This is a genomic window from Shimia sp. NS0008-38b (genome assembly GCF_040370365.1).
In the GTDB taxonomy this organism is placed as follows: domain Bacteria; phylum Pseudomonadota; class Alphaproteobacteria; order Rhodobacterales; family Rhodobacteraceae; genus Shimia.
This window is the reverse complement of record NZ_BAABWQ010000004.1, coordinates 449,120-562,941: the sequence shown is the minus strand read 5'-3', so window position 1 is coordinate 562,941 and position 113,822 is coordinate 449,120. Positions and strand designations below refer to the sequence as shown.

109 protein-coding genes (2 of these 109 running past the window's edge) are annotated in these 113,822 nt (G+C 55.5%); 61 read left to right on the top strand and 48 right to left on the bottom strand.

What is annotated here, in order from left to right:
* From ABWV47_RS19490 to ABWV47_RS19430, 13 genes are all read left to right on the top strand, one after another.
* Positions 1–89 carry the 3' portion of a DUF4344 domain-containing metallopeptidase gene (locus ABWV47_RS19490; RefSeq protein ID WP_353314974.1) on the top strand. Its footprint begins 664 nt before the window's first position, so only the last 89 of its 753 coding nucleotides appear in the window; its start codon lies off the left edge, out of view; its stop codon occupies positions 87–89.
* Between the two features lie 95 nt (positions 90–184).
* Complete coding sequence (locus tag ABWV47_RS19485; protein ID WP_353314972.1) at positions 185–1,285, top strand: M48 family metallopeptidase; 1,101 nt, start codon at positions 185–187, stop codon at positions 1,283–1,285.
* A gap of 49 nt (positions 1,286–1,334) precedes the next feature.
* Positions 1,335–2,015 carry a DUF1194 domain-containing protein gene (locus ABWV47_RS19480; RefSeq protein ID WP_353314970.1) on the top strand — a complete coding sequence of 227 codons (681 nt, stop codon included), beginning with the start codon at positions 1,335–1,337 and terminating at the stop codon, positions 2,013–2,015.
* Positions 2,016–2,277: 262 nt separating this feature from the next.
* Positions 2,278–2,661 carry a succinate dehydrogenase, cytochrome b556 subunit gene (gene sdhC / locus ABWV47_RS19475; RefSeq protein ID WP_353314968.1) on the top strand — a complete coding sequence of 128 codons (384 nt, stop codon included), beginning with the start codon at positions 2,278–2,280 and terminating at the stop codon, positions 2,659–2,661.
* A gap of 10 nt (positions 2,662–2,671) precedes the next feature.
* Positions 2,672–3,043 carry a succinate dehydrogenase, hydrophobic membrane anchor protein gene (gene sdhD, locus ABWV47_RS19470; protein WP_353314967.1) on the top strand — a complete coding sequence of 124 codons (372 nt, stop codon included), beginning with the start codon at positions 2,672–2,674 and terminating at the stop codon, positions 3,041–3,043.
* Positions 3,044–3,065: 22 nt separating this feature from the next.
* On the top strand, positions 3,066–4,880 hold the full coding sequence (gene sdhA / locus ABWV47_RS19465) for a succinate dehydrogenase flavoprotein subunit (RefSeq protein WP_353314966.1): 1,815 nt from the start codon (positions 3,066–3,068) through the stop codon (positions 4,878–4,880).
* 59 nt (positions 4,881–4,939) lie between these two features.
* Positions 4,940–5,284 (top strand): hypothetical protein, encoded by a 345-nt coding sequence (locus ABWV47_RS19460; protein ID WP_353314964.1) that lies wholly within the window; start codon positions 4,940–4,942, stop codon positions 5,282–5,284.
* 46 nt (positions 5,285–5,330) lie between these two features.
* Complete coding sequence (locus ABWV47_RS19455) at positions 5,331–6,149, top strand: hypothetical protein (RefSeq protein WP_353314962.1); 819 nt, start codon at positions 5,331–5,333, stop codon at positions 6,147–6,149.
* Positions 6,150–6,202: 53 nt separating this feature from the next.
* On the top strand, positions 6,203–6,982 hold the full coding sequence (locus ABWV47_RS19450) for a succinate dehydrogenase iron-sulfur subunit (protein WP_353314960.1): 780 nt from the start codon (positions 6,203–6,205) through the stop codon (positions 6,980–6,982).
* Between the two features lie 179 nt (positions 6,983–7,161).
* On the top strand, positions 7,162–7,314 hold the full coding sequence (locus ABWV47_RS19445) for a hypothetical protein (protein WP_353314958.1): 153 nt from the start codon (positions 7,162–7,164) through the stop codon (positions 7,312–7,314).
* A gap of 130 nt (positions 7,315–7,444) precedes the next feature.
* Entirely contained in the window at positions 7,445–9,085 is a 1,641-nt protein-coding gene (locus ABWV47_RS19440; protein WP_353314956.1) for an FAD-binding dehydrogenase, read from the top strand.
* 69 nt (positions 9,086–9,154) lie between these two features.
* Complete coding sequence (locus ABWV47_RS19435; RefSeq protein ID WP_353314954.1) at positions 9,155–9,589, top strand: DUF4399 domain-containing protein; 435 nt, start codon at positions 9,155–9,157, stop codon at positions 9,587–9,589.
* Between the two features lie 68 nt (positions 9,590–9,657).
* Complete coding sequence (locus tag ABWV47_RS19430) at positions 9,658–10,509, top strand: urea carboxylase-associated family protein (protein WP_422064759.1); 852 nt, start codon at positions 9,658–9,660, stop codon at positions 10,507–10,509.
* 167 nt (positions 10,510–10,676) lie between these two features.
* Here the strand turns inward: ABWV47_RS19430 and ABWV47_RS19425 are convergent, their stop codons facing one another.
* From ABWV47_RS19425 to ABWV47_RS19400, 6 genes are all read right to left on the bottom strand, one after another.
* A complete protein-coding gene (locus ABWV47_RS19425) occupies positions 10,677–11,261 on the bottom strand; it encodes an HNH endonuclease (RefSeq protein ID WP_353314950.1) in 585 nt (194 codons plus the stop codon).
* Between the two features lie 224 nt (positions 11,262–11,485).
* The gene (locus ABWV47_RS19420) at positions 11,486–13,093 is read right to left on the bottom strand and encodes a hypothetical protein (protein WP_353314948.1); all 1,608 of its coding nucleotides are present in this window, start codon (positions 13,091–13,093) and stop codon (positions 11,486–11,488) included.
* A 181-nt stretch (positions 13,094–13,274) separates the two neighbouring features.
* On the bottom strand, positions 13,275–13,940 hold the full coding sequence (locus ABWV47_RS19415) for an alpha/beta hydrolase (protein ID WP_353314946.1): 666 nt from the start codon (positions 13,938–13,940) through the stop codon (positions 13,275–13,277).
* A 110-nt stretch (positions 13,941–14,050) separates the two neighbouring features.
* Entirely contained in the window at positions 14,051–14,755 is a 705-nt protein-coding gene (gene deoD, locus ABWV47_RS19410) for a purine-nucleoside phosphorylase (RefSeq protein ID WP_353314944.1), read from the bottom strand.
* 188 nt (positions 14,756–14,943) lie between these two features.
* Positions 14,944–15,258, bottom strand: a complete 315-nt coding sequence (locus ABWV47_RS19405) for an H-NS histone family protein (protein ID WP_353314942.1) — start codon at positions 15,256–15,258, stop codon at positions 14,944–14,946.
* Between the two features lie 176 nt (positions 15,259–15,434).
* Entirely contained in the window at positions 15,435–17,441 is a 2,007-nt protein-coding gene (locus ABWV47_RS19400; RefSeq protein ID WP_353314940.1) for a methylmalonyl-CoA mutase family protein, read from the bottom strand.
* A gap of 192 nt (positions 17,442–17,633) precedes the next feature.
* Here ABWV47_RS19400 and ABWV47_RS19395 point away from each other — a divergent pair, with 192 nt between their 5' ends.
* The 7 genes from ABWV47_RS19395 (at position 17,634) to ABWV47_RS19365 (ending at position 25,886) form a co-directional block, all read left to right on the top strand.
* The gene (locus tag ABWV47_RS19395; RefSeq protein WP_353314938.1) at positions 17,634–18,992 is read left to right on the top strand and encodes a 1-acyl-sn-glycerol-3-phosphate acyltransferase; all 1,359 of its coding nucleotides are present in this window, start codon (positions 17,634–17,636) and stop codon (positions 18,990–18,992) included.
* A 151-nt stretch (positions 18,993–19,143) separates the two neighbouring features.
* A complete protein-coding gene (gene ccrA / locus ABWV47_RS19390; RefSeq protein WP_353314936.1) occupies positions 19,144–20,430 on the top strand; it encodes a crotonyl-CoA carboxylase/reductase in 1,287 nt (428 codons plus the stop codon).
* 126 nt (positions 20,431–20,556) lie between these two features.
* The gene (locus tag ABWV47_RS19385; protein WP_353314934.1) at positions 20,557–21,075 is read left to right on the top strand and encodes a hypothetical protein; all 519 of its coding nucleotides are present in this window, start codon (positions 20,557–20,559) and stop codon (positions 21,073–21,075) included.
* A gap of 278 nt (positions 21,076–21,353) precedes the next feature.
* Positions 21,354–22,241: a YghX family hydrolase gene (gene yghX / locus ABWV47_RS19380; protein ID WP_353314932.1), complete on the top strand. Its 888-nt coding sequence runs from the start codon at positions 21,354–21,356 to the stop codon at positions 22,239–22,241.
* A gap of 447 nt (positions 22,242–22,688) precedes the next feature.
* Positions 22,689–23,387, top strand: a complete 699-nt coding sequence (locus ABWV47_RS19375; protein ID WP_353314930.1) for a substrate-binding periplasmic protein — start codon at positions 22,689–22,691, stop codon at positions 23,385–23,387.
* A gap of 241 nt (positions 23,388–23,628) precedes the next feature.
* On the top strand, positions 23,629–25,161 hold the full coding sequence (locus tag ABWV47_RS19370; RefSeq protein WP_353314928.1) for an ATP-dependent DNA helicase: 1,533 nt from the start codon (positions 23,629–23,631) through the stop codon (positions 25,159–25,161).
* Positions 25,158–25,886: an SDR family oxidoreductase gene (locus ABWV47_RS19365; protein WP_353314926.1), complete on the top strand. Its 729-nt coding sequence runs from the start codon at positions 25,158–25,160 to the stop codon at positions 25,884–25,886. The genes ABWV47_RS19370 and ABWV47_RS19365 overlap by 4 nt, the downstream gene beginning before the upstream one ends.
* 150 nt (positions 25,887–26,036) lie before the next feature.
* Here the strand turns inward: ABWV47_RS19365 and ABWV47_RS19360 are convergent, their stop codons facing one another.
* Together ABWV47_RS19360 and ABWV47_RS19355 are read right to left on the bottom strand one after the other, a co-directional pair.
* Positions 26,037–27,941, bottom strand: coding sequence for a PhoX family protein (locus ABWV47_RS19360; protein WP_353314924.1), 1,905 nt, complete (start codon positions 27,939–27,941; stop codon positions 26,037–26,039).
* A gap of 219 nt (positions 27,942–28,160) precedes the next feature.
* Positions 28,161–28,646 carry a VOC family protein gene (locus ABWV47_RS19355; RefSeq protein WP_353314922.1) on the bottom strand — a complete coding sequence of 162 codons (486 nt, stop codon included), beginning with the start codon at positions 28,644–28,646 and terminating at the stop codon, positions 28,161–28,163.
* Between the two features lie 137 nt (positions 28,647–28,783).
* On the opposite strand from ABWV47_RS19355, the gene ABWV47_RS19350 reads away from it, so the two are divergent.
* A complete protein-coding gene (locus tag ABWV47_RS19350; RefSeq protein WP_353314920.1) occupies positions 28,784–29,329 on the top strand; it encodes a GNAT family N-acetyltransferase in 546 nt (181 codons plus the stop codon).
* Between the two features lie 22 nt (positions 29,330–29,351).
* On the opposite strand, the gene ABWV47_RS19345 is transcribed toward ABWV47_RS19350, so the two are convergent.
* Positions 29,352–29,858: a DUF5946 family protein gene (locus ABWV47_RS19345; protein WP_353314918.1), complete on the bottom strand. Its 507-nt coding sequence runs from the start codon at positions 29,856–29,858 to the stop codon at positions 29,352–29,354.
* A 67-nt stretch (positions 29,859–29,925) separates the two neighbouring features.
* The gene (gene trpS, locus ABWV47_RS19340) at positions 29,926–30,963 is read right to left on the bottom strand and encodes a tryptophan--tRNA ligase (RefSeq protein ID WP_353314916.1); all 1,038 of its coding nucleotides are present in this window, start codon (positions 30,961–30,963) and stop codon (positions 29,926–29,928) included.
* A 74-nt stretch (positions 30,964–31,037) separates the two neighbouring features.
* Between trpS and ABWV47_RS19335 the strand changes: the two genes are divergently transcribed.
* The gene (locus tag ABWV47_RS19335) at positions 31,038–31,724 is read left to right on the top strand and encodes a rhomboid family intramembrane serine protease (protein WP_353314914.1); all 687 of its coding nucleotides are present in this window, start codon (positions 31,038–31,040) and stop codon (positions 31,722–31,724) included.
* Between the two features lie 19 nt (positions 31,725–31,743).
* On the opposite strand, the gene ABWV47_RS19330 is transcribed toward ABWV47_RS19335, so the two are convergent.
* From ABWV47_RS19330 to ABWV47_RS19315, 4 genes are all read right to left on the bottom strand, one after another.
* Positions 31,744–32,277: an HdeD family acid-resistance protein gene (locus ABWV47_RS19330; RefSeq protein ID WP_353314912.1), complete on the bottom strand. Its 534-nt coding sequence runs from the start codon at positions 32,275–32,277 to the stop codon at positions 31,744–31,746.
* A 78-nt stretch (positions 32,278–32,355) separates the two neighbouring features.
* Positions 32,356–33,897, bottom strand: a complete 1,542-nt coding sequence (murJ, locus tag ABWV47_RS19325) for a murein biosynthesis integral membrane protein MurJ (protein ID WP_353314911.1) — start codon at positions 33,895–33,897, stop codon at positions 32,356–32,358.
* Positions 33,894–36,704, bottom strand: coding sequence for a [protein-PII] uridylyltransferase (locus ABWV47_RS19320; protein ID WP_422064447.1), 2,811 nt, complete (start codon positions 36,702–36,704; stop codon positions 33,894–33,896). Before ABWV47_RS19320 ends, murJ begins: the two co-directional genes overlap by 4 nt.
* Entirely contained in the window at positions 36,664–37,857 is a 1,194-nt protein-coding gene (locus ABWV47_RS19315; RefSeq protein ID WP_353314909.1) for a penicillin-binding protein activator, read from the bottom strand. Before ABWV47_RS19315 ends, ABWV47_RS19320 begins: the two co-directional genes overlap by 41 nt.
* A gap of 72 nt (positions 37,858–37,929) precedes the next feature.
* Between ABWV47_RS19315 and rsmI the strand changes: the two genes are divergently transcribed.
* The 3 genes from rsmI to gshB all read left to right on the top strand — a co-directional run bounded on the left by rsmI (position 37,930) and on the right by gshB (position 40,190).
* Positions 37,930–38,790: a 16S rRNA (cytidine(1402)-2'-O)-methyltransferase gene (rsmI, locus tag ABWV47_RS19310; protein WP_353314907.1), complete on the top strand. Its 861-nt coding sequence runs from the start codon at positions 37,930–37,932 to the stop codon at positions 38,788–38,790.
* Positions 38,791–38,812: 22 nt separating this feature from the next.
* Positions 38,813–39,190 (top strand): YraN family protein, encoded by a 378-nt coding sequence (locus tag ABWV47_RS19305; RefSeq protein WP_353314905.1) that lies wholly within the window; start codon positions 38,813–38,815, stop codon positions 39,188–39,190.
* A gap of 64 nt (positions 39,191–39,254) precedes the next feature.
* Positions 39,255–40,190, top strand: coding sequence for a glutathione synthase (gene gshB, locus ABWV47_RS19300; protein WP_353314903.1), 936 nt, complete (start codon positions 39,255–39,257; stop codon positions 40,188–40,190).
* 291 nt (positions 40,191–40,481) lie between these two features.
* Here gshB and ABWV47_RS19295 read toward each other — a convergent pair whose 3' ends face one another.
* Positions 40,482–41,168: a hypothetical protein gene (locus ABWV47_RS19295; protein ID WP_353314901.1), complete on the bottom strand. Its 687-nt coding sequence runs from the start codon at positions 41,166–41,168 to the stop codon at positions 40,482–40,484.
* 769 nt (positions 41,169–41,937) lie between these two features.
* Here ABWV47_RS19295 and ABWV47_RS19290 point away from each other — a divergent pair.
* The 4 genes from ABWV47_RS19290 (at position 41,938) to ABWV47_RS19275 (ending at position 48,795) form a co-directional block, all read left to right on the top strand.
* A complete protein-coding gene (locus tag ABWV47_RS19290) occupies positions 41,938–43,554 on the top strand; it encodes a hypothetical protein (RefSeq protein WP_353314899.1) in 1,617 nt (538 codons plus the stop codon).
* A gap of 259 nt (positions 43,555–43,813) precedes the next feature.
* Positions 43,814–45,442, top strand: a complete 1,629-nt coding sequence (locus tag ABWV47_RS19285; RefSeq protein WP_353314897.1) for a glycoside hydrolase family 43 protein — start codon at positions 43,814–43,816, stop codon at positions 45,440–45,442.
* A 420-nt stretch (positions 45,443–45,862) separates the two neighbouring features.
* Positions 45,863–47,722, top strand: coding sequence for an ATP-binding protein (locus ABWV47_RS19280; RefSeq protein ID WP_353314895.1), 1,860 nt, complete (start codon positions 45,863–45,865; stop codon positions 47,720–47,722).
* On the top strand, positions 47,713–48,795 hold the full coding sequence (locus ABWV47_RS19275; RefSeq protein WP_353314893.1) for an extracellular solute-binding protein: 1,083 nt from the start codon (positions 47,713–47,715) through the stop codon (positions 48,793–48,795). Before ABWV47_RS19280 ends, ABWV47_RS19275 begins: the two co-directional genes overlap by 10 nt.
* A 16-nt stretch (positions 48,796–48,811) precedes the next feature.
* Here ABWV47_RS19275 and ABWV47_RS19270 read toward each other — a convergent pair whose 3' ends face one another.
* The 4 genes from ABWV47_RS19270 to ABWV47_RS19255 all read right to left on the bottom strand — a co-directional run bounded on the left by ABWV47_RS19270 (position 48,812) and on the right by ABWV47_RS19255 (position 53,546).
* Positions 48,812–50,275 (bottom strand): CDP-glycerol glycerophosphotransferase family protein, encoded by a 1,464-nt coding sequence (locus ABWV47_RS19270; RefSeq protein ID WP_353315231.1) that lies wholly within the window; start codon positions 50,273–50,275, stop codon positions 48,812–48,814.
* Positions 50,275–51,969, bottom strand: coding sequence for a hypothetical protein (locus ABWV47_RS19265; RefSeq protein WP_353314891.1), 1,695 nt, complete (start codon positions 51,967–51,969; stop codon positions 50,275–50,277). Before ABWV47_RS19265 ends, ABWV47_RS19270 begins: the two co-directional genes overlap by 1 nt.
* A gap of 248 nt (positions 51,970–52,217) precedes the next feature.
* Complete coding sequence (locus tag ABWV47_RS19260; RefSeq protein WP_353314889.1) at positions 52,218–52,784, bottom strand: hemerythrin domain-containing protein; 567 nt, start codon at positions 52,782–52,784, stop codon at positions 52,218–52,220.
* A gap of 90 nt (positions 52,785–52,874) precedes the next feature.
* On the bottom strand, positions 52,875–53,546 hold the full coding sequence (locus tag ABWV47_RS19255; protein WP_353314887.1) for a GntR family transcriptional regulator: 672 nt from the start codon (positions 53,544–53,546) through the stop codon (positions 52,875–52,877).
* A 77-nt stretch (positions 53,547–53,623) separates the two neighbouring features.
* Here ABWV47_RS19255 and ABWV47_RS19250 point away from each other — a divergent pair, with 77 nt between their 5' ends.
* Positions 53,624–54,661, top strand: a complete 1,038-nt coding sequence (locus ABWV47_RS19250; protein WP_353314885.1) for an AbrB family transcriptional regulator — start codon at positions 53,624–53,626, stop codon at positions 54,659–54,661.
* Here the strand turns inward: ABWV47_RS19250 and ABWV47_RS19245 are convergent.
* The 4 genes from ABWV47_RS19245 to ABWV47_RS19230 form a co-directional block, all read right to left on the bottom strand.
* Entirely contained in the window at positions 54,658–55,509 is an 852-nt protein-coding gene (locus tag ABWV47_RS19245; protein WP_353314883.1) for an ABC transporter permease, read from the bottom strand. The two genes, ABWV47_RS19250 and ABWV47_RS19245, sit on opposite strands and share 4 nt — an antisense overlap.
* 12 nt (positions 55,510–55,521) lie before the next feature.
* Positions 55,522–56,379, bottom strand: a complete 858-nt coding sequence (locus tag ABWV47_RS19240; RefSeq protein ID WP_353314881.1) for an ABC transporter permease — start codon at positions 56,377–56,379, stop codon at positions 55,522–55,524.
* Positions 56,379–57,479, bottom strand: a complete 1,101-nt coding sequence (locus tag ABWV47_RS19235) for an ABC transporter ATP-binding protein (protein ID WP_353314879.1) — start codon at positions 57,477–57,479, stop codon at positions 56,379–56,381. Before ABWV47_RS19235 ends, ABWV47_RS19240 begins: the two co-directional genes overlap by 1 nt.
* Before the next feature lie 81 nt (positions 57,480–57,560).
* The gene (locus ABWV47_RS19230) at positions 57,561–58,631 is read right to left on the bottom strand and encodes an extracellular solute-binding protein (protein ID WP_353314877.1); all 1,071 of its coding nucleotides are present in this window, start codon (positions 58,629–58,631) and stop codon (positions 57,561–57,563) included.
* A 275-nt stretch (positions 58,632–58,906) separates the two neighbouring features.
* Between ABWV47_RS19230 and ABWV47_RS19225 the strand changes: the two genes are divergently transcribed.
* The 3 genes from ABWV47_RS19225 to ABWV47_RS19215 are packed head-to-tail and all read left to right on the top strand — an operon-like array spanning position 58,907 to position 61,333.
* On the top strand, positions 58,907–60,148 hold the full coding sequence (locus tag ABWV47_RS19225) for a cytochrome P450 (protein ID WP_353314875.1): 1,242 nt from the start codon (positions 58,907–58,909) through the stop codon (positions 60,146–60,148).
* A gap of 20 nt (positions 60,149–60,168) precedes the next feature.
* Positions 60,169–60,489: a 2Fe-2S iron-sulfur cluster-binding protein gene (locus tag ABWV47_RS19220; protein ID WP_353314873.1), complete on the top strand. Its 321-nt coding sequence runs from the start codon at positions 60,169–60,171 to the stop codon at positions 60,487–60,489.
* 4 nt (positions 60,490–60,493) lie between these two features.
* Positions 60,494–61,333: a helix-turn-helix transcriptional regulator gene (locus ABWV47_RS19215; RefSeq protein WP_353314871.1), complete on the top strand. Its 840-nt coding sequence runs from the start codon at positions 60,494–60,496 to the stop codon at positions 61,331–61,333.
* Here the strand turns inward: ABWV47_RS19215 and ABWV47_RS19210 are convergent.
* The 8 genes from ABWV47_RS19210 to ABWV47_RS19175 all read right to left on the bottom strand — a co-directional run bounded on the left by ABWV47_RS19210 (position 61,330) and on the right by ABWV47_RS19175 (position 69,788).
* Positions 61,330–62,442 (bottom strand): Gfo/Idh/MocA family protein, encoded by a 1,113-nt coding sequence (locus tag ABWV47_RS19210; protein WP_353314869.1) that lies wholly within the window; start codon positions 62,440–62,442, stop codon positions 61,330–61,332. The two genes, ABWV47_RS19215 and ABWV47_RS19210, sit on opposite strands and share 4 nt — an antisense overlap.
* 8 nt (positions 62,443–62,450) lie before the next feature.
* The gene (locus ABWV47_RS19205) at positions 62,451–63,506 is read right to left on the bottom strand and encodes a sugar phosphate isomerase/epimerase family protein (RefSeq protein ID WP_353314867.1); all 1,056 of its coding nucleotides are present in this window, start codon (positions 63,504–63,506) and stop codon (positions 62,451–62,453) included.
* Positions 63,506–64,636 carry a Gfo/Idh/MocA family protein gene (locus ABWV47_RS19200; RefSeq protein WP_353314865.1) on the bottom strand — a complete coding sequence of 377 codons (1,131 nt, stop codon included), beginning with the start codon at positions 64,634–64,636 and terminating at the stop codon, positions 63,506–63,508. Before ABWV47_RS19200 ends, ABWV47_RS19205 begins: the two co-directional genes overlap by 1 nt.
* 2 nt (positions 64,637–64,638) lie before the next feature.
* A complete protein-coding gene (locus tag ABWV47_RS19195) occupies positions 64,639–65,385 on the bottom strand; it encodes a sugar phosphate isomerase/epimerase family protein (protein ID WP_353314863.1) in 747 nt (248 codons plus the stop codon).
* Positions 65,386–65,408: 23 nt separating this feature from the next.
* Positions 65,409–66,575, bottom strand: a complete 1,167-nt coding sequence (locus ABWV47_RS19190; protein ID WP_353314861.1) for an ABC transporter ATP-binding protein — start codon at positions 66,573–66,575, stop codon at positions 65,409–65,411.
* A 4-nt stretch (positions 66,576–66,579) separates the two neighbouring features.
* Positions 66,580–67,521, bottom strand: coding sequence for a carbohydrate ABC transporter permease (locus ABWV47_RS19185; protein WP_353314859.1), 942 nt, complete (start codon positions 67,519–67,521; stop codon positions 66,580–66,582).
* A complete protein-coding gene (locus tag ABWV47_RS19180) occupies positions 67,514–68,446 on the bottom strand; it encodes a carbohydrate ABC transporter permease (RefSeq protein WP_502959724.1) in 933 nt (310 codons plus the stop codon). Before ABWV47_RS19180 ends, ABWV47_RS19185 begins: the two co-directional genes overlap by 8 nt.
* Before the next feature lie 112 nt (positions 68,447–68,558).
* Positions 68,559–69,788: an ABC transporter substrate-binding protein gene (locus ABWV47_RS19175; RefSeq protein WP_353314857.1), complete on the bottom strand. Its 1,230-nt coding sequence runs from the start codon at positions 69,786–69,788 to the stop codon at positions 68,559–68,561.
* A gap of 193 nt (positions 69,789–69,981) precedes the next feature.
* Here ABWV47_RS19175 and ABWV47_RS19170 point away from each other — a divergent pair, with 193 nt between their 5' ends.
* Positions 69,982–71,013, top strand: coding sequence for a LacI family DNA-binding transcriptional regulator (locus ABWV47_RS19170; protein WP_353314855.1), 1,032 nt, complete (start codon positions 69,982–69,984; stop codon positions 71,011–71,013).
* A gap of 3 nt (positions 71,014–71,016) precedes the next feature.
* Here ABWV47_RS19170 and moaA read toward each other — a convergent pair whose 3' ends face one another.
* The 4 genes from moaA to glmU all read right to left on the bottom strand — a co-directional run bounded on the left by moaA (position 71,017) and on the right by glmU (position 75,967).
* Positions 71,017–72,021: a GTP 3',8-cyclase MoaA gene (gene moaA, locus ABWV47_RS19165; RefSeq protein WP_353314853.1), complete on the bottom strand. Its 1,005-nt coding sequence runs from the start codon at positions 72,019–72,021 to the stop codon at positions 71,017–71,019.
* An 87-nt stretch (positions 72,022–72,108) separates the two neighbouring features.
* Positions 72,109–72,786 (bottom strand): DNA alkylation repair protein, encoded by a 678-nt coding sequence (locus ABWV47_RS19160; RefSeq protein WP_353315228.1) that lies wholly within the window; start codon positions 72,784–72,786, stop codon positions 72,109–72,111.
* Positions 72,786–74,609, bottom strand: coding sequence for a glutamine--fructose-6-phosphate transaminase (isomerizing) (gene glmS / locus ABWV47_RS19155; RefSeq protein WP_353314851.1), 1,824 nt, complete (start codon positions 74,607–74,609; stop codon positions 72,786–72,788). Before glmS ends, ABWV47_RS19160 begins: the two co-directional genes overlap by 1 nt.
* Positions 74,609–75,967, bottom strand: a complete 1,359-nt coding sequence (gene glmU / locus ABWV47_RS19150; protein WP_353314849.1) for a bifunctional UDP-N-acetylglucosamine diphosphorylase/glucosamine-1-phosphate N-acetyltransferase GlmU — start codon at positions 75,965–75,967, stop codon at positions 74,609–74,611. The genes glmS and glmU overlap by 1 nt, the downstream gene beginning before the upstream one ends.
* A gap of 136 nt (positions 75,968–76,103) precedes the next feature.
* On the opposite strand from glmU, the gene ABWV47_RS19145 reads away from it, so the two are divergent.
* Together ABWV47_RS19145 and ABWV47_RS19140 are read left to right on the top strand one after the other, a co-directional pair.
* Positions 76,104–76,766, top strand: coding sequence for an HAD-IA family hydrolase (locus tag ABWV47_RS19145; protein ID WP_353314847.1), 663 nt, complete (start codon positions 76,104–76,106; stop codon positions 76,764–76,766).
* A 73-nt stretch (positions 76,767–76,839) separates the two neighbouring features.
* A complete protein-coding gene (locus tag ABWV47_RS19140; RefSeq protein WP_353314845.1) occupies positions 76,840–78,033 on the top strand; it encodes a DegT/DnrJ/EryC1/StrS family aminotransferase in 1,194 nt (397 codons plus the stop codon).
* A gap of 3 nt (positions 78,034–78,036) precedes the next feature.
* Here ABWV47_RS19140 and arsC read toward each other — a convergent pair whose 3' ends face one another.
* The 3 genes from arsC to ABWV47_RS19125 are packed head-to-tail and all read right to left on the bottom strand — an operon-like array spanning position 78,037 to position 79,777.
* A complete protein-coding gene (gene arsC / locus ABWV47_RS19135) occupies positions 78,037–78,375 on the bottom strand; it encodes an arsenate reductase (glutaredoxin) (RefSeq protein WP_353314843.1) in 339 nt (112 codons plus the stop codon).
* On the bottom strand, positions 78,372–79,439 hold the full coding sequence (locus ABWV47_RS19130; protein ID WP_353314841.1) for a quinone-dependent dihydroorotate dehydrogenase: 1,068 nt from the start codon (positions 79,437–79,439) through the stop codon (positions 78,372–78,374). Before ABWV47_RS19130 ends, arsC begins: the two co-directional genes overlap by 4 nt.
* The gene (locus ABWV47_RS19125; protein WP_353315227.1) at positions 79,439–79,777 is read right to left on the bottom strand and encodes a DUF952 domain-containing protein; all 339 of its coding nucleotides are present in this window, start codon (positions 79,775–79,777) and stop codon (positions 79,439–79,441) included. The genes ABWV47_RS19130 and ABWV47_RS19125 overlap by 1 nt, the downstream gene beginning before the upstream one ends.
* 124 nt (positions 79,778–79,901) lie before the next feature.
* On the opposite strand from ABWV47_RS19125, the gene ABWV47_RS19120 reads away from it, so the two are divergent.
* The 6 genes from ABWV47_RS19120 (at position 79,902) to ABWV47_RS19095 (ending at position 86,918) form a co-directional block, all read left to right on the top strand.
* A complete protein-coding gene (locus ABWV47_RS19120) occupies positions 79,902–81,464 on the top strand; it encodes a bifunctional metallophosphatase/5'-nucleotidase (RefSeq protein ID WP_353314839.1) in 1,563 nt (520 codons plus the stop codon).
* A gap of 57 nt (positions 81,465–81,521) precedes the next feature.
* A complete protein-coding gene (locus tag ABWV47_RS19115; RefSeq protein WP_502959723.1) occupies positions 81,522–81,839 on the top strand; it encodes a DnaJ family domain-containing protein in 318 nt (105 codons plus the stop codon).
* Positions 81,839–82,495, top strand: coding sequence for an SOS response-associated peptidase (locus ABWV47_RS19110; protein WP_353314837.1), 657 nt, complete (start codon positions 81,839–81,841; stop codon positions 82,493–82,495). The genes ABWV47_RS19115 and ABWV47_RS19110 overlap by 1 nt, the downstream gene beginning before the upstream one ends.
* A 130-nt stretch (positions 82,496–82,625) precedes the next feature.
* Positions 82,626–83,444 (top strand): bifunctional allantoicase/(S)-ureidoglycine aminohydrolase, encoded by an 819-nt coding sequence (locus ABWV47_RS19105; protein WP_353314835.1) that lies wholly within the window; start codon positions 82,626–82,628, stop codon positions 83,442–83,444.
* A 167-nt stretch (positions 83,445–83,611) separates the two neighbouring features.
* Positions 83,612–84,610 carry a type I glyceraldehyde-3-phosphate dehydrogenase gene (locus ABWV47_RS19100; protein WP_353314833.1) on the top strand — a complete coding sequence of 333 codons (999 nt, stop codon included), beginning with the start codon at positions 83,612–83,614 and terminating at the stop codon, positions 84,608–84,610.
* 31 nt (positions 84,611–84,641) lie between these two features.
* A complete protein-coding gene (locus ABWV47_RS19095) occupies positions 84,642–86,918 on the top strand; it encodes an NADP-dependent malic enzyme (protein ID WP_353314831.1) in 2,277 nt (758 codons plus the stop codon).
* A gap of 127 nt (positions 86,919–87,045) precedes the next feature.
* Here ABWV47_RS19095 and ABWV47_RS19090 read toward each other — a convergent pair whose 3' ends face one another.
* On the bottom strand, positions 87,046–88,818 hold the full coding sequence (locus tag ABWV47_RS19090) for an SLC13 family permease (protein WP_353314829.1): 1,773 nt from the start codon (positions 88,816–88,818) through the stop codon (positions 87,046–87,048).
* Positions 88,819–88,960: 142 nt separating this feature from the next.
* On the opposite strand from ABWV47_RS19090, the gene ABWV47_RS19085 reads away from it, so the two are divergent.
* A complete protein-coding gene (locus tag ABWV47_RS19085; RefSeq protein WP_353314827.1) occupies positions 88,961–89,701 on the top strand; it encodes a YebC/PmpR family DNA-binding transcriptional regulator in 741 nt (246 codons plus the stop codon).
* Here the strand turns inward: ABWV47_RS19085 and ABWV47_RS19080 are convergent.
* The 3 genes from ABWV47_RS19080 to ABWV47_RS19070 all read right to left on the bottom strand — a co-directional run bounded on the left by ABWV47_RS19080 (position 89,698) and on the right by ABWV47_RS19070 (position 92,183).
* Positions 89,698–90,825: an acyltransferase family protein gene (locus tag ABWV47_RS19080; protein ID WP_353314825.1), complete on the bottom strand. Its 1,128-nt coding sequence runs from the start codon at positions 90,823–90,825 to the stop codon at positions 89,698–89,700. The two genes, ABWV47_RS19085 and ABWV47_RS19080, sit on opposite strands and share 4 nt — an antisense overlap.
* A gap of 117 nt (positions 90,826–90,942) precedes the next feature.
* Positions 90,943–91,818, bottom strand: a complete 876-nt coding sequence (locus ABWV47_RS19075; protein ID WP_353314823.1) for a LysR family transcriptional regulator ArgP — start codon at positions 91,816–91,818, stop codon at positions 90,943–90,945.
* A complete protein-coding gene (locus ABWV47_RS19070; RefSeq protein WP_353314821.1) occupies positions 91,815–92,183 on the bottom strand; it encodes a hypothetical protein in 369 nt (122 codons plus the stop codon). Before ABWV47_RS19070 ends, ABWV47_RS19075 begins: the two co-directional genes overlap by 4 nt.
* A 100-nt stretch (positions 92,184–92,283) precedes the next feature.
* Here ABWV47_RS19070 and ABWV47_RS19065 point away from each other — a divergent pair, with 100 nt between their 5' ends.
* The 5 genes from ABWV47_RS19065 (at position 92,284) to ABWV47_RS19045 (ending at position 97,252) form a co-directional block, all read left to right on the top strand.
* The gene (locus ABWV47_RS19065; RefSeq protein ID WP_353314819.1) at positions 92,284–92,898 is read left to right on the top strand and encodes a LysE/ArgO family amino acid transporter; all 615 of its coding nucleotides are present in this window, start codon (positions 92,284–92,286) and stop codon (positions 92,896–92,898) included.
* A gap of 118 nt (positions 92,899–93,016) precedes the next feature.
* Positions 93,017–93,949 (top strand): pirin family protein, encoded by a 933-nt coding sequence (locus tag ABWV47_RS19060; RefSeq protein ID WP_353314817.1) that lies wholly within the window; start codon positions 93,017–93,019, stop codon positions 93,947–93,949.
* A 65-nt stretch (positions 93,950–94,014) separates the two neighbouring features.
* Positions 94,015–94,920 carry a DMT family transporter gene (locus tag ABWV47_RS19055; RefSeq protein WP_353314815.1) on the top strand — a complete coding sequence of 302 codons (906 nt, stop codon included), beginning with the start codon at positions 94,015–94,017 and terminating at the stop codon, positions 94,918–94,920.
* 93 nt (positions 94,921–95,013) lie between these two features.
* Entirely contained in the window at positions 95,014–96,522 is a 1,509-nt protein-coding gene (gene betC / locus ABWV47_RS19050; RefSeq protein WP_353314813.1) for a choline-sulfatase, read from the top strand.
* A 73-nt stretch (positions 96,523–96,595) separates the two neighbouring features.
* Positions 96,596–97,252: a hypothetical protein gene (locus ABWV47_RS19045; protein ID WP_353314811.1), complete on the top strand. Its 657-nt coding sequence runs from the start codon at positions 96,596–96,598 to the stop codon at positions 97,250–97,252.
* A gap of 42 nt (positions 97,253–97,294) precedes the next feature.
* Here the strand turns inward: ABWV47_RS19045 and betI are convergent, their stop codons facing one another.
* The gene (gene betI, locus ABWV47_RS19040; protein ID WP_353314809.1) at positions 97,295–97,882 is read right to left on the bottom strand and encodes a choline-binding transcriptional repressor BetI; all 588 of its coding nucleotides are present in this window, start codon (positions 97,880–97,882) and stop codon (positions 97,295–97,297) included.
* Between the two features lie 148 nt (positions 97,883–98,030).
* Between betI and betB the strand changes: the two genes are divergently transcribed.
* The gene (gene betB, locus ABWV47_RS19035) at positions 98,031–99,482 is read left to right on the top strand and encodes a betaine-aldehyde dehydrogenase (protein ID WP_353314807.1); all 1,452 of its coding nucleotides are present in this window, start codon (positions 98,031–98,033) and stop codon (positions 99,480–99,482) included.
* 84 nt (positions 99,483–99,566) lie between these two features.
* On the top strand, positions 99,567–101,222 hold the full coding sequence (gene betA / locus ABWV47_RS19030; RefSeq protein ID WP_353314805.1) for a choline dehydrogenase: 1,656 nt from the start codon (positions 99,567–99,569) through the stop codon (positions 101,220–101,222).
* Positions 101,223–101,230: 8 nt separating this feature from the next.
* Here betA and ABWV47_RS19025 read toward each other — a convergent pair whose 3' ends face one another.
* Entirely contained in the window at positions 101,231–102,025 is a 795-nt protein-coding gene (locus tag ABWV47_RS19025) for a hypothetical protein (RefSeq protein WP_353314803.1), read from the bottom strand.
* Positions 102,026–102,210: 185 nt separating this feature from the next.
* Here ABWV47_RS19025 and ABWV47_RS19020 point away from each other — a divergent pair, with 185 nt between their 5' ends.
* Positions 102,211–102,450: an HP1242/YdcH family protein gene (locus tag ABWV47_RS19020; RefSeq protein ID WP_353314801.1), complete on the top strand. Its 240-nt coding sequence runs from the start codon at positions 102,211–102,213 to the stop codon at positions 102,448–102,450.
* Here the strand turns inward: ABWV47_RS19020 and ABWV47_RS19015 are convergent.
* From ABWV47_RS19015 to ABWV47_RS19005, 3 genes are all read right to left on the bottom strand, one after another.
* Entirely contained in the window at positions 102,432–103,271 is an 840-nt protein-coding gene (locus ABWV47_RS19015) for an alpha/beta hydrolase (protein WP_353314799.1), read from the bottom strand. The genes ABWV47_RS19020 and ABWV47_RS19015 overlap by 19 nt on opposite strands.
* 69 nt (positions 103,272–103,340) lie before the next feature.
* Positions 103,341–104,741, bottom strand: coding sequence for a helix-turn-helix domain-containing protein (locus tag ABWV47_RS19010; RefSeq protein ID WP_353314797.1), 1,401 nt, complete (start codon positions 104,739–104,741; stop codon positions 103,341–103,343).
* Between the two features lie 216 nt (positions 104,742–104,957).
* A complete protein-coding gene (locus tag ABWV47_RS19005; RefSeq protein ID WP_353314795.1) occupies positions 104,958–106,184 on the bottom strand; it encodes a multidrug effflux MFS transporter in 1,227 nt (408 codons plus the stop codon).
* A 245-nt stretch (positions 106,185–106,429) separates the two neighbouring features.
* On the opposite strand from ABWV47_RS19005, the gene ABWV47_RS19000 reads away from it, so the two are divergent.
* The 4 genes from ABWV47_RS19000 (at position 106,430) to ABWV47_RS18985 (ending at position 109,411) form a co-directional block, all read left to right on the top strand.
* A complete protein-coding gene (locus ABWV47_RS19000) occupies positions 106,430–107,962 on the top strand; it encodes an acyl-CoA carboxylase subunit beta (protein ID WP_353314793.1) in 1,533 nt (510 codons plus the stop codon).
* A gap of 166 nt (positions 107,963–108,128) precedes the next feature.
* A complete protein-coding gene (locus tag ABWV47_RS18995; protein ID WP_353314791.1) occupies positions 108,129–108,446 on the top strand; it encodes a hypothetical protein in 318 nt (105 codons plus the stop codon).
* Positions 108,447–108,566: 120 nt separating this feature from the next.
* Positions 108,567–108,920: an SAM domain-containing protein gene (locus ABWV47_RS18990; protein ID WP_353314789.1), complete on the top strand. Its 354-nt coding sequence runs from the start codon at positions 108,567–108,569 to the stop codon at positions 108,918–108,920.
* A gap of 131 nt (positions 108,921–109,051) precedes the next feature.
* On the top strand, positions 109,052–109,411 hold the full coding sequence (locus tag ABWV47_RS18985) for a DUF6497 family protein (protein ID WP_353314787.1): 360 nt from the start codon (positions 109,052–109,054) through the stop codon (positions 109,409–109,411).
* 18 nt (positions 109,412–109,429) lie between these two features.
* Here ABWV47_RS18985 and ABWV47_RS18980 read toward each other — a convergent pair whose 3' ends face one another.
* Complete coding sequence (locus ABWV47_RS18980) at positions 109,430–109,627, bottom strand: hypothetical protein (RefSeq protein ID WP_353314785.1); 198 nt, start codon at positions 109,625–109,627, stop codon at positions 109,430–109,432.
* Between ABWV47_RS18980 and ABWV47_RS18975 the strand changes: the two genes are divergently transcribed.
* The 6 genes from ABWV47_RS18975 to ABWV47_RS18950 form a co-directional block, all read left to right on the top strand.
* Positions 109,614–109,760, top strand: a complete 147-nt coding sequence (locus ABWV47_RS18975) for a hypothetical protein (protein ID WP_353314783.1) — start codon at positions 109,614–109,616, stop codon at positions 109,758–109,760. The genes ABWV47_RS18980 and ABWV47_RS18975 overlap by 14 nt on opposite strands.
* 81 nt (positions 109,761–109,841) lie before the next feature.
* Positions 109,842–110,198 (top strand): hypothetical protein, encoded by a 357-nt coding sequence (locus ABWV47_RS18970; protein WP_353314781.1) that lies wholly within the window; start codon positions 109,842–109,844, stop codon positions 110,196–110,198.
* Between the two features lie 304 nt (positions 110,199–110,502).
* Entirely contained in the window at positions 110,503–110,706 is a 204-nt protein-coding gene (locus tag ABWV47_RS18965; protein WP_353314780.1) for a hypothetical protein, read from the top strand.
* 165 nt (positions 110,707–110,871) lie between these two features.
* A complete protein-coding gene (locus tag ABWV47_RS18960) occupies positions 110,872–112,899 on the top strand; it encodes an acetyl-CoA carboxylase biotin carboxylase subunit (protein ID WP_353314778.1) in 2,028 nt (675 codons plus the stop codon).
* Positions 112,900–112,903: 4 nt separating this feature from the next.
* Positions 112,904–113,644 carry a hypothetical protein gene (locus tag ABWV47_RS18955; protein ID WP_353314776.1) on the top strand — a complete coding sequence of 247 codons (741 nt, stop codon included), beginning with the start codon at positions 112,904–112,906 and terminating at the stop codon, positions 113,642–113,644.
* Between the two features lie 172 nt (positions 113,645–113,816).
* Positions 113,817–113,822 carry the 5' end (the start) of an aldo/keto reductase gene (locus ABWV47_RS18950; protein ID WP_353314774.1) on the top strand. The gene runs 909 nt beyond the window's last position, so only the first 6 of its 915 coding nucleotides appear in the window; its start codon is at positions 113,817–113,819; its stop codon lies beyond the right edge, outside the window.

Genomic DNA, 113,822 nt, shown 5'->3' with positions numbered 1-113,822 from the left:
CCAATGCGTTTTATGACCCGCAACGGGTGGAAATTGTGATGTGCACCGAGTTCGCCGATGCGTTGGTTGGGATGGCTCCGAGCGACTGATTGACATGCCGAAGTTCGGGGATAGGCAGCTGTGATTTGACGTGCTACGAAAACGCGTCATGATTGAAAAATTCAGAAGAAAACTTAATCTAAAGTTGGGTGAGCACGTTTACCTGTCCGCACTGCGTGATGTGGCGCTGGGCGTTCCCGCGACAACCAAACCCGATGTGCGGTTGTTTGTGCTCAGTTTATTGGTTTTGTCTACTCCATTTGTGTGCCTTGGGGTGGGCTTGGCGTTGATTGCATTTGATTTCCCCAACGTGATCACAGGTGTCTTAGGGGGCACTTTTTGCGCGATGGCGTGGGTTTTACGACCACGTAAAGCGCAGCTACCAACCAAATGTCTGGACCGGTCAGATTTGCCGATTTTGGTCGAGCTTTTGGATCAGATTTCGGATCACATGGGCGCGCCGAAAGTTGACAAGATCAGCCTCACCGCTGAGTTCAACGCATTTGCCGGGATTGCGCAGGGTCAGCATATATTGGGGCTTGGGTCGTTTCTTTGGCTTGCCAGCAATGACACCCAAAAACTTGCGTTGCTTGCTCATGAAGTTGCGCATTTGGCCAATAAGGACGTCCAAAAGAACCAATGGGGGTACAAAGCACTTGCCGTTTTGGAGGGGCTTTTGGATTTGGCGGAGCCCCCCGTGGTATACTATGTCGATCTTGGAGTTTCGGCGCGTGAAAGCCAGGGTGTCATTGCGGATGGGATCAATGCGACCTTTCGGTTGGCCATTGAAGTGATGATGCTTGCGCTATTGAAACTGATGTATGTGAATTCTCAAAAGGCTGAATACCGTGCCGATGCGAACTCAGCAGCTGTGGCAGGTCGAGAGGCTGTTTTGCAACTGTTGGATCTGACAGTGTTTGTGGAACCGACAGAACGCCGCCGGGTTGCGCTTTGGCCACATAAAGACGAGGCAGGACTGGCTCTTTCACAGAGGTTTGCCGACACCGTTTTTGAGCTCTCAGCAGACGAAAGACGTAAAGTTCTAAGCAACCACGAAGAAGAAGTGCTTTCCGTGGACGCTACGCACCCTCCAACACGCTACCGTAAGGCGTTTGTCATGGGACTGCCGGACAGTTTGGCTGGAACAGGGCTGTCGTTTGGTAAGTGGGCGGCGTTGGAGGCGGAGTTGGCACCGCATTTTGAACGACTTGGTGATGATATGCGAGAGTACATTCGCGAGCGGTGACCCACGAAAACGTGACTCGTTCCCGGGCTGTAACTGGCTAGGGTTTGGCATGTTGAAAACCTCTCTTCTTCTTTCAGTGCCGATGATGGTCGTCGGAAAGATTGCCCGGGCCTGTGAGCTGGCCTTGCTGCTTGCTGTGGATGTTTCAGGCAGCATCGATGGGCGCGAATATCGGGTGCAAATGGAGGGGCTGGCAGCGGCTTTGCGGGATGGTATTGTCGTCGAAGCTCTGGTGGAACAAAGAGCGTCTGTTGCGCTGATGCAGTGGACTGGGGCCGGGCGACAACACGTCAGCATTCCGTGGACGTCGATAGAAGCGGCGCAGGATGCAGAATTCTTAGCCGCTCAAGTGGTGGCGCAGCCGCGCAGATGGAACCAATACTCCACAGCCATCGGGGATGCCTTGTTGGCGGCTGTGAAGCTTCTGGAAGACGGCCCCTTGTGCAAACGTATGGTTGTGGATGTCTCCGGGGACGGTGTGTCCAACGAAGGTCCGGATGTGCGCCAGGGCCGCCGAATGGTTGAGAAACTTGGGGCCACGATCAATGCCGTGGTGATCGAGACAAGTGATGACGACCTCACCGGATACTTTTGGGAGAATGTGATCACAGGGCCGGGTGCTTTTGTGATGACTGCCGCAGGGTTTGAAGACTACCCCGCTCGTATTCGGCAAAAACTGATACGCGAAGTTGCGGATCAGGTGGCGATATTGGATACGTCTCGCCCTTGAGAATATACCCCCATGTGAGCGCAAACAGTGCCTTGCCAACTATGATAGGAGGGTTTGGTCTTTCGGATGCTGCGAAAACGGGCATCCATTCCTGACAAAAATACTTGTGATACATTTTGTGATCACGAATAAAATCGCGTGATCACAAAAGCGAAAAAATCCTAAGTATTGCGCCAAAAAACCGCGGTATTTACGCTATCGTTAACGTGACAGCTCGAAAAAATGCGTTAGAAGAACTCAAGAGAACCTGAAAGGATTCAACATGGCTGACGTGAAAAGGGTAGAGCGCCCGCTTTCCCCGCATCTGACAATCTATCGTCCTCAGATGACTTCGGTGTCTTCAATCATGGTGCGCATCACAGGTATTGCGCTCATTCCAAGCATGGCCATCCTGGTTTGGTGGCTTTTGGCGGCGGCGACCTCTGAGGCATCATTTGCTTTCATTGACGGCTTGTTGCGCAGCTTCTTGGGAGGCATCTTCCTGCTCGCAGTGACTTGGGCTGGTTTCTACCACATGCTGGGACGCTTGCGTCACGTGCTCTGGGACTTTGGCTACTGCCTTGACGTTGATGTCGCGGAGAAACTTGGTCGTGGCATGTTTATTGGCGCCACTGTTCTTACCATTCTTGCTGCACTGATTGTGTAAGGAGTACAACATGACCTTTCTTACGGATCGTAAACGCGCTCAAGGCTTAGGTGCCTCAGGAACAGGCACACATCACCACTGGCAAATGATGGTTAGCTCGACCTTGCTCGGTGTTTTGGTGCCACTGTTTGTTATCACTTTTGGGCTGGGTCTTGGTGGTACATACGAAGAGGTGTTGGCCTACTTCAGCAAACCATTTCCTGCCATCATCACTGGCCTGACTTTGGTTGTGGGTGTCATTCATGTCATGCGCGAGGCGCTGGTGGCGATTGAGGACTACATGCATGGTACAGCTGGAAAGCTGACCGCCATTTTCGTTGGGGCATTTTGCTACACGACAATTGCTGCGGGCCTGTTTGCGCTCGTGAAACTCGCACTGTGATGTGGCGACAAGGATTAAACCAATGACAGCAGCATATGAATATGAAACCCACGAATATGACGTCGTCGTCGTAGGCGCAGGCGGTGCCGGTTTGCGCGCAACTTTGGGCATGGCGGAACAAGGGCTGCGCACAGCCTGTGTGACCAAAGTGTTCCCCACGCGCTCCCACACGGTGGCCGCACAGGGCGGAATCGCCGCCTCGTTGGCCAACATGGGTCCCGACAACTGGCAATGGCACATGTATGACACTGTCAAAGGCTCTGATTGGTTGGGTGACACGGATGCCATGGAATACCTTGCCCGTGAAGCGCCCAAGGCGGTTTATGAGCTTGACCACTACGGTGTGCCGTTCTCTCGTACAGAAGAGGGTAAGATCTATCAGCGTCCTTTCGGCGGTCACACAACAGAGTTTGGTGAAGGCCCGGCCGTGCAGCGGACATGTGCCGCCGCCGATCGGACTGGCCACGCAATCTTGCACACGCTGTACGGCCAATCGGTCAAAAACAACGCTGAGTTCTACATTGAGTATTTCGCCATCGACCTGCTGATGTCAGATGATGGAGAATGTCAGGGTGTGGTCTGCTGGAAGTTGGACGACGGCACCATGCATGTGTTCCGCGCCAAGATGGTGGTGCTGGCAACAGGTGGCTATGGCCGCGCCTACTTCTCCGCCACATCCGCCCATACATGTACAGGCGACGGCGGTGGCATGGTGATGCGGGCAGGCCTGCCGATGCAGGATCTCGAATTCGTTCAGTTCCACCCGACGGGCATTTACGGCTCTGGCTGTCTGATCACGGAAGGCGCGCGCGGTGAAGGTGGGTATCTGACCAACTCTGAAGGTGAGCGCTTTATGGAGCGTTATGCGCCTCAGTACAAAGACCTAGCGCCGCGTGACTATGTATCTCGGTCCATGACCATGGAGATCCGCGAAGGGCGTGGTGTGGGCGAAGAAGGTGATCATATTCACCTGAACCTAAGCCATCTGCCGTCTGAGGCTCTGGCGGAGCGCCTGCCTGGGATCTCAGAAAGCGCGAAAATCTTCGCGGGTGTAGATGTCACCAAGGAGCCCATTCCGGTGCTGCCAACGGTGCATTACAATATGGGGGGGATACCCACCAACTACTGGGGTGAAGTCTTGAACCCGACAGCCGAAAATCCGACTGGCGTAGTGCCGGGGTTGATGGCCGTTGGTGAAGCGGGTTGTGCCTCTGTGCATGGGGCCAATCGTTTGGGCTCCAACTCACTGATCGACCTTGTGGTCTTTGGCCGCGCCGCAGCCATTCGTGCTGGCAAGGTGGTAGATCGCGACGCACCTGTGCCAACACCACCTCAGGCCGAAATCGATAAGTGCTTTGAGCGCTTTGATGGTTTGCGCCATGCCAAAGGGGCGATCCCGACGGCGGAGTTGCGGTTGGAGATGCAGAAAACCATGCAGCGTGATGCCGCGGTGTTCCGGACAGCCAAGACCATGAAAGAAGGTGTTGAGGCCATGACCGAGATCGCTGGGAAAATGAACGATCTGAGCGTGACCGACACCTCTCTGGTGTGGAACAGCGATCTGATGGAGACGCTTGAGCTGACCAATCTGATGCCGTCTGCGATGTCGACCATCGTGTCTGCGGAAGCGCGCCAAGAAAGCCGCGGAGCCCATGCCCATGAGGACTATCCTGAGCGTGATGACAAAAATTGGCGTGAGCACACCGTAAGCCGAATTGATGAAACAGGCACCAAGGTTGCGTTGAGCTATCGCCCTGTGATTGTTGACCCGCTAACAAAACAGGAGGAAGGTGGAATCGAACTTAAAAAGATTGCACCAAAAGCGAGAACCTTCTGATGAAACTGACACCGGTTGCCCTTTGTTTGACGATTTTTTGTTTGCCAGGAACCGCCGCCATGGCGACCGAAGGCGTTGTTGTGGCAAACGGCAACAGCGCAGCTGTCTCCGCTACAGTGGTTGGGCAAGTTCAAAGGTGTATGGCCAAAACCCGCGCTCCGGGGAGCTATGGTGTCTTCTTAGATCGTTCCTTTCCAGTGGTTCAGGCCGAGATTGGCGGAACGTCTGTTGGGGTGCACAACGTAAACGACTGTTTGCAAGACCTTTACAACGTTCAATACAGTGTTGCGGGGCTTGATGTCGGATCAACTGCGCCAGTCCAGTCAACGCAAAAAGATGTAGCGGCCGCAGGCTGCCCGCGCCGTGCGGATGTGATGCATGGAGGCAGTCGATATTGTCGCTGAATTTGAGCGTATATGCGACGCCTCTGACTGACGGGAAAGGATCAAAATGACCTCCCGGCGTGTGATCGTGCATATCGGAGCCCAAAAGACCGGCTCCACGTCGCTGCATCGCTTCCTGAGCCGCAATCGGGATGCATTGGCGTCACGAATTGATGTTCGTGTGCCTGTGAAAGGATCTTTGACCCGCGAGGTGGGGCGCACTGCGACGCTCTATAGCATGCAGCCTGCGCGCCATAAGGACAGCCTAGTGGCGCTAATTCAGCAACTGAAGGCGGATTTGGTCGGTGGCGAGACGGTGTGCATCGTAAGCCATGAAAACATCGCGGGCGCGATGATGGGACGTGGGGACGTGCGCGAGCTGTTCCCATGCGTCCAGGAGATCATACACCTGTTTAACACGCACTTGGCCCCTATTGTGCCAGAATACGTGCTCTACACGCGCGAGATGGCGAGCTGGAAGCGTAGTGTGCACAATCAAGCGGTCAAGTCAGACGGTTACGTCGGCACGCTGGAGACGTTTTTGAAAGAAACGACTGATAGTCGGGACTGGCAAGATGTGCGGCAGTCACTTGAGGCAAGTGTGGGTGCACAGCGCGTGCGTGTGTTTGCTGTGGAAGATGAGACGACACCGGAGCGTCCTGGGCGCCAATTGTTGCGGTTTGCCGGGATGACAGATGCAGAGATTGATGCGCTTGAGCCTTTGGCTGGTCGCTCCAATCAAAGCCTCAATTCTGGTGCGTTAGAATTTATGCGTCAACTCAATGAGTTGGCTTTAGAACAGCCTGCCCGCAAGAAACTGGCAGAGTTGATCAAGGACAATCAATCGCTTTTTGCGGATGGCGTGACGCCACCGCGGGAAGCCTGAATAGGAACGAAGGTAGGCGCATTGCGCGCTCCCACGGATAGGAAGGAAAGACCATGGTCGAATTTGCCCTCCCCAAGAACAGCCGGATTGTAACTGGCAAGACCTGGCCCAAGCCAGAAGGGGCCACAAATGTGCGCAAGTTCCAGATCTATCGCTGGAACCCGGATGACGGAAAAAACCCGCAAGTCGACACGTATTTCCTCGACATGGACAAATGCGGCCCCATGGTTCTGGACGCGCTGATCAAGATCAAGAACGAAGTTGATCCGACGCTGACATTCCGGCGTTCGTGTCGCGAAGGAATTTGCGGTTCTTGCTCGATGAACATCGACGGGATTAACACATTGGCCTGTATATACGGGCTCGATGAGATCAAAGGGGATGTGAAAATCTATCCTCTGCCGCATATGTCGGTGGTGAAAGACCTGATTCCGGATCTGACGCATTTCTATGCGCAGCATGCATCCATTATGCCATGGCTTGAAACCAAGACCAACCGTCCGGCCAAAGAGTGGCGCCAGTCGATTGATGATCGCAAAAAACTCGATGGTTTGTATGAGTGTGTGATGTGCGCCTCCTGTTCCACATCTTGCCCAAGCTATTGGTGGAACGGCGAAAAGTATCTCGGACCAGCAGCGCTATTGCACGCGTATCGCTGGATTATCGACAGTCGTGATGAGGCCACAGGTGAGCGTTTGAATGAGCTTGAAGACTCTTTCAAACTCTATCGCTGTCACACCATTATGAACTGTGCCAAGACCTGTCCGAAAGGGCTGAACCCGGCGAAGGCTATCGCGGAAATCAAACAGATGCTGGTCGAACGCCAAGTTTGATTTCTAACCAGAAAAACAACAAAAAGCCCCGCTTGTGCGGGGCTTTTTGTTGCGCGAGCCGCGGATGGAGCCCTGCGTCAAGAGCATGACGTCTTTGCATTTCTGTGTGTTTTCTCCGGTGACTGCCGACCCTAGGTTATTGGACAAGGAGGAGGTGTGACGCCGATTGGAGACCAACAATGTCTGCCTCAAACACCAACCAAACCGAAGATTTCGCTGTGCGTGCATTGGAGCTACTGAAGCAATCCTACGCCTACTATATGCAACCTTTACGCTCCGTTCCGCATTCGAAAGACAGCGAAAGCTACTACGAGTACGTCAAAGCGGCATAAGCTCTTTTCTTAGGTGAACTGCGCAAGCGCCCCCTCTTCGGGGCGCTTTTTGCATTCGGTGCTGACGCAAGGTTGGGCTTTGTTAAATCGGGCCACCTCGCTAACCTTTTGGCAAAGGGGAGGAGATGTCATGACCGATGTGATTGTTGTGGGCAGCGGCTTAGCAGGGCTGGTGGCGGCACAAGAAGCGGCAAGTCGCGGCAAGCAGGTTCTGTTGCTGGATCAAGAGGGTGAACAGAGCCTTGGCGGGCAGGCGTACTGGAGTCTTGGCGGATTGTTCATGGTGAACACACCCGAACAGCGTCGGATGGGAATCAAGGACACCCACGCTCTGGCGAGCAGTGACTGGATGGGTTCAGCACAGTTTGATCGACCTGAAGACAGCAATCCACGCAAAGTTGCAGAGGCTTATCTCGAGTTTGCCGCTGGTGAGATGCGCCCTTGGCTCCACAGTATTGGCATGCGGTGGTTTCCTGTTGTTGGCTGGGCAGAACGCGGAGGCGAGATGGCACATGGTCACGGGAATTCAGTGCCACGTTTCCACGTAGCTTGGGGGACTGGGCCTGGGGTCGTTGCTCCATTTGAACGGCTTGTACGTCAATATGCCGATGCCGGAACAATCACTTTTGGCTTTCGCCATAAAGTCACCGATCTGCTTGTCCAAGCAGGTGTTGTAGTGGGCGTTAGCGGAGACATCCTTGCGGATGACAACGCCAGCCGAGGCAAATCGACCAATAGAGAGATTCTAGGCCAGTTTGAACACCGCGCGCAGGCAGTCATCATCACAACTGGCGGCATCGGTGGAGACCACGAGATGGTGCGCCGGTTTTGGCCCACAGACCGTTTGGGTAAGGCGCCCAAACGCATGGTGGCGGGGGTGCCGGACTACGTTGACGGGCAGATGCAACGTGTGGCTGAAGGGGCTGGAGCAGGTGTCATCAATGGAGATCGCATGTGGCACTACACCGAAGGCTTGGCCAATTGGGCTCCGATCTGGCCCAACCACGGTATTCGCATTTTACCCGGGCCGTCATCAATGTGGTTTGACGCTCTTGGCGTACGGATGGAAGCACCTTACCTGCCTGGTTTTGATAGCCTGGGAACACTCAAGCGTATCTTGTCGACCGGACATGAGCACAGTTGGTTCATTCTGACGCAGAAGATCATCGAAAAGGAATTTGCATTATCAGGCTCGGAACAGAATCCTGACCTGACATCCGGCAAATGGCTGGAGGTGCTCAAAGGACGGCTGATGTCTAAGGGTGCACCGGCGCCGGTGGAGGCGTTTAAGCAACATGGTGAAGACTTTGTGGTTGCTGACAGTTTAGAGATGCTCGTTGATGGAATGAACCAGCTTGCACCAGATGTCCCTGTAAAATTTGAGAGAATTCGCGATCAGATCGCGGCAAGGGACGCGCAAATCGACAATGAGTATTGCAAAGATGCACAGGTGACAGCGATCCGGGGCGCGCGGCAATATAAAGGGGATCGGTTGATCCGCACAGCTAAGCCGCATCGGATATTGGACGTAGAGAATGGGCCCTTGATTGCGGTACGATTGAATATTCTCACACGTAAGTCTCTGGGGGGGCTGCATACTGACGTCACTGGGCAAGTGTTGCGGTCGGATTGTCAGCCGTTTGAAGGTCTGTTTGCAGCGGGAGAAGTTGCGGGGTTTGGCGGCGGTGGCTACCATGGCTACAACGCCTTGGAGGGCACGTTCTTGGGGGGCTGCATTTTTTCCGGGCGCGCAGTGGGACGGGTGGTCTAACCGAGATACGAGATTGGTCGAATCCATGCTACCCTCCTGATATTGTCATGAGTATTGGGAGGAAATCCGATGCGGGCCATTGCCGCTTTACTAGTATTTATTCTGTGTTCTCCAGTGTTTGCAGGGGACACACCTGCGCCTGACGGCGCGAAAGTCTACTTCATCAACCTCAGTGATGGCGACTCAGTTACGTCGCCATTTGTGGTACAATTTGGGCTGTCCGGCATGGGTGTTGCACCTGCTGGGACAGAGAAAGACAACACCGGACATCATCATATTTTCATTGACCGGCCACCGCTTGGCGAGGGAGCAGAGGATGCGGATTTGCTGGAAAATGGGGTGTTCACCGATGACAACCATCGCCACTTTGGCGGGGGGCAAACTGAGGTGATGCTGGACCTACCTTCAGGTACGCACACTCTGCAGTTGGTGCTGGGAGATCAATTCCATGTGCCGCATAACCCACCAGTGGCCTCAGACGTGATCACCATCACCGTGGAGTGATTGGGCTAACGTCTTTTCAGCATTGCCAAATATGGTTGGTTGGGGGCAGGATCACAGGCATGACTGATATGCCATTGCCCCCATCCGACGCCCATGACCGCCGCGCAATTGCCCCGGTGATCTGCTATCCTAACCACACACTTCCAGTGCCGCCGATGTCGCTCTATGAGGCGGCGCGGGTAGATGCTGTCAAGATCGACGAAGTGTTGATCCCGGCGCGGGATGCGCGCTGTTTTGAGGTGCCCGCTGGGCATTTCTTTCGCATCACATCAGTTGAAGGTCCCCAAGTTGGCGACCTGAACCTTTGGAACCTAAAAGATCTAAACGAGAGATTTTATTCCGGAAAAACAAGAGCTTTGCACGGAACCCACATCACCGCCGGAGAGCGGATGTGGTCAAGTTTCCCGACGCTGCGCCCGATGGCAACGTTAACCACGGATACGCTCGGCTGGTATGGTATCGATGTCTACGGAGGCTCGGTGCATGACGTGATCGGCACGCGATGTGACCCCTATACAGGCAACTTGCTGAAGGGGGATCACTATCACTACTGCTGTCATTCCAATCTGACCCGTGCTTTGGCAGATCACACGGGTCTTTCAGTGCATGAAGCAGAACCCTATGTGCATGATGTGCTTAATGTTTTCATGTGTACCGGGTTTACGCGCGACACCGGTCAGTATTTTATGAAAGCCAGCCCCGTGCGCCCTGGGGACTATCTTGAAGCGTTTGCTGAGATCGACCTTTTGGGGGCGCTGAGTGCCTGTCCGGGTGGGGATTGCTCCTCGGAGCACAGCTCAAGTACTGCCGCTTGCCATCCACTTTTGGTGGAAGTTTTTGCGCCCCAACCAAGCGCACTAGACGGCTGGTCCTCACCAGATGTCAACGGCTATGATCGCAGCCATGGGCGTCAGGATTAACCCTTTTTTGCTGCATCGGTATTGCGTCTGTATCGCGATGGTTTTGCGGCGGTGCGCCTGTTTTGCCTATTTAGGCCGTTAACGTGTCTTATTGGCGCAAAGCACCGCGCCACGAGTTCTGCCTGATTTGGAGTACCAAGCGCCCTCCCAAGAGGGCGCTTGACTGGTCACGCATCCAGTTCTGCGTCCCAGTATAGGTAATCCATCCAGCTTTCATGCAGGAAATTTGGCGGGAATTTGCGTCCGACATTGCGCAGCTCTTCTGATCCCGGTTGACGGGGAGGCTTGCGCAGGCTCATGCCAATCTGACGCAGGCTCTTGGAGCCTTTCTTCAGGTTGCAAGGTGAACAGGCTGCCACAACGTTCTGCCAGCTTGTCACCCCGCCTGCCGCGCGCGGCACCACATGGTCAAAAGTCAGGTCACCTTTTGCGCCGCAATACTGACAGCAGAATTCGTCCCTCAGAAATAAATTAAAGCGCGTGAAGGCCACGCGCTTTTGCAATTTTACATAGTCTTTGAGAACAACCACGGAGGGTATCCGTATTTCGGTCGAGGGACTTCGGACCACATGGTCGTATTCTGCGACAATATCAACTCGGTCCATATAGGCGGCCTTTATGGCATCTTGCCAAGGCCAAAGAGAGAGTGGGTAGTAGGACAAGGGGCGGTAGTCAGCGTTCAATACGAGGGCAGGGTGATGTTTCAACCCGCCGGGGTGTCGTGTGAATTCCGTCCTGAAATCGCCGTCCATCTGGGCTCTCCCTGTGCGTGCTGGAATCTGATCAGCACCTTGCTTATCCCTACTATATCTCGTGTCTGAGTTCTGACAAGCCTCAGGATATACGTAGGTGTCACCGATCATGATGCAGGTGCAAGATGGCAGCCGCCAATGAAGATTTCATGACATATCAACGCGCCATAAACGTGCACCTTGCCCCAAAATGGGGCAAGGATCACATATTCATGTAAGGGGTGTTAGTAGAACTTCAAACCGCTGGCATCAAAGGTCTTAGACAACGTCAGCGTAAAGCGGGTGTCATCCTGCGCAATCATGCCACCGATTCCTTGGCGGCCAATTGCATTGGTGGCTTGGGCATCAACAGAAAACCCGGATTTGCCAAAGTGATAGCGCGCGCCCGCAGCCCAAGTGGTTTCGTCACCGTCACGCGCGATTGGGGTGACCTCGGCCATCAGCTCTAGTCCATTGCCAAAGTTATATCCCAATCCCATTCCAAACCCGACGAGTTCGGTTGATCCCCAAGCCGCAATTTTGGGGCTGGCTGTGAACGACAGGCCGCTCTTGGTTTTGTAGTTGGCAATCAGGTCGGTGTAGAAGACGCCAACTTTTACAGAATCCGAACTGATCTGGCGCCCGTAAAGCATGCGACCTGCCAGCGAGAAGGGATTGCCATTGTCTTGGTCCATAAACCGCAGTTTTGGGCCCAGCATGTAGCGGACATCTGTGGTCGGCACGATGGATGGTTTAGAAGTTGAATTGTCAGAGTACTGTTCAAAGATAAACTGAAGTTCGGTGTCGCGGTCGGTGCTGAAATTTACGGATGCACCTGCGTTGTTGCCGCTGCCGTACCAAAGTTCGCTTCGCACGAACCCAGGCTCCAAAGTCGCGGCGGTGCCCAGCGTAAAGCCGTCTTGTTGCGCGTTCAGTTCCGCTTGGGTGGCTGGCAATGTCAGCACGCGATAGCTCTCGTCTATCTTATCACCCGGTGTGTACACGAGGCGTCCACCAACAAGGATGTGATCCCCATCGGGCCAGAAGGTCATGATGCTTGTCGCGGGGGTGACGCCCCAGCCGTTGGTGACATAGCCTTCCAATGCGACGCGGGGAGTGACGTTGTAGCGGCCACCTGCGGTCCAGACGGGCTCTTTGACCCAATCCCCCGTGCTGCTGTCGATGGTGTTCTCGCCTGAAAGCGGGGCTTCAATCGTACCAAAAAACGAGATTCTCTGACTTGGTCTGTAGCTGACACCTGCCCCGAGACTCACAATGGTTCCGTAAAAGCGGTCACCATTGACCTCATCGGGCATCACCGTCACGCCCGGTGTGAGGTGAATTTGCCATTTCGGGGAGAAGGTGTAGGTGATCGGCGCTTTGATCGCACCGATCGCAATGTTTGATTGAGGTGTATTCCACCCGCCAAACAGATCAGAGCGGAGCGAGCGGAAAAGTTCCGCGGACACCAGACCGGTCACAGAGAGTTGGTCGGTGGCATAGATCTGGTATTTGCCCCAAAGTGCAACTTCTGTGGTTTCGACCTGAGAGATCCCGCTGGGCCCCAAGCCGGGTTGACCGGCGATCGGACCGCCAATCGGGTCAATATAGTTTTGGGCTTCAAGGCCCATGGTGAAACGGTCGCTGAATGCGTAACTGCCACCGCCGTGGTAATTCTGGTTGCCTGTACCCGCCCGATCGTCCGGGCTGGTTTGGCGGGCGCCCACATTCAGTTCAAATGTGCCAGCTGAATACATATTGCCGGTTTCAAAGGACCCTATGCGGGTTGGCCATTGATCCAGCGGGTTTGCGCTTTGCGCGCTGACGGTTGATGCCAACGCTAGACCGCTCACGCATGCCACTGATGTGAGCCAGGTGGTTGAGTGGGCAAAGGGTTTCGCGGTTGTGTGGAAATGTCTCACGGTATGTCCAATGCAAATCAATTTGTTCCCTTCCTACCTGAGGAGGGGACGCGCACCAAAACCAAATCTGCTGCGGGCTCACAAATCGGCAAAAAAACAGGCAGGCGTGACCTTATAAGCCCAATTTGTCACGCATAAATGCAAGCGCAACACCCAAACCGTCCGGGGCAATACCATGGGCTGTGCCTTTCATGATGTGCGCATACACATCGGTGAACCCGGCTTGCTGTAGTGCTTCGGCCGCTTCGGGCAGAGATTGGGGAGGGACAACGTCATCTTGGTCGCCGTGGATCAATAAGATTGGCGGCTTGCTGATGGCTTCGTCTTTCAGCAAATCAGGCTGCAACAGACGGCCAGAAAACGCCACAACACCCGCCACAGCGTCTTCACGGCGCGGGGCAACATGTAGGCTCATCATCGTGCCCTGAGAAAAGCCGAGCAGGACAACTTGTTCAGGCAGCAGGTCTTCGTCCACCATCACGGCATCGAGAAAGGCGTTTAGGTCATTCACAGCGGCCATCATACCGCGTTCGCTTTCCTCTTCTGAGGACCCATCGATCCACGGAATTGGGAACCATTGGCGGCCCATCGGCATACCGGGAATCTCTTCAGGCGCATCGGGGGACAAAAACAGCGTGTCCGGAAGATGTTCGGACAGCGGATCGGCCAAGCCCAGAAGGTCCGCGCCATTTGCGCCGTACCCGTGCAGGAAAATCACTGCGGAACGGGTGTCCCCTGAGGTGGGTTCTTTGCGCAGGGTCTGCAATACACGGGTCATGGAGCGGCCTTTTTGTGGTCTGTTGTCAGATCGTGTGTGGCATGTCGCGCCACCTATCGCAACCGTGTGGGCTTGGGGCAACGCGCTGTTCTGCGCCGCCCCAATATACGTCAGGCAAACGCAGCTTCCAGAGCGATTTCCACCATGTCGCCAAAGCTTTTCTCGCGATCCTCCGAGGGAAGCGCCTCTCCGGTCAGCAAGTGGTCAGACACGGTGAGCACCGCGAGCGCGCGGCGGCCGTGGCGCGCGGCGAGATTGTAAAGCTCAGCAGCTTCCATTTCGACGCCCAGAATGCCGTGGCGGGTCATCTGTTCGTTCAGGTCTGGGCGTTCGTCATAAAACACATCGGCGCTGTAGATGCCGCCGACATGGGTTGGCGTGCCTTTGGAAGCCGCAAAATCCGCTGCGGCCCGCAGCAGGCCGTAGTCCGCACAGGGTGCAAAGTTGATTTCTTTGAAAATACCTCGTGACGGCGTGGAAATGGAAGTGGCCGTCATGGCGATGATGACATCGCGCACTTTGACACTTTCCTGCATGCCGCCGCAGGAGCCGATGCGGATCAAAGTCTGCGCACCATAGTCTTTCATGAGCTCGTTTGCATAAATGGACAGAGACGGCATGCCCATGCCAGAGCCGTGGATGGTGACCCGGTTGCCGTTCCACATGCCGGTGAAGCCCAGCATGCCGCGCACTTCGTTCACCAGTTTGACGTCGGTCAAAAAGGTCTCCGCCGCCCATTTCGCCCGATAAGGGTCGCCGGGCAGCAAAACGGTTTCGGCAATATCGCCGGGTTTGGCGCCGATGTGGACGGTCATAGAGTTTCCTTTCACGCAAAGAAGCAGGCCATATGGCCGAATTAAACAGTATCCCAGATGGCGGGCTTTACATCACAGTCACAAGCAAAAAAACCACGAAAGTGATACGTCCAAAAGCAAAAAGCCGGGGCCTGTTCGCGGAGTGGTCCGCTGAGGCGCCCGGCTTTTCTAATCTGCGTTGAATTGTGCTAGATTTCCATGGTCTCAGGCGTGATGCCTGCCGCGAGTGCTTCATCAAACCATTTGGGTTTGCGGCCTTTGCCGGTCCAAGTTTTGGTTTTGTCTTCCGGATGCGCGTATTTTGGCACGCCTTTCATAAGGCTGCCTTTCCGTTTTCCGCTTACACTTGCCAATTCATCTAGAGAAAACCCGAATTTACCGGCGGCTTCCTCAACAGCTTTGAGTGCATCCGCTTTACGTTGCGCTTCTTGCTTTTCGAGTTGGATGTCGATTTGTGCTCGGAGGTCCAAAAGCGCCTCGCGAGTCATTTCGTCCAATTTCATTTTGAGTTCCCACATATTTACTTAGTACTTTTTCGGTCTGGCAGAGGCGCGGCCATTGCAGCAAGTCATTTGTGGACAATTTAATAAAAAATGGCGCAATATGCGCGGTAAAGTTGCGGGTAGGGAAAACCCTACCCGCTGAAACTGCAAATATGTCGATGCTTTTGGCGTTTTTCTTACTGCGCGGCCACAGAAGGCGGTGCGGCCAACGTGACGATGTCGCGCATGATTGTGTTCAGCTCAAAGTCTTTCGGCGTATATACACGGGCAACCCCCAAAGCGCGGAGCCTGTCTGCGTCATCGTCAGGAATGATGCCGCCAACGATCACAGGTATGTCGGCAAGGCCTGCGTCGGCCATACGGCTCATGAGGTCTTCGATCAGTGGAATGTGGGAGCCAGACAAAATTGACAGGCCAACGACGTGCGCTTCATCTTCCAGCGCTTTGGCGACAATCTCTTCGGGTGTCAGCCGGATGCCTTCGTAAGTGATGTCCATTCCACAGTCACGGGCGCGGAAGGCAATTTGCTCCGCTCCATTTGAGTGGCCGTCAAGTCCCGGTTTCCCAATTACAAATTTGAGGCGACGCCCCAGCCGGTCAGACACGGTGTTGACGGCATCCCGGATGTCATCAAGGCCTTCAGTTTTGTTGGAGGGGGCACCAGAAACACCGGTTGGACCGCGATATTCCCCATGAACAACCCGCATCTGTGCGGCCCATTCCCCTGTGGTAACGCCTGCTTTGGCGGCAGCGATGGAGGCGGGCATCACATTGTGTCCTTTGGCAGCTGCCTCTCGCAGGGCAGCAAGGGCGTTTTCCACCGCAATACTGTCACGGGATGTACGCCAATCTTTTAGGCGGTTGATTTGCTCTTGTTCGACCGCTGGGTCCACGACCATGATGCCGCCGTCGCCGGTCATCAGGGGTGAGGGCTCGCCTTTCTGGAATTTATTCACCCCCACAACAACGGTTTCGCCGGCTTCAATCCGGTTGAGCCGCTCTGCGTTGCTGTCAACCAACCGGGATTTCATATAGTCGATGGCTCCAATAGCCCCGCCCATGCTTTCCAAATTGGCCAATTCGCGGCGCGCTCCGTCTTTCAGTTCTTCTACTTTTGAATCGACTGCGGGGTTTCCGTCAAACAAATCGTCGTATTCCAAAAGATCGGTTTCAAACGCCATAATTTGCTGCATACGCATCGACCATTGCTGATCCCAAGGGCGCGGTAATCCGAGCGCTTCGTTCCACGCAGGCAGTTGAACGGCACGGGCTCTCGCGTTCTTGGAGAGTGTGACGGCGAGCATTTCAATTAAGATGCGATAAACGTTGTTTTCGGGTTGTTGTTCTGTCAGCCCCAATGAATTGACCTGCACCCCGTATCGGAAACGGCGGTATTTCGGGTTCTCGACACCATATCGCGTTTGCAGGATTTCGTCCCACAGATCCACAAAGGCCCGCATCTTGCACATCTCAGTGACAAAACGGATGCCGGCATTCACAAAAAATGAAATGCGGCCAGCAAGCGCAGGAAAGTCTTCGTCTGGCACGCGCGGCTTGAGTGCGTCCAGTACGGCAATGGCGGTTGCAAGGGCAAAGGCCAGTTCCTGCTCCGGAGTCGCGCCTGCCTCTTGCAGGTGGTACGAACAGACGTTCATCGGGTTCCATTTGGGCACGTTTGAGTAACAATACTCCGCCACATCGGCGATCATTTTCAGGCTCGGCTCAGGTGGGCATATGTAGGTGCCACGGCTGAGGTACTCTTTGATCAGATCGTTTTGCACCGTGCCCTGAAGCTTGGTCACGTCGGCGCCTTGCTCTTCGGCGATGGCGATATAGAGCGCCAATAGCCAAGGAGCGGTGGCGTTGATTGTCATCGAGGTGTTCATCTGCTCCAGCGGGATTTGGTCAAACAACTCGCGCATGTCGCCCAAATGCGACACAGGCACACCGACCTTGCCCACTTCGCCGCGCGCCAGAATGTGGTCACTGTCGTAACCTGTCTGGGTTGGCAGATCGAAGGCCACAGACAGACCGGTTTGGCCCTTTTCGAGGTTGGAGCGGTAGAGCGCGTTGGAGGCTTTGGCAGTGGAGTGGCCAGCATAGGTTCGAATCAACCACGGCCGATCCTTTTGGGCGCGCGCCTGTGATGTGTCTTTCGGCTGGTTTTGCTGCGTCTGCGACATAGGATGTCCCCTTCTCCGGCGGGTATGGCGTGGCCCGGCAATAATCTTGCGTCAGGGGTTAGATAAACGAAACATCATGTGTAAGTCAATTCGCTGCATTGCGGCAAATGCGTTCCGCTAGGTTGATGTCTTGCTGCAGTGCGACGCGAGTTTGATGTTTACCTTACCAAAGACAGTTGCGAGAGTCCGGACATGACATCGACTGTTGAACTCCCTATCTGGCTCTTTGTGTTGATCCTGCTGTTTGCAATTGTGACAGCGGCCAGCCATTTGTTGTTTCCCTCCGTGCGCTGGTTTTTCCGGCGGCGCATGGAACGTGTGGTTTCGCGCGTCAATGAACGGCTGGAACGTCCGATCGAGCCGTTTAAGTTGGCGCAACGCCATGACATGATTCAGCAGTTGATCTATCAGCCCGATGTGACACGCGCTGTCGCAGAACATGCGGCAGAGGAAGGCATTCCCGATGCGGTGGCCTTTGAAGCGGCCAAAAGATACGCGCGAGAGATTGTGCCGTCTTTCTCGGCAACCATGTATTTTGGGGTGGCAATCCGCATTGCCCGATTCCTGAGCCGCGCGTTTTACCGGGTGCGTTTGACTCATGTGGATGAAGCGGCGTTGGATGCCATTCCACAGGACAGCACCGTGGTCTACGTGATGAACCACAAGAGCAATATGGACTACGTCTTGGTGACCTATTTGGCTGCGCGCCGGTCGGCTTTGTCATATGCCGTTGGTGAATGGGCGCGAGTCTGGCCACTGAGCAGGTTGATCCGAGCGATGGGGGCTTACTTCATTCGCCGCAAATCCCGCAACGACCTGTATCGCAAAGTGTTGGCCGCATACGTGCGCCTTGCGACGCAGGCAGGCGTGGCGCAGGCGATGTTTCCTGAGGGGCGGTTGTCGTTGGATGGCGGCCCACAGGATCCCAAGCTGGGTTTGTTGAAATACATCACGGATGCCTACCAGCCAGATGGGCGCGATGTGGTGTTTGTGCCTGTGGCCATCAACTATGATCGTGTCCTTGAGGATCGCATTCTGCTGCAGGCTGCGGCCAATGGGGGAAAAGGGTTTCGCGCACGCATCAGTGTGATTGTCGGCTTCTTCTTTAAGCAAATTCTTTTCCGACTGAGAGGCAAAATTCATCGGTTTGGCAATGCGACGGTGCGGTTTGGCGAACCTGTGTCGCTGACGGCTTTTTCCGCAGACTGTACGCAGGATGTGGCCAAACCTTTGGGAGTGGAGCTGATCCGGCGCATCAATGCGGTGGTGCCAATTCTCCCGGTGCCGCTGATGGCTTTGGTGTTTGAGGGCGTCGCAATGCCGTTGTCGCGCAGCGATGTGGATGATCGCTTTGGTGCGCTGCTGTCGTCGCTTCCAGATGATCGGGCCCGATTTATGAGAGATGCGCCACAAGAGGCGATTGAAGGCGCCTTGCGGACCTTGGTTGGTCGAAAGGTGCTTGTGGAAGGTGACGGTGCGTTCTCTGTGAACCCAGATCAGAGTGACATTTTGCGGTTTTATGCCAACTCCATAAGGCATTTGATTGTGTGACTGTGCGAGCGCAGCAAGAAATGCTGCAACCGCTGGGTCATAAAATTACAAAATAGACCGTTTGAAGGTTGCAATGTTACCCTCCCATCGATATCTCGGTGTCAGGGACGCGATTCTGCATCGCGGCGAAACGAGATATCAGGAGGCTAAGATGGCTCTAGACACCGAAAGCACCTTGGCGGCCTATGAGGCCCCAGAAAAAGACCTGTATGAAGTGGGCGAGATGCCTCCGATGGGTTACGTCCCCAAACAAATGTACGCTTGGGCGATCCGGCGCGAGCGTCAGGGCGAACCTGATAAGGCGATGTTGCAAGAAGTGGTCGACGTTCCAGAGCTCGACAGCCACGAAGTGCTGGTTCTGGTGATGGCCGCGGGCGTGAACTACAACGGCGTTTGGGCGGGTCTTGGCGTGCCGGTGTCTATGTTTGACGTGCACAAGCAACCTTACCACATTGCAGGATCTGACGCCTCGGGCATCGTTTGGGCCGTAGGCGATAAAGTGAAACGCTGGAAGGTTGGCGACGAGGTTGTGATCCACTGCAACCAAGATGACGGTGATGATGAAGAGTGCAACGGTGGCGATCCGATGTATTCCGACAGCCAGCGGATCTGGGGTTACGAGACGCCGGATGGATCGTTCTCACAGTTCACAAAGGTTCAGGCGCAGCAGTTGATGCCACGCCCCAAGCACCTGACGTGGGAAGAAAGTGCGTGTTATACGCTGACATTGGCGACCGCGTATCGGATGCTGTTTGGCCATGAGCCACATGATCTGAAGCCAGGTCAGAACGTTCTGGTTTGGGGCGCTTCGGGTGGTCTGGGTTCATATGCGATCCAGCTGATCAACACCGCAGGCGCAAACGCCATTGGTGTGATCTCTGACGAAAGCAAGCGTGACTTTGTTATGAGCCTTGGCGCAAAAGGCGTGTTGAACCGCAAGGATTTCAATTGCTGGGGTCAACTGCCGACCGTGAACACACCGGAATATGCGGAGTGGTTCAAAGAGGCGCGCAAGTTTGGCAAAGCCATCTGGGACATCACCGGCAAAGGCAAGAACGTTGATATGGTGTTTGAACACCCGGGTGAAGCGACGTTCCCTGTGTCCACTTTTGTTGTGAAAAAGGGCGGTATGGTTGTGATCTGCGCCGGGACCTCTGGCTTCAATTGTACTTTTGATGTGCGCTACATGTGGATGCACCAAAAGCGTTTGCAGGGCTCCCACTTTGCCCACCTAAAACAAGCCTCATCCGCCAATCAGTTGATGGTGGAGCGCCGTTTGGACCCTTGCATGTCTGAGGTCTTCCCATGGGCAGAACTGCCGGACGCGCATATGAAAATGCTGCGCAACGAGCACAAGCCGGGCAACATGTCAGTGCTGGTGCAGGCGCCCAAGACCGGGTTGCGCACGCTTGAAGATGTGCTCGATGCGGGCAAGTAATCTCCAAGGATAGATCAACGGTTTCCCCCGTTTTTCTCCTCATGCCCCCGGAGCCGCAAGGTTTCGGGGGCTTTTTTGTTGTTCTGTTTCTGGAGGACGGTACGCTCAGCCAAAGGGGGGGCTCAAATGGGTCATAAAAATGACAGACAAGACACACGAGATGAGTTGTCGCGCCTTCTGAAAGGTTTGGAGTTCTTTAGGCTTTGGCGCATTGAGGGGGTGCGTGCTGCGAACGGACAAGTCACGCAAGAAGACTTAAATCAGATCGTGATGCCAAGCGCGTTTTTCTGGGATGTGTCTGAGCAGGCTTCTGAAAAGATTGCTTTGAAGGAAGTGAAAAGCTGGTACGGGCACGCCGCGAGTGATTTGAGTTATTGGGCGACGTCTGGCAACCCAGAATTGGCGGAAAGCGTTGCCCGCTTTGTTGACGCGTTTCGTTCCGAAATGGGCTTTGACTTCTTTGAGGAAGCAGGGATCTTAAAGAAGCTTGCAAAAAAGGCGTTGAAACAGGGCCGGATTGCCAACGAAGAGGACTATTATGTGCTCAAAGAGCTAGAGACAAACCTGAGCCAAAGTGATCTGAAGCCGCAAGAGATGTCGGCACTCTCTGATCTCTTGAGGGATTTTGAAGACACACAAGTTTAGCGGAGAGAAACACTCTCTCGTTGGGGGGAGCCCCCCGATGTGTTCCACTTGTCCAGAGGCATAGGCCTTGAAATTTCGAAGGTGCGTGAGTGCGATCGCGATAAAAGTGTGCTCGCTTTGAGGTGAACTCACCCCTCACTTGATCGGCCAGCACCAGCCGGGTCGCGACTCCGTGCTTTGACACAGCCCGTTTTCTTCGCGCACACTGGTTCTTTAGGCTCTTATAGTGCGTGACTTTCAGACGCCGTCTCTCACCTGTGTCCAACGGAGAAACTGAAATGCAAAGACTTACCGCGAAAGATTTTGATCCGGAACTATTGGAACTTTACGACTACTATGCCCATGGCATGATCACCAAACGACAGTTTTTAGAACGTGCGGCAAAATTTGCTGTGGCGGGCATGACTGCGACCACGATCCTTGGGTTGATGTCTCCCAATTATGCACTTGCTGAGCAAGTGTCCTTTAATGATCCAGATATTGTGCCGGAATACATTATGTATCCGTCGCCCAACGGGCACGGGGAGGTGCGTGGGTATTTGGTCCGTCCGGCGGGTGCGAGTGGTAAGATTCCAGCGGTTGTTGTTGTCCATGAAAACAGAGGCCTTAATCCGTATATCGAGGACGTGGCGCGCCGGCTCGCAAAAGCTGGCTATATGGCCTTGGCACCGGACGGTTTGACATCCGTCGGTGGCTATCCCGGCAATGACGCAGAGGGGCGGGCTTTGCAAAAAACGGTTGATCGCACCAAGCTGATGAATGACTTTTTTGCCGCCGTGGAGTTCATGATGGCGCATGACGGGTCGACAGGAAATGTTGGGATCACAGGGTTCTGTTATGGTGGTGGCGTGTCAAATGCGGCTGCGGTGGCCTATCCTGAGTTGAAAGCCGCGGTGCCCTATTACGGGAGGCAGGCCGCTGCCGAAGATGTTCCGAAAATTCAGGCGCCCTTGCTGCTGCACTACGGTGCGCTGGATGAACGCGTGAACGCTGGCTGGCCGGAGTATGAAGCGGCGCTGAAAGCCAATGGCAAGGACTTTGAGGCGCATTTCTACAAGGATGCGAACCACGGTTTTCACAATGACAGCACGCCGCGCTATGATGAAGCGATGGCGAATCTGTCGTGGGATCGCACACTTGCACACTTCAAAAAGCACCTGAGCTGAGCGTTGATGCGCGGCGCGATTTGAGGCCCACATAAGCCGGGTAACATGTCCGTAGTTGGCGCAAGCGCAACCGAGTGGCCTGCGTACACGGGGCAATGTGTATCGGGCAGACAAACAGCGCGTGAACAGGCAAACGGTTCCCCGTTTTTCTTCTCAAGTCCCCGGAGCCGCAAGGTTTCGGGGGTTTTTGTTGGGTTGGCAGCCGTTTTGTACTTTGCGGTCCCAGTTTTGCAGGTGGCGTAGCGCAGAGATGTTCACCGCGCGTTCGATCAAACCTGTTGGAGGGAGCCGACCGTTTCAACGCCTGTCTCGTGAGCAAAAACCAAGGCATGGCCTCAACGGGTGGGTGAGTGCAAATTTGTCAAACCATTTCTTGTTTCATCATTTCATTTTTTGGAAAGGACTCCGACTTAGGGCTTTGGATGGATCTTTTAGTGGAGTGTCACAATGAACATCAAAATCACCCTCTCAGCGCTTGCCATATCTGTTGCGGGTTCTGTCGCTACATCGGCCGAAACAATCACTTTTGCGGCAGGCGAGTGGGCCCCTTATATCGGCTCTGAGTTGCCGGAAAGTGGCCTGCACACACAACGGGTGCGGGAGGTCATGAAAGCTGCGGGGTATGACATTGAGTTGGAGTACATGCCGTGGAAACGATCCTTTGAGATGACCAAGAAAGGTGACTTCGTTGCAACGTTCTCCTGGTCTCGCACCGACGATCGCATTGATGAATTTTACTATCCCGAGGTGCCGGTGGACGCTCAAACAGATGTGATTTTCTACAGCCACACCAAGTATCCTGATGGTCTGAATGTGTCCTCCATTGATGACATTCAGGCGCAGGGGCTCACAGTGATTGGCTATTCCGGATATTGGTATGAGGCAGAGTATCAAAACCGTGGCATGGACATGCGGACGGTGACGTCACCGGAAAGCGCGTGGAAGATGCTGCAATCTGGCCGTGCAGATGTTCTGATTGAGAACCAAGTGGTTGGTGAGATGTCTCTCCATGATGTGCTTGGTGATCAGGCCGGGGATATCCGTCAGGCAGCGGAAGTGCGCTCCGCTCCAGTGTACGTCTTGTTCTCCCGCCAGCACCCGGACGGTGCTTCATTGCGCGACGCGTGGGACACTCATGCGAAGTAAGTCCTGACCCTGCTACGCTACTTAAGAGCCTCCGGTCATTGGGTCGGGGGCCTTTTTGTGCGGGCTGGAAAATCCGCGTCCTTTTGGGGCTGAATTGATCAAGTCGATCATATTCCATAGGGTTGCAGTGCCTCCCCAACATTTGGGTGTATTTGCTTCCTTACTGTGCCAAGCGCGGCCTTTGCGAAAGCGGGTTGGAAATCCGCTGGCCCCCATTCGCCGCCCCCTGTAGGGTCGCGCCATGAGCAGCACATCCGTTACTTTTAGCCATGATCAGGCCGAGGCCTTTGACAACATTTCCTCCTTGCTCAAAGGGCTTGGGGTGGATTTGGACGAGGGGGTTTTGACCCCTGCAACCGAGGGCAAACAGGCGATTGCCGCTGTGACTGGCAAAGCTGGGTCTGGCAAAACGCTGTTGTTGGCGGAGATGGTCAAAGCGCTTGAGGGCGCCGGCGTGGATATCGTTTCTGGCGACTATGAAGGCAAGCGTAAGAAAGATCACCGCACGCTGGCCATACTGGCGCCAACCAACAAGGCGGCAAGTGTTTTGCGGATGCGGGGTGTGCCCGCGACCACCATTCACCGGATCATTTATACGCCGGTCTACGATCCCGAATATGAGAAGATCGCGGAGTGGTTGGCCGAGAAAGGCGAACGGCCGGAGATTGAGGGGCTGACCGATGAGGCCTTGGATCGGGCGGAAGCGTTTTACAAGATACATAAATCCATTCCGGGTGCCTTGGCGGCGGCGGGGCTGCGGGGCAGTGATTTTATCACCGGTTGGAAACGTCGGGATGATCCGCTTGATATCGGGTTTATCGATGAAAGCTCGATGCTGGATGACAAGCAGTTTGAGGACCTAAAAGAAATCTTCAGCACGCTGGTGCTGTTTGGTGATCCGGCGCAGTTGGCCCCAGTGAACCAATCAGGCACGATGGTGTTTGATAAGTTGCCTGCGCCTGCGATTTACAATCTGGAACGTATTCACCGCCAAGACGCCGATAATCCGATCCTTGATCTGGCGCATGCGCTCGCAGACCCGCAGCTGCAGTTTCAAGATTTTGAGCGCATGGTGGAGGACACCGCACGCCGCGATGATCGGGTGCAATGTGCACAGCGGGTTGAGGTGGATTTGATGGCGCGCAGCCCGGTTTTGGTGTGGCGCAATGCCACCCGTATCCGGCTGATCAATGCGTTTCGACAGGTGCATGACGCGCCCGAAGATGCATTGCTGGAAGGGGAGCCGCTGATCTGTGATGGGATTGAGCTTCCGATGAAACACCGCAAGAAGCGGCTCGACTTGGAAGCGCGCGGTTTGATCAAAGGCGCGCAGGTCATTTACCTCGGTCCCGGTCGAAAGCCGGGCTTCTCACGGTTGCATGTGATGGGGGCGGAAGATCCACGCGTGTCTGCGGCCTCGATTGTGAAGATCGAGATGCCGGACGAGGAAGAGCCTTTTATTCCTTACGCGGCACGCATGGGGGCGACCTTTTTGCATGGCGCGGCAGTGACCATTCACAAGGCGCAGGGCAGCCAATGGGAGAACGTGCAGGTGTTCGCGCCTGACCTCTATGTGGCGGCACGGATGAACCGAAACGAAGCGGGGCAACCTTTGTGGAAGCGGCTGGCTTATGTGGCAATTACGCGTGCAAGTGAGCGTCTTCATTGGGTTGTGCGCAACCGTTTGGCCAAGCCGACAGGTCCGCTTACGGTAGAGGATTTGACCGTGGCGCCAACACCGCTGGCGTTGGAGGTGCAGGAGGAAACCGCATGAAGAGCATCATTGTGACTGGCGCAAGCCAAGGCATCGGTCGCGCCACAGCTGAGGCATTTTTGACCGCTGGTTGGCGGGTGGGCCTGTTGGCGCGCAGTGAAGACAAGCTAAAGGATTTGGCGGCGGCGCATGAGAACGCGGTGCCTCTGGTGGCGGATGTGACGGATGCCGCCGCTATGGAGAGCGCATTTGCGCGGTTTGTGGCGCGCACAGAACGGTTGGATGCGCTTTTTAACAATGCAGGGATGTTTGGCCCTGCGGGACCGATTGATGAGATTGATCTTGGTGGGTTTGATCAGGTGCTGAACGTGAACGTGCGCGGCATGTTCATCGCCGCCAAACTGGCCTTCGCACAAATGCGCCGCCAAGCCCCACAAGGGGGGCGGATCATCAACAACGGGTCGTTGGCAGCACATGTCCCGCGCGAGGGGGCGGTGTGTTACACGCTGACCAAACATGCAATCACCGGGCTGACACGCTCTTTGTCGCTTGATGGAAGGCCCTATGACATCGCTTGCGGGCAGATCGACATCGGCAATGCGGCAACGGATATGGTCTCCGATCTCAACGCGCGTTTGGTGGCGGAAGGGCGAGAAGCAAACCCCACAATGGATGTGCAGGATGCGGCCCGGTCCGTGCTGCATATGGCGGAGTTGCCGCTGTCGGCAAATGTTCAGTTCATGACCGTTATGGCGACAAAGATGGCCTACATCGGCCGGGGGTGATCCATCGCCTGAGCGAGCCAAAGAAAACCCCCGACCAAGGGAGGTCGGGGGCGAAAGGTCTGATGCTAAAAAGGGCTTCTGAAAAGGTCTTTTGGTAGTGCCAATCTTTGGTGCTTTCAGGGGCGCGAACGCCCCGAAGCGTTTTTTTGCTTAGCCAATCAGGCCGCCGTCGACGCGCCGTACCGCGAAGACACCGGACCGTGGCAATGATTTGCCCCCATCCGGGAAGTGAGAGTTGCCGCGCTCGCCTGGGTGCTGAATACCCACAAACATTGTGCGGCGGTCAGGGGACCAGCAAACACCGGTGACTTCGCATTCCTTTGGGCCAACCAAGAAGCGGCGTATTTCGCCGGTCACGGTGTCGCCTGCCAGCATCTGGTTGTTGCCCATACCTGCAAAATCTTCTTCGTTAGAATAGTTGCCGTCGGTTTGGATCCACAACAGACCTGTGCTGTCAAACGCCATGCCATCCGGAGAGTTGAACATATTCCCAGCGTTGATGTTCTCACTGCCTGCGTATGCATCATCGTGGACATCGGGATTCCCGGCCAGCGCGAACAGATTCCAGGAAAACCCGTGAGAGCTGTGATCCTCATCGTCGGGCATCCAGCGCGCGATCTGACCATAGTGGTTTTCCACACGTGGGTTGACCGCATTGGCGGAGGTGTCATCGCCCCCGGCGTTGGGTTTCTTGCCGCGGTTTTTGTTGTTGGTTAGAGCAACATACGCTTCAGCTTTAGTTGGGTTCACCGCAACCCATTCCGGGCGATCCATTGTTGTTGCACCGACGCTTGAGGCCGCTTGGCGGGTATGGATGCGAATTTCAGCGTCGCTCATGCCGGTGGTTTCCGGCGTCAGAGCCAGCCATTCACCGCGCATATCGTCGTGGAATTTGGCCACAAACAGGTCGCCGCTCTCCAACAAATCGCTGTTGTTGCCCGCTGCAGAATAGGTGCCGTGGGAGACAAATTTATAGAGGAATTCTCCGCGCTCATCATCACCTAGGTAGACCACAGCCTTGCCGTTTGGTGCCAGTGCCACAGCCGCGTTTTCATGCTTAAAGCGGCCCAGAGCGGTGCGTTTCTTGGGCGTGGATGTGGGATCAAACGGGTCGATCTCAACGATGTAGCCCGCGCGGTTTGGCTCGTTTGGGTTTTTGGCGACGTCAAAGCGGTCATCCACGCTGGCCCAGCCGTACCCCCAATCTTTGGAGGACACGCCGTAACGGGCCAACTCTGCGCTAACTTCATGGGCTTCATCTGCGGCCGAGAAATAGCCGTTGAAGTTTTCCTCGCAGGTCAGGTAGGTGCCCCAAGGCGTTTCACCATTGCCGCAGTTGTTCCATGTTCCTTTTGTCGTGGTGCCGGTTGGATCAGCATGCGTCTTTAGCAGATCATGGCCCGCGGCAGGGCCGGTCAGGTCCATGTCGGTCTCAGGTAAAATGCGGCGATTTAGGCCGCTGTCGACCACAACCTGCCAGTTGCCGGCATCGTCGCGCGCCACTTCAAAGATCGACACGCCGTGCGCGTTCATGCCCTTTTTAACGTCATCAGCTGTCGCCCATTTGGCGTCTGGGTTGTTGCCCCACAGCACCTTGCGGTTGGTGTATTCGTTGTTGATTGCCATAACGGTGCGGCCGTCTTTGGTGAAGATCGACATGCCATCGTTGTTGTCGCCAAAGGCGCGAGCCTGGGTGGCGGCCGTGCCGCGGGTGGCTTCATCAAAGGACGTGGAATCTGCGAACAGGGGATCCCCCCAAGTCACAACCTGTTGCCACTCAAAGCCTTCAGGCACCGTGATGGTGTCATCCGTGTTGGCCGCGATCTGCGCAAAACCAAAACGATCAGCATGGCCGTCGGCCAAAGCGTCACGGGTCAAAGCGGTGGTGCCTACGAGGAAGGATCCGAGACCAAAGGTCATCACGCCCCCCAAGAAGCCGCGGCGCGACAGGGCGGTTTCCACCACGCGGTCAAAATCTGTTTCTTCGGCACGTGGCGAGATCAGTTCGTCAATTTCATCAAATGACAGGTCATCATTGGGCAAGTCAGCGGACATTCCTGGCTCCTCGGCTGGGTGGGCAAAGCCCGTTGGTGTTGCTGAGGGTTTAGAAAACCGTGGATTCAGATTCGTGACAAGAAGGCTTCAGTTTTGTGACCGTCGATTTTGAGCGGAACCGCGCCGAAATCCCCAAAGGCGCAACGCGGTGCCCATGCTTTTCGTGCGCCTCTGGGAGCGGAAAAGGAGCGGCCTCAAAGAGGGCGGGAGAGCCTTGTTTTAGGCGGCTTCAGACAGGAGAGCCTCAAGGGCGAGCGGGCGGCTGTACATTTGAAGGCTGCCATCTGCATGGCGGGGCCATTCCGCGGCATCGCGATCGCGGTAGAGTTCCACACCGTTCCCGTCTGGATCATTGAAGTAGATGGCTTCTGACACGCCGTGATCGGACGCCCCCATCACTGGAAAGCCAGCATCAATCACACGTTGGACTGCAACAGCAAGATCGGCGCGGCTGGGATATAGGATGGCTGTGTGAAACAAGCCCGTGTGGTGATCCGGTGCCGGTGTGCTGCCCTTGCTGCGCCATGTGTTCAGGCCGATATGGTGGTGGTATCCATCCGTACTCAGAAATGCCGCGTCATTGCCATGCCGTGTCTGCACTTCAAAGCCCAGCGTGTCGGCATAGAACTGGATTGCACGATCAAGATCTGCCACTTTGAGGTGTACATGACCTATGCGGGCGGAGGGGGCGTATGTGTCGTTCATATGTGTCTCCTTTGCTGCAGCAAAGCTAGGAGCCTGCGATGGTCATGAAAACTTGCGATTTGGCGCGGTCTATGTGCGTATTTGCGCAAGGCAACAGTATCCGTTTGGATTTCAACAAAAAAAGGTTTGGAGGTTCTGTGACACGGTTTCGTTCGGCGCCATGTCTGGAGACAGACAGATTGCTTTTGCGCGCCCATAGTTTGGCGGATTTTGAGGACAGTGCGGCCATGTGGGCCGACCCGCAGGTTGTGGCACATATTTCAGGCGTGCCGTCGACGGCCGATCAATCTTGGTCTCGGGTGCTGCGCTACATCGGGCATTGGCAGGCCCTTGGATTTGGGTATTGGGTGATCGTTGACAAGGCTGACGGAAGCTTTCTGGGCGAAGCCGGACTTGCAGACTATCATCGAGATACGGAGCCAAGCATCAAAGGTGTCCCGGAAGCTGGATGGGCGCTGAAACCATCCGCGCAGGGGAAGGGGCTTGCGACGGAGGCGGTTACGGCGGTGATGGCTTGGGCGGATGAGGCACTGGCCAAGGAGTTTCCAATGGCCTGTGCGATCTTTGATCCGGCGCATACAGCCTCCGTGCGGGTTGCCAACAAAGCTGGGTTTGGCAATCCGGTGATGGGCACGTTTGGAGACAAAGACGCTTTGTTTTTGGAACGCACACTGGGGACGTGATCAAGGTGTAAGAACGGTGGCCTTACCCAATAGTTTTTGCAATCCAATCTGAGATGTAGTCATGGTGTGCAGCGTAGTCATCCCATGTGGCTTGCGCCCAGTCGCGAACTTTGGCGCTGTGTTGCTTGGTGCCTGCGCGTGGTGCAACGTCTGCGACGGTTAGGGTGAACCGGGTCGGTGGCGCCAAAGGAATAAGGGTGGCCTTGTGCTCTGACATGCCCAGCATCACGTCGTTGGTTTCTTTGGGCGGCAGATCGTGGGTGAGTTGTAGTTTCAGGCGGGCGAGATGCAGACCAACTGATTGCACGGCGCGGCGGGAGTTGGGATCACCTGCGTGTTGAACGGCATAGGTGTCTACCGTCAGGCGATGTGTGGTCCGCAGTGCAGGATCACTGTATTCAGCAGCCAAGAGCCGGTTAAAGGCCGCGTAACACCCGGATGACGAAATCATATAGGCGTGGGTGGGGCCAGTGATGTTGTCAAACCGGCCGCCGCATCCCGGGCAGGTGGTTTGCCTGTTGGACGCCATGGGGGCGGTACCTCAACTGCAGGAAAAAGCCGCCCCGAGGTTGGGGCGGCCTTTATGGTTTTGGGGTTTAGGCGCCGACCATGCCGACAATTTCGTAGGTCTTTTTCAGGATCGGCGCGGCAATTTCGCGGGCTTGGCCTGCGCCATGGGCGAGAATTTTGTCGATCTCGTCTTGGTGCTGCATCAAGCGGGCCATTTCCGTGCTGATCGGCGCGAGTTTCTCCACCGCCAGCTCGGACAGCATCGGTTTGAATTCCGAGAACTGTTTGCCGCCGACATCGGCCAACACCTGATCCACAGATTGCTCTGACAGGGCTGCGTAGATGTTCACAAGATTGCGTGCCTCGGGACGCTCTTCGAGGCCTTTGGCTTCAGAGGGCAAAGCCTCCGGGTCTGTTTTTGCCTTGCGAATTTTCTTTGCGATGGTGTCAGCATCGTCGGTCATGTTGATGCGAGAGGCATCAGACGGATCAGACTTAGACATCTTTTTGGAGCCATCGCGCAGGGACATCACGCGGGTGGCCGCGCCTTCAATCACGGGTTCGGTGACAGGAAAGAAATCCACGCCGTAGTCGTGGTTGAACTTGATCGCCACATCCCGGGTGAGCTCCAGATGTTGTTTCTGATCCTCGCCCACCGGCACATGGGTGGCGTGATAGATAAGAATGTCAGCGGCCATCAGTGCGGGGTAGGCCAACAGGCCCAGCGAGGCATTCTGCTGGTTTTTGCCTGCCTTGTCTTTCCACTGGGTCATGCGCTGCATCCAGCCCATGCGGGCGACACAGTTGAAGATCCATGCCAGCTGCGCGTGTTCGGCCACTTGCGACTGATTGAACAGGACGGATTTCTGCGGGTCGATCCCGGCAGCGATGAAGCCAGCGCAGAGTTCGCGCGTGGCGCGGCGCAGCTTTTCAGGGTCTTGCCAGACGGTGATTGCGTGCAGATCAACCATGCAAAACACGGTCTCATGTGTGCCGGCCTGTTGCATGTCGACAAAGCGCTTCATTGCGCCGAGGTAATTGCCCAGCGTCAGACCACCCGAGGGTTGAATCCCGGAAAAGACGCGTGGGGTAAAGGTGGAGGACGTTTGGACCGCCTCGTTCATTGGAAATACTCCGTCTGGATTTGTTAACGCGCTTGGCTTACCTACGGTGTCAAACCCCGTCAAGGAGTGCAGGCGTGTCCCATCCAGATGATCAAAGCCCCGTAAACCCATTGCCACCCGTTGTCACAGCTCTGTTTCTGCTGCTCGTGGGCGTGGAGGCGGTTTTATGGCTGGGCTCCAAGGGGATCATTGGTGGGCCATCCGCCATTGGTTGGCGACTGGAAACCATTCAAAAATATGCGTTCTCCCCCGATATTTTTGGCTGGATGCTCACAACTGGGCAGTGGCCGTTTGAACATGTGATCCGCTGTGTCACATATCTGTTTGTGCATGCCAGTTTTTCACACGCGTTGTTTGGCGGTGTGCTGCTGCTTGCAATGGGCAAAATGGTGGGAGAAGTGTTTTCCGGCTTGGCGACGCTTGTGGTGTTTGTCGCGTCTGGTGTGGTCGGCGCGCTTGTCTACGCGCTGATATTGGGGAGCGCTCCCGCGCTTGTGGGCAGCTACCCTGGCGTCTACGGCTTGATTGGCGCGTTTACGTTTCTGATGTGGACCCGGTTGGGCGAGATAGGCGCGCCGCAAGCGCGGGCGTTTTCGCTGATTGGGATGCTGGTGGCGATCCAGCTGTTGTTTGGCCTGATTTTTGGTGGAGGGCCGGACTGGCTGGCTGATGTGATCGGCTTTGGTACGGGGTTTGTAATCTCATTTGCGTTGACCCCCGGAGGGTGGCAGCGGATCCGCGAAAAGATCCGCCGCCAGTAAACTCGAACACGAAGCGCAGTTAGGCTGCTTCGGCGTTGTCGTCCATGTCACGTACGGCCCAGCCAAGCGCAATCGCACTGATGCCCGTGGACAAGAGTTCAACCGCCAGCAACACGCCAAGCAGAACTGCGGCGGATTGTGGGAAGTTGTTGAGCACCATCAAACCCAAGACAATGGACACCACCGCGGACAGCAGCATGGCCAAACGCGCGGTGCCTTGAACGTTGAATAGGCCAAAGCCTGCTTTGAACGCCCCTGAAACCAAGAACAGGATGCCAGACACCAAAGTGAGTGACAGCAGGCCCTTTAGCGGTTCAGCAAGAATGTGCACGCCAATGATCATCGCAAGCAGGCCAATCAAGACGCCCGCGATCTTTGCACCAGTTGATTCTGAGCTAAAGGCAGCAAAGATTTGCACACCGCCCATGATCACAAAGCTCCAGGCCACAAACAGCGTTGCGGTCACCGATGCAGCGAAGGGATATACCAACGCCACCAGCCCAAGGACGACGGACACCACCCCGACAATCATCAAAATAATCCAATTATTCATATCGCTCTCCCAGAAATACATCTACGGAGCGACTAAACGCGGGTGTGGTGTCTGTGGCAACAGTCTTTTTGGGTCGGACTAACTGCGCCGCGCGGCGGACCGCAAATCAGAAGGCGCGTAAGCTCCGATCAGGCGGCCTATGGCAAAGTAAACCAATGCCCCAATGGAAATGAGTGCAATCAAAGCCACATACCGCCAGCCGGGGGTGCCAAACAAGGGGATCATCACAACCCAAGCGCCCCAGATGGTGCCCCCCATAAAGGCTGACGCGATGCAGATGCGCCACAGACGGCGGCGCAAGCGGGCGTCAAATTTGGCAACGCTGCCATAGCGCCGTGCGCCAAAGGCCAGCTGAGCCACCATGATCCATGCGGAAACGGTTGCCGCCACGGCAGGGGCCATCCATTGGATGTAGGGTGCCAAGCCAAAGGCAAGCGCGGCATTGACGACCATGGCCCAGACGGCAAAGCGGAAAGGGCGTTTGGTGTCTTCGCGGGCAAAGAACAGCGGTTGCAGGAGCTTTTGCAAAACAAAAGCCGGCAGCCCAACCGCGTAGATCGACAGAGCGACAGCGATGGCGGCGCTGTCATCTGGGCCTGTAGCGCCGCGCTCATAAAGGACAGAGACCAGTGGCAGCGGGATCACCAAAAACGCCACAGCACAAGGAATGGTGAGGAACATCGCAAACTCGCCCGCGCGGGAGAAGGCGTCGCGCGCGCCATCGCTGTCATCCGCTTTCAAACGTCGCGACAGGTCAGGCAACAAAACGATGCCCACCGCAATGCCGATGACGCCCAGCGGCAATTGGTACAGCCGGTCTGCCGCATAGAGCCAGCTGACAGCGCCGGGCGTGGAGGAGGCCACAATTTGCCCCACCACCAGATTGATCTGCATCACGCCACTGGCCAGAGCAGCAGGCACGGCAATGCGCACCATTTGCGCCATTTCTGGTGTCACGCGCGGCAGGCGCAGGGAGATATTCAGCCCTGCTTTGCGCGAGGCGATCCACACAAGAAGCAATTGGGCCACGCCAGCAACGGGTATTGTCCAAATAAGCCAGGTGACCACATCTCCACCCAGATAATGTCCCGCGAGAAGGGCAGGGATGATCAGGATGTTGAGCAGGGTTGGCGCCGCCGCAGCCGCGGCAAAGCGTCCGGTGGCGTTGAGCACGCCGGAAAACAGGGCAGCCAATGACATAAAGAAAATGTAAGGAAACACGACACGGCCAAAACCGACGGTCAAATCAAAGCGTTCGTCCCCTGAGAAACCTTCGGCGGTGGCCCAGACCAGCGCGGGCATGAAGATCATGCCAAGCGCCGTGAGAGCCAACACAGCAACCGACAGCAAGCTGAGCGCATCGCTGGCAAAACGTTCGGCATCCTCTTCGCCCTCCAACTTTTTGGAGAACATCGGCACGAAGGCCGCGTTGAACGCACCTTCTGCGAAGAAACGGCGAAACATATTGGGCAGGCGAAACGCGGCCACAAACGCATCCAGCAGCGGCCCAGGTCCAATGAAGCTTAGGATCAGAATTTCGCGCACGAAGCCCAACACGCGGCTGGCGAGGGTCCAGAACCCCACGGTGAGAAAGCCACGCATCAGACGGATCGGCTTCATGAGCGGGCCCTTTCGGCGCCCTGCTTGATGGCGTCACGTAGCCTTTTCTCAAGTGTTTTCTGTTTGCCAGAGGCGTGGAACTTAAGGCCGAACATGTCTTTGACGTAAAAGGTGTCCACCACCTGTTCGCCAAACGTGGCGATCACAGCAGAGGCGATGTAGACATTGGACGCCGCCAACGTTCGGGTGAGATCATACAGCAATCCAGGCCGGTCGCGGGTGTCGACCTCGATCAACGTATAGATCTCAGAGCCTTCGTTATCGAAGGTTATGGTGGTCGGCACATTGAAGGCGCGTTCGCGTTTTTTGATGACGTCCCGAGATTTTATCGCTTCTGTGGTGACCACTTCGCCGGCCAATGTGCGTTCGATCATCGTGCGCAGCCGCGGCAAGCGTGAGGCCTCGTACGGGGCGTCTTCGGCGTCCTGAATCCAGAATGCCGCCGTGGCGTAGCCGTCTTTGGTGGTGAAGGTTCGCCCATCCACGATGTTGGCACCCACAAGCGCCAAAGCACCGCACATGCGGGTGAAGATGCCGGGGTGGTCTGCCATAGCAAAACACACGCGTGTGGCATCGCGATCTACATCAGGGTGCAGATCAATGCGGACTTCGTCGTCGGGTATATTGCGCAGTAATTCAGCAAAGACCTTGTGCGCGGTGATATGTAGCCCCTGCCAGTAGGGTTCGTAATGGCGCCCGGTTTCTTTCTTGAGGTCTTTTGCAGGCCAGTCGGATAGCTCTTCACGCAGCAGCTTCTTGGCTTTTGTGCCGCGGTTTTCGCGGGTCATGGACTCCATGCCGTCCTCAAGTACCAATCTGGTCTGGCGATAAAGCGCACGGATCAGTACGGCTTTCCAGTTGTTCCAGGTGTTTGGGCCCACACCGCGAATGTCACAGACAGTGAGGATGGTCAGCAGGTTCAAACGGTCAACAGTTTTCACCGCTTTGGCAAAGTCGCGCACCGTTCGCGGGTCAGCGATATCGCGTTTTTGCGCCATGTCAGACATGAGCAAGTGATAGCGCACCAGCCATTCCACGGTTTCGCTGTCCGCTTTGTTCAACCCCAACCGAGGCGCTACTTTACGAGAAATCTGAGCCCCAAGGACCGAATGGTCGATGTCGCGCCCCTTGCCAATGTCATGCAGCAGCATCGCAGCCATCAACACCTTGCGGTTCACGCCTTTCTGGAGAATGTCAGACGATAGAGGCAGTTCGTCTTGAAGCTCCTCACGCTCAATTTCTGCATAGTTGGAGATCACCTGAATGGTGTGCTCATCCACGGTATAGGAATGATACATGTTGAACTGCATCATTGCCACGATGGGCTCAAATTCCGGAATGAACGCTGACAGGACACCGAGCTCGTTCATCCGGCGCAGGGCACGCTCGGGATTGCCGTGTTTGAGCAGTAGATCAAGGAAGATGCGCTGGGCTTCCTTACTGGCGCGAAAGTCATCGTTGATCAGGTCAAGGTTGGCCGTCACCAACCGCATGGCATCTGGATGGATCAACATGCCGGTGCGCAGGCCCTCTTCAAACACGCGAAGCAGGTTGAGTGGATTTGCAAGGAACGCGTCTTTGTCACTGACATTGAGACGGTTGTGTGTGATCTCATATCCGGGTTTCACGCGCGGACGTCGGCGAAAAATCCGTTCCAGTAGCGGTTCAGCTTTTGCATGGATGGCTTCGAGTTTGGTCAGCAAAATGCGGGTCAAATCGCCAACCGCAGTGGTTTCGCGGAAGTAGTCTTGCATAAAGTGCTCAACCGCACGCCGCCCGCCTTTGTCGGAGTAGCCCATAGCATCCGCCACTTCGACCTGCACATCAAACGTCAGCTGCTCCATCGGACGTCCGGCAATCAGGTGCAGATGGCCGCGCACAGCCCAGAGGAAGTTTTCAGCTGCGACAAACTGCTGTAGCTCGTCTTGATGGAGCACGCCTTTGGCGACGAGTTCTGACACGTCTGATACGTGGTAGACATATTTTGCGATCCAGAACAGCGACTGCAAATCTCGCAGGCCGCCTTTGCCCTCTTTCACATTGGGTTCCACCACATACCGTTGACCTTGCTTCTTGTGACGAGCGTCGCGTTCTTCGAGTTTGGCTTCGATAAACTCGCGCTCCGTGCCTTTGAAAAGGTCGGCCTCAAGGCGAGTATCAAGTTTGTCAGCCAGCGGATGAAAGCCGCGCAGAAAACGGTTTTCAAGCAGCGCTGTGCGAATGGTGAAGTCTTCTTTCCCCAGACGCACACAGTCTTTCACGGTGCGCGAGCTGTGGCCAACTTTCAGGCGCAAATCCCATAAAATGTAGAGCATGGATTCAATCACGCTCTCCGCCCAAGGGGTGATTTTATAAGGCGTCAAAAACAGCAAGTCGACATCAGACTGTGGCGCCATTTCTCCTCGGCCGTAGCCGCCCACCGCAAGAAGCGCGATGCGTTCTGCTTCTGTGGGCGTCGAAATCGGATGAAACCGTCGCGTGGCCGCAAAAAACGCACAGCTCACAAGACAGTCAGTGAGCCATGTATAAGACCGTGTCATATCCCGCGCAGCCCGCGGCTTTGCGCGGAACGCAGAGGCTATCTGCGTCATACCGGCTTTCCGCCGTGCCATCAGCAACCCGACCAGTTCTTTGCGCAGCGCGTTTTCCTTGCCGTCCTGTTTCAGGATATCGACAACGGCCTCGGTGACTTCAGCGCGGTTGAAAATGTCGTCTGCGTCGCAGATCAGCCCCGCCTTGGGCGGAGCTGGAAAGATGTCGCGGGCGTTAGAGGCCAGCGCCTCCAAATCGGGTTGGGGCAGGGTCAATGATTACCACCTTCTTGTCGCGGATAGAGGCCACAGCCAATCCACGTTCGTTTGTTCCGTCTGCACGCAGGCGGAAGATGCCGTTCACACCTTGAAAGCCTGCGCCTTGTGTCAATGCGCCGGTGGTCAATGCGTCGGTTTTCCCGGCTTTGACCAGTGCGCCAATCGCCGCAATGCCGTCATAGGCAAGACCGCCAATAGGGTGTGGCAACCCACCGTAGGCCTGCGCGTAACGGCTTTGGAATTGCTGTGTTAGCACGGGATCAGGCATCGCAAACCAGCCACCCTGCACGCCAGGAAGCTCCACTGTTTGGGATGGGATGTCCCAACGCGTCAGGCCCATGTACTGGATCGTTGCCGGGCTCAGACCCGCTTCTGGCAGCAGCTGCGTCACAAGCGGGAGGGCACCGGAGGTGTTTGAGGTGAGGAACAACACGTCTGCGCCGTTTTGGTCGGCGGTCAGTTTGATCTGGCTGACCGCAGCGATCACACCTTCCTGCGAAAACTCATAGCCAACCGACCCGGCGTTCTGTGCACCTTGGGCGTTGATCGCTGTTGCGATGGATTGATTGCCGAGCTGCCCAGAACTGTTTTGCGAATAAACAGTCATGATGTTGCTTTTGCCGTTGGTCTTCGCAAAGGCAACCATGCGGTTGGCGGTGTTTTCAAACGTTGGTCCCAACACAAACAGGTTGCCGCCCGCGATAGTGGTGTTGTTTGAGAACGACAGAACGTTGACGTTGCTGTTTGCCACGGCTTTGGCAGCAGCGTTTGCGGCTTCGCCAAAGACCGGGCCCAGAATGATTTTCGCGCCTTCGTTCACGGCTTTCACAGCCGAAGCCTGCGCGGTGTTTGGATCGCCAGCTGTGGGATAGACCCGCAGGTCGATCTGCACATCGCCAAGGTCAGCAATCGCGAGTTTGGCAGCGTTCTCTAGGCTTTGCGCCAGTTGCGCGTCGCCTGCGTTGGAGGAACCCGCCGGCACCAAAAGCGCGACCGGCACAGGTGCGGAGGTCGAGATTCTCTGCCCAGTGTTGAGGGTGGATGGGTCACAAGCTGTCAGTGCAAAAGCAGTGAGGCCAACCGCGGCCCCTTTCACAAAACGCTGAGCAGGTTTAAGAAAAGACAAAATCGGCAAAAGTTCCACTCCCATTGGGTCGCAACCGTGTCAATGCGTCGGTCGCGTTGGGGCGAATAATAAACGAGTGAAAAGGCGGGTCCAGCTATGAATCTCCAGACGGTGAAATTGCAGCCGGGGTTGTACTTTGTCGCCACACCTATCGGATCTGCCCGAGACATCACATTGCGGGCCTTAGATATTTTGGCTTCCGCGGATGTGATTGCCGCCGAAGACACCCGGTCTATGAAGAAATTGCTTGAAATACACGGGGTGGCGCTCGATGGTCGGCCTGTTTTGGCCTACCATGATCACTCGGGCGAAGGCGCGCGAGCGAAACTTTTGGGGCATTTAGATGCAGGCCGATCCGTGGCCTACGCATCAGAAGCGGGCACGCCGCTTATTGCCGATCCCGGGTATCATTTGTCGCTTGCGGCCTCTGAAGCGGGACATTTGGTGACCAGCGCCCCGGGACCAAGCGCGATTATCACCGCGTTGTCGCTGGCCGGATTGCCAACAGATTCGTTTTTCTTTGCAGGGTTTTTGCCAAACGCCAAGAAGGCGCGGCAAACCGCACTTGAGGCGGTGCGTGAGGTGCCGGGCACTTTGGTGTTTTATGAATCTCCCAAAAGGGTCGCGGCTATGGTGGCCGACGCTGCGATGGTGCTCGGGGGCGGACGCAAAGCGGCTGTTGCACGCGAGCTGACCAAGAAATTCGAGGAAGTGTTGCGAGGCTCACTGGATGATTTGGCGACTGAGTTGGCGGATCGTCAGGTCAAAGGTGAGATTGTCGTGCTGATTGATCGACAACGCGGTCAAGCTGCCAGCGAAGAGGACATTGAAACCGCCTTGAAAGACGCGCTGAACACACTGTCGGTGCGCGATGCCTCAGATGCGGTTGCCAAAGCCTATGGCATCAACCGGCGGAAAGTGTACCAATTGGCATTGCAGCTGCAGAAGGCGGACTGATCCGCGAGAGCATAGGTTTGGTATGAGTGATCCGCGCAAACAGGATGTTGGACGCGCAAGCTATTTGGCGGGGCAATCCGCGGAAGACTGTGTGCTGCGCCACTACGAGGCTCGCGGGCTGACTCTTGCTAAATCGCGGTGGCGAGGCAAGGCAGGCGAAATTGACCTGATCCTGCGCGAAGGCGCGGTTTTGGTGTTTGTCGAAGTCAAAAAAAGCAAGTCCTTTGACCGTGCCGCTGTCAGGTTGCAGCCCAAACAAATTCAACGATTGATGCAAGCGGCGGAGGAGTTTTCCGGGGGGGAGCCGCAGGGGTTATTGACCGAAATGCGCTTTGATGTTGCCTTAGTGAATGGGCAGGGTCAGGTTCACATCCTTGAGAATGCGCTGTGGGATTTCTGAGCGCCCATTGCAAGCAGCCATAGCATGGGCCATGTAGGTGTGGACTTTTATTCAGGGTGCGCACATGAAAATCGCCTTTCAAATGGATCCGATCACCTCGGTCGACATCAACGCTGACAGTTCTTTCCGTATTGCCGAAGAGGCGCAGGCCCGTGGCCATGAGCTGTTTTACTATTCTCCGGATCAATTGGCCTATGAGGAAGGTGAGATCACTGCGCGTGGGCACTCGATGGTGGTGCGGCGTGAACAAGGTAACCACGTGGATTTGGGGCCCTTTGAGCGTGTGAACCTGAAAGACTTTGACGTGGTTTGGCTACGTCAGGATCCACCGTTTGATATGAATTACATCACCAGCACGCATTTATTGGATCGGCTTGCGCCGGGTACATTGGTGGTGAATGATCCGTTTTGGGTGCGCAATTATCCTGAGAAGCTCTTGGTTCTGGATTTTCCTGAGCTGACGCCGCCGACCACAATTGCGCGTGATCTGGACACCATCAAAGCCTTCAAGGCCAAGCATGAAGATGTGATCCTTAAGCCGCTTTATGGCAACGGCGGTGCGGGCGTGTTTCGGCTGGACGCAAACGACCGCAACCTGACATCTTTACATGAACTGTTCACCGGATTTAGCCGTGAGCCGTTGATTGTGCAGAAGTTCCTGCCGGATGTCAGCAATGGTGACAAGCGGGTGATCTTGGTGGACGGCGAGCCTGTCGGAGCAATCAATCGCGTACCAGCGGCGGGTGAGACACGCTCCAATATGCATGTGGGTGGCCGACCAGAGAAAATTGGGCTGACGGAGCGCGATCTAGAAATCTGTGCCGCGATTGGCCCTTTGTTACGCGAGAAAGGTCAGGTTTTTGTCGGCATTGATGTCATTGGTGACTACCTTACAGAGATCAATGTAACGTCTCCCACAGGCATTCAAGAGTTGGAGCGTTTTGACGGAGTCAACATTGCCGCAAAGATTTGGGAAGCGATTGAGGTCAAGCGCGCTTAGCCATATCGAACGCTGTAATTGTATTGATGACGCGCGCGGCCTCCGCTGAGGAAAATGTGCTTGTTTTGGCATCCTGTCCTCCGTGGCCGAGCCAAAGGTGGCACGCGTCACAAAGGGAGCGACATCGGCACGTAACGTTTGTGGGAGCCAAAATGGCGAAGGTGCCGATGTCGACGCCTTCACCGTGCCCCAGTTTTAGTCGCGGCAAAGTTTTAGTGACCTTCGATGGACCTTTGGCCTGACATTGGCGTGGAGGCCCGCCGTTGCGCAGGTCTTCGTATGGGGCTTCGCCTATGCAAAGGCTTTGACCACAGCGGGAACGGAGATGCGCTCCTCAAGCGTTTCGATGCTGCTCAGCAAGAAAGCGTCCCAATTTGTTTTCTTTGAAAATCCACCAATGTTGAGCTCGTTGCGGATATGGCGTTCGACTTGCTGTGTCTCCGGGCCATACACGCCATCCGTTTCCAGCGGTTGGTCAAAAAGGTAGCGAAGGGCGCTTTGTAGGAAAAAAGTTCTGCTTTTGGAATGCCTGCGAAATCCAACCGCATCGCCGTTGTCAAAATGAATGTGATCGCCAAATCGGGGGTCGAAACCATGAGTCAGCACCGTGCCAAATGCACGTCGCAAATGCGCTTCGATCAGAAGGTATTCAAATCGCTGAGTGGTATGGCTGTTCGCTGCCCAAATACCGCCCCCGGCAAACATAAAGCCATCAAGATCAAAGGCGGTTTTTCGGTGACTGTATGCAACGCCGCGGCTTGTGCCGGACGTGCCTCCGACAAGGATTGAGGTGACGTCTCCAACACCTGAGGCCGAAAGACTGAGGAAGATATCCTGAAACGCACGATCCACTGCAGATGCAAAGCGTGTTTCCAAGTGTGGCCTGATTGGATATCCAGCCACGCCATAGTTGCTCGGTGGTTCTCGATCGTACAAAATTGGCACACCTGCCAACGAATTGATGCGCAGAATTTTCATATTGATTGGTCTCAGTTCATTGCGTGACAGGCCGGTGGAAAATGAATGATTTTACTGCTGTGAAAAGGCCGCGGGTGACGCCAACGCGGTGTCCGAAGCCGCTCTCAAAGACTAAGCGACTATTGGCTTTGGACGCGCTTTGAGCACCGCAGTGCTTTGGCAAAAGCGCGCGCGCTGATAGTGCCGCAGGATTTCGGCACAGTTCGGTTGCTGAGGGCATTTTCGCCCAAATCATATTGGTTTCCTTGGGTGTGTCGTCAGGACTTTAGAAGTTGTCCGCCGAACTTATCGAAATGGCGTGATCGCATCGTGATTGGTTCTAAAGTTGAGGCAGCATGCCACTCAAAGCGCCAGGCACCCTTGCAAAATTGAAGATGAGCCTCATTGGATGGGGGCTCTCATGACATTGGAGGAAAGGTCTTGGAGTTCGACGCTTACCCCTTGTGCCGCCAAGCTGGATGAGGCTCAAACTTGAGCCACGGTGGGCAGGCAAAGTGTTGCAGAGTAAGACCTTAGGGCGCGTTCCCATGCGTCCCTTGAGGTTGAGGACTATCGGGGTAGATCCATAGTCTTGCCGCTGATCGCGCCGTTGCTTACGTCAGATTACCGATGTTGTCGTGCTCTTTGATCTTTCTAGATGGTATTGAGTGTTTTGCACGTCGCTACCGATACGTCAGAAAAGCGCCAATCTTGCAAAGGACAATGTGCTTTCCATAAGTCACTGATGTGGCTTAATGTTTAGTGCGACACCTAGATAGGCGGGAAAAGCTTGGGCCAAAGTTCACCTCTGACGGACCCTGTGATCTTACGACTGAGTGGTCCACTTACAGTCGTAGATGCGGACGGCGTTGATTATACGCCCAGAAGCCGCAAAGCGCAGGCTCTGCTGGCGCTGATTGCAACATCGCCCAAGTTGTGCCGCAGTCGCAGTTGGCTTCAGGACAAATTGTGGAGCCGCAATGACCCAGTTCAAGGGAGTGCAAACCTGCGCCAGACCCTAACGACGCTGCGCAAGGCACTTGGCCCTTATTCATATATATTAGAGGCGTCACGTTTGGACGTGGGGCTTGCTCCGGCGAGTGTGTCTGTGATCGGTGCAGAAGGCGCGGCGGATAGAGCCGAAGAGTTTCTCGAAGGACTGGATGTTGCCGATCCGGAGTTCGAAATCTGGTTGCGATCGATGCGGGGTAAGGCAACACCCGCACCGCATATACATGAGATTTCCAGACCAAACACAGCTCGTTGGAAAGTGTTGTTGCACCACGAGCGAGGCGAGGATGACACGGGGTTGGTCCTGACTTGTGCTGATATGGTTGCACAGGTGTTGCGTGAGCAGGGTGAGTTGGAAATCACGGAAGATCCGCGAGAAACGGGTGATGACCGTTTGATTAAGGTGTCTGTAATCAATGTCGATGGACTAAAGGAAGGCTGTGCGCTTCGTTTGGTGGCCCAAGACATGCAGTTCAATCGACAGATCTGGGCGTATACGTGGTCCGGTTTGGTGTCCAATCACTTTGAGCTTCAGGACCTCGATCTGTTGGGGATGATCTTTCGGCTTCAGTCGGAGATCAGCCGCTACATGGCGCAAGCGCGAAATCTGATCGATAGCAACGGGTGCTCGCCCTTAGTTCTTGGTGCTGCAATCCCGCGGATATTTTCCTTTCAGCCTGAGGAATTGGATCAGGCCGCTTTGATGCTGTCGGACGCGATGGACAGCCGGAACGCAGCTCAGTTCATGGGGTGGCAGGCTCAGATCGCAGTGATCAATTTGATCGAACAGTTTACGGATGCGCCCGAAGCGTGTGTGGAGCAGGGCAAAACACTTGCGGCAAAAGCCATTGAAATGGACCCAATGAATTCGGTGGTTTTGTCGACGGCGGCGAATGCGCAAGTCTTGCTACACCGTGGGGATGCATCTGCGGGTGGTGACTTGGCGAAGCTGGCGGTTCAGGTGAATCCGGCCAACCCTTTGGCTTGGTGGGCGTACGCAAATGTCGCCATCTATGCTGGCAAAACGGAGGAAGCGCTCAAAAGTGCTCGTGTTGCTTCAAAGTTGGCGGCCCGGACACCCCTGCAATTTTGGTGTGATTTTCAAATGGGGTTGGCCGCATTCAAAGCTGGGGATTTTCCCAGCGCCAGACGCGCGCTGGAAACCTCGGCCAGTTTGGCGCCTCAGTTTCGTCCGCCGCGACGATACCTTTTGGCGATTTACGCTCATATGAAAGAGTTCGACAAAGCCGCGCGTGTTTTGGTGCAGCTGAAAAAGCTCGAGCCGGGGTTTTCACTCGACGGTTTTGTCAATGACCCCAGCTACCCTATCAGCCTTGTTCGCAAGACCAACATACTCTCTTGGAACGACTTTCAAGATTTGAGCGCCTTTACCTGACTCTGTCCGAAATTCGGCTGCCTCCAAGGGAGGTTATAAAGGGCTCTTTCTATGTGAGGTTTTGACCATGGAGGAGACTCGAAGTCGTTTCTTTTCCTGTGTAGAACGATATTTAATTTGCCGCTCAAAAAAAATTGATGCAGAATTTTCCCATTGCGAAAGCGAATTCATATGGGGCGCCGGAGAGGAGGCCGCTGGAACGGGACATTTTGTGTCTGGTTTCGCGGTTCTGGCGCGCGCTATCGAGGGAGAGAGAACGATGGTTCACATCAAAAATCCAATTTTGCGGGGGTTTCATCCCGATCCGTCTATCTGCCGGGTCGGCGAAGATTACTATATCGCGACATCAACATTTGAATGGTATCCGGGGGTGCAGATCAGTCACTCTCGAGACCTGGTTCATTGGAGAACCGTCGGGCAGGTCCTAAATCGGCAAGCCCAACTCGATATGCGTGGAAATCCTGACAGCGGTGGTGTCTGGGCACCCTCTCTGTCGTTTGCCGATGGCCAATTCTGGTTGATTTACAGCGACGTCAAACGCTTGGATGGAAACTTCAAAGACGCACATAACTACCTTGTCACTGCGCCCACCATAGACGGTCCCTGGTCTGACCCGATCTACCTGAATTCCAGCGGATTTGATCCATCTTTGTTTCACGACGACAACGGCAAGAAATACCTTGTGAATATGGTTTGGAACCACCTTGCCTCCATGGGAAATGACCATGTTCGAGGCGCCAAGTTTTTTGGCGGTATCTTATTGCAAGAATATGATGTTCTGTCTGAGAAGTTGGTTGGAAATATCCAAAACATCTTCCCGGGTAGCGAGCTTGGTTTGGTTGAAGCACCACATCTGTTCCAACGGGGCGACTACTATTATCTGATTACCGCTGAAGGTGGCACTGGATATGAGCATGCGGTCACATATGCCCGATCACGCGATGTTTCGGGGCCTTATGAATTGCATCCAAACACGTTTCTTTTGACGGCACAAAACGCGCCGGAAGGTGCGCTTCAGCGGGCAGGGCATGGGCAATACGTCGAACTGCCTGATGGCACGCCCTACCATACTTTTCTGTGTTCCCGCCCCCTTCCGGGTATGAAGCGATCTCCGATGGGCAGGGAGACAGGTATCGCGCGCTGTTGTTGGGGCGAAGACGATTGGCTCTATCTGGATCACCAGAAATTAGAACCCGCCACCAATGTCACGCCGCCTGAGTTGCCGTCGCACCCTTGGCCTGATCCGCCGGTGGTTTTTGATTTCAAATCCATGAATGTCTTACCACCTCAGCTGCAATGGCTAAGAAGTCCAGAAACCGAGCGGCTTTTTGAACTTCGCCAAGAGGGTCTGCGCCTGTTCGGTCGAGAGTCCATCGGCTCCTTGTTTGAGCAATCTCTGGTGGCGGCACGCCAAACGGAATGGGTATGTGAAGCGCAGACCTGTGTGGATTTTGACCCAGAAGATTTTCAGCAATTAGCAGGGCTTACGGCATATTATAACCGAACTCAATTTCACTACCTTGCCTTGACGCGAGATCCTAAAACGCAGGGGCGCGGGTTGGTCATCTTGAGCTGTGCGGATTGGCCAGAGGCTCGGGTATCCTATGCGATGGCCGACATGGTCGCGGTCCCTGAGCAAGGGCCAGTGTGGATGAAACTGAACATTGATCACGCGGCTTTGCAGTTTGCCTACTCGCTCGATGGGCTGTCATTTGAACCGATTGGCCCCGTTTTGGATGCGTCGATTTTGTCGGACGAAGGGGTGCGCGGAGAGCATTCCAACTTCACCGGAAACTTCATTGGTATGGCAGCGCAAGATGTTACCGGGCGGGCTAGGAGCGCTGATTTTGCCATGTTCAAACTGGATCAGAAATCAGCGGATGTTTGAAGGTTCAGGCCGTCAAATGACGTCTGGAAAACCAAGATCGTTTGGTTTTGTGGCTGGCGACATTGCGTGTCGCCAGCTGTTGCTTGGTGTTTTTTGAACGAAATGCCACGTCGGTAGTGTGGCCGTATCGCGGCGGTTTGGCGGAGGCGCCGCATCTGGCTGCGCAATGGCGAAGATTCTGTGTTTCCTGCCTTGTTTCGCGTCTGGAACAGGGCGTTTGTGCGGGCCAAGCCTGTTGTCTTGCGGTGCCACTCTGGGGTGGTGATTAGGTGCTTGTGCGAAACCTTTGACGCATTAAGGTTGAGTGCTCTATGAGAAATGTCTGATAAATTAGCGAAAATTTTCTTCGAAAGGATTCGTTAATACAATCTCAAGGTGTGTTGCGTATCCAGATCACGAACTACTCTTCGGTTGTCAAATATGTCGAATCAAACGATCTCACGCGGGTATCTACGCCTGCGCAGCGGCATCGCACTGGTCATCCTGACAGTGGCGAGCCTGAGCGCGTTTTACGTTTCACTGATCGGACAGCGTTATGTGGTCGAGAATGCGCAAAACACGCACATGCTGGATCAAATTATGGTCTCTTTGGCCGAATTTTCACTGGCCTTTGACGAAATCAAGTTCAATCCTGAAAGTGAGGCTGCGTTAACGGCAGGAGTGCGGCTACAAGAGAATATACGCATTGGTGAAGAAGCTGTTGTCGCATTGCAGGCGGCCTATGAAAGTGGCTCCTATTGTCCGGAAACGCGCTATATTCTGTCACTCGATGCTCTCAATCCCATTGGGACGTTTCGTGAAGTGATAATGATTGCGCATCTGATGAACTACGGCGAGCGCACCCCAGCTGACCGTGCGAGGTCGGCTGTTTTGGGCGCAGAAATGAGCCGTCAGGTGCTGCCAAGTTATATGAGGATGTCAGAAGTTGAATCGGCCGCTGCCGCGCGGTTTGCCGAGGGACAGCAACTCTATTCAGTGATCGCGATTGCGATTGGTTTGTTTGGAATTCTTGTGGTGGTCCGATTTGTGCACATGCCGATGGAACGCTTTATCATCACCGCCACAGCGGACATCGCAGAGAGCCAACGTGAGGCGGAGGCTGCGTCCGAAGCCAAGTCGGTGTTCTTGGCAACAATGAGTCACGAAATTCGCACACCTCTGAATGGCGTCATGGGGTTGAGTGAGTTGTTGCAAGATTCAGAGAAAGACCCGGCCCGCCGCAAGATGCTGGATATGATCGTGTCGAGTGGGCATGCGCTGTTACAAGTGATCAATGATGTATTGGATCTGTCTAAGATTGAGGCCGGCAAGGCGGAATTTGAAAGTCAGGTGTTTGACGCGCGTGCACTGTGCGAAGAAGCTGTTGAACTGTTTAGCGCTCAAGCGCACCGTAAAGGGGTGGAGCTTCGGTTTGAGGTAAAGCCGGAAAACACAAGTTGGATGGTCAAAGGCGCGAGCAAAGCGGTGCGCCAGATGACCCTAAATTTGGTCAACAATGCCGTCAAATTCACGGATGAAGGCTCCGTGACATTGAAGCTGGAATTTGGGCCCGATAAGGTCACTGACGGGCATATGACAGGACACCAGATCAGGATTGCGGTCAGCGACACGGGAATTGGAATTTCTGAGACGGCCTTGCCTTACATCTTTGAGCAGTTCAGTCAGGCAGACACGTCAACCACGACTCGGTTTGGCGGCACTGGTCTTGGATTGTCTATTGTGAAAAAATTGAGTGACGCGATGGGGGCCGACATTCACGCAACCAGCGTTTTGGGTTGGGGCTCGACGTTCATTCTTGATGTGCCGGTGATCATACAACCCGCTGCCGCACCGGCGTCTGCGGCAGTTGGCGGGCGCAAACAATTTACGGGCAAGGTGCTGGTGGCAGATGACAATGAGGTCAATTTGTTGGTGGCAGAGAAAATGTTGCTGAAGATGGGATGTTCCGTCATGAAAGCCTCCAACGGGAAAGAAGCGGTCACACAGCAGCGCAGCTGGCATCCGGATTTGATCTTGATGGATGTGAGAATGCCGGAAATGGATGGGCTGGAAGCCACAAGGATTTTGCGCGAAGAAGGTGCCATAAATACAGACGGCCCGCTGCCAATTGTGGGACTTTCCGCCAACGCACTCACAGAACATCAGCAAGAAGGCATAGAATTTGGTATGAATGGGTATCTGACCAAGCCTTTGAAGAAGGTCGCACTGGAGGACGAATTGGCCAAATACCTGCGATTTGATATCGTCGAGACAAAAGGTGCATCGCCCAAATGCGCCTGAAAGTTCTAATTATATCCGCGATGGCGATGTTGATTGGCGGGCTGCCTGCGATGGGTGGGGATCGTCGAGAGGTAGAGCTTTTCAATTGGCAGAGATATGTGGCGCCAGAAGTCATTACCCACATGTCTGAAGACTTCGACTGGAACGTAAGACTGACGACGTACGAACGTGCGGATGATGCGGAAGCGGCACTTCTGGCACGCGGGTCGGGCTATGAATTGGCTGTGATTGCCTCCGAATCTGTGGGGCGTTTGATCGATGCCGGTGTGCTTCGCGATATCTCAAACTTCGATATCGCCAATCGTGCTCGGCTGGAGCAGGGCCTTTGGGGGACGTTCATCGAGGCCATGCCTGAGGCGTCAAAATACGCGGTGCCATACGCTTGGGGTACTTTGGGGTTGGCCTATGATGTCGAAGCCATTCAGGCCCGTCTTCCAGATGCGCCGATGGACAGTTGGTCTTTGTTATTTGAACCAGACAATGCGAAGGCGTTGCAAGATTGTGGCATTTCGATCGTGGATTCCAACGAAGAGGTCATTGCTGCTATTCTAACTTATCTGGGGCGTGATCCGCATTCTCGAGAGCAAGAGGATCTGGATGCAGCTTTTGAAGTTCTTGAAGCGATTGCGCCTTACGTGCGCTACTTTGATACCGATCAGTATGAAGGCCTTTTGAACGGTAAGGTTTGCGCCGCGATCAGTTGGAGCGCCAACTCTTTTGGACCAATGTCTGAGGAGGAAGGCGGGCAGGTTCGCTACGTATTGCCCAAAGAAGGGACCAACCTCTGGACAGATATGTTTGTTATTCCTGACGACGTTGAGGAGATCGAGCTGTCGCTGCGTCTGATCAACCATTTTGGAGACCCCGCGGTGATCGCGGCAAATGCGCCATATACGCTGACAGTTGTGCGGTCTGATGACATGCGCGCGCGGATAGAAGAACCTTACTACGATCATCCTGCATTGCGGTTGCCGGATGACGTCGCGGACAGGCTCTACTATGTGAAGCCCCACGACGGTGCTGGCAAACTCCAACTGGATCGGCGTTGGCGTAAGATGCAATTGGGGCTGTAGGTGGCAATAGCTGAGTTTAGGCCGCCTGCTGTTCTGCCAACGGCTTTTTCTGGGGCAGGTCTTGTGACTTAAGCAGCGCGTGGCACGCTTCCTGAAACGCCTCTTGTTGAGGGCGGCCGAAATCTCCAAAGGCATACAGGCGCAGTTTGATCCGTTTGGCTGCGAGCTGATCGGCGCCGAGGCAATCGGCAAGCAATTCTGGCAGGTTGGCGGCGTCAGGCGCAGCCAGATGGCCACCTTCTACGGACGGGTAGGCTTCTAAAAATGCATCGGTATAGTCGTGCGGGTTGGTCACGATATACGGTTTTCCGGTGTAAAGGTAGTCGATGACCGTGGAGGAGATGTCAGTAATCAAAACATCCGCAGCTTCATAGAGGGCAAAAGGGTCCTCCGAAGGGTCGGCCATGCGGAACGTGACCCCCGCTGGCAGGGCTGCTGTTGCGGCGCCAACTTTCGCCTGAACATCGGACCAAGAGGGATCGCGAAACGACACGGGATGCGGCTTAAAGATCACGTCGATTGGCTGGCCGGACTGAACCGTGTGGTGCAGAATGTCATGTGCTTGAGGCAAGGAGCAAAAGTTGCTGTCTTCAAACATGCCGGCCCATGTTGTCATGTATACGACGGTTTTACGGGCGCCCGTGCTGGGCGGTTGCGACGCTTTTGAATTCTGTGGCGCTGCCAATTGGGGCCGCCCCACGATGCGGAACTTGTCAGGGGAGATTGCAACGCCGTTGCGGGCATAGCGGTCTATCGCCATTTCCCCAGCCACAAACAGATGGTCATAGACTGCGGACATTGGATTATAGCTTGGAGGCTTATCGCTGTCCCCGTGTAGTAGCTGTACGTGGGTGACGTTGGGGTTGGCTTTGATCACATTGAGGTTGGCCATACAGTTGTTGACGTAGAACACCACTTCCGTGCTGTCCGGTAGGAAGGGGGTGTTTGCAGGCATGTCGGAAACAAGCAGCACCTCGTAAAGGTCCGACTTGGGGAAGTGTTTTAGATGCTTGCGTTCTTTTAGGAGAATGACGAACGGTTCGTTCAATGCGATTAGCGGCTCAAGCCACATCGTCGCTTGATATGGGGTCGCAAGGCGCGGTTCGGTGAAGTAGAGTGCAATGCGCGCGGATTTGATTTTTGGCACATCCAGAGCAGAGGCGTAGCGCATGACGTAACTGCGTCGTGCCGCAGTGGTGGTCATGCGCAACAGACCGAGGCGGAGGGCCGTAAACCCTACAAAGCAGAGCGCTGAGACAGCCATCGGCCACAGTGAAAGAGCGCCACCCGCCATCACTGCGATTGTCACGAGCAATGCGCCCAGTGCCGGATTGCGCAACTCAGCCGGTGATTTGAAATCTGAGTGCGGCAGTGAAGAAGCGGCGGTGGCGCGTCGATTGGCCGTCGATTTGCGCCGACACCAAAAATCTGTCCCTAACACTGCTGCGGTAAGTGCCATGTGTATGAAGATTATGAGCATCACGCTGCAACCTCTTGTGACTGGGGTTGGGACAAGCGCTTATAAAACTCGACTGTAGCGCCAAAGTGACCAATGTCTGATTGCGTTTGAGGCGTGGAGTTTCTTTTATCAGCGGCCAAACTGTCCAACGCAGAGGAAATGCTGTCTGGGGTTAAGGCACAGGTCGAAACCATTGATGGAGGATCTGAGCGCCCCACCCAAAGAACGGGTTTGCCTGATGACATCAACCGCTCAATACCCTCGGCTTGTGCTGATAAAAGGATATCTGCGGAAGAGATTGACTCCGCCTCTGTTCCAAAGTGCACAGTGAGCGAGGGCGCAGCGGGCGTTTGCGTATTGAGGGGTGTTTCGACGTTGGTTTTGGCGCCATGGGCTACCAGCTGTTGATAGAGGCCGTTTAACACGGGGGCCGTCAAGGTGACCGCAGCGGGCGGAAGCCACAATTGCAAATCTGCGCGTCCTTCGGATTGGACCGATGTGATCAGTGACATGACATCATCCTGAGACATTGCAGAGGCGTCGTGGCTCTGATCCGGACACCAATGCGGTGCGAGGTGCAAACCAAACGTGGGACGCACTTCGCTTGCCGCGGCAAGATCGGGCAACGATGTGCCGTCAAATGTCACCACGCGCTGGGCGATGTCGCCGAGCGCGTTTGCGCGCCACCGCGCCGCTTGGCTTTGGGAGGCGGCAATCACACGGGTGTAAAGCGCGAGTGTTTTTGGGAGTTGTTCTGCGCGCGCCAGATCACCAAAAGCAGTGACGAGCATGTGCTGATATTGGCTAAACCGAGTGAAATGGCTGTTTTTGGGTGTGTCATTTGCATAAAGAATGGTTTGAAACGCGTCCTGTACACAGCCGCTGAGAGACTTAAGCGACGGTGCAAACCACAGATGGGTTGGCTTTGTTGCGCGCAACTCTGTCATGGCGTTGGCTTCGCGACAGATGAGAGTGAATGGCAAACCGGCGGTGCTTAGTGTATCGCACAGGGCCTTCGTCGCTTGGATTTGCGTTGCGGTGCTGCCTGCATGATACACAGCGAGAGGGGTTGGCTTTAGAGACAATTGGCGGGCCAACAACGCGTTTGTCGTGGCACCTGCCAAGCGTTGTGAGTGGATTTCCAATCTATGTGCACTCCAAACGACGATGATTGCCGAAGCTGCGATCAGAACGGGAGGGAACGCAAAAATGAGTGAGATGTCGCCGCCAGACATTCCCCACAGCAAGGTCGAACAGGACAGTGCAGCGCACAATGCGCGGAGTTGAAAGAGAACGTTTGCAGAAATGTCTGAACTGGAGGCGCTCTTGATCGTTGAAGACTGGCACACTTGGTTTTGTGCGCGCTCAGCGAGAAACCGCACAACACGCACGCCCAGATAGCCGACCACAAGACTCGTGAGGCTGGCGACCGCCACGCTCCAATAGCCCAGGGAGGCGTTGATGGAGACACCATGGATCAGCCATGGCAGCAAAATCATCGGTGGCACAATGACTTCCGGATAGCGATTGAGAACTTGGGATTTGCTCGGCAAGAGTTTGCCGTGGCTTGCGACTGGCATAAAGGCAGGGGCGTGCACGAGCAGGGTCAAAACAAATGCCGTCAGCGTGACTTGATTCAGAGTTGGTATTGGGGCCACAGCAATCGCATATGCGACAGCAATGAGCAGGACCGCTGGCAAGAGCAGTTTGGACATTTTTAGGCAAGCCTTCTGCTTGTAGCGCCGGAGCGCACGGGGGTGCCGAGAGAAAATGCACCAAATTTGTGACTAATCTCTTAAGTCGGAAAAGCAGTACTGCAGGCAAGGTTGAGCGCAGGTTCAGCGTCTGTGTGTTGGGTGCGTCGATCGCGATAGCGTATGAAAGGGTTGGCCGTTATTGGGGGCGCATGATCCGGGGCGGGATGAGCGCCGCAAGGGCATGCGGCGCTCAGTTTGCTGGTTTCTCACCCACGCAGCCTGTGGTGCAGGATGATCGGCACAGCGAGATCTTCTTCGTCTTCAAGATGACGCGCCAAAAAGGCCTCAATTGTCTCTGCGTGGCGATGCAAAATGCCGGTTTCCTTCCTCATGGTCGAAGGGTCAAGGTGGCTGAGTTGGATCACCCGGTTGGCGGATGTGGTAAAGCCATCCAGCACTTGATCAAGCTCTTGGTGGTCGGTTTCCAGTATTTCCAAACCACGATCAAACCGAGGGTCGGCCTTTGAGAGTTCTGGGAAGTATTGATGATCTTCCCAACCATGGTGGCCATGCAGGTTGCGCACCAGCATATTGCCATAGTGGCCAAGACGTGCGGCGTAGTCGTTTGCCTCGCGTTCGCCATCCAGAAACACTTCGGCATCAGTACGTATCACTTCGGCCAATTGGCGAAACATGCGATGCGCACCCAACCAATGGCGCGTGGCCTCTTTGAAATTGGGGTGCGCTTCCCAGCTGTCACGTGGATAGGTTTGTAACAGCTGATGCATTTCATCAGGCATAGGGGTCGTGCGAATTTGGGACAGATTGGTCATGGCGTCCTCCTTTCACACAAATAGGTAAGTCGCGGGTGTGCGAAGTCATCTGTACAAGCGCGCACAGCGGCGGTGCAAAATTGGGAGGTGTCAAAGCCCGCTGTTGTCGTCATGGCCCACACGCAGGGCACGGATGCGGGCACGTTGTCCGGCAACGATATGGGCGCGCATGGCCGTCTCCGCGGCGTCACCGTCTCGTGCCATAAGCGCATTTATGACAGCTTTGTGTTCAGCAATGGCGCTTTCGAAGCGTTCGCTATCGGCCAATGTGGTGCGTCCGAGGATCAGCATCGCCTTGTGTAAACCGAGCATCGATTTCAGTAAGAAACGGTTTTTGGCGGCTTCGAGAAGGGCGCGGTGAAATTGACGGTTGAGGTGCGACGCCTCGATGCCTTTGCCAACTTTGGCAAGGTCATCGCTGATCGCGGCGAGTTCCGCGATTTCTACGTCTGAGGCGACGCGGGCAGCCATGCGTGCGGCAGTGCATTCCAACACCACGCGCATTTCATAGAGCTCCATGACCTCGGAGTAGTCGAGCTTGCGCACCGTTGCGCCGATCCGAGGCAGATGTGTGACCAGACCATCAGTTTCAAGTTGGCGGATGGCTTCACGTACCGGCGTTCGGCTGACGCCGAAGCGCGCGGCTAGATCGGTTTCGCGCAGGCGATCACCGGGCGAAAGGTTACCATCACGGATGTCCTTAAGTAGCGCGTCGTAGGTGGCATTGCCATGCAGGCCGTCGGGGGTGTCATCAGTTGTCATCAAAGCGTCCGGCTTGAATAATTGCATCCAGATGTATACAAAAGGATGCAATCCGTCAAATCAGATTGGAATCACCCATGAGCACCATGCGACACCGGTCCCTCACCTTAGTTGTGGCCGCCATTGGAGCCTTTGTGTTTTGGGCGCTTGGGTTGCCGTTGCCGTTTCTGTTCGGGCCGATGATGGCCTGCTTGTTGGCGGCATTTGGTGGGATGAGGCTCGTTGGGTTTGGGGAGGTTTCAGCTGGGGCCCGCACGATTTTGGGAGTGGCTGTCGGCACGTCGATCACTCCCGAAGTTGCGGCACAGCTGCCGAGCATGGCGGGGTCCTTGGCGTTGATGCCGCTCTATATCTGCATCATTGCGATGATTGGCGTGCCGTTTTTTCACAAGCTTTGCAAATTTGATCCTGTGACATCCTATTATGCGGCGATGCCAGGTGGGCTGCAGGACATGATCTTGTTTGGACAAGAGTCCGGAGCAGATGTGCGGGTGCTGTCGCTGATCCATGCCACGCGGGTTTTGGTTATTGTGATGGTGGCACCGGTGTTGTTGGTCACGGTTTACGATGTGAGCCTATCGGGTTCGATGGGAGATCCCGCCCGCGCCATGCCGCTTCAGGAGATGGTGATCATGGCGGTGGCGGCCATCGTTGGCTGGAAGGGCGGGGAGAAGATTGGTCTGTTTGGCGCGTCCATATTGGGTCCCATGATTGTCACTGCGGCGCTGACGCTGGGGGGGGTCTTACACGCCCGCCCGCCCCAAGAGGCGATTTGGGTCGCCCAATTTTTCATTGGTGTTGTGATTGGCGTGCATTATGTCGGCGTGACCCTGCGCGAGCTGCGTAGCGTGGTTGTCGCCGGGCTTGGTTTTATGGTTGTTCTAGCGGCTTTGGCTGCAGTTTTTGCGCAGATCGTAACGTATTTGGGATTTGCACCGGCAATGGAAGCGTTTTTGGCTTTTGCACCGGGTGGGCAGGCCGAGATGACCATTTTGGCCATTGTCGTCGGGGCCGATCTTGGGTTTGTGATTGCTCATCATTTGACCCGGATTGTGCTGGTGATTTTGGGCGCGCCGATCGCGGCGCACCTTCTAAAGGCCAAAACCCCTGATTAGCCTTTGCGTTGAAAGGCAATCATCAGAAGTGCCAGAAGAGACGAGCCCAGCATTAACAGCAGACTCACGGCATTGAGCAGTGGGGTTGAGCCCTCTTTGAGGCGGTCAAACATCGCAATCGTCAACGGCGCATCTGAACCGACCAACATCAGCGTGGTGTTGAAATTTTCAAAACTCATCAAGAAGGCCACCACAAAGGCGCCAATCATGGCTGGTGCAAGATAGGGCAGGGTGACCGTGCGGATTGCGGTCAAATGTCCTGCGCCCAGATTGAGCGCGGCTTCTTCGAGGGTGCGGTCAAATTTTTGCAGGCGTGCGCCAATCACCAGTGTGGCAATCGTGGTGATGAAGGAAAACTGACCAAGGATAACCAGCCACAGACCGGGTCGCAGGGCCTCCACATCCCACTGAAACCCATCCCAGAGGCCATTGGCCACACGGCTTGTCGCCACCAGAATTGAGATGCCCAGAACGATGCCAGGGATCACCAAAGGCAGCAGCATAAAGACATAGAGCAGGCTTTGGCCGCGAAACTTGTACCGGTTAAAGAGGAAGGCATTTGTGAGCCCTACCACCATCGACAAGGCCGAGACACAGAAGGCGACAAACACAGAAGTGCCAACCGCGCGCAAGATCGAGCGTTCGTGAAAGACGCCGATCATCGGGCGCTCAGAGCCGAAAAACCAACTCCAGGTAAAGCCTTCCCATGGCAGGGACGGAAACTGGCTGTCGTTGAAGGCAAAAGCGGCAACCACGATTAGGGGCAGCGCAAGAAACAGAAAGAACAACGTCACATACGCCTTGTAGGCGGTGGTGAGCAGGCGGGATTGAGGGATGGATGGGATCATATGTGTTGGTCCTTATCCCATAGTCTTTTCGAGGGATTGCCCTGTGAGGCGCAGCATCGCCCAGACAATCACAGAAGAGAGGATCAGCAACAGGAAGCCAAAGGCTGCGCCGAGTTCCCAGTTAAACCGAACAATGAACTGCGAATAGATCAATTCCGTGAACCAGAGGCTTTCCTTGCCGCCCAGCATGGTGGGGGTGAGGTAATTGCCAAGGCACAGCATGAAAACAACGATGGAGCCGGACACAATTCCCGGCATTGCGTGGGGCACGATGATCTCGCGCAGCACGCTCAGACCGTTGCCACCAAGATCATAGCCAGCCTCAACGACCTCATCAGGCAGGCTTTCCAGCGTGGTGACAAGAGGCACAACCATAAACAGCATCGAGGTATAGACGAGCCCCACCATGATGGCGGCGTCGTTGTAGAGCATCTCGACTGGGCCTTGCGCGAGGCCGACGTGTTGCAACAGATTGGAGATAATGCCGGTTTCGCGCAGCAAGATCATCCAGCCAAAGGTGCGCACAAGCTCTGACACCCAAAAGGGTACCAAACAGAGCAAAAACAAGGCGGATTGGGTGCGCCCTTTGGCCATTTTGGCAATGTAGTAGGCCACCGGAAAACCGATCAGAAGGGTGAGAACCGTGGCGACAATCGACATCACCGCTGTACGCACGAAAGTCACCACGTAAAGAGGTTCTGTAAAGAACGTGAGGTAGTTGGCAAAGCTGATCTGATATTGCCCAACTCCGATGCGTTCGCGCAGTGACACCAGCAACAGGTCAATATGGGGGATCACGATCAGTAGGCTCAGCCACAAAAGCAGGGGCGTTAGCAGAAGGATCAATCCGAGTTTGGCTTCTTGCTGCATCACTGGTCCTCAGCGGCAAAACAGTTGGCTTGCCCCGCGTCCCAGCCGATATGGATGTCGTCTCCTTTGCTCAGCCGCGCAAATTCGCCCGATTGCGGTAGGTTGACCGAGACTTCTTGAAGGCCCTTGGCGTCGCGCACAAGGACGCGACTGGCAGCACCGTTGAATAGCACTGAGGAGACTTTGCCTGACATGTGATTTTCGGAGTTGGCAAGTGCGTCTTGGGTATGGGCAATGCGGATGGCTTCTGGACGGACAAAAGCGTCGATGCGTTGCCCTTCGCGAAAGTCACGCCCATGAGCGTGACCGCGCAGCGTCAGGCCGTTGGACGTTTGAACCAGCGTCTTATCGCCATCGGTTTTGAGGATGGTGCCGCGCCAGCGGTTGCTGTCACCCACAAATCCAGCCACGAACGCGCTGTCTGGGCGGTAGTAGAGTTCCTGTGCGGTGCCGACCTGTTCAAAACGCCCAGCGTTCATGACAGCAATGCTGTCTGACATCACCAAAGCTTCTGATTGGTCGTGTGTGATATAGACAAAGGTGGTATCAAACGCCGCTTGCAGCGCTTTCAGTTCGACTTTCATGTGTTCGCGCAGCTTCAAGTCCAGCGCACCGAGTGGCTCATCGAGCAAAAGGACGTCCGGCTCCAGCACCATACAGCGGGCAATGGCCACACGCTGTTTCTGGCCGCCTGAGAGTTCATCAACACGGCGATGCCCAATACCCGGCAGGCCAATGCGCTCTAACGCCTCATCAACCTTGCGCGAGATATCCTTTTTGGATGTCCCGTTGCGCCGCAACCCATAGCCGATGTTGTCGGCGATGTTCATCATCGGGAATAGCGCGAGGTGTTGGAACACCATGTTAACTTGTCGCTTGTTTGGCGGCACATTCAGGACAGATTTGCCCTTGATTTGAATGTCACCTGAGGTGGGCTCTAGAAACCCGGCGATCATGCGCATGATGGTGGTCTTGCCACATCCAGAGGGGCCAAGGATGGAAAAGAAAGACCCGGCAGGCACGGAGAAAGACACATTGTCTACGGCGGTGGTGTCACCAAAATTCTTTGTAAGGTCAGTGCACTGCAAGTCAGGGGTCATGGGGCGCCTTTGGGACGTATCGTCAAGAATGAAAGCGCGCGCCCAAGAGCAGGCGCGCGCACAAGTGTGATTTATGTCGGGTTACTTGGCCGCTTTAACGCGATCTAGAACGCCACCTTCGATGGCTTCGAGGCCAGCAGGAACGGGTGGGTACCACTTGATGTTGTCGATGGCTTCAGATGGGAAAGACGCTTGGTAGCGGGCTTTCAGCTCTGCAGAGGCAAATTCGTCCGCACCTTTTGAGGCGGTGAAGTTACCAGCCGCTGCGGTGATCATTGCCGCGACTTCTGGCTGCATCACGAAGTTGATCCATGCATAGGCTGCATCATCTGCTTTGCCTTTGGCCGGCAGAACAAAGGTATCTACCCAGCCCAGGGCACCGGAGGCGGGTGCGACAAAGGTGATGTCTGCGTTGTCAGCGTTCAGCTTCCATCCACCGGTGTCCCATGCCATGGAGGCAACAACCTCTCCTGAGCGCAGTAGGCCCATCAGCTCGTCGCCGCCGCCCCAGTAGGTTTTTACGCCCGCTTTACATTCGATGAGTTTTGCCTCGACCTGAGACATGATGTCTTCATAGGCCGCTGCGTCGCCATAAGCGGCAAACGGGTCCAAGCCCATCGCATAAGCAAAGCCAATCAGAGTGGGGCGCTTCAAGCGGTAGGAGACTTTGCCCGCGACTTCTGGAGCACAAAGATCAGTGTAGTCTTGCACCATGGTGGCTTTGGCTGTGTCGATGACCAAACCGGAGGTGCCCCAAACATGCGGTACGCCGTATACATCACCAGCAACGGTGGTGTTGCTTTGGGTCGCGTCCATCATCGACGGGATAAAGAGCGCAGCGTCGATCTTGGAGATGTCCATCGGTTTGTAGATACCGAATTCTTCCTGAGGGCCTGCAATACGGTCTTGGCTTGGTTGGGCCAGATCAAATCCACCGCCGCCAGTGGCGCGCAGTTTGGCGATCATTTCTTCGTTGTTCGATTTGGTCACCTCAACGGTGTGACCGGTTTCTGCTTCGAATTTGGCCACAACTTCTTCGGGGGCATAGCCGCCCCAAGTCAGCAAGCGCAGAGTGTCCGCAGAAGCGGCCCCAGAGCCCAATGTGGCAACAACAGCAATCGCTGTAGACAGCTTGAACGATTGAGACGTCATTGAAAGAGTCCTTTGAAATTTCAGTTGAGTTGTTAACTGTCGGCAGAATGGAATGTTTTGTTCATTCGGTCAAATTTAATTGCATGTTGTTACCTAATTTTCGCAATTATCCCCCTGAGGTTGCATTTTGTAAGCTTTTGAGGATGAGAGATTGAGCACGCACCGCAAGCGAAGATGCTAAGAAGAGTAGTATTGGATAGGTAAATGCGACTATTTGGCATTTATAGCGCGAATTTTATGGAGTATTGTCCATCAACTGAACAAGTGAGGTGCCGATGACATCTGTTGCCACAGCAAAAATTGATTTGGCGCCGCACAGTGCAGCATTTGCCGCTGATCCTTATGCCACATATGCGCTGATGCGGGCTCTGCCGGGGGCGTATTACTACGAAGAGATCGACACTTGGATGTTGACCCGTATGGCGGATGTGGAAGCCGTTGCCCTGAACAAAACGATGCTGCGCAACAACGAAGCGTTTGTCTCGGAAGAGGCCCAGAGGGCGCAGCAAAAGGCGCTCAATTTTCACGACATGCCGCACCATGAGCGGTTTGTGCAGGTGAATTTGCTGGAAAGCGAAGGCGCAACCCATGATCGGTTGCGTAAAGTGGTGTTTCGTGAGTTCACACCGGCGATGATTTCACGGCAACGCGAGGCCATTCAGAATTTTGTCGATGGCTTGCTTGATCACCTGTGTGAGCGCGACGAGATCGATTTTGTGGATGACTTTGCCGCGCATGTTCCGGGCCATATCATTGGTCGTGTTCTGGGAGTTCCTGATGAAGACTGCCCGCAGCTGCGCCACTGGTCTGAAGAGGTGGTCCGGTTCTTTGATCCGGGACGCGGGGATGCGGATAAGGCGCGGGCAGAGCAGGCGACCAAAGCGTTTTATGAGTATCTACTGACCCTGTTGGCTGTGCGTGAAAAAGCGCCCCGAGAGGACCTGCTATCCCGTCTGATTGCCCATCGCAACGAAGGTCGTTTGAGCCAAGACGAGTTGGTGTCGACCGCCATGCTGATCCTGATGGCTGGGCATGGTTCTACGATTGATGTGTTGGGCAGCGGCATGCATGCGCTTCTGACATTCCCGGATCAACACGCCCGATTGCGGGCAGATCCTGGCTTGATGAAAACCGCGGTGCAAGAGATGTTCCGTTTTGACTCGCCCTTACCGTTTTTCCATCGTTTTGCGACCGAGGAAACTGAAGTGGCTGGGCAGTCTTTTCCGGCGGGGACGCGGTTTGGCTTATTGTATGGCGCCGCAAACCGGGATCCTGCCCGGTTTGAGAATCCAAATCTGTTTGATGTTGGGCGGATGCCAAACAGGCATATGGCCTTTGGGGGGGGTGCTCATTTTTGCTTAGGAAATCATCTCGCCAGACTGGACATGGATGTGATTTTCAGCTCGCTCAATCGACGATTTAGAACCATTGCGCTTGCCGATGAGCCCGTCGTTTACAAACCGGGGTTGTCGGTGCGTGGCCCCAAAGCCCTGCGCGTGGCTTGGACACGTGCGTAGCCAATACCAAGAGGACCCTCATGATCAAACTGACTTTTGTACAGGCTGACGGAAGCCGCATTGCGGCGCTCGCTGAAGCGGGTGACACCGTCATGCAGGCTGCGGTGGCCGCAGGCGTTTCCGCCATTGCTGCTGAATGTGGGGGAGCCTGCGCCTGTGGCACATGTCACTGTGTGATGACGCCCGAGTGGGCCAAACGGTTGCCTGCGGCGGCGGCGGATGAGGTCGACATGTTGGAATTTGTGATCGATCCGCAGCCAAACAGCCGGTTGAGCTGTCAGGTCACAGTGGATGAGCTGATGGACGGGATCGAAATTCACGTCCCTGAAAGTCAAATTTAAGACCGTGCACGCGCCTTTCACCAGTTCCGAGATTGTTTTTGCGTCGGAGCCTGAGGGTGTGACGCTTTGGCCCTACCGAGTGTCAGTGGCAGGGCGCACAATCGCGCATGCTGAGGAAGGCGTGGTGCGACGCAACTACCATCAACATGTTTGGATTTACACGTTGGAGGGCGAGGGGGCTGTGGATGTGGCCGGAACGCGTCATTTGGTGCATCCAGGCGCTGTGACTTGGATTGATACGGCGCAGGTCTATGCGCATGGGGCCGGTGTTGGCACGCCTTGGCGGTATCTTTGGATGTCGGTCTCTGGATTTGAGTTGGATGCGCATTATGCGCAGTTCGGGCTTTCTGGTGATCCAAGTGCCTTGGTGCCTGAACAGGTTGGTGCTTGTTTTGAGACCGTCGTGGAGGCGTTGCTTGCCGACGGTGGAAACTCTGTTGCGCAGATCAATGCAGCAGTGTCGCAGGTTTTGGCCGCTTTTGCAGCCGTGCGCGGACATGCCGTGCCGCTGGCGCAGGATGCGCATATCTCAGGGCTGGTGAGCGCCTTGCGAAAAGACATCACGCGCACTTGGACCATTGCAGATATGGTTGATTTGACGGGCGTTTGTCAGTCGCACATGTTCCGCCGTTTCAAAGCGCATACCGGAGTCAGCCCAATTGTTTGGCTACGCCGCGAGCGGATAACACTAGGGGCCTTTCTGCTGCGCAGCACCAATGAGCGGATTGGACAAATTGCGGCGCGTAGCGGCTATGCTGATCCCTTTCATTTTAGCCGGGATTTCAAACTGGAGAACGGCTGTGCGCCGCGTGTGTACCGCGCACAGTTTCGCAACGGTTCTTAGAGCGCACACCACTCAGCGTTGTCGCGTGAGGAACGCTGGCAAGCGTCAATGAAGCGCATACCCGCAACCCCATCCTTAAGCGTGGGAACATCATGCGCCACCTCAACGCCCAAGAGATGTAATGCAATTTCCCGATAGAGCGTGCCAAAAGCCTCAAGGTAACCCTCAGGATGGCCCGCGGGAATGCGTGAGACGCCGTTGGCAGCGTCCGTAGCACCTGCGCCTGCACGGGTGAGGCGCTGTTCCACACCGCCAATGGGCGTAAAGATCATCTCATTGGGTCGTTCTTGTGCCCAAGACAGACCACCTTTGGTGCCGTGAATGCGCAATTTAAGGCCATTTTCGCACCCGGTGGCGACTTGGCTGGCAAAAATCGATCCGCGTGCGCCAGAGGCAAACCGCAGTAAGATATTGGCATTGTCATCCACCTGTCGTCCGTCGACAAAGCTTGAGAGATCGGCTGCCAAATGAGAAGCGTTTTGGCCTGCCACAAACGTTGCGAGGTGGTAAGCATGTGTGCCGATGTCGCCAATGGCCCCCGCGCCCCCTGTGCGGGCGGGATCCGTGCGCCATGCGGCCTGTACATTGTCTGCATCAGGCGCGCGTGACAGCCAGTCTTGTAGATATTCAGCATGTACCAAGCGGAGGTCACCCAATGTGCCATCTGCGACCATTGACTTGGCCTGACGGATCAAGGGGGAAGCGCTGTAATTATGAGTCAGAAAGAACTGTGCATCGTAATCGGCGCATTCGTTGGCAAAATCCTCTGCTTGAGCAAGGTCGGTTGTGAGAGGCTTGTCGCAGATCACATGAATGCCCGCTTTCAAAAAGGCGCGCGCGACGGGCAGATGCATGTGATTGGGGGTGACGATCGAGACTGCGTCGATGCCACCTTCAAGCACACTCTCTTGTGCCGCCATGTCCTCATAGGATTTGTAGCTCCGCGCAAGTCCAAGCGCATCGGCGCTGCGTTTTGCCTTGTCGGGTGTAGATGACAGACAGCCTGCATCGAGTTGCCAGCAACCATCAAGGCGTGCGGCGATGCGGTGGACAGCGCCAATGAAAGCGCCTTCACCGCCGCCAACCATTCCAAGTTTTAAGGTGCGCATGTGGTCTCCTACAGTCCGAGCAGGGCTCGCGTTTCGTCTTTGTTCAGGCCGCTGTCTGCGAAATCGTCGAACGCCTTCTCGGTAACGTTGATGATGTGATTGGTGATGAAGGGCGCGCCTTCGGCGGCGCCGGTGGCTGCGTCTTTCAGGCAGCATTCCCATTCCAGAACCGCCCAACTGTCATAGCCATATTGCGCCAACTTGGAGAAAATCCCTTTGAAGTCAACCTGACCGTCGCCAAGCGAGCGGAAGCGGCCGGCGCGTTGCAACCATGGCTGATACCCGGAGTAAACTCCCTGGCGGCCATCGGGGCGGAATTCAGCGTCTTTCACATGATAAGCGGAAATGCGTTCGTGGTAGATGTCGATGAAGGCCAGATAGTCGAGCTGCTGCAGCAGGAAGTGGCTTGGGTCGTAGTTGATCGTGCAGCGGGCATGGCCATTCAGGCGGTCCAGCAGCATTTCAAATGTGGCCCCGTCAAAAAGGTCTTCGCCGGGGTGCAGTTCAAAGGCGATGTCCACACCGGCCTCGTCATAGGCGTTCATCACCGGCAGCCAGCGCTTTGCAAGTTCATCAAAGGCCTCTTCGATCAAGCCAGCGGGACGTTGTGGCCAAGGGTAGAGGTAAGGGAATGCCAAGGAGCCCGAGAAGCTGACCGAGGCGGTGAGGCCAAGGTTTTGCGAGGCTTTGGCGACCTTAAGCAGCTGGTCCTGCGCCCAGTCTTGTCGGGCTTTGCCGTTGCCATGCACGGAGGCCGGAGCGAATCCATCAAATTGTTTGTCATACGCGGGGTGTACCGCAAGCAGTTGTCCCTGAATATGGCTCGACAGTTCGGTGACTTGTAGGCCGCGATCGGCCAACATTCCTGTCACCTCATCGCAATACGTTTGCGATGAGGCTGCCTTTTCAAGATCAAAGAGCCGCGGATCACCTGACGGAATTTGCAAACCTTTGTACCCAAGCCCAGCGGCCCAATCGGCAATGGATTCCAATGAGTTGTAGGGCGCGTCGTCTGAAGCAAACTGCGCTAGAAATAATGCGGGGCCCTTGATGTTGGTGGGCATCAGTTCTCCTCCAGTTCCATGATGGCAAAGGCGTGATCCGCCTCAAAGGGCGCAGGTCGGTCGCAGGTGGATTGGATTGTCACTGCGTTGCCGGTATCACCGGATTGTAAAATGGCGCCCATCACCTCAACCACATGCAAGGCTAAGTCGTTGTTGCAGCGGTGTTGGTGTCCATCGCGAATTGCCGCTGCCATATCGGCCAAGCCTGCACCGCGATAGTTCGCGTTCTCACCGTCGTTTGGTTTGGAGAAGGGGTGGCCAGAGGAAATCAACACCTCAGAGCCATCTCCCTTCACAAGGCGAAGCTGGCCGCCGAAGAAATTCGGATCAGGCACGTAGAGGGTGCCGTCAAGCCCATAGAGTTCCATGTTGTTGTGCTCATGAGATTGCACGTCCCAGCTGGTGCCGTAACTGATGATGGCACCATTGGCGAATTTCAGGATGGAGTGCACTGTTGTCGGGGTTTCCACGGGAACCTGTTCGCCGTCACGTGGACCGCAGGCGATGGTGCGCTGTTTGCGAGGCGTGCTCGACATTGCCACAACACTGGCGACCGGTCCAAGCAGCTGTACAAGGTTGGTCACGTAGTAGGGCGCAAGATCAAAGATTGGGCCGGCACCCGGCAAAAAGAAGAAGTCGGGGTTTGGATGCCAGTGTTCCATCCCACTGCTCATCACGTGAATTGTGCCGGAGGTGATCTGGCCAATGTCGCCATTGTCGATCATCTCACGCGCCTTTTGGTGACTACCTCCCATGAAAGTGTCCGGAGCGGAGCCAATGCGCAGGTTTTTGTCAGCTGCAAGCGTTGCCAGCTGCGCGCCTTCATCTGCGGTCAGAACAAAGGGTTTTTCCGAATAGACATGTTTTCCCGAACGCAGAATGTCGCTTGAGACTTCAAAGTGCGCGGCGGGTATCGTCAGGTTTACAACGATCTCGATACTGGGATCAGCCAAGAGGGCGTCAATCGTTAAGGCGCGCAAGCCAAATTCCTCTGCCCGGGATTTCGCAACCTCGGGGTTTATGTCGGCGCAGGCGACAACCTTATAGTCGCGGAAAAACCTGCCCATGCGCATGTAGGTGGCTGAAATATTGCCGCATCCAATGATGCCAACGTTCACTGCAGAGCTCATGATCAGATGTCCTTCATGTTGGCGATCGAAACAGCGGCAAACCGATCCGCATCATTTGGCTTGTCCTGTTCTGCGACCAAAATGGCGTTGGGAGCTTGGTCGCGGATTTGAAGGATCAGTCCTGTCCAGTCCATGATGCCTTCGCCAATGTCAGACCAGCCGTCTTCGTCCAGACCAAGGCCCTCTTTGGCGATGTCTTTGACGTGTACCGCAATCAGTCGGTCTGCCCATTTCGTGACGAGGGGAGCAGGATCCAGCCCAGCACGGGCAACCCAACCAAGATCGGCCTCCCAACCAATGTCGGGCGCGGTTTCCAGGATGACCTCCATGGGGTAACTGCCATCTGGCAGCTCTTCAAATTCAAAATCGTGGTTGTGCCAAGAGAATGTTTTGCCAGTCGAGCGTACCTTTGTGCCGATCACTGTCAGCTCATTGGCAAATGCGATCCACCCGTCTTTGTCTTTGGGGCGCGCATCAGGCGCAAGGAATGGGCACACGATGTGTTTGATGCCGAAGGTGTCGGCCAGCATCACAACGTTGTCAAAATTGTCGCGCAGATCGTCCATTCCAAAGTGACCGCTTGGCATTGTGAGGCCATTTGCGGACAGCGCCTCTGCGAAGCTGTCCGGATCGCCATAAACGCCGCCGTATCCTTCGACGCTGGTATATCCCAGGTCTGCAAGCCGTGCGAGAAAGGTTTCTTGGTTCGCGACTTCGCGCGAGGAGTACAATTGGAAAGAAAAGCTCATAAAGAGGCTCCAAGAAATGGCCGTCAGAGACGGTCTTCGGTGGTTTTGTCAAAAAGAGATCCCTGAGCAGGATCGAAGCCGATGCGCATCGTATCGCCAGATGTGACTTTGGCCTGACCATTGATGCGGAACCGGAAAGGGCTGTTGGCAAGGGTGGTGTAGACAAGTGTGTCAGACCCCATGGGCTCGACCAATTCGACGACAATCTCTGCCGTGAAAGGTTGAGCATCAACATCGGTGCCGGTCACAACAGATTCTGGCCGAATGCCCAGCCACGCCGGACGGTCAGTCAATTGGCCACGCGAGGTGTGATAGTCAGAGAGGGGGAATGTGTTACCTCCGCTGCTGAACGACGGAGACTCACCGCCAGACAACTGGCCTTCAAAGAAGTTGATCGAAGGCGAGCCGATGAATCCTGCCACATATTTGTTGGACGGGCGATTGTAGACTTCTGCAGGTGAGGCGATCTGTTGCACCACACCGCCGCGCATGATGGCGATGCGATCCGCCAGTGTCATGGCTTCGACCTGATCATGCGTTACATAGATCATGGTGTTGTCCAGTTTTTGGTGCAGAAGTTTCAATTCCACACGCAGATCAGCCCTTAGTTTTGCGTCGAGGTTGGAAAGCGGCTCGTCAAACAAGAAGACATCAACGTCGCGCACTAGCGCGCGACCTATGGCAACACGCTGACGTTGGCCGCCTGACAAAGCGGCCGGTTTGCGCTTTAACAACGGTTCGATCTGCAAAACTTCGGCGGCGCGGGCCACACGTTCGGCAATCTCCGGCTTTGGCACGCGAGCGTTCTTCAGGCCAAAGGAGAGATTGCCCTCGACGGTCATTTGCGGATAGAGCGCATACGATTGAAACACCATGCCGATGCCGCGTTCTGAGGGTTCTTCCCACGTGACATTGCGCCCACCGATGTGGATTTCCCCGTCGGTAACATCCAAAAGCCCTGCAATGCAGTTCAGCAAAGTTGATTTTCCGCAGCCCGATGACCCCAGCAGCACGAGGAATTCGCCTTGGCTGATCGTTAGGTTGAGATCTTTGAGAACTTCGACTGCGCCAAAGCTCAGTTTCAAGTCTTTGATTTCAATGCTGGTTTCTACAGTGGGCACAGCGTTGTTCACGACGTCCGTAACCAGTTGGTCATCCAGGTCGTTTTTGGCGAGAGTTGTTTTTCCCATCGGATTATCCTTTCACCGCGCCAGCGGCGATGCCGCGCACGAAGAGTTTGCCTGAGACGAAATAGATGACGAGGGGCACAAGCCCGGTCAGCATCGTCGCGGCCATATTCACGTTGTATTCTTTGACGCCCTGCACCGAGTTGACGATGTTGTTCAGTTGGACCGTCATTGGATAGGTGTCGGGTTTGGTGAAGATTACGCCAAACAAAAAGTCATTCCATATGCCGGTGACCTGCAGAATGATTGCCACCACAAAGATCGGCAGCGCCATCGGCAGCATGATCTGGAAGTAGATCTGCCAGAAGCCTGCGCCATCAACCCGAGCCGCTTTAAAAAGTTCTTCGGGCACGGAGGCAAAGTAGTTGCGGAACAGTAGGGTGAGGATGGGCATACCAAAGACGGTGTGTACAATCACAAGACCCCAGATACTGCCCATCAGGCGGATTTTTGTGCCGGTGATCAGGGATAGCCCTTCGCCGGCTTCGCGCAGCAGGATCACCATGGGATAGATCATCACCTGATAAGGGATAAAAGCGCCAAATATCAGGATGGTAAAGAACACCTCCGAGCCCTTGAACTTCCACAGCGACAGCGCATAACCGTTGACCGAGGCAATGGCGATGGAGACAATCACGGATGGGACAAGGATTTGCACCGAGTTCCAGAAACCGCGAGACAAGCCTTCGCAGTTGATGCCGGTGCATGCTTCGGCCCAGGCCTTGACCCACGGCTCGAAGGTGATTTCCACAGGTGGGGCAAACACGTTGCCCAAGCGGATCTCCGGCATGCCTTTCAGCGAGGTTACGATCATCACATAGAGCGGCAGCAGATAGTAGAATGCCGCAACAAGGAGTGTGCCATAGAGCATAATGTTGGTCGGCGTGAGGCGCTTTCGAGGCTTGGCGCCACGCGGTGTGGCGCGGACGTTGGTGGTTGCATCAGTCACGGCGTTTGCCTCCGAATTCGAGATAGGCCCATGGGATCAGAACAACGAGGACCGAGAGCAGCATCATGGTGGAGGCTGCGAAGCCTTGGCCAAGGTTTTGAGCTTGGAACATTTTTTCGATGACGTATTTTGCGGGGACTTCGGATGCGATGCCCGGCCCGCCCGAGGTTTGCGCCACAACGAGATCGTAAACCTTGATTATTCCCGCCGCGATCAGAACCAGAGCGGTCACAAAAATCGGGCGCAACATTGGGATGACGATAAAAATGTAGGTTTTCCAGACCGGAATACCCTCAACACGCGAGGCTTTCCAGATGTCTTCGTCAATGCCACGCAGGCCAGCGAGCAGGATCACCATGATGAAGCCGGAGCCTTGCCAGATCCCTGCAATCAGGATGCCGTAGATAACGATGTTAGCGTTGTTGAGCGGATCGAAGGCGAAGCTTTCCCAGCCCCATTTTTGAATCACACCCTGAATGCCAAACTGCGGATTCAGGATCCACTGCCAAACAAGACCAGTCACAATGAAACTGAGAGCAAACGGGTAAAGGAAGATAGTGCGGAACACGCCTTCGCCGCGAATTTTGCGATCCAAAAGGGCCGCCAAAACAAAGCCGATCACAAGGCTCAAAACCAGCGAGCAGATACCATAGATCGCGAGATTCTCGATGGAGACAAGCCAACGGCGCGTGCTCCAGAGGCGTTCATATTGATCCAGTCCCACCCATTTGTCGGGCGCTGGCAGCAATTTGGATTTGGTGAACGAGTGATAGATTGTCCAAAGAGTACAACCGATAAACACCACCAGCGCGGTGAATATCATCGGGATCGCGGCGAGTTTCGCCGTCATGTTTTTGAAGAGGCGGTTGGGCCGCTTGGCAGTAGTCCGGGGGGACTCCGCCTGTGCGCCGTCAGTCACAGCCATGGCTTGGGTCTCCAGCCTGATGCGTCTGAGTGCGACTTACATCAGGTCCGATTGGGGAAATTGGGGCAGAGGAGGGCAGAGCCCGCGTGTTGCGGGCTCTGCAATCGGCGGATTAGTCCGCTTCTGCGATGATTTCGGCGTATTTCGCTTGCGCGTCAGCAGCCGAGTAAGACGGATCGTTCCAGAATTCGACCATCAGGTCTTCGATTTGACCTGCAGTGTCCGGGGACAAGGTCTGGTTGCCATCCGGTAGGATATTTCCGCTGGCAAGAATTGCCAAACCCTTCTTCATGCAGTCGTTTGCGGTAGCAAGATCGACATCGCCACGCACTGGTAGGGACCCTTTTTTCAGGTTGAAGTTAACCTGAACTTCTGGGCTCAAAAGCAGTGAAGCAAGTTCTTTTTGCGCAGCTTCTATTGCTGGGTCATCCTGTTTGGGGAAATAGAACGCGTCCCCGCCTGTGGAAATCACCTCATTTACTCCCAAGCCAGGGAGGCAGGTGTAATCTTCGCCAGCGACTTGATTAGCAACCTGGAATTCGCCCTGCGCCCAGTCACCCATGATCTGTGCGCCAGCTTTACCAGTGATCACCAGATTTGTGGCTTGGTTCCAATCTTGGACGTTGGAGTTCGCGGCCATGGCGCGTGCGGTTGCCGCAGCTTCGAAAACCTTAGCATATTCAGCGCCAGCAGCGACTTCGGCATTTTTGTCTGCGTTTACGGCTAGCCAAGCGTCCTGACCAGCAATTGCCACTGTCATAACACCAAATGCTCCGGAGGACTGCCAAGCCTGCTGACCCATCGCGAGCGGAATTTTACCTGCGGCTTCGAGAGCGGGGGCAGATGCGACAAATTCGTCCCAGTTTGATGGCACGTCGGCGCCTGCATCAGCAAATGCCTGATGGCTGAGCCAGATCCACTGCCAGGAATGGATATTGACTGGGGCGCAGTAGATTTTGCCGTCAACGGTACAGCTGTCCAGAAGCGACGTTGGGTTCACAATGTCTTTCCAGCCTTCGGCTTCCGCAACATCGGTCAGGTCTAGCATGAGGCCTGCCTCGATCAGCTCTTCGGCCTGACGACCGTGATTGAGCTGGGTTGCGTGCATCGGATCGCCGCCAATGATGCGGCTGACAATAATTGGTCGCGCGGTCCCACCTGAGCCGGCAATTGCGCCGTCGACCCAATTGTTACCTGTGGCGTTAAACGCCTTGGCGAATTCAGAAACAGCTGCGGCCTCGCCACCTGAGGTCCACCAATGTGTAACCTCGAGATCCGCGGCAGAGACAGCACCTGCTGCGCAGACTGCGACAGCCGCAGTTGTGGATTTGTAAAAGTTCATTTTTTCCTCCCTAAGCGGGTCGTTGTGACCCTTCTGTAATCGATTACATGTCCTCCCAAACAACTTGCTGTTTTGATGCATGGATGCCGAATTCGGATCATCGCGCACATTGACAGCGAGTTGTAATCGATTACATATCGGTAACTTCCGAAAGGAAATTGAGTCAAGAAATAATTCGAGGCGCGAATAAATTGTGAAGCAAACTTTGCCGAAGTTGGTGGATGTAGCGCGGATTGCAGGGGTGTCGACAGCCACCGTTAGTCGCGTGCTTAATGATCCGTCTGTGGTGTCGGAATCGACACGAAATGCGGTTCTGGAGGCCGTTAAAAAGACCGGCTACAGAGTGAATCGGGCCGCGAGAAACCTGCGTACGAACACCTCAAAAACCATTCTGGCATTGGTGCCCAACATTTCTAACCCGTTCTTCTCCAATATTTTATCAGGCTTAGAGCGGGAGTTGAGTGCGGCAGATTACAACCTTCTGCTGTCTGACAGCGGCGATGGGCCAATGACGACGGAACAGATTCAAGGATTTGTGGCTGCAGGACATGCTGATGGCTTGATTGTTCTTGATGGATCCATTGCACTTTCCGATTTAGAAGACACGCAAGCCGTGTTTCCAAATTGTCCAATTGTTTTTGTCTGTGAGTGGGTGCACGGCTTCAAAGGACACTCGGTTCGATCCGACAATGCCGGAGGGATTCGCGTTTTGGTGGATCATTTATGGGAGTTGGGGCACCGCCGCTTTGGCCATTTGGCAGGTCCGTCCTCAAACATATTGTCACATGAACGTCGGGAGGCATTCGAGGCGCGCTTGTCAGAACTGAAAGGGGAAGTCCGACCCGACTGGATCGTGCAATGTGACTTTTCGATTGCCGGAGGGCTCAGTGCCGCAGAGGTTGTGAAAGATCTGAAGGACGGTCCCACTGCCTGGATATGCGCGAGCGACCAGTTGGCCTTTGGTCTTATCTCCGGTTTGACAAGGGCGGGACAGCGCGTGCCGTTGGAAATCTCGGTCACAGGGTTCGACAATATTGAGATGGCCGAAGTGTTTAACCCGCCTCTCACAACTATTCACCAGCATCGAAACAAATTGGGGCACAAGGCGGCTCGGTGTTTGTTGGATCAAATTGCACAAACGTCCGACACATCGGACGGTGATGTTCATACGCTGCCGGTATTTTTGGTTGCTCGCGAAAGTACTGGGCCGGTTTTTCAGGCCTAGGAATTAGCCGCCAGTGTGACTCATGTGGCGGGTCATTTGGCCATCCACCTGCTGGCGGGAATAGTCAAAATCATGTCCTTTAGGCTTTAATGAAATGGCGTTGCGAATGGCATCCTCCAATACCATGTCACCCTCGCTGGCGCGTAAAGGTGCGCGCAGGTCTGCCATGTCCTCTTGACCCAGACACATGTAGAGTTGTCCGGTACATGTCAGACGCACGCGGTTACAGCTTTCACAGAAGTTGTGGGTCATAGGTGTGATAAAGCCGATCTTTTGGCTGGTTTCTTCCAGCCGGACATAGCGTGCTGGGCCGCCGGTGCGCTCGGGGAGGTCGGTCAATGTGTAACGTTCACTCAACGTGTTACGCAGATCGTCAAGCGACCAATATTGATCCAAGCGGTCTTCGTTTCCCAAATCGCCCATGGGCATTACTTCGATCCAAGTCATGTCCATGTCACGCTCCGCGCACCATTCCGCCAACGTGAACAGCTCGTCCTCGTTGAAACCTTTGAGCGCAACGGCGTTGATTTTGATGCGCAGGCCAGCCTTTTGCGCGGCATCCAGACCGCGCATCACTTGAGGCAGTCGGCCCCAACGGGTGATCTCGGCAAATTTGGTCTCGTCAATTGTGTCCAGCGAGACGTTGATGCGCCGCACACCACAGGCGTAGAGTTCATCGGCGTATTTTTCCAGCTGCGATCCATTGGTTGTGAGAGTCAGCTCCTTCAGCGCACCGCTTTCTAGGTGCCGCGTCATGCCTCTAAAAAAAGTCATGATGTCCCGACGTACCAAAGGCTCGCCGCCAGTGATCCGTAGTTTCTCAACACCAAGGCGCACAAACGTTGAACACATACGATCCAACTCTTCGAGCGTCAGAAGCTCTTTCTTCGGCAGGAAGGTCATGTTCTCCGCCATGCAATAGACACAGCGAAAGTCGCACCGGTCAGTGACGGAAACGCGCAGGTAGGAGATTGCGCGGTGAAACGGGTCAATCAATGGAGCAGTCATACACCATAGTTAGTCCCCGATTGCGTCCACAGCAAGAGCGCCAAAAGTTGTAGATGTATTTTGGCACAATATGCTGGCCGACCAAGTCTAGGCGAGGTGCTTGGAGGCCTCTTTCACGGCAAAAGGCTTCATGTTGTCGCTATGGGTGGCCAAGAAGGCGCGTGTTCGATCCGGATCGTGTTTGGACAGGTCGCGCAGCCACCAAGCAACGGCTTTTTGGATGAACCATGTGTGATCCTCGGCATAAGACGCCGCCCAACCCAAAACACGGTCTCTGATCTCCAGATCTAGGGGCTTGGGGAAGTTTTGTTTGGTCCAGGGCAGGGTGATTACGAGAGCGGCGCGGCGTGTCCACATGTGATCTGACGTGGTCCAAGTCTCAACAGTATCGATGCGGGTCGGATCGGCCATCAGGCGACGTTGGCCCGCCATACAGACGTGATCAGCAATCGCCCAGCTGTCAAAGTCACGTACCCAATCGCAGATCAATTCCCAAGCGGCGCTATCTGGACGGAGACGGGCTTGGGTGAGTGTTTTTGCCGCGACAATGCGCGCTTCAAAAATATCAGTGCTCCAGAGCTCGCTCGCAAGCCGCACTCGGTCCTCAACACCAAGGCTCTGACGCCAAGTTTTGCTGAGCTCGTTCAGTGCGGGATTGGCAACGCCAAGCACAGGCCGCGTCTGCTTGTGATAGGACGCCATCCCTTCGGCACGGTCGGTTTCAGCGTTCGATTTTAGGGCTGCAAGAGCGTCCTCAAGCGTCATCATTCTACCGTCACGGATTTGGCGAGATTGCGCGGCTGATCCACGTCGGTGCCTTTGGCGACCGCAGTGTAATAGGCCAGAAGCTGTGCGGGGATGGCATAAAGAATGGGAGACAGCACCGGCGGAACTTGTGGCATCCGGATTGTGTCCCAAGTGCCATCAGCGCCTTCTTTGAGACCGTCCGTATCGGTGATCAAAAGTACCTTACCGGCGCGCGCCATAACCTCCTGCATATTGGAGATCGATTTATCAAAAAGTTCGTCATAAGGCGCCATCACCACAACGGGCACATGTTTGTCGATCAACGCAATGGGGCCATGTTTGAGTTCGCCGGACGCATAAGCTTCAGCATGTATATAGCTGATTTCCTTTAGTTTTAGGGCGCCCTCAAGGGCGAGGGGGAACATGCGTCCGCGCCCCAAAAACAAAATGTCACGCGCCTCTGAAAGCTTGCGTGCAACGTCTTTGATTTGTGCTTCTGCAGCAAGCGCTTGATTGATCAGGCCGGGCATAGCACGTAGGTCGGAGAGGTGTTTTGTCATCTCCTCGTTCGTCAACTTGCCGCGATCTTTGGCGGCCTTGAGTGCCAGCATTAACAACACTGTCAATTGGCAGGTAAACGCCTTGGTTGATGCGACACCAATCTCTACGCCTGCCAAAATGGGAAGTGCCAGATCGCTTTCCCGAGCAATTGAACTTTCAGGAACGTTGACCACAGACACAATACTCTGCGCCTTGCCTGCGCAATAGCGGAGTGCCGCCAATGTGTCCGCTGTTTCGCCCGATTGTGAGACAAATAGTGCTACCGTTCCTTCGGTAACCGGTGGCTCACGATAGCGAAACTCCGAAGCGACATCTACTTCAACCGGCAGTCCGGCGATCTGTTCGAACCAGTATTTCGCGGTCAGGCAGGCGTAGTACGCAGTGCCACATGCAACCATGGTCAGCCGATTGATTTGGGTGAAATCCAGGTTTGTGTCTGGCAGAGAAACCGTATTCCCGTCTTGAGACAGATAATGGTCGATGGCATTGCCCAACACCAATGGCTGCTCGCCAATCTCTTTGGCCATGAAGTGTTTGTGGTTGCCTTTGTCGACCAGTGTTTGGTCGATGTTGATGGTCTTCGCTTCGCGGGTAACCTCCGCGCCCTCTGCGTCGAATATTTGCAAGCTGGTGCGGGTGAGAACAGCGCTGTCACCCTCATCAAGATAGGTGACCTCGTTTGTGAGCGGCGCAAGAGCAATCGCGTCAGAGCCTACATACATTTCTCCGTCGCCGTGCCCAATTGCCAGTGGCGAGCCTTTACGGGCCGCCACGATCAAGTCGTCTTCGCCTTCAAAGAGGAAAGCAAGCGCGAACGCGCCGTCTAGGCGGCTTAGAGTTTTAAGGGCAGCTTCAATGGGGTGCATGCCGGATTGGATGTATTTTTGCGTCAGAAGCGCGACGGTTTCTGTGTCGGTTTCTGTGACGAAAGAAAACCCATCGTTGGACAATTCTTCGCGCAGATCTCGGAAGTTTTCGATGATGCCATTGTGCACCACCGCCACGGGACCGGCCTGATGCGGGTGGGCGTTGGACACGGTCGGCGCGCCATGAGTGGCCCAACGCGTGTGGCCGATACCGGATTTACCGCGCAGTGGCTCATGTACCAATAAATCGGACAGGTTGACCAGTTTTCCAACGGCGCGGCGACGATCCAAAACGCCATCATTCACAGTCGCAATACCCGCGCTGTCATACCCGCGGTATTCCAGCCGTTTCAGCGTTTCGACCAGCAAGGGGGCTGCTTCATGTGAGCCAAGAACACCTACAATACCGCACATTATTTGGCACCCGAAGTCAGTTTTTGTTTCTTTTTCTTTAACATTTCAAACAATTTTAGTGCAACGCCGGGTTTGTTGGTTTGCTCCGCACGAGATAGCGCCAGTGCGGTGTCTGGGACGTTTTTAGTGATCACCGAACCTGACCCGGTCATGGCTTCGTTTCCGATAGACACAGGCGCGACCAACATGGTGTTTGAACCAATGAAGACGTTGTCTCCGATATGGGTGTGGTGTTTCATCACTCCGTCGTAGTTGCAGGTGATTGTCCCGGCGCCAATGTTGGTGCCCGCCCCCAGGGTCGCATCGCCAATATAGGAAAGGTGATTGACCTTTGTCCCTGTGCCAATCTGCGCATTTTTGATTTCTACAAAGTTACCGATGTGAACATCTTCAGAAAGTTCGGCCCCGGGGCGCAAGCGGGCATAAGGGCCAACCATGGTACCACGAGAGACATGACAGCCTTCCAGATGTGAAAATGCACGGATGGTGGCGCCGGATTCGATCGTCACACCCGGACCAAACACGACGTTCGGTTCAACGGTGGCGTCGCGGCCAATCGCCGTGTCAAATGATAGAAATACCGTGTCTGGCGCGGTGAGTGTCACCCCGTCTTCTAGCAGAGCAGTACGCGCATTTTTTTGATAGATAGCTTCTGCTCCGGCGAGGTCTTTACGAGAATCCACCCCCAGGGTTTCCGCCTCGTCACACTTCACGGCAGTGACTTTTGCGCCGCGCGCATTTGCAAGCTCTGGCACCTCAGTGAGGTAATACTCACCTGAGGCATTGTTGTTGCTGAGTTTCGCGATCAGATCAAACAGCAATGTTGCATCACACGCCATCAAGCCTGAGTTGGTGAAACGAATTTGGCGTTCTTCTTCTGTTGCGTCTTTGTATTCAACAATTTTCGCTAGACGATCCCCGTCCATGACCAATCGACCATAGCGTGGTTGGACCTGTGCGATGTCAAAGCCGAGCACGACAACATCGTGATGGCGGCGGGCAGCGATCATGCGCTCAAGCGTTTCGGGTTTCAGAAAAGGCGTGTCTCCAAAGAGCACAACCACGTCGCCTTTAAATCCTTTGAGGGCCTCGCGCGCTTGGTCCACAGCGTGGCCGGTGCCCAGCTGCTCGGTCTGCATTAACACTTCGGCGGTGTGATCAAACTCCAATGCAGCCGCCTGCACCTGATCTGCTTGATGACCCGCGACCACGATGGTGCGCTCGGGTTCAAGTGCTGCGCCAGTGCGCATCGCGTGATGCAGCAATGGGGCGCCTGCGATAGGGTGCAGAACTTTTGGCAGGTCCGAGTTCATCCGTGTGCCTTTGCCTGCGGCTAGGATGACAAGTGCAATGCTCATTTGTTTTCTCTTTGTATTTCGTTGGGGGCCGTTTTATCGGAGTGCGTAAAGGGTGCAAGGCCATAGGCCATCAATTCAGATTGCGCCCTGTAACAGCAATGCGCAAGAACTTGCGCAATAGGGTATGGAGCAGCCAATGAAAACAGTGGTTTTTGATCTGGATGGGACGTTGGCGGACACAAGCGGTGATCTGATTGCGGCGGCGAATGTGTGCTTTCGCGATATGGGACATGCTGATGTTTTGTCAATTGAGCAGGACGCCGGTGTGGCGCTGCGCGGCGGGCGGCGTATGCTGACCGAAGGACTGACACGACTTGGCGAGATGGATGAGGCGGTTGTGCTTCGCTACTACCCAGTTTTGTTAGAGGCTTACGGCGGCGCGATTGCAGAGCACTCTTTCATCTATGAGGGGGCGATGGATGCGATAGAAGCCCTCAAGTCTAAAGGCTATGGCGTGGGCGTCTGCACGAACAAACCTGAAGGCTTGGCACAGCAGTTGTTGGTCGCTTTGGGCGTGCGTGACGCGTTTGGGGCTCTGGTGGGGGCGGATACGCTGCCTGTTCGTAAACCTGATCCAGCTCCGCTGGTTGAAACGGTGCGACGCTTGGGAGGCGATCCGGCCATGACCACATTGGTGGGCGACAGTGATACAGACCGCAATACGGCCAAAGCTGCCGGGGTGCCGAGCATTTTGGTGACCTTTGGGCCAAGCGGTGAGGATATGGCGGCTCTTGAGCCAGAGGCGTTGCTGCACGACTATGAGAGCCTTCCTAAGGTTGTGGACCTTTTGTTGGGCTAAAAACGCCCGCAGATTGCGGAGCTTTGATCTTTGTCCTAATGCTTGTGACAAGAAGACAGGTGGCGAGACCCTTATGAGCGACGTTTTTACCGGAAACTTTACGCAGCAAGAGCCGATTTCTGAAGAAGGCATCGCGGCGGCTGTTGCCGTGATGCGCAGCGGGCGGTTGCATCGCTACAATCTCACTGAAGACGAGGTTGGCGAGGTTTCGGCTTTGGAACAAGAGTTTGCCAGAAGTGTTGGGGCAAAATACTGCCTCGCAGTCGCGTCAGGTGGATATGCGATGGGCTGTGCTTTGCGGGCCATGGGTGTGGGGGCGGGCGACAAAGTGTTGACCAACGCCTTTACATTGGCGCCCGTTCCCGGTGCGATTGCCAGCGTGGGGGCAGTGCCCGTGTTTGTGGGCGTCACTGAAGCATTGGTAATTGACCTCGAAGATCTCGCCGCCAAGGCAGATCAGGCGGATGTGCTGATGTTGTCGCACATGCGGGGCCATATTTGTGACATGGAGGCCTTGATGGCGCTTTGTGACGCGCATGGCATTCGTGTGATTGAGGATTGCGCCCATACGATGGGCGGTGGATGGAAAGGCATTCCGTCGGGCCGATATGGTGCACTGTCTTGTTATTCCACGCAGACCTACAAACATATGAACTCTGGTGAAGGTGGCTTGTTGGTTGGCGATGATGCTGAATTGATGGCGCGGGCCACAATACTGACGGGCAGCTATATGTTGTATGGACGCAATGGCGCGGTGCCTGAAGCAGAGGTATTTGAGGCGGTGAAATACGACACGCCCAACGTGTCAGGGCGTATGGACCACCTAAGAGCCGCAATTTTGCGGCCGCAGTTGCGGAACTTGGATCAGCAAGTGGCCGCATGGAACGCCCGACACGATGTGATTTTAAACGGTCTGCGTGGGACGCCGGGCTTAGCCGTGGTTGAGCGACCCGAAGGGGAGCAGTACGTCGGCAGCTCAATCCAGTTTTTGTTGCTGGATTGGGCCGAAGAGAAAATCCACGACGCGCTTGCGAGATGCGCCGCGCGGGGTGTGGAGTTGAAATGGTTTGGAGGAGCAGAGCCTGTGGCTTTCACCTCGCGCTATGACAGCTGGCGCTATGCGCCAAGCAACCCAATGCCAAAGTCAGACCGAGTCTTGAAGGGCATCGTTGATATGCGAATTCCGCTGACCTTCTCTGTGGAGGATTGTGCTTTTATCGCGCGGATCATCCGCGCCGAAGTGGGTGCGGTGTTTCAGGCGGGCTGATCCTTAAAGAACGTCCAGCACAGCTTCGGGTGGACGCCCAATTGCGGCTTTGTTGTCGGATAAAACAATCGGACGTTCAATCAGGATCGGGTTTTCGGCCATCGCGGTCAGCAAGGTTGCATCGCTGTCGGTTTTGGACAGACCCAACTCTTTGAAGCGGGCTTCTTTGGGGCGCATCATGTCGATGGCCGCGCCGCCCAAACGCGCCAAAACCTCTTGCAATTCCAAAAAGGTAGGAGCGTCTTCAAGGTAGCGGCGCACGGTAACTGCGCCTTTGTCTTCTAACAGCGCAAGAGTTTGGCGTGATTTGGAACAGCGTGGGTTGTGCCAGATTGTGATCATAGCCAGTCCTCTCGTTTGCTGCCAACCGCCTCGGTGACATTGGAAAACCCGTCGCGCTTTAGCAATGCGTCAAGGTCACGTACGATGGTTTCTGCCAGCGAGAACCCACCATAGACCAGAGCGGTGTAGAGTTGCACAGCAGAAGCCCCCGCACAGATTTTCGCATAAGCTTGTTCGCCAGAACCAATGCCGCCTACACCTACCAGTGGCAGTTTGCCCTCTGTGAGCTGTGAGAGACGGGCGAGTACGCGGGTGGATTTTTCAAAGAGCGGTGCCCCAGAGAGCCCCCCCATTTCGCCCTTATGCGCACTTGCCAAACCATCACGTGAAAGCGTGGTATTGGTGGCGATAATTGCATCCACTTTGGTCGCAATCGCGACCTCGGAGATCTCCGCGATTTCGTCCTCAGAAAGATCGGGTGCAATTTTCAGGAAGACAGGAATTTTTTGCGCCAACGCGTCGCGGGTCTCCATGACACCAGACAGCAGCGCCGAGAGGGCGGCTTTGCCTTGAAGATCACGCAGTTTTTCGGTGTTGGGCGAGCTGACATTCACAGTTGCGAAGTTTAGATGTGCGCCGCAATGTGCCAGCACACGGGCGAAATCTTCGGCACGGTTGTCGCTGTCTTTGTTGGCCCCAAGGTTCAGACCTATGATGGCATCTTGCGGCCGATTGGAGAGACGTGTGGCAATAGTTTCCATGCCGTCGTTGTTGAAGCCAAATCGATTGATCGCCGCCCGGTCCTCTGTCAGGCGAAACAGGCGAGGCTTTGGGTTTCCCGGCTGTGGGCGGGGCGTCGCTGCGCCAACTTCAACAAATCCAAAGCCAGATTTCGCCAACCCTTTCAACGCAGTGGCGTTTTTGTCAAACCCTGCTGCTAAGCCAACGGGGTTGCACAATTTGAGCCCTGCAATTTCAGTTTTTAAACGGGAGGAGGTGATCTTTCCGGGCGCGTTGGCCAGCCCCATTTGCAGGGCTTGAAGCGCCAACCCATGCGAAGTTTCTGGATCAATGCTGCGCAGGACTTTCATGCCCATGGTTTCCATCATGCGGCTAAGTGACATCACAGTAGCCCTGCAGGAAATTGATGTATTCCAGAGATCAAAGGCAAGGGTTGTGCCCATGTCACATCTGAAAGACGCAAGTCACGGTACAGGTGAGGGAATTTCGCGCCGCCGCGAGACACTTCCCACTTCAAGGCCTCGCCCAATGGATCCGTCTCAACCGCCAGCAAAAAGAGGTTTTCTTCCCCAGCGAAGTGCTTCGCAGCGGTTTCAGCCGCCTGCTCTGCGGTGGAAAAGTGCACGTAGCCATCAGCCACATCAATCGGCGCGCCGGGGGTTTGCCCGTCTTCGCGCAGGGCCGACCATTCGTCGGCGCGAAATATCTTGAAGATCAGCATAGGGTTGCTCATGCAACGCGCATGGCGCAAGGTCAAGCGGCGTTATATTCTGTTAAGCCTTTGACATTTGCGGGGCTTAAACTGCACGATATTGACTGAATGATAAAAAAGAAGGGATTCTTCCATGATCGCACGATTGATGACAGGGGCGGCAGCCCTAGCAGTGACGGCCGGTATGGCCGCGGCTGACTATACGCTGCATATCGTTCATATCAACGACCTACACAGCCGCATTGAGCCGATCAACAAATATGATTCCACCTGTAATGCGGAGGACAATGCTGAGGGTAAGTGCTTTGGCGGCTACGCGCGCGTGGCCACAAAGATTGCTGATTTGCGCGAACAGCTGGCGGGTGAGAATCTGCTGGTTTTGGATGCAGGCGACCAATATCAGGGCTCTCTGATGTACACGACCTATAAGGGTGACGTGGAAATCGAGCTGATGGAACAGGTCGGCTTTGACGCGATGGCAGTTGGCAACCACGAGTTTGACGACGGTCCCGAAGGTCTACTGAAGTTGGTTGAAGGTGTGTCCTTCCCGGTCATTTCAGGCAACTTGGACGTATCCCAATCCAATATTCTCGCAGGTAAAGTTGCCAACCACATCGTGTTGGATGTCGGAGGCGAAAAGGTTGCCATCATCTCCGCTTTGGCAACCGACACAGCGGAAACTTCCAGCCCCGGTGAATCGGTGATCTTCCAAGACGAGATCGAATCTCTGCAAGCTGATGTGGATGCGCTAACAGCCGAAGGCGTGACCAAGATCATCGCATTGAACCACGTGGGCGTGAACAAAGACATGGAGATTGCTGCCGCTGTATCTGGCGTTGATGCGGTTGTTGGTGGTCACTCCCACACAAAGTTCTCCAATACTGAGGAAGGCGCGATGGCCTATCCAACTATGGTTGGTAACGTGCCCGTGGTTCAGGCCTACGCTTATTCCAAATATGTTGGCCACCTGACCCTGACGTTTGATGATGCAGGCAATGTAACGTCTGCCACTGGCGACACCATTTTGTTGGATGCGTCCGTCGCAGAAGACGAGGCGATTGTTGCTCGTGTGGCCGAACTGGCTGGTCCAATCGAAGAGATGAAGACCCGTGTTGTTGCCTCGACATCTGACGTAATCGATGGCGATCGTGGCTCTTGCCGCGCTGGTGAATGTGCTATGGGCAACCTTGTTGCTGGTGCCATGCTGGACCGTGTGAAGGATCAAGGCGTTGAGATCGCGATCCAAAACGGCGGCGGTTTGCGCGCATCTATTGATGCTGGCGAAGTGACCATGGGTGAGGTGCTGACGGTGCTACCGTTTCAGAACACATTGTCGACTTTCGAAGTCTCCGGTGAAGCTATCGTGGCCGCATTGGAAAATGGCGTGAGCAAGCTTGAAGACGGCGCAGGTCGTTTCGCGCAAGTTGCGGGCATGTCCTACACCTTTGATGCCAACGCTGAAGTGGGCAGCCGCATCAGCGACGTTATGGTTGGCGATGCGCCGATTGATCTCGCCAAGGTCTATGGCGTTGTGTCCAACAACTATGTGCGCAATGGCGGTGACGGCTACAAAATGTTCCGCGACGCTCAGAATGCTTATGATTACGGCCCAGATCTCGCAGATGTAACGGCTGAGTATCTCGCTGAAAACGGTGCCGCCGCTGCGGCGCTGGATGGGCGTATCACGAAGAAGTAAGCGTTCAATCGCTTGACCTTTTAGGCCTCCGCCGGGAAACTGGCGGGGGTTTTTCTTTTGAGGCGCCTATGGATCGATCCACTGATCGACTTGATCAACCAAAAAATTCGCGATGCGGCAGAAGCTGGCGAGTTCGATAATTTGGCGGGGGCTGGTAAGCCTTTGCCCAGAGAGGATGATCCAGAAAATGCGCTTTTGAACCGGTTGATCAAAGAGAGTGGGGGGGCGCCAGAGTTTGTGTCGTTGTCGCGTGACATGGCTCGGCTGCGTGCAGAATTCCGGGAGGCTACGGACCGCACCAAGAGGCGCGATATCATGAAAGACATGTCGATGTTGGAGGCAAAAATCGATCTGGCTCGCAAGGCGTATCGCTGATGTGTGGACGCTATGCGATAACATTGCCTGATGATGCGATGGTACAGCTGTTTTCGGCTGCTCCAGCAAACAACTTACCAGATGTGCCTAACTATAACGTCTGTCCAACAACAGACATTCATGTGGTGACGGGGGATGCTGAGTTTGGGCGCCGTTTGGTGTCGATGCGTTGGGGATTTGTGCCCGAGTGGTACAAGACACCAACGGACGGTCCCTTGCTGATCAATGCTCGCAGCGAAACCATTGCGCAGAAGCCAGCGTTTCGCAATGCATGTCGCACGCGGCGCTGTTTGATCCCAGTCAGCGGGTTTTATGAATGGACCAAAGACAGTGATGGAACCCGTTGGCCTTGGTACATACACGCAGACCAAACTTTGGCGTTGGCCGGGGTTTGGCAGCGGTGGGGCAGCGAGGACAATCAGCTTTCAAGCTGTGCTGTTGTAACGACGGGCGCAAATGAGACCATGTCACAGGTGCATCATCGGATGCCGGTTGTGATTGACGAAGCGGATTGGGGACTTTGGTTGGGAGAGCAGGGGCATGGTGCGGCCACGCTGATGAAAGCTGCAGACGAGGAGCTGCTGTCGTTTCATCAGGTAGATCGTGCAGTGAATTCCAATCGCGCTTCGGGGGCGCAACTCATTGAAGTCGCTTAGTGATTTTTTGACACTTCGGTGATTTTCAAGAAATACGGTATAATCCTTCAGCCGCCACCGTATCGCTTCGCGGTTGGCGAACCGATCTGGGTTGGCAATGATAGCGATGACCTTTTTTGGAGAGTAACTCATGTCTCGTGCCCCCTACTATGCTCCGCAAGGTGGCTTACCGCCACAGACCCAGTTGTTGACCGATCGTGCGATGTTTACAGAGAGCTTTGCGGTGATACCAAAGGGCACGATGACCGATATCGTGACCTCCTACCTGCCATTTTGGGCGCAAACACGGGTTTGGGTTATTGCGCGGCCCATGAGTGGTTTCAGCGAGACGTTTTCGCACTACATTGCAGACGTTGCGCCTGGTGGCGGCAGCGACAAACCGGAACTTGAGATCTTGGCGCAAAGCGTCCTGTTTGTGGTTGAGGGCCAGGTGTCTGTGACTATTTCAGGCGTCGTGCATGTCTTGAATGAAGGCGGGTACGCGTTCCTGCCTGCGGGATGTGACTGGCAGTTGAAGAACACAACTGAAGCATCTGCGAAATTCCACTGGATCCGCAAAAAGTATCAATCGGTTGAGGGTATTGAGGCGCCAGAGCCCTTTGTCTCCAGTGATGCGGACACGCCGATCACCTACATGCCGGATACTGATGGAAAGTGGGGCACCACACGCTTTGTTGAACCTGATGACATGCGACACGATATGCATGTGAATGTCGTTACGTTTGAGCCCGGCGGTGTTATCCCATTTCTAGAAACGCATGTGATGGAGCACGGGCTTTACGTGCTCGAAGGCAAGGCGGTTTATAAACTCAATCAGGATTGGGTTGAAGTTGAAGCCGGAGACTACATGTGGCTGCGCGCCTTTTGTCCGCAGGCGTGTTACGCAGGTGGGCCAGGCAAATTTCGCTACCTTTTGTACAAAGATGTAAACCGCCATATGCCGCTTTAGGGCCAGAAGTCGCGACATGACGTAGCGGCGCTGGGGTAATGCGGCGCTGCAGCATCAAATGATAGCGATAACAACTGCGCTTGCAGGAAAAATCGGGCTGTTTTGGGGTGGCCATTGGCAGGGAAACCAAGTCAATTGGCCTCTCAGAGCCAGCTAGGATGTCATCGATGACAGAGCGCAAAACCAAAATTTTTATCAATGGATTTGGCCGCATCGGTCGAACCATTTTGCGGATTTTGGCTCGTGGCGATTTCCCCGACTTTGAGATTGTCGGGATCAACGATATCGAGCCGCTGGAGACCTGTGCTTACCTGTTTGAATATGACAGCGTGTATGGTGCATATCCCGGCCTTGTAGACGCGGCCGATGGAGAGCTGCGTGTCGATGGCAACGTGTTCCCATTCTACGCGGAACGTGACCTAAGCGCACTCAGCTTGGGTGATGTGGATGTTGTGTTGGAATGCACAGGGATGGCTGGTGCCAGAGCTGTCGCTGAGCGCGGGCTTGCCGCCGGGGCAAAGAAAGTTTTGATCTCAGGGCCTTCTGATGAAGCTGATCAAACGGTTGTTTTGGGCGCGAATGGCGAGCTTTTGGCGGATCAAAAGATCGTTTCCAACGCGTCGTGCACCACCAACGCGTTGGCACCGCTGCTGCGCGTGCTCGATGATGCGTTTGGCCTTATTAGCGGGCATATGACAACGGTGCATTGCTACACTGGAAGTCAGCCGACGGTGGACAAACCGCGCGGTGATTTGGCGCGCAGTCGTGCGGCGGCGCTGTCGATGGTGCCGACCACCACATCTGCACAGCGCATGATTGACAAGGTTTTGCCGCACCTCAAGGGACGGGTTGAGGCCCGCGCGGTGCGCGTGCCCACTGCAAGTGTTTCTGCGATCGATTTGACGATGCAGGCAGAGAAAAAGATGTCAATTGAGACGGTTAACGCGGTGATGAAGGCCGCAGCTGACCGTGACGGAATTCTGGGATGGACGCAAAAGCCATTGGTGTCGACAGACCTGCGGGCGCGTCCTGAATCCCTGATTGTGAGCGAGAGAGAGACCAGCGTTTCTGTAGGCGGGCTGTTGCGCGTGTTCGGCTGGTACGACAACGAATGGGGCTTTTCCAACCGCATGTTGGATATGGCACGAGTGATGGGGCGGCGGTGATGCGCCGAGCGAGGGGATTGGGAGATTAAGAATGACGAACACCAAGGACAATGACCGCGCGCGCGAGGCCGCGCTAAAGTATCACGAATTTCCAAAACCCGGCAAACTTGAGATTCGCGCCACCAAACCCATGACCACGGGTCGTGACCTGAGCCTTGCCTACAGTCCGGGCGTGGCAGAGGCTTGTCTCGAAATTGAGAAAAACCCAGCGGATGCAACGCGCTACACTGCCAAAGGCAATTTGGTCGCGGTAATTTCGAATGGTACGGCTGTCTTGGGGCTTGGAAATATTGGCGCTCAGGCGTCCAAGCCGGTGATGGAAGGGAAGGCGGTTCTGTTCAAGAAATTCGCCGGTATTGATTGTTTTGACATTGAGGTGAACGAATCTGATCCAGAGAAGCTGGCGGATTTGGTATGCCGTTTGGAACCCACATTTGGTGCGGTGAATCTCGAAGATATCAAGGCGCCTGATTGCTTCTTGGTTGAGCGGATTTGCAAAGAGCGCATGAACATTCCGGTGTTTCATGACGATCAACACGGCACCGCAATTGTGGCGGCTGCAGCTGCCTACAACGCGTTGATTGTGGCCAAGAAAAAAGTCGAAGAGATTAAGGTTGTTGCGCTGGGTGCAGGGGCTGCGGGCATCGCCTGTCTCAAGATGCTGATGACCATGGGGGTTCAGCACGAAAACATCCTGATGTTGGACAGCAAAGGCGTGGTGCACAAGCAGCGCAACGATTTGACCGCTGAAAAGGCGGAATTCGCGCAATCCACTGAAAAGCGGACCACAATGGAAGCCATGGAAGGTGCCGACCTTTTCCTTGGTGTGTCTGGTCCGGGCCTGTTGACCAAAGAGATGGTCGAGCAGATGGCAGACGATCCGATCATCTTTGCACTTGCCAATCCGACGCCTGAGATCATGCCTGAAGAAGCACGTGAAGCTGCGCCAGGCGCTTTGATCGCGACGGGGCGATCAGACTATCCAAACCAAGTGAACAACGTTCTGTGCTTCCCGTTTATTTTCCGTGGGGCTTTGGATGCTGGTGCAACCGAGATCAACGATGCGATGAAGCTGGCATGTGTTGAGGCGATTGCCAGTCTGGCACGCGAAACCACCAGCGCTGAAGTTGGGGTGGCTTACAAAGGTGAGACACTCACGTTTGGTCCTAACTATCTGATTCCGAAGCCATTTGATCCTCGTTTGTTGCCAACGATTGCAGTGGCTGTCGCCAAGGCGGCGATCGACTCTGGTGTCGCAACCAAAGATCTTGATCTGCATGCTTATGAAGACAAATTGCAGGCACAAGTGTTCCGGTCTTCGATGATTATGCGACCGGTGTATGAAGCGGCAAGCATGTCGCGTCGCCGGATCATTTTTGCGGAAGGTGAAGACGAGCGTGTGCTGCGCACGGCGCAGGCGATGTTGGAGGAGACTGTGGACACGCCGGTCTTGATTGGCCGTCCTGAAGTTGTTGAACATCGTCTTGAAAAGGCAGGGTTAAAAATCAAACCGGGCGTTGATTTTGAGCTGATCAACCCAGAGCAGGATGAGCGCTATCGAGAGTATTGGACGCATTATCACAGCAAGCTACGTCGTCAGGGTGTGAGCCCGGACAGCGCGCGGGCTATTATGCGAACCAACAGCACAGCAATTGCTGCCATTGCGGTGGATCGCGGAGATGCGGACAGCATGATTTGCGGCACCTTTGGAGAGTATCGCTGGCATCTGCGGTATGTGACGGAGCTGTTGCAAAACAAAGAGTTACACCCTGTGGGATCGCTGTCTCTGATCATTCTAGACAAAGGCCCGTTGTTCCTGGCGGACACGCATATTCATATCGAGCCGACCTCTGAACAGGTGGCGGAAACTGTGATTGCAGCGGCGCGTCACGTGCGCCGATTTGGCGTCGCTCCCAAAATTGCGCTGTGCTCGGGGAGCCAGTTTGGCAACCTTGATAGCCGGTCTGGTCGGGTGATGCGTGGGGCGCTGGAGTTGTTGGACCAGAACGAGCATGACTTTGAATATGAAGGAGAAATGCACACCGATGCTGCGCTTGATCCTGAGCTTCGGGACCGTTTGTTCCCCGGTGGGCGTTTGAGTGGAAAGGCCAATGTGTTGGTCTACTCCAACACAGATGCTGCTGGCGCGACGCGTAACATCTTGAAATCAGTGGCAGATGGGCTTGAAGTTGGGCCAATCCTAATGGGAATGGGCAACCGGGCGCATATCGTAACTCCATCGATCACTGTGCGTGGGCTTCTCAATATTGCAGCGCTTGCTGGGACGGCTGTGTCGACCTACGGCTGAGCCGGCTTTTGGACCTGAAAACAGCCCCCGTTAACCAGTTTTGGCGGGGGCTGTTTTGCGTCTGTATCACGTCAGTATTGCGTCTGCGCCAAAATGTGGGCGCCGAGGCGCGTTAACCTTTGCGCGACTAGAGCGGCCAGAACAGCAGGATCGCAGGGATCGACACAGCAACCACCAAGATTTCGAGGGGCAGCCCCATGCGCCAGTAGTCGCCAAAGCTGTAGCCGCCGGGCCCTAGGATCAGCGTGTTGTTCTTATGCCCGATCGGGGTGAGAAATGCCGAGGAGGCAGCAACCGCAACCGCCATAAGGAAAGGGTCGGCGGAAACGCCAAGGCTTTGCGCCATTTGAATGCCAACAGGGGCGGCGACAATGGTGGTGGCGGTGTTGTTGAGCACATCGCTGAGCGTCATGGTCACCAGCATCAAAACAGTGAGCACTGCCCAAGCCGGGAAACCAGCTGTCAGATCGACAAGGCCATTGGCGATCAGCGCGGTGCCCCCTGAGCTGTCGAGGGCTGCGCCAAGCGGGATCATGGAGCCTAAGAGCACAACCACGGGCCACTCCACATGGGTGTAAAGCTCATTTATGGGCACAATATTGGCAAGCACATAAGCAACCACCACCAATCCAAGCGCGATGGGCAGGTAGATCAAACCAAAAGACGCGGCGGTCACCGCGCCCACAAACAAACCGATGGCCAGCCACATCTTGCTGTTGGCGGTCACCACCAAGCCCCTGTCGGCCAGCGGCAGACACCCAAGCCAGTCGGTAACATCGGGGCCGCGGTCTTTGTGCACAAGGATCAAGAGGATGTCGCCGGGCTGCACCACGGTTTTACGGATTTGACTGTGGATGCGGCGGCCTTCACGGGAGATGCCCATGAGCACGGCCCCTTGTCGCCACGCCAGCCCCAGAGCCTGTGCCGTACGACCGGTGATACGTGCGTTTTCTGTGACGACAACTTCGATGATATCCAGCCCGTCTCCGGCCGCTTTGAGGTGTTCCTCGCGCTTCTCATCAGAAAAATTCAGGGACAGTGCGGTGCGAAATTCATCCAATGCATCAGGTGTGGCCTCAAGCACCAGCGCGTCCCCCTCGCGCAGCACATTGGTGCGCGCGGAGCCGTAGAGCCGTTTGCCATCCCGCATTAGCCCCAGGATTTGGACATCCGCCTCTTCGGCGTCTGGTTCCAGTTCGCCCAGACGTTTGCCGATCAGCTTGCTCTCGGTGGGAATGGTCAGCTCGGCGATGTATTGACCAAGGTCGGACACTTTTTTACCGGCGTCTTCGCGATCAGGAATAAAGCGCCAACCGATCAGCGCCACAAAGGCAAGGCCGACAATCGCGGTGATGCCGCCAACCGGGGCGAAGTCAAACATCTTAAATGGCTCGCCAAGGGCGTCTTCGCGGATGGAGGCGATGATGATGTTGGGCGGCGTGCCGATCAACGTGGCCATGCCGCCAAGGATGGTCGCAAAGGACAGTGGCATCAGAGATTTGGCCGGGCTGCGGCCTGCTTTGCGCGCGGTCTGGATGTCCACGGGCATCAGCAGGGCGAGGGCGGCAACGTTGTTCATGAAAGCTGAGAGCACGGCCCCAATCGCCCCGATGATGCCGATATGGGTGCCCAACTTGCGGGTGCTGTCCACCAAGGTGCGGGTGATCAGAAACACCGCGCCGGAGCGCACAAGACCGGCGGAGACGATCAGCACCAGCGCCACGATCAGCGTGGCGGGATGCCCAAAACCCGCAAAGGCGTCTTTGGTCGGGACCACGCCAAGAACGACACCGAGCATAAGGGCGGTGAACGCAACCAAGTCATAGCGAAAGCGCCCCCAGAGCAGCATGACAAAAACGCCGCCAAACAGGCTGAAAAGGATAATCTGATCGGTGGTCATAAGGGGCGGCCTGTTGTGAATTGGTTTGTGGAGAGTCAACCGCAGGGCGCTTTGAAACGCAAGCGGCTTGCGGCCTTTGGCTGCTCTGACGTATAGAGACCCCTGACACCACATAGAGCCAAGACATTCCCGGAGGCGAACCATGGCCGGCCATAGTAAATGGGCAAACATTCAGCACCGCAAAGGGCGCCAAGACGCTGCGCGGTCCAAGCTGTTTTCGAAACTTTCCAAAGAGATCACCGTTGCCGCCAAGATGGGCGACCCCGATCCAGAGAAGAACCCGCGCCTGCGGTTGGCGGTGAAAGAAGCCAAGAGCCAATCGGTGCCCAAAGACGTGATCGACCGCGCGATTAAGAAATCGGTTGCGGGTGAGGGCGATGACTATGAAGAGATCCGCTATGAGGGTTATGGCCCCAATGGCGTGGCGGTGATTGTCGAAACCATGACGGACAACCGCAACCGGACGGCCTCGACGGTGCGCTCGACCTTCACCAAAAGCGGTGGCAACCTTGGCGAGACTGGCTCGGTTGGGTTCATGTTTGACCGCAAAGGTGAGGTGACCTATCCGGCGACTGTTGGCGATGCGGACACGGTTTTTGAAGCGGCAATTGAAGCCGGTGCCGAGGATGTGGAGAGCTCTGAAGATGGGCACATCATCTGGTGCGAAGACACCGATCTGAATGACGTGTCCAATGCGCTGGAAGCGGCATTGGGTGAGTCTGACAGCACCAAGCTGGTGTGGAAGCCAACCACCACCACAGAGCTTGATCTGGAAGGTATGCAGAAGCTCATGCGGCTGATTGATGCGCTGGAAGATGACGACGACGTGCAGCGTGTCACCGCGAACTTTGAGGCGTCTGACGAGGTCATGGAACAGCTTTAAGCGCTGGTTTCTGTTTGTTTTTGAAGAGGGCGTGCTGTCTTGGCGCGCCCTTTTTGTGTGTCCGTTTGTTTGCCCGCGCGTAGGCGTGCGGCGGGTAAGCCAAGAAACAGCTGTGCGGCCACGGGGCTGCGGACGATCATGTGTTGCAAGAGAACAGGGCCGATCATGCCGATTGCCACACCCAAAAGTGTCACGGCCCAGATGTTGCCCGGGCTGGCCAACGCCCACCAAGTGTGTGTGACCGCGGCGGTGAAGAAGACGTGAAACAAGTAAATGGCGTAGGCATTTGTGCCAACGCGGGCAAGCCGCGCAGAATGCGGCCGCAGCATCAGCAAGCCGAAGCAGGCTGAGGCACCGAGAGCGATGGCCAAAAGTCGACGGGGCGTTCCGGTGAGGATCAGCTCATGGGTCGCAAGGCGCCAGCCAACGTAAAGGCCTATGGCGAGCAGGAGCCCGCCTGCGGGCCGTGCCCAAGGGGCCGTGCTCAGGGAAAGGCGCAGGTGCGGGGTTTGACTCACCAGATAGCCGGACATGAAGAAGGGCAGTAAGAAAGCGGCGTTGGTGATCGAAAACCAGTTGGTTTGGGGCAGAGGCAACAGTCCCAGTCCCCACCAAAGCACCCCGATCACCGCAAGTCCGGCGGCGATTTTGCGGTGATGCGCGCCGCCCAGCACACAGGTGATCAGCACAGCGGCGGTCATGATCAGAAAGCTGGCCTGTAAGAACCAGAAATGCGCGAAGCTGCTGACATAGATCATTGGCAAGGGAATCTGATCGGTGTTCACCAGTTGGCGGGCGCACCAAAACACGGTGGCAACCGAGGCCATGGGCAAGAGCAGGCGGCGGGCCTTTTTGCGGATGGTGAGACGTGCATCAGGCCAAAGGCCGGTGACACGCACAAACACCATGCCGGAAATGAAGCTGAAAATCGGCATGCGCATGTCTTCGGTGGTATGGCTGAGCAGGCTGATCGGGTGATCCAGCGGAAGTTCCAGGCCATGGCTTGGCGAAATACCCACCATATGGTGCAAGACGAGGATCACACAGACGATGGCGCGCAGGGTGTCGATCTCGGCGCGCTGCGCCAGGATTGATGCCTTGAGCTGTGGCTGTGCGGACGTCATCTTTGGGTCGCTCCGTGGGAAAGCGCTGAGGATGTGTCTTGAATGGCGTAAGCCTATCACAGCTTAGAGGTTTTTAGGGAACAGTCGGAATCGCCAAAAAATGGTGTGGCGAAAGGGTCACTTCAGATGGCTTTGTGCCACGCGCCGCACCGCTTTGGTGAGCGGTGCCAGAGCCGGGGCCAAGAGACGGCTGGATTGCCAGAAGAGCGGGGTCTCGTATGGTGTGTTTTCCAGCAATGGCACCAATGCGCCGCTGGCCAGATGGGAGCGGATCAGGGGCTCAGGGTTCATCCCCCAACCGAGGCCAAGCAGAGAGGCCTCCACAAAACCGGTGGCGGAGGGAAGGCGGTGGCTGGGCGGCGTGGTGGTGACGCCGAGGTTCTGAGACGTCCAGATATGTTGCAGGCGGTCTTTGGCATCAAAGATCAACACCGGGGCCTGTGCGATTGCCTCTGCGGTCACACCATGGGGGAAATGGCGCGCCATATAGGCTGGGCTGGCAGAGGCAACATAGCCCATCGGGCCAAGGGACAGGCTGTCGCAGCCAGAAATGGGTGCTTCATGCGCGGTGACGGCGGCGATCACCTCACCGCGGCGCAACCAATCGGCGGAGAAGTCCTGATCGTCGATCACCAAATCAAACAACACATCAGGCACCTCGGCCACGGCTTTGAGAAACCACGTGGCGAGACTGTCTGCTGTGACCGCGATGCGCAGACGGGCGGTGCGCGGCGAGAGTTTTGAGAGATCACGCGCAAGGGCGCCTTCCAGCAGGCCAACCTGATCCAGATGTGCAGCCAAGCGGCGCCCGGTTTCCGTACCCTGACAGGGGGTTCCGCGCAGCACCAAAGGCATGCCCACGCGCTCCTCAAGCATTTTAAGACGTTGAGAGATCGCAGATTGCGTAACGCCCAATGCACCGGCTGCGCCCTCAAAACTGCCGGTCCGCAAGATGGCGGCAAGGGCTGCGAGATGGGCATAGTCGAGGGTCATTGCGGTTTTGCCGGAGTGACATGGGTGGGGCACACCTGAGGCCGTTGCGCAAAGTCGGTTTCATAGACCTCAATCCATGTGCTGGCCTGTTCGGGACTGAGACCCAAATTGCGTGCCAGCTTGATCGTGAGGGAATATGTTGTGCGATTGGGATGGAGTTTTCGCAGCGTTTCAATGTGACGTAGCCGCGCCGTCGGAAACTGTTCCAGAAACGGCGCCATGTCTTCAAGCGCCATATTGTAGTGAAAGGCCAAAGCCTTTCGCAGGAACATTTCGTCATAGCCCTGTGCCTCCAAACGCCTGCAATAGGTCATTTTGGTTTCTCGAGACTCTGGCGGCAGCTTTTTGAAGTCAATCAGCGTCATAAGAAGTTCTAATGTTTGTTCAGATGTTTTAATTTGAGTAATTGGTTTTGGGGCTCTAGTCAAATCCACAAGCGGTTGTCTCGCTTGCATGGAGAATTTGATGGACTTAAGTGTTTTGGGCCCGGCCACGGCAGGCTTTGCATTGGGATTTTCGCTGATCATGGCGATTGGTGCGCAGAATGCATTTGTATTGCGCCAAGGGCTGCGCGGTGAATACGTTTTGCCGTTGGTGCTGACATGCGCGATCTCAGATGCCATTCTGATTACGCTAGGTGTTGCTGGCTTTGGCGCACTCATTTCCGCCAATCCAACGTTGCTGACTTGGGTACGGTTTGCGGGGGCGGCTTTCCTGATTGTCTACGGCGCGATGAACTTCCGCGCGGCGCTAAGAGGTGGAGATGCTCTTGCTGACAAAGGGGGGACAGCGGGCAGTTTGAGCGCTGCGGTCATGACCTGTGTGATGCTGACATGGGCCAATCCTCATGTGTATTTGGACACAGTGGTTTTGCTGGGGGGGATTTCTGCGCAATACAGCCCTGCTTGGGCTTTTGGTATGGGCGCTGTGATCGCGAGTTTTGCGTTCTTTTTCACGCTAGGGTTTGGAGCGCGGCTGTTACGACCCTTTTTCACCAATCCGCGTGCGTGGCAGATTTTGGATGTGGTGGTGGGGATCACCATGTGGGCGATTGCGGCGAAGTTGATCTTTGGCATGTGAGCTTGGCAAACGGGCTCCGGCGTAGAGGTGCACAGAACCTGTGCGTGGCGCGGGGTTTGGCGGGGGGGCGATTTGCTCCTAAGTTGGGGGCAAGTCAATTCCCAAGGAGGAACATGCCATGAGCTGGAACCCGATGCTTGAACCGACCATGCCGGATGCGACGTCGTTGGAGTCGATTGAGACGGTGATCGTGCCGCGGTCTCGCGACTTGGGCGGGTTTTCGGTGCGCCGGGCGTTGCCTGCTCCAAAGAGACAAATGGTTGGCCCATTCATTTTCTTTGATGAAATGGGCCCCGCTGAGTTTCTGACCGGGCAGGGCATTGACGTGCGTCCTCACCCGCACATCGGTCTCGGCACGGTGACTTATCTTTATCGGGGAGAGTTTGAGCACCGAGACAGTCTTGGCACGCATCAAATGATCTATCCGGGTGAAGTGAACTGGATGGTGGCCGGAAACGGCGTGACACATTCAGAACGTACCAGCGAGATGACACGCAAGACGCCGAGCTCGCTGTTTGGCATTCAGACCTGGATCGCGTTGCCGGAAGATCGAGAGGATGATCCGGCCATGTTTGAACATCATGGCAAAGAGGCGCTGCCGGTCCTGGAGGGAGAAGGCAAAGAAGTGCGCCTAATCCTTGGAGATGCTTGGGGGGCAAAAACACCGGTGAGCATGTTGTCAGAGACGTTTTATGCGGATGTGCTGTTGCAGCCGGGGGCCAAGCTGCCGATGCCGGACAACCACGAGGATCGCGGTCTGTATGTGGTGCAAGGGGCCGTTGAGATTGCAGGTGACGTGTTTGAGGTGGGGCAAATGGTGGTGTTTCGACCCGGTGACGCCATCACCGTTACGGCTGGTCCCCAGGGCGCACGCTTGATGGCGCTGGGTGGCGCGACGATGAACGGGCCACGCTACATTTCGTGGAATTTTGTCAGCTCCAGTAAAGAAAAGATTGAGGCCGCGAAGGCAGATTGGGCCGCTGGAGATTGGGCGCATGGGCGGTTTCAGCTTCCGCCGGGTGACACAGAAGAGTTCATTCCGCTGCCGTGATGAAACAAGATGTTTAACCTGTTTCCTATCTCGACTCTTCATCTGGCGCATGTCTATGTGGCGGCATGACAGATGCGCGTGAATTTGGCCCGTTAAAGGGTGTGTTTTGGATGTTGGTTACGGGCGTGTGCTTTGTGGCTGTGACCGCGCTTGTGAAGATGGTGGGCCCAAGGTTGCCCGCTGCCGAAACCGCGTTTCTGCGCTATGCGCTGGGCATTGTGTTTCTGATCCCGATGATCCGCCCGATTTTGAAAGCCAAGCTGACAAAGCGACAATTGGGGTTGTTCACCTTGCGTGGTGTTTTGCACACCGGCGCGGTGGTGTTGTGGTTCTTTGCCATGGCGCGCATTCCGATCGCCGAGGTGACGGCGATGAATTACCTGTCACCGGTCTATGTGACGATTGGCGCTGCGTTGTTTTTGGGCGAAACTTTTGCATTGCGACGCATTGCAGCCGTGGTGTTGGCCTTGATTGGTGTGGCGATCATTTTACGTCCCGGATTTCGCGAGTTGAGCCCGGGCCATTTTGCGATGTTGTTCACAGCCCTGGGATTTGCCGGTGGGTATCTGATTGCCAAGGTGCTCAGCGAAGAAGTGAGCCCGACGGTGGTGGTCGGCATGTTGTCAGTGACCGTCACCATCGGACTGGCGCCCTTGGCATTTGCAGTGTGGGTCACGCCGACGTTTGAAGAACTGGTGATCCTATTTGGCGTGGCCTGTTTTGCGACGGCGGGTCACTACACCATGACATTGGCCTTTGCCGCCGCACCTGTAACCGTGACCCAACCTGTGAGTTTCTTGCAGATGGTTTGGGCGGTGCTTTTAGGGTGGCTGGCCTTTGGAGAGCAGCCAGACGTCTGGGTGCTGGTCGGGGCGTTGATCATCATTGCGTCCATCAGTTTTATCACGTGGCGGGAGGCAGTTTTGAAGCGACGCCAGATCACACCTTTGGTTGGGCAAACCAAGCTCTGAACTTCGTGTGCGACCAATCAGGTGTCGCCTTTGAGATTGTCCTATGTGGCGTGCTGCGCCTAGTGTCGCGCAGCAGCCTTAGGAGGATCCCCAGTGACACAGCCAAACATTCTTATTTTTATGGTGGATCAACTCAATGGCACGTTGTTTCCTGATGGGCCTGCGGACTGGCTACATGCGCCCAACCTGAAAAAGTTGGCAGCGCGGTCGACGCGGTTTCAGAATGCCTATACCGCCAGCCCGTTGTGTGCGCCTGGGCGGGCCTCGTTTATGACCGGCCAGCTTCCCAGCGATACGCGGGTGTATGACAACGCTGCCGAGTTTGCTTCGTCGATCCCGACCTATGCGCACCATCTGAGGCGGGCGGGGTATCAAACCTGCCTGTCAGGCAAAATGCACTTTGTCGGCCCAGATCAGTTGCATGGGTTTGAGGAGCGTTTGACCACGGATATTTACCCGCCAGATTTTGGCTGGACGCCAGACTATCGCAAACCCGGTGAGCGCATTGAGTGGTGGTATCACAACATGGGCAGTGTGACCGGCGCGGGGGTGGCTGAGATTTCCAACCAGATGGAGTATGACGACGAGGTGGCCTATCACGCGACGCGCAAAATCTATGATCTGGCGCGTGGAGGGGATGCGCGACCTTGGTGTTTGACGGTGAGTTTCACGCATCCGCATGATCCTTACGTGGCGCGCAAGAAGTATTGGGATCTATACGAAGATTGCGATCACTTGCTGCCTGAGGTGGGCGCGATCCCCTATAAAGAGCAAGACGCCCATTCCAAGCGTATTTTTGATGCCAATGATTGGCGCAGTTTCGACATCGGTGAGGAAGACGTCCGCAGATCACGCCGTGCCTATTTTGCCAACATAAGTTATCTGGATGACAAAATTGGCGAGGTGATGGAGGCGCTGGAGGCCACGCGGCAGGACGCAATTATCCTGTTTGTCAGCGATCACGGCGACATGCTGGGCGCGCGGGGGTTATGGTTCAAGATGAGCTTTTATGAGGGATCCAGTCGCGTGCCGATGATGGTGGCAGCCCCCTCAATGAAGCCGGGTTTGATCACAACGCCGGTGAGCAACATCGACGTGTGTCCAACGCTGTGTGAGTTGGCCGGGGTGAGCATGGAGGAGGTGATGCCTTGGACCACAGGGGAAAGCCTCGTGCATCTCGGACAGGGCGGAGAGCGGACCACGCCTGTGGCGATGGAATATGCGGCGGAGGCGTCTTATGCGCCGATGGTGTCGCTGCGCTATGGCAGGTGGAAGTATACACGCTGTGCGCTTGATCCTGACCAATTGTTTGATCTGGAGGCGGACCCGCATGAATTGACCAATCTGGCCGATGTGCCCGCGCACCAAGGGACGGTACAAACCCTGCGCGCCAAATCCGAGGCGCGGTGGGATCTCGCGGTCTTTGATGCGGCTGTGCGCGAAAGTCAGGCACGGCGCTGGGTTGTGTATGAGGCGTTGCGGCAGGGTGGGTATTTCCCATGGGACTATCAACCTTTGCAAAAGGCTTCAGAGCGCTACATGCGCAATCATATGGATTTGAACGAGGTTGAAGAAAACCAGCGGTTCCCACGCGGAGAGTGAGGCCGCACACGGGGAAGTGGAATGTTAAGGCTTCTCTGGTTAGGCTGCGGCGCAAGAGTGAGAGGACAGCTTTATGATTTTGAGAACAATGGCTTTGACTGGCGCTTTCGCGGCGTTGACAGGTGTTTGTCACGCGCAGATGTATATCGACACCGGCATCGAGAGCGGCACCTACGGCGAACCACTTGAGGATGTGGCGCTGATCCAGGGCTGTATTTTTGAGCAGGAAGTGCCGAGTTGTGAGCTGTCCAGCAATGGCTTCACTTATTGGGTCAATTGGGAGTCTCCGACGCCGGGGTATGTGGTGGAAGCCATGGGAGCGTTATATGTGAATGCTCCCTTGTGGATACGCGCCGACATTGTCGATATGGGCGACATAAACGCGGAGCTGGCTGTGCTGGCGATGCGGCATGATCCGGCCCTAGATCGGTTTGCGGAAATACGCATGAACCTGCAGGGCGATTGGGTGTTTGCTGGAGATCCGGCCTATACGTCCAGTGTGTGGGGCGATCGGGTCACAGAGGAGGTCAACGGTGACTTCTCGTCTGAGTATCAACTGCAATTGGCGGACAGCTGTGATGCGTCTGGCGGACAGGGGCCGGTGATGATTGCACATATCGACCCGTGGACCGAGCCGCCTTGCATGATTTTGGAATCGGTCACGTCAGACAAGATGATCATGCAGATCGCCGGTGGCGATGGCACATTTTACAAATATGTGCGGCCTTGATCTGTCAAATCTCAGAGGGCAGTGCTGTCAGCGGCCAAATTCTTAGGCTTCGTTGGCGCGCAACATCAAATTGGTAACCTCCCGCGCCTCGGCGCGGGCTTGGGCCGCATCAAGCGGCGCATCAGATTGCGCCGCTTCCAGCCAAACCCCGTCCATATAACATTGTAGCGCTTCACGCAGGGTTTCGCGACGGTCCTCCGGCACCAGAGCACGCAACTCGGCACGGACATGAGCGGTGACACGGGAGCGGTTGATGCGGTGCAACCTTTGCAGGCTTTCTGCATAAGGAGCATTCGCCCAAAATTGCATCCAGATTGAGCATTGCTCGTTGGTGAAAAGCCGGTCAGCGAAGTTCGCGTCGAGCACGGCCATCAGCCGATCATGCGGGGTTTTTGCCGTCGCATACCGTTCTAGCATGGCATCTTTGAGCAGAGTCAGCAGGCGGCGCATTGTTGCCTCCATCAGCTTCTCTTTGGAGCCAAAATAGTAGTTGATTGACGCAGCAGAAGCTCCGGCTTCGGCCGCAATTTCAGCCATCGTTACAATAGCATATCCGCGCTTGTGCACCGCCGTGATGGTGGCGGTGATCAGTTCTTCATGTCGTATGTCGCGGATGCGTGTTCTGCCCATGATGCCACTTTAGCGTGCTCGCAGCCGGGGGCAATGTTGTTGTATAAATAAAAAAATGAAATGCTCATTTAAAAAATGGGCGACCGGTGTTACTCTACGATCCGACCCAAGAATCCGCGCGCTGCGCGGTTGTGAAAAGGAACGCGCGATGCAGCTGCAGCCCACGGCAAGCCATTTTATTGACGGTGCCTATGTTGAAGACACCGCCGGCACTAAAATTGACATCATCTATCCAGCAACCGGTGCCGTGATTGGCACGGTGCATGCCGCGACGCCCGCAATTATTGACCAAGCTTTGAACAGCGCAAAAGCTGGGCAAAAGGTCTGGGCGGCGATGACGGCGCGTGATCGTGGACGCATTCTTAGCCGTGCGGCGGCGATGATCATGGAGCGTAATCACGAGCTCTCTGTTTTGGAGACCTATGACACCGGCAAACCCTATCAGGAAACCAGTGTTGCGGATGCGACCAGCGGCGCAGATGCGCTTGAGTACTTTGGTGGTTTGGCGGCGACCCTGACTGGGGAGCATATCCCATTGGGTGAAGATTGGGTCTACACCGTGCGTGAGCCGCTTGGTGTCTGTGTGGGGATCGGTGCATGGAACTATCCGACGCAGATTGCTTGCTGGAAGGGCGCGCCTGCGCTGGCTTGTGGCAATGCGATGGTGTTCAAGCCATCAGAAACCACACCAATGTGTGCGTTGAAAGTGGCAGAGATCCTTCATGAAGCAGGTGTTCCGGCCGGTGTTTACAATGTGATTCAGGGCATGGGCGAAGTGGGCGCAGCCTTGGTGACTGATCCGCGGGTGGACAAGGTGAGCCTCACCGGATCTGTGCCCACGGGCAAAAAGGTCTATGCGGCGGCGGCAAGCCACATGAAACATGTGACCATGGAGCTGGGTGGGAAATCCCCGTTGATCGTGTTTGAGGACGCCGACATTGAGAATGCCATCGGTGGTGCCATCAATGGCAATTTCTACTCCTCCGGTCAGGTGTGTTCCAACGGCACGCGCGTGTTTGTGCACAAAGACATCAAAGAGACGTTTTTGGCCCGTCTTGCGGAGCGTTTGCAGAACGCCAAGCTGGGTGACCCGCTGGATGAGAGTGTGAACTTTGGCCCCATGGTGTCGGAAAGCCAGATGAACATTGTGCTGGGGTATATCGAGCAGGGCAAAGCGGGCGGTGCGCGTCTGATCTGTGGCGGAGAGCGTTTGGACATGCCGGGGTTTTTCCTCGCGCCGACGGTGTTCGCTGATGTGACTGACGACATGGTGATTGCACGCGAAGAAATCTTTGGGCCGGTGATGGCGGTTTTGGATTTTGAGGATGAAGCCGAAGTGATCGCGCGCGCCAATGACACCCAGTTTGGTCTATCTGCGGGTGTGTTCACCAAAGATCTGAGTCGTGGGCACCGCGTGATTGGTCAGTTGGAGGCAGGCAGCTGCTTTATCAATTCCTACAATGATGCGCCGGTGGAGGCGCCCTTTGGGGGTGTGAAAGCCTCCGGTGTGGGGCGTGAAAATTCTAAAGAAGCCATTCAACATTATAGCCAAGTCAAATCTGTCTATGTGCGCATGGGCGATGTTGAGGCTGCTTACTAAGGCACGCGCTTTGACGGTGCGCGCGCGCAACGTGCGCCACCAAGGTGTGTTTGCGCGGTTAGGCGAGGATAGAGAAAGACATCCATGCAGGCAGATTATGTGATTGTTGGGGCCGGCTCGGCGGGGTGCGCGATGGCGTATCGCTTAAGCGAAGCAGGCAAGTCGGTGTTGGTGATCGAACATGGCGGCACGGATGCTGGGCCTTTCATCCAGATGCCGGCTGCGCTGAGCTATCCAATGAACATGAGCCTTTACGATTGGGGATACAAAACCCAGCCGGAACCGCATTTGGGTGGGCGCACGCTGGTGTGTCCGCGTGGCAAGGTGATTGGCGGATCAAGCTCGATCAACGGAATGGTCTATGTGCGCGGGCACGCGGGTGACTACGACCATTGGGCGGAGAGCGGTGCGGACGGCTGGAGCTATGCTGATGTGCTGCCGTACTTCAAACGGATGGAGAATTGGCACCACAGCGGGCAAGGCGGCGATGCGGATTGGCGCGGCTCCGATGGGCCACTGCACATCAGCCGAGGTCCGCGCAACAACCCATTGCATGCGGCTTTTGTCACAGCTGGTGAGCAGGCGGGCTATCCGGTGACGCAAGACTACAACGGCCATCAGCAAGAGGGTTTTGGCCCAATGGAGATGACCGTGCACAAGGGGCGTCGTTGGTCGGCGGCCAATGCCTATCTGAAACCTGCATTAAAGCGTGACAATTGTGATCTGATCAAAGGATTGGCACGCAAGGTCGTTATGGAGAATGGCCATGCTGTGGGTGTTGAGATCGAGCGCGGTGGGCAGGTGCAAGTTGTGCGTGCAAACGCTGAAGTGATCTTGGCGGCCAGCTCTTTGAACTCGCCCAAGCTTTTGATGTTGTCTGGGATTGGTCCAGCGTCGCATCTCGCAGACCATGGCATTGATGTGGTCGCAGATCGCGCCGGTGTGGGGCAAAACCTGCAAGATCACCTCGAAGTTTATTTGCAGATGGCCTGTAAGCAGCCCATCACGCTGTACAAATACTGGAACCTGATTGGGAAGGGGCTGATCGGGGCGCAATGGTTGTTTACCAAGACTGGGCTTGGTGCATCCAACCAATTTGAAAGCGCGGCCTTTATTCGGTCCCGCTCCGGCGTATCCTATCCGGACATTCAGTATCATTTCCTGCCAATTGCGGTGCGATACGACGGGCAAGCGGCAGCAGAGGGTCACGGCTTTCAAGCTCATGTCGGCCCGATGCGTTCGCCCTCACGCGGGCAGGTCACGTTGGAGTCTGCTGATCCAAAGGCAGCCCCCAATATATTCTTCAATTACATGTCGACCGAGCAGGATTGGGAAGACTTCCGCAAATGTATCCGACTGACGCGTGAGATTTTTGCGCAAGAGGCCTTTGAGCCCTATGTGAAGCATGAAATCCAACCGGGTGCAGATCTGCAATCGGATGATGAGATCGACAGCTTCATACGGGAGCACGCCGAGAGCGCGTATCATCCATGTGGCACCTGCAAAATGGGCCGGGTCGATGATCCAACTGCGGTGGTAGACAACGAATGTCGAGTGATTGGGGTGGAGAGTCTGCGCGTTGCAGACAGCTCTATCTTCCCACGGATCACCAACGGCAATCTCAACGGTCCGTCGATCATGACAGGTGAGAAGGCGAGCGATCACATCTTGGGGCGCCGGTTGGCGGCGTCAAACGCCGCACCTTGGACGCATCCTAGGTGGCAAGACGCGCAGCGCTGATCCAAAGGTCAGTCGCCGCGTGACGCGGCGCGGAACAGATCGGGCAGATCGCCGACTTCGGCAAAGTGATCGACCTCAAAGCTTGGATTCTGTCCGCTGCCCGTGTCTTTCCATGTGGGACGCAACACATAGACATCAAAGGCCACTTCCGTGTCGGTGCCTTGGATTGCGTTGAGACCTTTGCCTTGTAGTTTCACATTCACATCAGCGCCTTTAATGATCACAGAAAACCCGCCACTTGCGGAGGTTTCCCCATCAACCAAAAGCTTGATGCCATCGCCGTACGTCACTTTGCGCACAAGCACATAGCTTTGATCCGGGTCTTTTGCGGCGGCGCGGAAACCCCATTCATCCAACAAGCCCCCGCCGTTCCGAATGTCGTCCCCCAAGTAACTGGTGACACGTGTGATTGTGTTGTCGTAGACGACGCTGTTTGGGTATGAGATTTCGAACACCGACCGGGCCGCGATCATGGCGTCGGCTTTGGCCTTCAGGCCAGCTTTCTCTACACCACCGCCAAAAGCCGCACCGCTGGAGTAATCGGCGATCTGTACGGTTTTGTCCCGAGGATTGGTGGGGGCGTCAAAGCCGGGGATGTCGGAGAGATGTATCAACCGGCCGTCGCCGGGAGCGTCACCCTTATCCCACAGAAAAAGGCTACCGGCGCTAAAATCACCGGAGTTGATATAGCCGTAGTTTGTCTTTGCATAATCGAGGTTGACGGGGATCACATCTCCATCGCTTAGGCAGGCGGACAGAAAGACAAAAGCGGTGATGGCGGCGGCTGGTTTTAGTTGTGGCATGTGGTGTCCCCTTGGCGGGCAGTTTGGAAAGGCTTTGATCAAAATCGATATTTTGGCGAGGCTAAACGACAAACCGATGTTGTGTCACGGTTTTTTGCAAAATGCGTTTGCCAATTGATCCGCGTCAAAGTGGGATGGCTTTGGATGGGCTAGACGTTGAGCAACCTAAATCAAGGAGCGCAGACATGTCGAACACCCCTCACGAACTGGCCGAAGAATTTCCTGAATTTGTTGAGAAAATGAGTGCATTGAAAGTCAATGATGCGCATTTTGCCAAAATGGCCAGCGACTATCACGATCTGAACCGCAAGGTGCACGCAGCGGAAACCAACGTGGCTCCACGTGAAGAACTGTCAGAGGTTGATTTGCGTAAGCGGCGTGGCGCGCTGAAGGATGAGATCTACACCTATTTGAAAGCAAACTGATCGATGAACCTGGTCAGTTTTGGCCAAGTGTCGGTGCGCCACAAGCCGGTGTGACCCGCGTCAGGCGCTTCGACAAATTCTTTTTGACCAGATGGGGCGGCGGAGAAAATCTGTCGCCCCATTTCTATGGGGATGAGACTGTCGTTTGTGCCGTGGATGACCAACAAAGGATGTCGAAGTTGAGCCGCCCATCGCAGGCTGTCCCACTGTCCGTCTGTGTACACTTGCAGTGGTGTCAGTGCGGGGTAGTGATGTTGCGCCAGCGCTTTGATGGAGGTGAAGGGAGCTTCGAGGATAATTGCATCGGCTGGGCCGACGCCTTTCATGTGGTCTGAGGCGGCCGATGCGTTGAGCCCAATAGCGACGGCTGCGCCAAGGCTTTCGCCGTAGACGATGGTTTTTGAACTGCTAGGCGGGAGAAGGGTGAGCGGCAAGAGAGCGTGTTTTTCCAGCCAAACAAGCTTGGCGGAGCGTTTGAGAGAGTCCTCTGATGGGGCTTCGGTGCTGCCGCTGCTGCCCGGGTAAGCCAGCGCGATGAGGCCGTAACCGCGATCCATGAAGCGCCGAAAGCGCCCGGCGCGGTTGGCGAGATTGCCGGCATTGCCATGTAGGTAAAAAATCACGGGATGCCCCTTTTTGGGGGGCGCGGTCCAGATGATGAGGGTGTTGCCGCCGCTGTCAACGGCGTGTTCGGTCACCTCAGGCAGGCCAACCTCTGCGGGTGCGATGCGGGTTTTGTCAAACGGGTAGAGGATCAGCCGCTCTGCTAGTGGGGCGGCAACAACCAGTGTGCCGGCGAACATCACCAGAAATGCAAACATGCGAAAGAGACTCTGCGCAACGCGTTTCATTCTGCCAAAAGGACTCTCTTCAAATTCGTTACGACCATGTCAGCCCACATCATAGGGCAGCACGCCGCGGGCATTTTCGTTGATGTTCAGGCGGCGTTCCAGCGGTGGCACTGAGCGTTGGTGGCAATGGGTGCGCTCACAAATTCGGCAGGAAATGCCAATTGGTTCAAAGGCCTGCGGGTTGTCGAGCTCCATGTGATCGGCATAAACAAGCGCATTTGCATGGCGGATTTCGCAGCCCAAAGCGATGGCGTAGCGGCGCACAGGCGCGCCGAAGTGTCCGCCGGATTTGGACACGTCGCGCGCCAAGGAAATGTAGCGCACGCCATCCGGGGTTTCGGCGAGTTGGCGTAAGAAACGGCCCGGGGTTTCAAAAGCACGGTGCACGTTCCACAGCGGACAGGCACCGCCAAAACGGGCGAACTGAAGGCGTGTGGCAGAGTGGCGTTTGGTGATGGTTCCAGCTTGATCCACGCGCACAAAGAAAAAGGGAATGCCCTTGTTTCCTGGGCGTTGCAAAGTTGAAAGGCGGTGGGCCACCTGTTCAATGGAGGCGCCGAAACGGTTGGAGAGCAGCTCCAGATCATGGCGGGTTTCGCGCGCCGCATCCAGAAACGCCATATACGGCATCAACGCCGCTCCGGCGAAGTAGTTGGCCAGTCCAATTTTGGCAATGGACCGGGCGGCTTCAGATTGGAAGCGGGCAAAATCCAGTGTTGCTTCAAGCAGTTGCCCGTGCTGCAGTAGCGCGACTTGCAGCAGAAGTTGGAAGGTTTGGGTTTCCGGTTGGGCGTAGCGAGAGATCTGCAGGCGTTGGGTTTCGGTGTCAAACACACGCAGCTGATCGATATCGGTGAAAGCCACGGTGATGCCCGTGTCGCGCAGCGCAACACTGGCGGCGGCACGTACGGATCCATGGGACGCAGCCTGTTGCGCGAAACGTTCCGCCGCGTGGTCAACGGCGTCTATGTAGTTGTCACAATAGTGAAAAAAGTCTCGGACCTCATCCCAAGGGCTGGCCAGTGTTTGCACATCCTGACGGCCAAGGGCTTCGTCCAAAGACGCCAAGCGCTCATGGGTTTGTCGATAGGCCCGGTGCAGTTCCAGAAAGGCACGTGCGAGAGCGGGGGCGTTGGAGGCGGTGAGGCGCAGATCCGCCAGCGGCGCGGAGGCCTCTGCCAGGACCGGGTCCGCTAAGGCTTCGCGCATATCGGAGACAAGCCGCTCGCTGTCGCCTGTGCTTAACTCTGTGACATCTAAACCAAATTCCTGCGCCAAAGCCAAAACAACCGTGGTTGAAACCGGGCGGTTGTTGTTTTCCATCTGGTTCAGGTACGGCAGGGACACACCAAGTCGTTGAGCAAAGTCTTTCTGGGTCAGCGTCAGCCGCGTGCGGATTTCGCGCAGTTTTGCACCTGCATAGAGTTTCTGCGTTGCCATAGCTGTCCTCATGATTGCATAGGTGCAAATGTAACCTTGCAAAGATGCGAAGGCCAGAGGTTGTCCGGGGCTGCGGCGTTTGGCCGTTAACCGGCCATGTTTGGGGAGGAAGGCCTGTCGGTTTTGCGTCGGTATTGCGACTGTTTTGCGGAGGTGTCGTTTTGCGCAAGCTTGGGGTTAACGACGCACCAGTGATGCGCCGTTTTAGCTTGAGAGTTACAGAGCGAGCCCAAGCGCTTTTTCGCGTCGGATCACCAGCAGGATGGCAGTCACACCCAGAATGGAAGTGGCCAGCATCAACCAAAGCAACGGGAAGGCGCCTGTGGCTGGCGTCAGGAGCGCACCTGCCAAAGCGGAGAGTGCCGCGCCGCCGCCAATCATAATGGCGCCGGACAGACCAGAGGCTGTGCCTGCCAGATTTGGGCGCACAGAGAGTGCGCCTGCGGTGGCGTTGGGTATGGCAAGACCATTGCCGACGCCGACAAATGTCATGAAGCCGAAGAAGATTTCAGCCGAGCCGCCTCCGGTGGCAAAGATGACAAGAGACGCGGCGGTGCCCGCGCCACAAATCAAACAGCCCGCAAGCACCATTCGGTTCACGCCAAAACGAACGGAGTAGCGGCCAGAGATGTAATTTCCGAGGAAATAGCCAACAGCGGGTGCGCCAAAATAGACGCCCATTTGCGAGGAGCCCATGCTGAACAATTCGGTGGCGACAAATGGCGCGCCGCCAAGATAGGCAAAGAACGCGCCCGCGGTGAAACCGTTGGCCAGTGAGTACCCCCAGAAGCGCGGGCTTGTCAGCAGTTCGGGGTATTCTCGAAACTGTTGGGACAGGCTGAGACCGGAGGACGTTTTGGTTTCTCCCAGATCTCTGAAGGCCAGCCAGAAGATGGCCAGCCCAACCAGAAACAGCATCCAGAAACTGGCTTGCCAACCAAAAGCATCATCCAGAACGCCGCCAAGGGCGGGCCCCAGCATTGGCACCACGGTCATGCCCATGGTGACGTAACCAATCATCGAGGCAGCCTGATCCGTCGGCACCATGTCGCGCACTACAGCGCGCGACAGAACCATGGCGACCACCACAGCCGCCTGCAGCATCCGAAAGGTGAGGAAAATGGCCGCGTTGGGCGCGTAGATACAGCCCAGCGTGGCCACAAGGAACACGGCCAGCCCACCTATTATCACGGGACGGCGGCCAAATTTGTCTGAGATTGGACCCACCACAATTTGAAGGACCGCATTCACCGCCAGATACACAGCAATCGACAGCTGCATCACGCCGTAGTCCGTATCAAAATACTCCGTCATTGACGGAAGGCTGGGCAAGAAAATGTTCATGCTCAACGCAGAGATCCCGGCCAGCAGGATCAGCGTGAGAATGTTGGGCGGTGTGTTGCGGTCGAGAAATTGACCACGTGTCTGGGGTGGTGTGCTCATGCGAAAGAGGTAGGTGCGGAAAAGTAAAATGTCTATGCGGTAAATTCATTTGTGAAGTATTTGCTAGTTTGCAATTAGCTAGTCATGTTTTCAATAGGGTTTGCAAATTTGCTCAATTGGGCTTTTGCCAAACCAGTCTGCACCTTATGCTGCTGCCAAACCCCGTGTGTGCCTGGCTCTGGCAAGAAGGTGCAGCGGGACGCCAGAGAGATCACAGAGATCACCTAAGATCACGGGGAACCGCCATGAAAGACATTCTGCAGCAATTGGAAGAGCGTCGCGACACCGCACGTTTGGGGGGCGGGCAACGCCGGATCGACAGTCAGCACGCCAAAGGCAAGCTGACCGCGCGGGAGCGCATTGAACTGCTGCTGGATGAAGACAGCTTTGAAGAGTTTGACATGTTCAAAGCGCACCGTTGTGTTGAATTTGGCATGGAGCAGCAGAAGCCTGCGGGTGACGGTGTGATCACCGGCTGGGGCACAATCAACGGTCGAATGGTCTATGTGTTCTCCCAAGACTTTACCGTGTTTGGTGGCTCTCTGTCAGAAACCCACGCAGAGAAGATTTGTAAAATCCAAGATATGGCGATCCAGAACGGCGCGCCGATCATTGGGCTGAATGATTCCGGCGGTGCGCGCATTCAGGAAGGTGTGGACTCGCTGGCAGGATATGCTGAGGTGTTTCAGCGCAATATCATGGCCTCCGGCGTGGTGCCGCAGATCAGTGTGATCATGGGGCCTTGTGCCGGTGGCGCTGTGTATTCACCAGCCATGACCGACTTCATCTTTATGGTGAAAGACACGTCTTATATGTTTGTGACCGGCCCGGACGTGGTGAAAACTGTGACCAACGAAGTGGTCACCGCAGAAGAGCTGGGTGGGGCAAGCACACACACCAAGAAGTCATCAGTGGCGGATGGGGCGTTTGAGAATGACGTTGAGGCGATGGCGGAAGTGCGCCGCTTGGTGGATTTCCTGCCGCTCAACAACCGTGAAAAGCCGCCTGTGCGTCCTTTCTTTGATGAGCCGGGGCGTGTGGAGAAAAGCCTAGACACGCTGGTGCCGGAAAACCCGAACACGCCATATGATATGAAAGAGCTGATCGCCAAAGTGGCGGATGAAGGCGATTTCTACGAAATTCAGGAAGACTACGCCAAGAACATCATCACCGGGTTTGTGCGCCTTGAGGGGCAGACCGTGGGTGTGGTGGCCAACCAGCCTATGGTGCTGGCAGGCTGTCTGGACATTGACAGCTCGCGCAAGGCCGCGCGGTTTGTGCGGTTCTGTGACTGTTTTGAAATCCCTATCCTGACGCTGGTGGATGTGCCGGGCTTCTTGCCGGGCACGTCGCAGGAGTATGGCGGCGTGATCAAACACGGTGCAAAGCTGTTGTTTGCTTATGGCGAGGCGACGGTGCCGAAGGTGACAGTGATCACCCGCAAAGCTTACGGCGGGGCCTATGACGTGATGGCGTCCAAACACCTGCGGGGTGATTTCAACTACGCTTGGCCCACAGCCGAGATTGCGGTGATGGGGGCGAAGGGTGCCACAGAGATCATCCACCGTGCAGATCTGGGTGATCCCGAGAAGATCGCGGCGCATACGGCGGACTATGAGGACCGTTTTGCCAACCCGTTTGTGGCGGCGGAGCGGGGCTTCATTGACGAGGTGATCATGCCGCAGAGCACCCGTCGGCGTGTGAGCCGGGCCTTTGCAAGCCTGCGCAATAAGAAGCTCGAGAACCCGTGGAAAAAACACGACAATATTCCTCTGTAATGCGCTAGAGAGAGATTCTCTAAGAACTTAATGCAAGGAAAAGTTGAATATGCGCTTTGTCGTTTTTGTAGTCTGTATGTTGTTTGCGCTGCCTGCGGTCGCGCAAAATAAAGCCTGTCGTGGCAAACAGACCATTGATTTTGGTGGGGGAGGAGTCGGTTGTATTGTGGCGATACAAGAATCCTCAATCACCAGCACGCAGTCACGTGATGATGGGGCAAGTACCCAGTCTCAGGTGAACATACAGCCGCTGGTCGTGGCTGCAATGAGTGGGCAGGTTCCACAGAACCGTGGCACCGCAAAGTCGCAGCTTCTTGCTCTGTGTAAGGCCGCTTTGCCAGAAGTTAAGGCGCAATTCTCTGCGCGTAAATATAACCGGATCATTCTGGTGTCAGATTGGCGCGCGTCCGATGGTGGCACCTTTGAGGGCTTTTCCAACGCCAAGTGTAAAGGGTTCAGTTTCTTTAGTAATGTTCGGCACTGATCTGACATATCGACTTGTTTGGCTCACTGCAGTCGCAGTGGGCCAGACGCGCTGTCTGCAGCGTGAGAGCCGCGGTGCTGTGGACGATCTGCCAATTTCTGTGTGCCTTGGGGCGTTGCAATGAGCCGCTCCCGTTGGCATATCCTGCGCGAAGGTGATGTGCTCACCATGAGCCGGCGCTTGCCGGTGCGTTGGGATGTGATGGCGGAAACAACCCTGCCGGATGCAGGATTGCTGCGCACCGCGCAGCAGGTGCGACAAGACATGTGGCGTGGCCTGCAGGATTTGCGCGGTTTTGCCCCCATTGTTGAAGTGCGCCGTGACGGGGGCAAACTTCATCTGCGTGCGGGGGGCGCCGTGGATGGCAAGCTGGCGCAAGCCCATGTAGAATCAACGATTTTTGAAATTCTGAACTGCCCGGAACGTCGCGAGAGGTGGTCAAGACATGCGCGCCACAGACGGGGGCGGGTATGAATAAAACGACAGATATGTTGACGTTTTCGCAAGAAAAATTTCCAAAGCGCACATTTTTTGGAGCTTTTACGAAAAATCTGTGTCAGCTTGCGACTCACGTTACAGTTTCCGCCGCGTTTGGAGGGGCCCTCATGGGCGCGGCCACGGCTGGGGTTTTGGAGGAGACCCCAGCTGTGCCCTCCGGTAACGACATCCATCTTCAAGAAATCCTGATCCAAACCCGGGCCGACAACAGCCGCGTCGCTCGATTTCGCTATGTCATGCCGCTGATCCGGCAGGGCGTCTCTTTTATGGATATTGAAGAGGACTTCTTTCACCTGTGCATTGGGGTTGCGGTGCCTTATTTGGCGATCTCAGACGAAAAAGTAGATCAGGTGATTATATCCATGGCCGACAGAGAAACAGAATTTGGCGTGACAACACATCTCGCCCAACAATTTTTTGAAGCGTTCAGCGTGCAGGACGGCACCTGTATCTGGGAGGGTTTCTAATGACACCACAAGATATTGTTAACACTCTGCCTGTGGCGCGCGCCAATGCGGCTTTGCGGTCACAGCAGATGAGCTTGGGCGCGTATCTGTATCTTTTTGCAGCAGATTTGCGTAACCTGCGCCCATGCCACAATCCCGTGGCACTGAGGCAGGCAGGATCAACGTATCCTGCTTCACGTCAAAACAATGAGTGGAGAAGCAGATGTCCAAGAGCATCAAGACATTCCTCGCGATCGGCCTTGTGGCCATCGTGGCGGCCTGTGGCCAAGACGAACCCCTTGAAGAATATGTGGTTGTCGACCCAGAGCCGATTTCAACTGAGCCGACCTACACCGGCAAATACAAGTAAGGCGTTTCGCCTGACAGGTGGACAGGCCAGCTGGCCTGTTCACACCCCCGCGCCAAACCTCTTTATCCGGGAGGCTATGGCATGATCAAACATCGTGGGTTCCCCGGACGTCTGCCGGGATCGGATTTTCAGTTCATCATTCGGCGCGCCAATCCCAAAGGGGTGACGCCAATTACGCGCCGGGAGCGGTTCAAAGATCGCAGACCTGCTGACCGTCGTGCGGACGCAGGCTTTATGCAGGCGTTGTGGGAGCATTTTGGTGACCAGCCCTTTGAGCGCGGCAACCTGGATGCGGGCCGTTTGAGCTGGCTTTTTGGCCGTGAAGTTGTGGCGGTTGAGGAAGAGTTTGATCCCGAAAGCTATGACGCCCTCTTGGTGATTGACGAAGCTGTGGCGCGTGCCTCCTTTCCGGATGCTTTTGACGGGGATTGGGCGTGATGTTGCCGACGTCATCAATGAATGGGCGGCGCTATGCCCAAAACCGAACCACTGCACAAATTGTACTTTGGTTCCGGTGCTTTGATGGCAATATCGCTGACATGGAGCAGCGCAATTCACCTGCGCTCTCTTGTAACAGTGTATTCCGTTACCCTTCCCCTATCGGGTGGTTTTGTTGTGTCCCTTCAGAGCCACCCGTTTTTTACCTGACGGCTGTGTGTGTGCATGATAATCAGGGGGCGGCGGAAGCCACGAAGGCAACAGCAGCGGGCTTAAGATCCGCGCGAAACACGGAAGCAGGCACATGCGTATCAAAGCAACTCTTATCGGACTTTTTGCACTTTCAGGCCTTGCGGCCTGTGGCGACACATTTGGTGAGCAAGCGCTCATCGGGGCGGGGGCGGGCACCGCAACCGCGGCGGTTGTCGGCGGCAATCTGGCGGCCGGCGCCATCGTTGGCAGCGCGGCCAACGTCGTCTACTGCAAAGAGTTCTCCAACAAGTGTTAACCGCCCGGCCGCTTCTGCGGCACGTGGCACACACCTGATTTCTCCGGTCGCGTTGCGACCGGACCCGAAAACGAAGCCATCGGACCGTTTGCGCGGACCGATGGCTTTTTTGTTGCCAAATCAGGCGGCCTTCGCCGCCTGACCTAAGACCAAAAGGACGAGATAATGTTCGACAAGATCCTGATTGCCAACCGGGGCGAAATCGCCTGTCGCGTGATCAAATCGGCCCGTAAAATGGGCATCAAGACGGTTGCGATTTACTCAGACGCCGACAAGCAGGCGCTGCATGTGCAGATGGCAGACGAAGCCATCCACATTGGTCCACCGCCCGCGAACCAGTCCTATATTGTGATCGACAAAGTCATGGATGCGATCCGTGAAAGCGGCGCGCAAGCGGTGCATCCGGGCTATGGGTTCTTGTCGGAAAATGCCAAGTTTGCCGAAGCTTTGGCGGCGGAAGGTATTGCGTTTGTTGGCCCCCCTGTGGGCGCGATTGAGAGCATGGGGGATAAGATCACCTCCAAGAAAATCGCCCAAGAGGCCAACGTGTCCACTGTGCCGGGCTATATGGGGCTGATTGAAGACGCTGATGATGCGGTGAAAATCTCCAACGAGGTTGGCTACCCTGTGATGATCAAGGCCTCTGCGGGCGGCGGCGGCAAAGGCATGCGGATCGCGTGGAACGACCAAGAGGCCCGCGAAGGGTTTCAGAGTTCCAAAAACGAGGCGGCCAACAGCTTTGGCGATGATCGGATTTTCATCGAGAAGTTTGTGACCCAACCGCGCCACATCGAAATTCAGGTGCTCTGTGATGCACATGGCAACGGGATTTATCTGGGCGAGCGGGAATGCTCGATCCAGCGTCGCAATCAGAAGGTGGTTGAAGAGGCGCCAAGCCCCTTCTTGGATGAAGCCACACGCAAAGCGATGGGCGAGCAGTCGGTCGCATTGGCCAAAGCGGTTGGCTATGCCAGCGCGGGCACGGTGGAATTCATCGTGGATGGCGACAAGAATTTCTATTTCCTTGAGATGAACACCCGTTTGCAGGTGGAACATCCTGTGACGGAGTTGATCACCGGTGTGGATCTCGTGGAGCAGATGATCCGCGTGGCCAATGGCGAGCCGCTGAGCATCACCCAGGAGGATGTGAAGCTGCAGGGTTGGGCGATTGAGAACCGTTTGTATGCGGAAGACCCCTATCGCAATTTCTTGCCCTCTATTGGTCGTCTGACCCGCTATCGTCCGCCTGCGGAGACCAAGGCCTACGCACCCGGCACGCAGCCGGGGGATGCGGGCGATGAGGTCGTGCGCAATGACACAGGCGTCTATGAGGGCGGCGAAATCAGCATGTATTACGACCCGATGATTGCCAAGCTGTGCACATGGGCGCCAACACGGGACGCGGCGATTGAAGCGATGCGTGTGGCGCTAGACAGCTTTGAGGTTGAGGGCATTGGCCACAACCTGCCATTCCTGAGTGCTGTGATGGATCACCCGATTTTCATCAAGGGCGATATGACAACCGCCTTTATTGAGGAGCAATACCCGGATGGGTTTGAGGGTGTCACACTGCCGGATGTAGAGTTAAAGCGCGTGGCGGCGGCTGCGGCGGCGATGCACCGGGTGGCCGAAATCCGGCGCACCCGTGTGTCTGGTCGCATGGACAACCATGAGCGCCGCGTGGGCAAGAAATGGGTGGTGAGTTTGCAAGGTCAGGATTTCGCCGTGAAGGTGAAGGCAGATCGGGAAGGCTCCACCATCAAGTTTGAGGATGGCAGCAAGCTGCGTGTGGCATCTGATTGGACGCCGGGCGATCAGCTGGCCAAGGTTGATGTCGGCGGGCGTCTGGTGATGAAGGTTGGCAAGGTTTCGGGTGGCTTCCGTCTGCGCACCCGTGGGGCGGATCTGAAGGTGCATGTGCGCACGCCACGCCAAGCGGAACTGGCGCAGTTGATGCCAGAGAAAGTGGCACCGGACACATCCAAGTTGCTGCTGTGCCCGATGCCGGGTCTGATCGTGAAGGTCGATGTGGAAGTGGGGGATGAGGTGCAGGAAGGCCAAGCGCTGTGTTCTGTGGAAGCCATGAAGATGGAAAACATCCTGCGTGCGGAGAAGACCACGGTGGTGACCAAGATCAACGCGGCAGCTGGCGACAGTCTTGCGGTGGATGACGTGATCATGGAATTCGAGTGATCTGATGTTGGCGCGCCTGCTTGTTCTCTGCCTCGTGCTTGTTGGATTTGCGGTCATCGCATTTCTGGCAAACGCCGAGGTGTTGGACGTGCCGATCCGGCAGGCGCTTATTGCGGGGCTGGTTGTGGCCTCTGGCTGGTTGGTGGCTTTTCTGTCGCAAGATTGGAACCGTGACCGACAGCGCAGAGAGATGCAGACCGATGTGCAACTGGCCCTGCGCGCGGAGATTCAGGATTGTTGGGAGACCTTCACGTGGCGGGACCGCGACACGCGTGCATTTGGCCGTGGCGTGCAGGCGCAGATCTTGGCGGGTGGTGACGGGGAGGGCGCGTTTCACCCTTTTATCGTGCGAGACGCCAAGATGATCGTGTTTGAGGCGATGAAAGACCGGCTGCATCATCTGCCGAGTGAGGTGGTGGATGAGGTTGTGCAGTTTTACTGCCAATTGGCCGACTTACAGGCCTTTGCGGATCAGATGATGGGCGAAGAGTTTCGCGCGTTGACATCAGAACGGCGCAGCGGGGCGTATGGGCACTATATCCAGATGACCGTGGAATGCGAAAGCCGGGCGCGCGATGCGCTGACGATGCTGAATTATTCTTTGGGAGTTTGGGACGACGCAGGCAGTGTCAGTGTGGCTGCGCAGCGACAAGCGCAGCAAGATGCTGCGCGCAAATCATTGCGGGCGTGGATCAGTAAGACGGATCGGGACCAGGCCGATCGTTTGACTGACGCGGCTCTTTAGGGGTGTAGCTCATGATCGTACCTCCAACAGCTCGTGTAGATGACCATAGTGTACGCGGATTACGGTATTCTTACAACAGCGCAACACCGGGTTGTGTGGGCCTGCGAGATCACGTTTCGCGTGACCTGTATATGGGGAGACCGGGTGGGTCTGACAAGGGAGAGACACAAGCATGAGT

Bases quoted from the DNA above. Each gene is read 5' to 3' on its own strand.
- ABWV47_RS19370 (WP_353314928.1), top strand. From the start codon at position 23,629: ATGAGCAGCACATCCGTTACTTTTAGCCATGATCAGGCCGAGGCCTTT.
- ABWV47_RS18960 (WP_353314778.1), top strand. From the start codon at position 110,872: ATGTTCGACAAGATCCTGATTGCCAACCGGGGCGAAATCGCCTGTCGC.
- ABWV47_RS19160 (WP_353315228.1), bottom strand. From the start codon at position 72,786: ATGACGCTTGAGGACGCTCTTGCAGCCCTAAAATCGAACGCTGAAACC.
- ABWV47_RS19130 (WP_353314841.1), bottom strand. From the start codon at position 79,439: ATGTCACTTAGCCGCATGATGGAAACCATGGGCATGAAAGTCCTGCGC.
- ABWV47_RS19110 (WP_353314837.1), top strand. From the start codon at position 81,839: ATGTGTGGACGCTATGCGATAACATTGCCTGATGATGCGATGGTACAG.
- ABWV47_RS19355 (WP_353314922.1), bottom strand. From the start codon at position 28,646: ATGAACGACACATACGCCCCCTCCGCCCGCATAGGTCATGTACACCTC.
- ABWV47_RS19055 (WP_353314815.1), top strand. From the start codon at position 94,015: ATGACAGATGCGCGTGAATTTGGCCCGTTAAAGGGTGTGTTTTGGATG.
- ABWV47_RS19280 (WP_353314895.1), top strand. From the start codon at position 45,863: ATGTCGAATCAAACGATCTCACGCGGGTATCTACGCCTGCGCAGCGGC.
- ABWV47_RS19415 (WP_353314946.1), bottom strand. From the start codon at position 13,940: ATGACCCGTGTATTGCAGACCCTGCGCAAAGAACCCACCTCAGGGGAC.
- ABWV47_RS19000 (WP_353314793.1), top strand. From the start codon at position 106,430: ATGAAAGACATTCTGCAGCAATTGGAAGAGCGTCGCGACACCGCACGT.
- ABWV47_RS19315 (WP_353314909.1), bottom strand. From the start codon at position 37,857: ATGGGAGTGGAACTTTTGCCGATTTTGTCTTTTCTTAAACCTGCTCAG.
- betA (WP_353314805.1), top strand. From the start codon at position 99,567: ATGCAGGCAGATTATGTGATTGTTGGGGCCGGCTCGGCGGGGTGCGCG.
- ABWV47_RS19285 (WP_353314897.1), top strand. From the start codon at position 43,814: ATGGTTCACATCAAAAATCCAATTTTGCGGGGGTTTCATCCCGATCCG.
- ABWV47_RS18955 (WP_353314776.1), top strand. From the start codon at position 112,904: ATGTTGGCGCGCCTGCTTGTTCTCTGCCTCGTGCTTGTTGGATTTGCG.
- ABWV47_RS18970 (WP_353314781.1), top strand. From the start codon at position 109,842: ATGATCAAACATCGTGGGTTCCCCGGACGTCTGCCGGGATCGGATTTT.
- ABWV47_RS19210 (WP_353314869.1), bottom strand. From the start codon at position 62,442: ATGCGCACCTTAAAACTTGGAATGGTTGGCGGCGGTGAAGGCGCTTTC.
- ABWV47_RS19375 (WP_353314930.1), top strand. From the start codon at position 22,689: ATGAACATCAAAATCACCCTCTCAGCGCTTGCCATATCTGTTGCGGGT.
- yghX (WP_353314932.1), top strand. From the start codon at position 21,354: ATGCAAAGACTTACCGCGAAAGATTTTGATCCGGAACTATTGGAACTT.
- ABWV47_RS19445 (WP_353314958.1), top strand. From the start codon at position 7,162: ATGTCTGCCTCAAACACCAACCAAACCGAAGATTTCGCTGTGCGTGCA.
- ABWV47_RS19385 (WP_353314934.1), top strand. From the start codon at position 20,557: ATGGGTCATAAAAATGACAGACAAGACACACGAGATGAGTTGTCGCGC.
- ABWV47_RS19015 (WP_353314799.1), bottom strand. From the start codon at position 103,271: ATGTTTGCATTTCTGGTGATGTTCGCCGGCACACTGGTTGTTGCCGCC.
- gshB (WP_353314903.1), top strand. From the start codon at position 39,255: ATGAAAATCGCCTTTCAAATGGATCCGATCACCTCGGTCGACATCAAC.
- ABWV47_RS19275 (WP_353314893.1), top strand. From the start codon at position 47,713: ATGCGCCTGAAAGTTCTAATTATATCCGCGATGGCGATGTTGATTGGC.
- ABWV47_RS19245 (WP_353314883.1), bottom strand. From the start codon at position 55,509: ATGATCCCATCCATCCCTCAATCCCGCCTGCTCACCACCGCCTACAAG.
- ABWV47_RS19205 (WP_353314867.1), bottom strand. From the start codon at position 63,506: ATGCCCACCAACATCAAGGGCCCCGCATTATTTCTAGCGCAGTTTGCT.
- ABWV47_RS19455 (WP_353314962.1), top strand. From the start codon at position 5,331: ATGACCTCCCGGCGTGTGATCGTGCATATCGGAGCCCAAAAGACCGGC.
- ABWV47_RS19255 (WP_353314887.1), bottom strand. From the start codon at position 53,546: ATGACAACTGATGACACCCCCGACGGCCTGCATGGCAATGCCACCTAC.
- ABWV47_RS19060 (WP_353314817.1), top strand. From the start codon at position 93,017: ATGAGCTGGAACCCGATGCTTGAACCGACCATGCCGGATGCGACGTCG.
- ABWV47_RS19250 (WP_353314885.1), top strand. From the start codon at position 53,624: ATGAGCACCATGCGACACCGGTCCCTCACCTTAGTTGTGGCCGCCATT.
- ABWV47_RS19200 (WP_353314865.1), bottom strand. From the start codon at position 64,636: ATGAGCTCTGCAGTGAACGTTGGCATCATTGGATGCGGCAATATTTCA.
- ABWV47_RS19450 (WP_353314960.1), top strand. From the start codon at position 6,203: ATGGTCGAATTTGCCCTCCCCAAGAACAGCCGGATTGTAACTGGCAAG.
- ABWV47_RS19235 (WP_353314879.1), bottom strand. From the start codon at position 57,479: ATGACCCCTGACTTGCAGTGCACTGACCTTACAAAGAATTTTGGTGAC.
- ABWV47_RS19195 (WP_353314863.1), bottom strand. From the start codon at position 65,385: ATGAGCTTTTCTTTCCAATTGTACTCCTCGCGCGAAGTCGCGAACCAA.
- moaA (WP_353314853.1), bottom strand. From the start codon at position 72,021: ATGACTGCTCCATTGATTGACCCGTTTCACCGCGCAATCTCCTACCTG.
- ABWV47_RS19395 (WP_353314938.1), top strand. From the start codon at position 17,634: ATGACATCGACTGTTGAACTCCCTATCTGGCTCTTTGTGTTGATCCTG.
- arsC (WP_353314843.1), bottom strand. From the start codon at position 78,375: ATGATCACAATCTGGCACAACCCACGCTGTTCCAAATCACGCCAAACT.
- ABWV47_RS19270 (WP_353315231.1), bottom strand. From the start codon at position 50,275: ATGCTCATAATCTTCATACACATGGCACTTACCGCAGCAGTGTTAGGG.
- ABWV47_RS19225 (WP_353314875.1), top strand. From the start codon at position 58,907: ATGACATCTGTTGCCACAGCAAAAATTGATTTGGCGCCGCACAGTGCA.
- ABWV47_RS19400 (WP_353314940.1), bottom strand. From the start codon at position 17,441: ATGTCGCAGACGCAGCAAAACCAGCCGAAAGACACATCACAGGCGCGC.
- ABWV47_RS19460 (WP_353314964.1), top strand. From the start codon at position 4,940: ATGGCGACCGAAGGCGTTGTTGTGGCAAACGGCAACAGCGCAGCTGTC.
- ABWV47_RS19010 (WP_353314797.1), bottom strand. From the start codon at position 104,741: ATGGCAACGCAGAAACTCTATGCAGGTGCAAAACTGCGCGAAATCCGC.
- ABWV47_RS19480 (WP_353314970.1), top strand. From the start codon at position 1,335: ATGTTGAAAACCTCTCTTCTTCTTTCAGTGCCGATGATGGTCGTCGGA.
- ABWV47_RS19095 (WP_353314831.1), top strand. From the start codon at position 84,642: ATGACGAACACCAAGGACAATGACCGCGCGCGCGAGGCCGCGCTAAAG.
- ABWV47_RS19175 (WP_353314857.1), bottom strand. From the start codon at position 69,788: ATGAACTTTTACAAATCCACAACTGCGGCTGTCGCAGTCTGCGCAGCA.
- ABWV47_RS19230 (WP_353314877.1), bottom strand. From the start codon at position 58,631: ATGACGTCTCAATCGTTCAAGCTGTCTACAGCGATTGCTGTTGTTGCC.
- ABWV47_RS19330 (WP_353314912.1), bottom strand. From the start codon at position 32,277: ATGAATAATTGGATTATTTTGATGATTGTCGGGGTGGTGTCCGTCGTC.
- ABWV47_RS19240 (WP_353314881.1), bottom strand. From the start codon at position 56,379: ATGCAGCAAGAAGCCAAACTCGGATTGATCCTTCTGCTAACGCCCCTG.
- ABWV47_RS19405 (WP_353314942.1), bottom strand. From the start codon at position 15,258: ATGAAATTGGACGAAATGACTCGCGAGGCGCTTTTGGACCTCCGAGCA.
- glmU (WP_353314849.1), bottom strand. From the start codon at position 75,967: ATGAGCATTGCACTTGTCATCCTAGCCGCAGGCAAAGGCACACGGATG.
- ABWV47_RS19020 (WP_353314801.1), top strand. From the start codon at position 102,211: ATGTCGAACACCCCTCACGAACTGGCCGAAGAATTTCCTGAATTTGTT.
- ABWV47_RS19120 (WP_353314839.1), top strand. From the start codon at position 79,902: ATGATCGCACGATTGATGACAGGGGCGGCAGCCCTAGCAGTGACGGCC.
- ABWV47_RS19430 (WP_422064759.1), top strand. From the start codon at position 9,658: ATGCCATTGCCCCCATCCGACGCCCATGACCGCCGCGCAATTGCCCCG.
- ABWV47_RS18985 (WP_353314787.1), top strand. From the start codon at position 109,052: ATGGGCGCGGCCACGGCTGGGGTTTTGGAGGAGACCCCAGCTGTGCCC.
- ABWV47_RS19080 (WP_353314825.1), bottom strand. From the start codon at position 90,825: ATGACGTCCGCACAGCCACAGCTCAAGGCATCAATCCTGGCGCAGCGC.
- deoD (WP_353314944.1), bottom strand. From the start codon at position 14,755: ATGACCGTCCACATCGGCGCCAAACCCGGCGATATTGCCGAAACCGTT.
- ABWV47_RS19305 (WP_353314905.1), top strand. From the start codon at position 38,813: ATGAGTGATCCGCGCAAACAGGATGTTGGACGCGCAAGCTATTTGGCG.
- ABWV47_RS19425 (WP_353314950.1), bottom strand. From the start codon at position 11,261: ATGGACGGCGATTTCAGGACGGAATTCACACGACACCCCGGCGGGTTG.
- sdhA (WP_353314966.1), top strand. From the start codon at position 3,066: ATGACAGCAGCATATGAATATGAAACCCACGAATATGACGTCGTCGTC.
- ABWV47_RS19440 (WP_353314956.1), top strand. From the start codon at position 7,445: ATGACCGATGTGATTGTTGTGGGCAGCGGCTTAGCAGGGCTGGTGGCG.
- sdhC (WP_353314968.1), top strand. From the start codon at position 2,278: ATGGCTGACGTGAAAAGGGTAGAGCGCCCGCTTTCCCCGCATCTGACA.
- ABWV47_RS19065 (WP_353314819.1), top strand. From the start codon at position 92,284: ATGGACTTAAGTGTTTTGGGCCCGGCCACGGCAGGCTTTGCATTGGGA.
- ABWV47_RS19105 (WP_353314835.1), top strand. From the start codon at position 82,626: ATGTCTCGTGCCCCCTACTATGCTCCGCAAGGTGGCTTACCGCCACAG.
- ABWV47_RS19140 (WP_353314845.1), top strand. From the start codon at position 76,840: ATGAGCGACGTTTTTACCGGAAACTTTACGCAGCAAGAGCCGATTTCT.
- ABWV47_RS19075 (WP_353314823.1), bottom strand. From the start codon at position 91,818: ATGACCCTCGACTATGCCCATCTCGCAGCCCTTGCCGCCATCTTGCGG.
- glmS (WP_353314851.1), bottom strand. From the start codon at position 74,609: ATGTGCGGTATTGTAGGTGTTCTTGGCTCACATGAAGCAGCCCCCTTG.
- murJ (WP_353314911.1), bottom strand. From the start codon at position 33,897: ATGAAGCCGATCCGTCTGATGCGTGGCTTTCTCACCGTGGGGTTCTGG.
- ABWV47_RS19220 (WP_353314873.1), top strand. From the start codon at position 60,169: ATGATCAAACTGACTTTTGTACAGGCTGACGGAAGCCGCATTGCGGCG.
- ABWV47_RS19090 (WP_353314829.1), bottom strand. From the start codon at position 88,818: ATGACCACCGATCAGATTATCCTTTTCAGCCTGTTTGGCGGCGTTTTT.
- ABWV47_RS19345 (WP_353314918.1), bottom strand. From the start codon at position 29,858: ATGGCGTCCAACAGGCAAACCACCTGCCCGGGATGCGGCGGCCGGTTT.
- ABWV47_RS18980 (WP_353314785.1), bottom strand. From the start codon at position 109,627: ATGCTCTTGGACATCTGCTTCTCCACTCATTGTTTTGACGTGAAGCAG.
- ABWV47_RS19125 (WP_353315227.1), bottom strand. From the start codon at position 79,777: ATGCTGATCTTCAAGATATTTCGCGCCGACGAATGGTCGGCCCTGCGC.
- ABWV47_RS19100 (WP_353314833.1), top strand. From the start codon at position 83,612: ATGACAGAGCGCAAAACCAAAATTTTTATCAATGGATTTGGCCGCATC.
- ABWV47_RS19085 (WP_353314827.1), top strand. From the start codon at position 88,961: ATGGCCGGCCATAGTAAATGGGCAAACATTCAGCACCGCAAAGGGCGC.
- trpS (WP_353314916.1), bottom strand. From the start codon at position 30,963: ATGAACGAGGCGGTCCAAACGTCCTCCACCTTTACCCCACGCGTCTTT.
- ABWV47_RS19005 (WP_353314795.1), bottom strand. From the start codon at position 106,184: ATGAGCACACCACCCCAGACACGTGGTCAATTTCTCGACCGCAACACA.
- ABWV47_RS19190 (WP_353314861.1), bottom strand. From the start codon at position 66,575: ATGGGAAAAACAACTCTCGCCAAAAACGACCTGGATGACCAACTGGTT.
- ccrA (WP_353314936.1), top strand. From the start codon at position 19,144: ATGGCTCTAGACACCGAAAGCACCTTGGCGGCCTATGAGGCCCCAGAA.
- sdhD (WP_353314967.1), top strand. From the start codon at position 2,672: ATGACCTTTCTTACGGATCGTAAACGCGCTCAAGGCTTAGGTGCCTCA.
- ABWV47_RS18990 (WP_353314789.1), top strand. From the start codon at position 108,567: ATGAGCCGCTCCCGTTGGCATATCCTGCGCGAAGGTGATGTGCTCACC.
- ABWV47_RS18965 (WP_353314780.1), top strand. From the start codon at position 110,503: ATGCGTATCAAAGCAACTCTTATCGGACTTTTTGCACTTTCAGGCCTT.
- ABWV47_RS19045 (WP_353314811.1), top strand. From the start codon at position 96,596: ATGATTTTGAGAACAATGGCTTTGACTGGCGCTTTCGCGGCGTTGACA.
- ABWV47_RS19180 (WP_502959724.1), bottom strand. From the start codon at position 68,446: ATGGCTGTGACTGACGGCGCACAGGCGGAGTCCCCCCGGACTACTGCC.
- betI (WP_353314809.1), bottom strand. From the start codon at position 97,882: ATGGGCAGAACACGCATCCGCGACATACGACATGAAGAACTGATCACC.
- ABWV47_RS19145 (WP_353314847.1), top strand. From the start codon at position 76,104: ATGAAAACAGTGGTTTTTGATCTGGATGGGACGTTGGCGGACACAAGC.
- ABWV47_RS19435 (WP_353314954.1), top strand. From the start codon at position 9,155: ATGCGGGCCATTGCCGCTTTACTAGTATTTATTCTGTGTTCTCCAGTG.
- betB (WP_353314807.1), top strand. From the start codon at position 98,031: ATGCAGCTGCAGCCCACGGCAAGCCATTTTATTGACGGTGCCTATGTT.
- ABWV47_RS19365 (WP_353314926.1), top strand. From the start codon at position 25,158: ATGAAGAGCATCATTGTGACTGGCGCAAGCCAAGGCATCGGTCGCGCC.
- ABWV47_RS18975 (WP_353314783.1), top strand. From the start codon at position 109,614: ATGTCCAAGAGCATCAAGACATTCCTCGCGATCGGCCTTGTGGCCATC.
- ABWV47_RS19295 (WP_353314901.1), bottom strand. From the start codon at position 41,168: ATGAAAATTCTGCGCATCAATTCGTTGGCAGGTGTGCCAATTTTGTAC.
- ABWV47_RS19360 (WP_353314924.1), bottom strand. From the start codon at position 27,941: ATGTCCGCTGACTTGCCCAATGATGACCTGTCATTTGATGAAATTGAC.
- ABWV47_RS19025 (WP_353314803.1), bottom strand. From the start codon at position 102,025: ATGCCACAACTAAAACCAGCCGCCGCCATCACCGCTTTTGTCTTTCTG.
- ABWV47_RS19070 (WP_353314821.1), bottom strand. From the start codon at position 92,183: ATGACGCTGATTGACTTCAAAAAGCTGCCGCCAGAGTCTCGAGAAACC.
- ABWV47_RS19265 (WP_353314891.1), bottom strand. From the start codon at position 51,969: ATGTCCAAACTGCTCTTGCCAGCGGTCCTGCTCATTGCTGTCGCATAT.
- rsmI (WP_353314907.1), top strand. From the start codon at position 37,930: ATGAATCTCCAGACGGTGAAATTGCAGCCGGGGTTGTACTTTGTCGCC.
- ABWV47_RS19260 (WP_353314889.1), bottom strand. From the start codon at position 52,784: ATGACCAATCTGTCCCAAATTCGCACGACCCCTATGCCTGATGAAATG.